Origin of the sequence: Bacillus sp. MM2020_4 (genome assembly GCF_011250555.1) — a bacterium.
GTDB lineage: Bacteria > Bacillota > Bacilli > Bacillales > Cytobacillaceae > Neobacillus.
Genome location: NZ_JAANMZ010000002.1, coordinates 230,687 through 344,018, shown reverse-complemented (window position 1 = coordinate 344,018; position 113,332 = coordinate 230,687). Strand labels below are relative to the sequence as shown.

Genomic DNA, 113,332 nt, shown 5'->3' with positions numbered 1-113,332 from the left:
TACATTTCTATAATCATGATAGATATCAAAAACGACTAAACGGCCTCAGCCCTATGGAATATAGAGCTAAAGCCGTTTAAGCACCTTTTTATTATTTCCACTGTCTACTTGACAGGGGGCACTTCAATTTTAGTGGGTGTTTTTTGTTTGGTTAGAAGCCCCCAAAACAATTCTTTTCTCCCCAACCTTTTTGTTTTTTATCATAAATAAAAAACTTACTTCATAGAGTGTAAGTGACATAGTGATTTTGCGTAAAGGATACGAAAGGAGGAGTCGCTTTGTCCCAGGAGAATCAATCGTGCCTGCGATTTTCCTTGGAGGAGTCGCTGTGGTTTAGAAAAGGACAGGAAGTCGAAGAGCTTATTTCGATTTCCCTAGACCCCGACATCACCATCCAGGAAAACGATCAGTACGTAACCATACGAGGTTCGCTGGAACTCACCGGCGAATATAAAAGTTACGAAGCTAGCGATGTAAGCGAAGATGAAGGATTTACCTCACAGAAATTTGTCGAGAGGGTAGCAGAACGCGAAGAAGAGGGAAGCTGTGAATTTTCCCATCGATTCCCTGTCGATATCACGATTCCGAATAATCGGATTCAAAGCATTTATGATATCGACGTCCTTGTAGAATCATTTGATTATTCCTTACCTGAACGAAGTTGCTTGAAGTTGTCAGCTGAACTGACCATCAGTGGTCTGTACGGACAAGAACAACAACAGCAACAGGAAGAAGAACCGGAATATGAAGTGCTTCACCGCTCCAATACTGAACACGAAGAGGAAGTAGAAGTGGAACAGCCAGTTGTTCAAAGCACTTTCCAAGAAAACTTTTTATTTGAAGCGGAAGCAAGAAAACAGCAGGAAGAAGAAGAACCTGTTGAAGTGTTGCCGAAATTCCCGACTTTCAACTACCAGCCCCAGGTAGAATTTGATGAAGAAGAGGAAGAAGAAGTTTATGAGCCTGTCTGGAACCTCCAAGAAGCGAGGAGTGAGGGCAGGAAAGAACCTGAACTGGAAATAGTTGAGGAAGAAGTTGTGGTGGAAGTTGAGCCGGAGGAACATCATCATTATGGAAAAAAACATAAGGTTGAAGAAGAAAGTTCTTCCTCGTCCTCTTCGGAAGATATGATCAAAAAGGTAAAGAAAAAGCTTTCCGGTAAAAAGAAGAAGATGACACTAACAGAGTTTTTTGCAAGGAAGGACGAAAATACAGGCCAAACAAAATTAAAGGTATGTATCGTGCAAAAGGGGGACACGGTCGATACTCTGGCCGACCGCTATGATGTTACGGTTCAGAACCTCCTTCGCATCAACAATCTGGAACTGAATCAAGACGTCTACGAAGGTCAAGTATTATATATCCCCGGGGCCCTTGCGAAAAAGTAATCGAATGACGATAAGGTGAGCAGGTGATTTTGAACCTGCTCTTCTTTTAAAAGAATCCCTTTCTGCTAAGAAAAGAGTTGAAATCACATGAGTGACTCGAACCGGTTAGAATCTGTTTCACCCATATTAAAAAATTACCTTGTCGAGCCTTATTTTGTTGAGGATTACGGCATTGTCCAAAAGATTTACTCGAACAAAGGAACCTTTGCATTAAAAAAAATCTCCCCCAATACCGGGACGGATTTTATCCGTCATGTTCACCTTCTATACCAAAAGGGGTTTAACAGGATTGTCCCGATTTACCCGACGATGGATGGTAGGTATGCGGTTTTACATGAAAACAATCTTTATTATCTTATGCCGTGGATGCCGAACGATCAGAAGGAAGATCGAGAACACAAAAGCCAGCAGCTTTTTCGAGAATTAGCAAGGCTTCATACCTTGTCGGCTAAAGAAATCACGGTCGGCCAAGAAGAACGAACAGAGCATTATGAAAAAACGATTCAACAGCTAGAAAAACATCAAGAATTTCTTGACGGCTTCATGGATGAATGTGAGAAAAGAACATATATGTCACCGTTTGAATTGCTATACTGCTTATATTACAACGAAATAAGCCAGGCATTGCGTTTTTCAAAAACAAAATTTGAAGAATGGTATGAGACCACAAAAGAAAATGACAAGGCTCGGATGGTGATTACGCACGGAAAATTGTCATCGGAGCATTTTCTCTATGATGATCGGGGGTATGGCTTTTTCATTAATTTTGAAAATGCCCGGTACGGCTCACCGATTCATGATCTCCTTCCCTTTTTATCACGGGCCCTAAATACCAGTCCAAAACGGAATGATACCGCCCTTGATTGGGTATACCATTATTTTAAATACTTTCCTTATAAAGAGGATGAGAAATTATTATTTAACAGCTATTTAGCACTGCCTATTCCCATCATGCAAGTGGCTGAAAGCTATTATCGCAAACCGCGACCAAAGAATGAAATGAAATTTGTACGCCAGCTGCAGCACCGTTATTGGCATTTGAAAAATTCTGAGTATATCGTGATGAGGATGACGGAAATCGAAAACCAGCAGAAGCAGGCAAAAGAAGGAGCCCAGCCGCAGTAGTCACCTGCTTTAAGGGCTCCTTACATAATATCAAAATAGATTGAAATCGCAATAACAATAAAAAACGATAACAATAATACATCAAAGACGGTCGGTAGAAAAATCGTTCGAATGAATTGAAAAATCACAAACGGTACTATTAATTGTCCGCAGAACCTCCGAAAGGTTCTGAACCAGGGACGGTGTTTGTAGTTGTTAAAATTTCTCTTCACTGTGACCTCCCCTAAAAATATGACATTACTTAAGTATATTCAAATCACCCAGTTTGTTCCCTGTAAATATGCATATAGTATAAATTATAAAAAATTTGGCGATCATGATTGACGTGAATCCCCTTTTTTGGGTAGTATAACAATATAATTTAAAAACAAAAGCAAAGACAGGGAAGAGTACGATACCATCCTGCTTCAAGAGAGGGAAATCAGTTGCTGAGAGATTTCTTAAGAGGAAAGTCGGAATGTCGCCCATGAGCTTCTTCTGCGAACAGGCCAAAATTTGCCCCAGTAGTTGAGGACGGATGAAATCCGTTATCTGATTTAAGAGCCAATCATGTTTTTTGATTGGAAAAAAGGTGGTACCGCGAAGCAAACTCCATTCGTCCTTTTATGACGAATGGGGTTTTTATGTTTGAAGGAGGAATTTTAAATGGAAACAAAAGAATTAACCATGCCGACCAAATACGATCCGCAATCGATTGAAAAGGGTCGTTATGACTGGTGGTTACAAGGTAAGTTTTTCGAAGCAAAAGATGATGAAGGCAAAGAGCCATATACAATTGTAATCCCACCGCCAAATGTTACCGGTAAACTGCATCTTGGCCATGCATGGGATACAACACTTCAAGATATCCTAACGCGCATGAAACGGATGCAAGGCTATGATGTACTATGGCTTCCAGGAATGGATCACGCCGGAATTGCTACACAAGCAAAGGTTGAAGAAAAGCTTCGCAGCGAAGGCAAAAGTCGTTACGATTTAGGTCGTGAAAAATTCGTTGAGGAAACATGGAAGTGGAAGGAAGAATATGCATCCCACATCCGTCAGCAATGGTCAAAGCTAGGTCTCGGTCTTGATTACAGCCGCGAGCGTTTTACCCTTGACGAAGGCTTATCAGACGCTGTTAAGGAAGTATTCGTCACCCTTTATAAAAAAGGCCTTATCTACCGCGGGGAGTATATTATTAACTGGGATCCGTCGACAAAAACAGCTATATCTGATATTGAAGTCATTTACAAGGATGTTCAAGGTGCCTTTTATCACCTAAGATACCCATTGGCAGATGGCACCGGCCACATTGAAATTGCAACCACTCGTCCGGAAACAATGCTTGGTGATACGGCTGTTGCGGTACATCCGGAAGATGACCGTTACAAGCACCTCATCGGAAAAACAGTCATTCTGCCAATCGTTGGCCGCGAAATCCCAATCGTGGGCGACGATTATGTGGATATGGATTTTGGCTCAGGTGCCGTAAAAATTACGCCTGCACACGACCCGAATGACTTTGAAGTCGGTAACCGCCATAATCTTGAGCGTGTACTTGTCATGAACGAGGACGGCTCGATGAATGCTAAGGCAGGTAAATATCAAGGGCTAGACCGTTTTGCATGTCGTAAGCAAATCGTTAAAGACCTTCAAGAACTAGGTGTTCTTTTCAAAATAGAAGATCATTTGCATTCTGTTGGCCACTCTGAACGCAGTGGTGCGGTTGTTGAGCCATACCTTTCAACACAATGGTTTGTAAAAATGCAGCCACTTGCAGATGAAGCGATTGCCTTGCAAGACAAAGAAAATAAAGTAAACTTTGTTCCGGACCGTTTTGAAAAAACGTATTTACGGTGGATGGAAAATATCCGTGACTGGTGTATTTCTAGACAGCTTTGGTGGGGTCACCGGATTCCTGCTTGGTACCACAAGGAAACGGGAGAAGTTTATGTTGGCCTTGAAGCACCAGCCGATGAAGAAAATTGGAACCAGGACAATGATGTTTTAGATACATGGTTCAGCTCAGCGTTATGGCCTTTTTCAACAATGGGTTGGCCAAATCAAGAAGCGGCTGATTACAAACGTTATTTTCCTACAGACGCATTGGTAACAGGTTACGATATCATCTTTTTCTGGGTATCACGAATGATTTTCCAAAGTATTGAATTTACTGGCGACCGTCCATTCAAAGATGTTCTGATTCACGGTCTCGTTCGTGATGAACAAGGACGTAAGATGAGTAAATCACTTGGAAATGGTGTTGACCCAATGGATGTCATCGAAAAATATGGTGCCGATGCCCTAAGATACTTCCTATCAACCGGAAGCTCACCAGGCCAGGATTTACGCTTTAGTTTTGAAAAAGTAGAATCAACTTGGAACTTCGCTAATAAGATTTGGAATGCTTCCCGTTTCGCGTTAATGAATATGGATGGCATGACATATGATGAAATTGATTTTAGCGGTGAAAAGTCTGTTGCGGATAAGTGGATTTTAACTCGCTTAAACGAAACGATTGAGCACGTGACAAAACTTTCAGAGCGTTATGAATTTGGTGAAGTGGGTCGTGCCTTATATAACTTTATCTGGGATGACTTCTGTGATTGGTATATCGAAATGGCGAAGCTTCCGCTGTACGGTGAAGATGAAGCAGCGAAGAAAACAACCCGTTCTATTCTAGCCCATGTTTTAGATAACACCATGCGCTTGCTGCATCCGTTCATGCCATTCATTACCGAGGAAATTTGGCAGAATCTTCCTCACAAGGGTGAGTCGATTACAACTGCTGCATGGCCGGTAGTAAATCCAGAACTATCCAATGACCAGGCAGCCGGGGAAATGAAGCTTCTCATGGAAATGATTCGCGCTGTACGCAATATCCGTGCAGAGGTAAATACGCCAATGAGCAAGAAAATCAAAATGTTAGTTAAGGCGAAGGATGAAGCCGTTCTAAAAGCTATTGAAAACAATCGCAGCTATATTGAACGCTTCTGTAATCCGGAGGAATTGCAAATGGGTGTAGATATTGAGGCACCTGAAAAAGCAATGACCGCTGTAGTGACAGGCTTAGAAATCATCTTGCCGCTTGAAGGATTAATTAATATCGATGAAGAAATTGCCCGTCTTGAAAAAGAATATGATAAATTAAATAAAGAGGTAGACAGAGTTCAAAAGAAATTAAGCAATGAAGGCTTCATGAAAAAAGCACCTGACAGTGTGGTTGCCGAAGAACGTGCCAAAGAGCAGGATTATCTCGAAAAGAGAAGCATTGTCGAGGCTCGAATTAAAGAATTAAGAGGATAATAAGCAGTAAGAGGCGAATTCAGCAATGGATTCGTCTTACTTATATTAAAAAGGGGTGTTACAAAAATGTTTACTACATATCAAGAAGCCCTAGACTGGATCCATGCAAGGCTACGATTAGGCATTAAACCTGGTTTAAAACGAATGGAGCGGATGATGGAGCGGCTAGACAATCCTGAAAATAAAATCAAAGCGGTCCATATTGGCGGAACAAATGGCAAAGGCTCAACTGTCACCTTTTTACGGTCCATCCTCCAAGCAGGGGGATATACAGTCGGTACATTTACTTCACCATATATAGAACAGTTTAATGAGCGGATTAGTGTCAACGGGAATCCGATTAGTGATGAGGAATTATTGCAGCTAGCAAATGTCATTCGTCCGTTGGCGGATGAATTAGAGGAAACCGAATTGGGGGGCCCAACCGAGTTCGAAGTCATTACCGCCATGGCATTCTATTTTTTTGCGATGATAAAAAAGGTGGATATTGTCATTTTTGAAGTAGGTCTTGGCGGACGATTTGATTCGACAAATATTATTCAGCCACTCGTCTCTATCATTACAAATATTGGACTCGACCATACCAACATTCTAGGAAACACCTATGAGAAAATTGCCTTTGAAAAAGCTGGAATTATTAAAGAGAAAACCCCCATTTATACAGCGGTCAAACACTTGGAAGCTCTAAAGGTAATTGAGGAGCAAGCCGATAAAAAGTCAGCACCAATTACTAGATTAAATCATGAATTTACATTAAGTGGACATGAATCGCTTGCTAGAGGTGAGCAGTTCACCCTAGAAACACAGCCGCAACCCCTAAAACAACTTGAGATCAGTATGATTGGTCAGCATCAAACCGAAAATGCAGCTCTGGCCGTTTTATCTGCTCAGTATTTGAATGAGAAGGGCTATTTCGCGGTCACGGAGCAATCCATTCGAGCAGGATTAAAACAAGCCTATTGGCCTGGAAGATTTGAAGTTCTATCAGAAAATCCGCTCGTCATTATTGATGGTGCCCATAATGACGAAGGAATAACGGCATTAACCAAGGAACTATCATCACGCTACAGTGATCGGTTTATCAAAATTGTATTTGCTGCTCTAAAGGATAAAAAACTAGATGAAATGATTAGCAAGCTTGATCAAATTGCGAACCAGATTACTTTTGTCAGCTTTGAATTTTCGCGTGCGGCTAGTGCAGAGGAGTTGCTTAAGCTTAGCGGTTCCGAAAACAAACTAGCAGTGGATAACTGGCAATCCTTTCTTCTTGAAGAAATTCAGGATCTAGAAGCTTCCGATATCCTTGTCATCACAGGTTCTCTTTATTTTATTTCTGAAGCAAAACCATATTTAAGCAAATATTTGAAAAATAATGCAATTTCATTGTGACAAGCGTACTATTATTTGATAAACTTACTTTGAATTAAAAATAATGGGGAAGGAGGATTATGATGAAGGTAAACCCTACGGTGAAAAAAATTGCTTTTCTAATTTGGTTTTTAATGGTTCCAGCAGGATTGTGGTTTACCTATAAAACATACCCTCCTCATCTATCTGATAATTGGGTCGACTTGTTGGCATTTCTACTGCTCACAACTGTCGTCGCGGTTATGCCAATTGTTATCAATGATGTGTTTATATTTGTAATCCAATGGGTGGCCCTTGCAACATTTTTACGATTTGGGTTATTTGTTGAAATTCTTTATGCCCAGTTTGCAGTCATTGCCTTACTACTTAAGTTAAAGGTTCTTCAAAAAGGGCAGCTATTCCGTTTGCCGCTTAATCTGATTATGTTCTTTCTCGTTTCTTTTTTTAGCGGGTTAATCTATTATTTACTCGGCGGTCAGGTCCGCCCTAATCTATCTGGAGTTCCCCATTCACTTTGGCTTGCAGTCATATACATTGTATTATATTATTCCTTAAATCAAATCATCATATCCTTTAACCTTTATGTTATTTATAAGAGTAAAGAGCCGTATTTTGGGAAGGACTTTTTTGTCGAAACTATTACTACGTTAATTACTTTTCCAATTGGTTTTGTATTATATATTCTTTATAACCAAGTGGGATTATTGGCCATTATATTTGTCGGTGTTCCATTTGTAAGCCTGTCGATCATTTTTAACCTCTATTATTCGAGTGAAAAAATAAATGAATATTTACAAAAGGCAGCTGAAATTGGTCATCAGATGGCCGAACGTTTGCAGGTTGATGATGTCGTTAACCTCTTTATCCAAAAACTTTGTGAAATGCTCCCGGTTGATTATGCCTATATACTAGAAGTGAGTGATAATGAGCTGAAATTAATCCGTCATATAGAAGCCGGTGAGGTTAGCATAAATGAACTGCCAGCATTTAAAAAAGACGATGGCATAGTTGGTACAACCTGGTCTAAACAAAAAGCAGTATTTTATACTGCAAGAATGCAATGGCGTGGGATCCCGATGAATTACATCCCTGGCGACGTAGAAAGTATTTTATGTGTTCCAATCGTAAAAAGTAAGAACGTTATTGGGGTGCTGTTACTCGCTTCGAAACGAAAACGAGCATATGAGAAATATCAACTCATGATTGTTGATATTTTATGTTCATACTTTGCGGTGGCCATGGAAAATGCCAAGCATTATGAACGAACGAAAATGCAAAGTGAGCGCTGTGCTTTAACAAAACTTTATAACTATCGATATTTTGAAAAGGTGTTAAACGAGGAATTTGAAAGACTGACTACTTTCGAGCGGAACATGTTGTCCTTGATTATTCTTGATATTGATCACTTTAAACAAATTAATGATACGTATGGTCATCAAAGCGGAAATGAAATTCTTTGTGAACTTGCAAACAGGCTCGATAAGTTAATAGCCAATCGCGGCACAGTTGCCCGATATGGCGGTGAAGAATTCGTTGTTCTCCTGCCTGACGTAACAAAAGAGGATGCCCTCCAAATGGCTGAACTGATCAGACAGTCGATTGCCAACTGGCCATTCACCCTGCAACAATCCATGGATCAGAAACAGCAGCAGGTGAAGATAACCGTTTCTATTGGTGTTGCAACAGCACCAGAAAATGCCGAGGACGCCCTTGCCTTGATTCGACATGCCGACAGGGCCCTTTATGTCGGGGCAAAGCGAGCAGGAAGGAATCGGGTGGCGGAGTATTCATCTTGTTAACAGGGTGATGATGAAATGGATAAAGATTTTTACATTTAAATACCCTGAAATAGAAAAGAAGGCCGATTCTCACGAATTGGCCGTTTTTTTGTAATAGTAAGTTTATTTTTCGACGTATTAATAAAAATAAATCCAAATTGCTACAAAAAAAGTATTTTGTGCATTTAGGGGATTTGATATACTAATAGTAATATAATAGGCAAAAAGTATCAGTTTATATAAATATAGGAGAAAGAAAGGAGGCATCATTTACCATGAGGAAAATATCAGTAATGTTCGGTATTATTATATTTTTTATTTTATTAGGAATGGGAAATTCGGTCTCAGCTGATAGTGCACCAAAGGTCGACTTCAGTGTAAGTCCATCCCAAAGTGTGATTGTAAAGCCTCAAGGAGAGAACGCTCAAGGAAGTCTCAATGTACACTTGATGCCATCGGGAGTATCAACCAGTGCTAACCGTGATCCTATTGATGTTGTTTTTATCTTTGATAAATCAGGTTCTATGAATGAGTCGGGAAAGAATCCGAAGAAATTTCAAAGTGCAAAGGATGCGATGACTGAGGCTGTTAGTTTCTTTAAGAAAAATGCAGGACCACGTGATCGTTTTTCTTTTATTTCTTTTAGTTCTGATGTAGAACAAGTAGTTAATTTTTCCCCAACAACTGTAAATGCGGGTTTAGATTTAATCAATCAAACCGTGAAGGATCTTAAAGCAGAGGGTGGGACTAATTACACCCAATCTTTTGAGAAAGCTATTAATCTATTAGATGGGTCACAAAATAATAAATATATTATTTTCATGACCGACGGAGAGCCAACATTTTCTATTTATAATGAACCAATCACGTATACTAAAAAAGTGCAGACCGGGACTAAAGAATCGTGTTTTTGGTTTATTTGCAAGGATGAACCAGTCTATGAAACCAAGCAAGTGACGGAAAATATTCCTGTCCATTATGAAATGTATGGGACCGGGTCTAATATGAGTAATAAAGTCTATTATGAGATTAATGGTACAAAGACGAGTAAAAATATAAGCAATACCCAAGCTATAAACAGTATTAAAAATCATGGAATTTCAATGGCAAACAAGCTGGCTGAGAAGAATATTAAACTGTTTTCTATTGGATTTGGAAGTGATTCTGAGGTCGATATGTCTTATTTACGTGAGCTTTCATCCAAGACAGGTGTAACAGCCCGCCAAGCAAACCAAGACAATATATCAAGTATTTTTCAGGATATTTCAAAAGACATAGCTACACCTGCAATAGATGCAGAGGTGAAAATTGATCTTAGCAAGTTTAATGGGAAGGTAAATCTGTTAGAAGGATCTGATGCCAGGTTAGAGGGGAATGTGGTAATTTTAAAAGCTAATTTTAGCTTTCCGATTGGACAATCAGTTAATCAACCAATTGATGTAAGTTTACCTTTTAGCTTCACGGATATTACCACATACACATTTGATAATATAAAATTAACATATAAAAATTTAAATGGGCAAACGATTCCGTTATCACATGAACCAGTTTCAATTGATGTTAAAGCGGATGCACCGTCCAGTTTTAAAGGTGCCATGAACTTATCAGGGGTATCCAATACGGTAGATAATTTAATTAAAGTATCAAATGTAAGTCAGACAACAAATCAATTTACTGTTTCATATTCTTTGTCGCCTTACGGACTTGTAAATAATCAAGTATCTGGTTTGTTAAGTAATTTAAAATTGATACAGCCACTGCCTGATGGCGTATCAATCTATCCTACAGCAGGGGTCAATTCGATCACCTATAATGGGAAACCTGCAGCTCAAATTGACCTAGCCCAGACGGTTAATTATAAAAGTGGGATATTTACACCTAGTCAGGTCACAACTTCATTAAAATTACAAGCTGACTGGGCATTAAGTAATACCAAGATGCCTACAGCTATTTTACAGTACAAGGATAGTCGCTTTACACAGAGTCAGGAGACAACTATCCCGGCATCTAACCAGATTATAAATATGAAGGTTAGACTGAATGAATTTCCTAGTAATGTATATGATGGAGATGCATTAGGGATCATTACGAAAATGAATGATAATACGAAGAATATCATATCGCAAACGGAGTTCCCAAATGACTATAGCCTAAAGAATAAACCAATCAAAGATATGACTTTTGTAAATGGTTCATTAAATAAAACAATAGAGGTTACTTACTACGATGGTGAAAAAGTACTTGTCTACCTTGTTCCTGATTTTGAATTGATAGGTAAGGAATCCGGTAATTCTTATAGTAGTGGTGCCGTAACAAATGAGTTTGTAGATGTAAAATTATCGAAAACGGTAGCTGGGAAAGATGTGAAATATTATTATTTCAGTAATCCACAGAATCCAACTTGGACTGAATTTAATGCAAGTGATTCTATCCCGCTAAGAACTACTGGAATGAATACAGTAAAAATAAAAGCAGTAGGTGGATTTGCCTTAGATGATCTTATTGTTGAAAAAATCATCACGATACAAAGAAAGATAACTTCCATCAAGGTTGATCCCGCATCAATTGAAGTGGAAGTAGGTAGTTCGATTCCATTCACAGTCAACCTGCTACCCATTGATGCCACGAATAAAAACCTAGAAATAACGATCATTAAACCTGATATTGCTGTATTAACAGGTGAGAATAGAGTTTTAGGTGTATCTGAAGGTGATACTGACTTATTAATAAAAACTAAAGACGGATCGGATCTAAGTGTTCGGGTGCCGGTGTATGTAACAGATCCATATATTCCATTAAAAGAAGTAAAATTTAAAAAGGCAGTATTTAAAATTCAACCTGGTGAAAAGATTGCTATTGATAATCTGCTAATTTTTAATCCAACCAATGCTACTAAAAAAACTATTAGTTCTGTTACAACTTCATTTTTGGATAAAGTGGAAGTAAAGAATGAAAATGGAAAGTGGTATATTATTGGGAAAAATATTGGGTATTCGACTGTTAAAGCAACAGCAGAAGAACAGAAGGACGGAAGTAAACCAAAGGATTCAGCGCTATTTGAAGTAACCAATGAGGATAGTGCAAATACTGATAATGGGACTACCGGAGAAGGCCGCTGGTAAAGGAAAAAACTCGTTTCCAAACGGAAACGAGTTTTTTTATTCAATAATAAGCTCATCAGAATAGATTTGCAGGTGTTCAACAATTGGAAGGGCATCAATTTTTTGCAATAAAACTTCATCATTAAAATGAACAATGAATCGAGAAAGTTTATCCTCTTGGAATAATCTTGATGGAAGGTCATTGATATTTTTTACCTCACCCCGGATGGCATTAATCTCTAACCTTTTCTTTGCAAATAACCCGCCATCGATATAGAAAAGAGAGCCGACCCCATAGAGCTCTGCATTTGCTTCCGTATAGAAAAAGGCTTTTAATGGTTTAATGGTGTTGTCTAGTTCCGGTATATATTCTTTGTTATTTTCAGCTAAAGGATCAAAATTTTGAAATTCATTTATCCTTGTTATCATCAAATCTTTATTCCCTAAGAGAATTAACTCTCTGTTTTCGGCCCCCAGAATATTTACATTTGAAATGGAAGTTGTCCCCCCGACATACACAACAGAGGAAAAGATTACCTCATCATTTTCATTTGATGCTTTAGTTTCTTGAGCTAATTCATCATTTCCTAAAATGGTAAAGGCCCCGTTAACCACAATGTTTTTGTTAACCTTAATAGTGGTATCAATGGGATATAGTGATAAATTTCCCCCGGTAATAATATCGCCATTTAGCTCGATACCATTACTTGTTTGATTTGCAGCATTGGATTCCACAGCTAGAGTGCCGCCACAAATAATCGTATCGTTGACTAGTAATTTTCCGTCAAAATTTATTAGGTGAATATCACCAGTAACAAATATATTATTCAATGATATATTTTTATAACTAACAACGTAAAGATCACCGTCGACTACCAGGTCATCACCAAAATTAATTGAATTTCCGCTGCTCATAACGACCAAATCGCCATTAATTGTAACGGAATCAGGGTAGTTGATTGGGTCAGTCCCGCTCTCAATCATATAGCTGTCGATTAGGGTATTTTCCCCTTTTTCGACAATCGATAATGGTTTATTGATGACGTCCTCCTTGTTAATTTCAGTCATCCCAGGTGTATTGGAAAACTTTTGCGCTTTAATATTATTAATAAGTTCCTCTTTAAACGTACTTCCAATCGCGGAACTAGGAGGTAAAATTCCAGTCTTTGCGCTGATTTTATTGGTTTGCTCTTTAAACGATTCGGCAAAATTGATATCAACAAATTGGCTATCATGTTTAAGGGCGGGGACATCTTTTTTATAAAAGTTATTTTCATTCTTAATTACTGGCAGTAGATTTGCCGTACTACTATAGAGATCGCCAACGATTGATGGCATGGGTGTTTCTTTTGTTTTCCAACTAGTATCTCTAAGCTGGTATTTTGCATCTTCATTAATTGTTAATTTATTGCCATAAACATTTCCATTAAGGTTTGGAGAGCCGTTTAAAAATAGCCCAGAATCCTCATCTGTTGAAGTAGAACCCACTGCGTATTTCAAAAAGCTTGGAAGTGGTGAAAGAATGATTCGTTTTCGAATCGTTCTATTTATTTTCCCTTGCTGTTGATTGGGATTTTTGGTGATAAGGACAATTTCAAATACACGGGTAAAATCTTGATCCGTTTTAATATGATAGGGTTTAAACCCAGATAAATCGTTGATACAAATGTTTGATGAAGCAACCTCTTTGACAGTATCACCGCTCTCATCAACAATGCTCAGACATTCAATCTTTTCTCTATCGTTTTCAGAAATCGTATTTAAGGAATCATGCAGCATATTCTCAAGTGCCGGCCCGAAGGAAGAATAAATGGTCAGTTCTCCCGAAGATTTATCCATAAAGCTTTTTAGATTAATAGAATCTAATGATTTAGTGATATTTGTTGTGATTTCCTCGACGACCTTGACAGAATTGTAAGATAAGTTAATATCTGTTTTTCGATTTTCTAGGCGTTTTGTTCCGCTAATGGAAGAAGAAACAATCGCCAACCCGAGAGCGGTAAATACTAACGAAATAAGCATGACAGTAATTAGCGCATTTCCTTTTTGGTTATTAATCAACGAAAGTTCACTCCCTAAAACCCGAATTGGCTTTGAAGATGAAAGGGCTTCTCTAATCGATCATGATTGAGTTGTAAATCAATATGAATCATCCCGTCTTTTCCACCCTCGCAAGATACTTGGTTATTTTGACAAGTATAAGAAATAGTTGAATGATCAAAATTTGAGGTAACATCCAACTTTTTACCATCGATTTTAATTTCCCCGTTTTCATCATTATCAGGAAATTGAATTTTAATAGAGGTTTGTTCAGTAAGAACTTGATCCTTTTTTACGGTATAAAAGTTTTTTTCCTCCCTTTTAACCGTTGTTGCCTTATTGTTTATTAATGCAATGCAATTATCGCCACACCCCGTAACTTCATCGAAGGGGTAAGAGTAAAAGGTATTCATGACCATTGTTACAGCGTAATCCGCATCGTCTCGTAGCTGACCTTCAATTTGAATTTTATTATAGAGCTTCAATCCCGAGGAAAAAACACCATATATAACAGGTAATACAACCATTAGTACCGTAAGCGTTGCTAATAGTTCAATTAAAGTTACTCCTTTTTCATCGAATATCTTCACTTTTAATAACTCCCTCAAGTTCGGTAAAATCGCTTTTTTTACGTTTAGTCCATTCTACCCTGACTGTTATGGGAAGAATATATGATTTATCTTCCTCAGTATTATCGGCATGAATGGAGACAGAGTACTCGACCCCATTGACTAGGATGGGAGTGCAAATTGGGTCAACTGTATCACCCTCCCAGAACATTTTATATTGATCCTCGCAAATAAATAGGGAGATTTCTTTGGAAGAGTTACGATCAAATTCATCTTTTATCTCAATGAAACTTTGTTTTTCCATATACATCATGGCATTGCGCGCTACATTTATGGCGTTGGTTTTATTTTGATTGGAACTTGTAAAAGAGTAAGCTTGGGAGAAAAAGTTCATAATACCTATGGAGATGATTCCTAAAATGGTAAGTGAAACTAAGACTTCAATCAACGATAGGCCATTATTACTAGAAATAATTTTTTTTAGATTCATATTATCTCCCTCCTTTCAAAATACCCATTATTATTATACAATACTTTAGAGTGTATAAATGTCGTGCTTAGTCGAAAAAACACAAAAAATAATGGAAAAAATAAATTATTGTTGTTTTATGTAATTCTTTTATACTAGTTATTATGGGGTGAATGAATGAACTCAATTATTTTTGTATGTCTATCGGTAATCGTTGTAGCACCGATATTATACTTTTTACCATTAGGCTTCACAACGAAAGGGAAAATGTTCATCCTTGGAACATCATTTGTTCTTGCCTTATTAGGTATTCTAAGCGGATCAGTCTTTGCTGTATGGCAAACAGTCCTTATTTTATTTCTCCTCATAGTACTTACTACATTGTTGGGGTATAAAAGGGTGGGGGCTATGATTTTCATGAACAACGATGAAAATTCACCGATAGAAAGCGAATGGGAGAATAGAATAGAACCACAACAGGATCAATTATCTGAAGACATTCCGATTCAAATGGAACCTTTAGAAGTGAATGAGGAGGAATTATCTTTACTGCTATCGGAATCAATCAACGATTCCCATCACCTCAAAGATGATTTAACAGAAATGGAAGAAATGATCGTACCGGAAGATGATCTTGAAGATTCATTCATTGCTGAAATAAATCCCATTAGTATAGAGAAAAGTAATGATGATAATGATTTAATTGAGCCTAAAAACGACTTACAAATACAAGAGGGACATTATCTGGCTGAATTAGAGCAGCTAATTTTGGATGATAGCATTATACTCCAAGAGGATCATCTAGATTCAATTGAGAGCCATGATGTTGAAGAGCTTGATTTACCAGTCAACTCGAAACAATATGAAGCAGATAATTTAGAATTGGACGAGGATCAACTAATTGAAGACAAGATTGGATTCGAGGAGATGCTAGAAAGTGAAGTTGTTCTAGAATTGGAAGAAAAACAGAATATTTCTGTTGTGGACTATCCTTCATCTCCTGTATATGAGGAAGTGGCTGTCTCTAGTGAAATAGATAACAACAACCAATTGACAAACAATATTGAAAATGAAGCACTTCATAAACTTTTATTTAACACGATGGTAACTCAGATTCAAATAACAAGAAAACTGATTGACTCAAAGAAATATGAGCAAATGATTAGAGAATATTTACATCCAGAATTGCCAACGAATGAATATTATACATTTGCTATTCTTTTAATCCAACATTACATTTCGGAAAAACAATATGACAAATTACTTCCTTTTTTAAATGAAATAGAGGAAAAAGTTACAACTTACCCCATGTTGTTACAAGAAATACAATTTTTTAAATCGTTTTGTGTGAAAATATAGCGAAATTTGTTATAAATTAGTGTAACTTTAATCTATAATTAAAAAATGAAAATTAAACTACTAGGTGTGGGTGAAAAAAATGAAAAATAGTTCTCAAATAACAGGGTTACCAATTATTAGTATTTCAGATGGTATACAAGTCGGAAAGGTAAAATCACTAGTGATTAACCCTGACAAAGGTTCAATCGATTTTTTAACTATAGATAACGAAGATTGGCAGGTTAGCATCAAAGCGATTCCCTTTAAGAAGGTAATTGGAATTGGTGAATATGCAGTTACTGTTGATAGTGAAAATGCCATTATCGATTTGAATGAAATTCCTATCACAAACCAGCTAGTTAATAAAAAGATTAAAATTTCTAATACGAAGGTCATGACCAGAAAAGGGGAGCTTCTTGGGGAAGTAACCGAGTTTTTTGTAGATGAAAATACTGGACATATCCTTGGTATGGAACTAAAGATTGCCGGTAATAATGTGGCCCTTCTTTCCGAATTTGTCCTAACGTATGGAAAGGATATTATTATTGTGAAGGAAGATTCAGGTAATCATTTTCTTGAAACTGCTGATGAGTTAGATCCTGAATTTAGGAAACAAACTCCTGAAATTGAAGAAAAAGAGAACCATTTCGATAATGATTTAGTAAATGAATTATTAGGGGATACTAATTCTTCCATTGAGCTAGTAGATGATAGCATGGACATGGCTGCCCTTAAAGAGAAGCAAATAGAAATTTTAAAGGGTAAGAAGCTTCTTAAAGACATTCTAGATACAAAAGGAACTATTCTTTTTACAGAAGGTACTGAACTGACTACAGAAGATATTATTAAAGCACAAGAAGAAGGTCCAAGTGTTTTGGTTGAACTATCAATGAATGTCCAAGCTTGATTGAAGGAGGAAGCTCAGCATGAGAAATCCTCAAGGCATTAAACTTTTTATGGCTCTTATTGTATGTACCGGTTTTATTTTTAGTTTTTCTCATTTTGGGGCAAATGCTTTTGAACAGGTATATTCGAATAAAAAACAGGTTGAAGAAAATAAAAAAATTAGTCCTGTTGATCAATCAGGACTAAAGGAACAACAGGAAATGAACCAAACTATTGCTGTCATATCCGAGTCGAGTATTTCCATAAATGAAAATAACCCAGAATTAACCAATTGGGTAAAACAATTTCCTTCTTTAGAAATTGGACCGCAATCATCCTTTTCATTAGTGGGACTTTTAGATGACAATAGTTTACAATCCTATTCAAATAGAACGTTAAGCAAAATTGCAACAGCTATCTATAAATCTATTATTCCCACCAATTTTTATATAACTGAGCGGCACATAAGCAGAGAATTACCTGATTATGCTGAACTTGGATTTGAAGCAAACGTTAATTCAAACAATAATATGGATTTTGTTGTTACAAATCCAAACGACCACAAGTACACGATTAACTTTAAACTGATTGATCAGTTATTGTATGTATCGATAAATGGACCAAAACTCCAGTATTCCTACAAAATTATTCAAAATGATAAGGAATCGTTTCAGCCTAAAACTATTATTCATTACGATGCAAAACTTCCTTCTAACAGTGAAAAGGTGGAAACAAAAGGAAAAGAAGGCTCTGTTATTAAAGTTTATCGTGAAAAGATTGATAAGAATGGAGTTACTTTGAGTAAAGAACTCCTTTCGGAAGACTTTTATCCTCCTATCAATCAAGTCATTCTTCATAGTTTACTAAGTAGCGGAACATCCGGCACGAGTCAAAATGAAAATAACTCTTCAGATTCAACTGTAGATAAGTCTAATTCTGAGGGGACTGTAGATGGAACAAAACAATCAGAAAATCCAGATGATACCGGCGAGAATTCCTCAACCACAAGTGATCTTTGGGGAAAACCAAACGAAGTGCCTAAATAAGCAGAAAAAGCAGGGATTGTAATGAATCTAGCGAGGAAAAGACTTGGGGATCTGCTTGTCGAAGCAGGACTACTTTCTGAAGATCAACTTAAAACTGCGCTAAAAGATAAAAATCCTAATCAAAAATTAGGAGATGCACTCCTGCAAAGGGGTTTTATTACGGAACAGCAACTTATTGAAGTTTTGGAATTTCAATTAGGGATACCACATGTAAGTTTGTATCGATATCCTTTTGACACAACCTTATTTACCATTGTTCCAAAGGATATGGCTAAAAGGAATTTGATCATCCCGTTAAAAAAAGACGGGGAACGACTTCTTATTGCGATGGCAGATCCAATGGACTTCTATACAATCGATGATCTTAGGCTATCGACGGGTTTTCACATTGAGACTGCCATTGCTACAAAGGATGATATTCTTCGCGCTATCAATAAATATTATGATATGGATGAAGGATTTGAGGAACTTTTACTTGATAGAGGTACTTCGGTAGCGGGTGAAGAGGATAAAATCATCGATCAGGATTCCCCAATTGTAAAGCTAGTAAATCAAATTCTAACAAATGCCGCTACCATGAAGGCAAGTGATGTGCATATTGATCCGCAGGAAACAAAGGTTGTGATTCGGTATCGGATTGATGGGATACTTAGAACGGAACGAGCCCTTCCAAAGCATATGCAAAGTGTGCTGACCGCTAGAATAAAGATTATGGCTAATTTAGACATAACTGAGCATCGAATACCTCAAGATGGCCGGATCAAAATGAATCTTGACTTCCATCCCATTGATTTACGTGTATCGACATTGCCAACCGTTTTCGGAGAAAAGATTGTCCTTCGACTCCTAGATTTGGGAATGGCAATAAATGATATTCATAATCTCGGATTTAATAATGTTAATTTAACTAGATTTATAAAACTAATTGAAAAACCTACAGGAATTGTTCTCATTACAGGTCCAACTGGTTCTGGTAAGTCTTCTACCCTATATGCCGCATTAAATCGTTTAAACGGTGAAGATGTAAACATTATTACGGTTGAAGATCCAGTAGAATATCAGCTTGAGGGGATTAATCAGATTCAAGTCAATCCGAATGTAGGTATGACATTTGCAGCAGGATTAAGAGCCATCTTGCGTCAAGACCCTAATGTCATTATGGTGGGGGAAATCCGTGATAAGGAAACGGCTGAAGTGGCCATTCGAGCATCGCTAACTGGGCACCTTGTCTTAAGTACTTTGCATACAAATGATTCGTTAGGCTCCATTACTCGTTTGATCGATATGGGAGTGGAACCATTCCTTGTGGCTTCTTCGATAAGTGGTATTGTAGCTCAAAGACTCGTAAGACGCGTTTGCAGGGACTGTGCAGAGAGTCAACAGCCGACAAAAAGGGAACTTGAAATATTTGCAAGAAGAGGTTTGAAAATTGAAAATGTTACCCGGGGAAGAGGATGTTCCTCGTGCAATATGACAGGATATAAAGGTCGTATTGCTATTCACGAAGTCCTAGTCATGGATGATGTAATGAAACGTGTCATCATGAATGGGGAATCATTTTCAAAACTTCGAGAAATTGCATTGAAAAATAAAACAATCTTTCTAATTGATGATGGTCTTCTTAAAGTAAAACAGGGCATAACGACAACTGAGGAAGTATTAAGAGTTGCGATCCCTGACTAGGAGTATAATCAATGAAAAATAAAATTGACCTTCTACTTAGAACCGGATTTGAAGTAAAAGCTTCTGATATCCATTTAACAGTTGGTACCCCGCCGATCATGAGAATCAATGGAGAGTTAAGGAGATATGGGAAGGAACCATTAACCCCGTTAGATACGGAAGGAATGGCCAAGGCAATCATCCCTGAAAATATGTGGGATTTGTTTAAAGAAAAAGGAGAATTGGATTTTTCTTACGGATTGCAAGGAGTCTCAAGGTTTAGGATTAACGCTTATTTTCAACGATCATGTATTGCATTAGCAATAAGGGTTGTGCCTACGAGAATACCGACACTAGATGAACTGGGACTACCTGCCATCATTAAAAAAGTGGCCGATAAACCTCATGGGTTAGTCCTTGTTACCGGTCCTACCGGGAGCGGTAAATCTACAACACTTGCTTCCATTATTCAATATATGAATCAAACACAGCGAAAACATGTGATTACGCTGGAAGACCCAATTGAATACTTGCATAAGCATGGTGGTTGTATCATTGATCAGAGAGAAATAGGATTTGATACGAATGATTTTGCAAATGGATTAAGAGCAGCATTAAGACAGGATCCTGATGTCATTTTAGTGGGAGAGATGAGGGATTTGGAAACTATCCAGACCGCTATTACTGCTGCGGAAACCGGCCATTTGGTTCTAGGGACTTTGCATACCTCGAGTGCTTCTGCAACGATTAATAGAATAGTAGATGTGTTTCCGCCTACACAGCAGTCCCAAATTAGAATTCAGTTGGCGACTGTTTTAGTCTCAATCATTTCTCAACGGTTATTTCCAACCACTGATAAAAAGGGTAGGAAAGCAGCTACGGAAATCCTTCTAAATAACTCAGCCATTGCCAATCTAATCAGAAATGAAAAGATTCATCAAATCGTAAATGTGATGCAAACCTCCCGAGCTGAGGGGATGCATACACTTGAAACAAATATGAAAGAATTAGTGGAATCAGGTGCCATTGCAAAAGAATCCACTACACCATATATACAGGAAAAGGTGCAATAAAATGGCACGTTTTAAATACAGCGGGCGTGACAAAAAGGGGAAAAAGTCCGGGATTGTTAACGCCCCCTCCAGAAGAGACGCAATCCTACAGCTAAAAGATAGGGGAATCAAAGTCATAGAAATCAGTGAGGTTGCGGAAACACTTCTAACCAAAGAGATTTCTATCGGAAGCCCAGTCAAATTACAAGACTTTGTTATTTACTTAAGACAATTTGCCACATTGATTCGAGCAGGGGTTCCTATTGTAGAGGCAACCTCCATTTTGGCCGAGCAAACGGAGAGCAAATCGCTAAAAAAAGCCTTGTTGGTGGTTGAACAAGATCTACGGGAAGGACATCCCTTATCGGCAGCAGCTGCAAAGCATAAAAAGATCTTTTCAAGTATGTTCGTCAATATGATAAAGGCCGGAGAAGCCGGAGGGAATATGGACGATACACTAGAAAAGCTTGCCGTTCACTATGAAAAGCAGCATTTCACCAAACAAAAGATTGTCTCCGCGCTTGCCTACCCTGTAACGGTAGCCTTCGTCGCGATAGGGGTTGTCATTTTCCTATTAGTGAGTGTTGTTCCTACCTTTGTTGATATGTTTAAAGACTTTGGCGGGGAGTTGCCGGCAATCACAAAGTTTGTCCTGAATGCCAGTGGCTTTATGCAAAAATTTTGGTGGCTCGTTATTTTGTTCTTCATCGCTGTCTTTGTTTCTATTGTCATGATTCGAAATAATAAGGCATCAAAATATTATATAGATTACTTTTTATTAAGGATGCCGTTGTTTGGTAAGATGCTTCAAAAAGCGGCATTGGCGAGGATGACGAGAACCTTAAGTTCTCTATTTGCCAGTTCTGTTCCGATCTTACAAGCCTTATCGATTGTTGAAAACATTGTCGAAAACGAAGTCATTGCTCGCGTGATTAGTCAATCACGAAAATCATTAGAGCAAGGCCACTCTTTAACAGACCCAATGAAAAAACATTGGGCGTTCCCGCCACTTGTTACACAAATGATTTCGATTGGAGAGCAGTCCGGGACATTGGATTTGATGCTTTCAAAGGTAGCAGATTTTTATGAGCGTGAAGTAGAAAGTGCGACGGATCGACTTAAGTCCCTAATGGAGCCGCTCATGATTGTCTTACTTGCGGGGTTAGTCGGTACGATTGTTACTTCGATTATGATTCCAATGTTCGATATTTTCCAACATGTCGGATAGACAAAATATTCCTAAAAAATACAATTTCTATTATTATTTTTATCTAGTATAATATACTTACATGACGAATGTCATAGTACAAAAAGCATATAAAAGGAGAATGATTATGTTACAAAAATTAGGACAAAGATTAAAGAATCAAAAAGGATTAACCTTAATCGAACTATTAGCGGTTATCGTTATCTTAGGGATTATTGCTGCAATTGCGATTCCTAGTGTTGGCGGAATTATTCAGAAGTCAAAAGAGGATGCAGTAAGAGCAGATGCAATTCAAATATTGAATTCTGCAAAAACTTATGTTGCGGCTAATGGGTTACCAGCAGCAGATGAAACTCTTTCATCAACTAATCTTGGTTCATATGTAGATGATTCCAAGATATCGGGCTATACAGTTGCAGTAAGTGACGAAGATGGTAAAATTGTGTACCGTATTTCAGCTACGGATGTAGAGGCTGGAAAAAAGTATATGGAATTTGATAAGGCCTCAATATCTGATATAAATAATAAAAAGTCTACAAATGTGTCAGTATCAGCAACCAAAAAAACAACTACTCAAAATAACTGATAATGTTTTTTATATTAATATTTATTTATGGAATTACTTTTGGCTCTTTCTACAACGTAGTAGGCCTGCGAGTTCCATTAAATCAATCTATTGTAAAACCGCGTTCACATTGTCCGAATTGTAATCATACCTTAACAGCTATAGATTTAATACCGGTTTTATCGTACCTATTTTTAAGGGGGAAATGTCGGCGCTGCAAGGCGCCCATTTCGCCCTTCTATCCTATTATCGAACTAATTACAGGGATTCTGTTTATGATGGCGCCAATCCTTATGGGCTGGAGCTTTGAAATCATTATTGCTTGGACTCTAGTTTCGTTAATGGTTATCATTTTTGTATCCGATATTCATTACATGATTATTCCCGATAAAGTTCTGCTTGTCTTTTCGGTCATTTTTCTTATAGAAAGATGCTTTCTACCGCTTTCCCCATGGTGGGACTCAGCTCTAGGTGCAGTAGTTGGTTTTTCCCTGCTTCTCCTTATCGCTGTTGTAAGCAAGGGTGGTATGGGGGGCGGGGATATCAAGTTGTTTGCCGTCATTGGGTTTGCACTAGGAACTAAACTTGTACTAATTTCTTTCTTTTTAGCCACTTTTTTTGGAGCATTCTTTGGTGTAATTGGAATGATGACTGGAAAGGTGAAAAAGAGGAAGCCTATACCTTTTGGCCCCTTTATTGCAATCGGGACCATCGCTGCTTATTTTTTTGGTGAAAATATTATTCAATGGTATATCCATTTCATGTAAGGAGTCTTCAACATGGCGATCAATTTTAAGTTTGGTATAAACAAAACGATAAACATATCGATAAAGGATCATGCTTTACGTTTTGTCGAATTGAAGCAGACTCACCCCCTAGTGATTCAAAGAATGGGTGAGTACTATTTGCCATCTGGATTGATCAAAGAAGGGAAAATTCTGGACGTAGAAACCTTGTCAACCATCCTTGAACAATGTGTTTCCGAATGGAAAATATCAAAAAGAATGATACGTTTTTTAGTCCCTGATCCATTTGTAGTGATTCGTAAAGTATCGATTCCAAAAGAAATCAAAGAAGACGAAATAAATGGATATTTATATATGGAGATAGGAACCAGTATTCACCTTCCATTTGAAGATCCCGTATTTGATTTTTTCCTCCAAGAAAACAATGATAAAGAAACGAATGAAATCCTATTATTTGCTGCCCCTGAAGATGTTGTAAGAGAATATATGGATTTATTTGAGGGTGCTAAATTAAAACCAATTGCGGCAGATCTATCCTCGCTCGCATTAAATAGATATTACTATCAACTAGATCCGGCTAAATCTAATGACAATCATTTGTTGGTACAAATTGATTTGCAAACGGTTAATGTATGTATTTTTGAAAATCATTTACCAGTCTTTATGAGACAATTAAATATGGATAGTAAGAGGGAAAAATGGATCCATTCCACTGGCAAGGATTCGTTCTTATCCTTTCAATACAGTGGAGATCGTCAAGATATCCTTACTTCTCTTGAAAATATATACAATGAGATTGATAAAGTCATGAATTTTTATCGTTATTCCTTGAATCAAGGAAAAAAACAGGTGCAGACAATGATCCTTGATGGCGATCATCCTTGGTTAGATGAGATTTTTGAGCAAATGGGAAATAGGTTTGATGTCCCTATGATGAAACTAAACGACATGAATACTAGTGCGGGACCAATTCCTTCTCAGTTTCATTTAAATGTTGGTTTAGGTTTAAAAGAGGTGTAGAAATGCTGGTAGATATTAACCTCCTTCCGAAAAGGGATGAAAAAAATATTGCTGTTTACGTAATTGCTGGTGGCATGGTCATTTTACTCATCATCGTTGCAGTCGTTTTTTCCATTTATTTAAATGGTAAAAAACAAGACATTAAAATGGTGGAGCAGCAAATATCGATGAATCAAGAAATCTTAGCTGAGCAGCATAAAAAGCTAGCACAATATCAATCTTCTAAATCTGTTGTTGAACTGGAAAACGCCATTAATTGGGCGAAGAATCAGCCATATAATATGGTCTATGTAATCCAGGAACTCACAAAGTCGCTTCCGCAAAGTGGGTTTATGCTAGATTTTCAACTGGATGAGGAAAATGTAATTACGGAACGCGTACAGTTTGATACAAAGAGTGATGCGGCATACTACTTAAACGCTATAGCAGCATATCCTTGGGTGGACGAAGCGGTCATCAGCGAAGCAAAAACTTCAGATATTCTTAAAAATGACAATACTCTTCAATCAGAAGGGTTAGCCAATTCTAAATTAAAGGAAGAGGATATAGTTCCCCGTTATTTTGCTGAATACGAGGTAAGGCTAGATGTTCCACAAGTACAGAATGCAAGTAACACACAGAAAAAGGCTGCTGTAGGTGGGGAAGGGGGTAATACCCCATGAACCTAGAATTGTCAAAAAAACATTCCGTTATCATTATCCTTAGCGTTTTATTAGTAATCATAGTAACAGTAGGCGCTTATTTTCTTTATATTGTTCCAGCCAATAATAGTCTGGCTCAAAAAAAATCAGCGTTAAAAATGTCGAACCAAGAGCTTTCGATTATTCAAAGTAAACTGAAACAAACAAGTAGTCAGACCATTCAAAGTTCAATGGAATTGCAAAAACAGATTCCTGTGAAACGGCTGCTTGATCAGTTGCTGCTTAACATCGAAAAAGCTGAGATCATTTCCGATACCAATATTATTGAATTAAAACTAAATGGTACTGAAAGTGAAGAAGATGTAGATTTGTCTTCAACAATTCCGAAGATTAACACTCAGTCCAGTACCAAAACGAATGAAAATTCGACTAGCAACCAAGAGCAATCACCAGCGCAAAAGGATGTTACATTACCAAATGGTATAAAAAAGACATCGATTATTTTATCTGGTGAAGCGAAAACCTATTATGAACTAGAAAAATTTCTAACTGAATTACAATCATTACAGAGAATAATAAAAATTGACCAATTTAAATTTACAGGTCGAGATGAAATATATTCGGTTCTTCAATCGATGGACCCGTTAAAATTTGAAGCTACCATTTCAGCCTATTATTTTCCGACATTGGTAGACTTACAAAAGGAAATACCACCATTGGATACCCCGGCCGTATCTAACAAGAAAAATCCGATAAGTGAGTTCTCTGATACGGAAGAAAATGGCGACAATGATGAGAATAAAAACCCGTAAACATGTGGCATCCAAATTAAAAGGTAAAAATAACTTTTTGAATGAAGATGGTCTAACCCTACTAGAATTATTAGCTGTTATTGTGATTCTGGGCATTATTTCAACAATAGCTGTTATATCCATTTCCAGGGTGATCCAAGATTCAAAAGATCGTGCATTTGTGGGCAATGCATTCGCATTAAAAGAAGCGGCAAGTTTATTTTTACGAGAAGAACTGGTCAATGAAAAAGCGCCTAGAGAGATGATTACTTATCAAGAATTGGTTGAGGCGGATTATCTTGATGAATTTAAAGATCCGGATACAGGAGAGTATTTGCAAGCATCTTCTGATTCCTTTGTATTGGTAATTGGATCTTCTATTACTGCTGTATGCTTGAATGGCCAAACTCGTAACCTATGCTCTTATTCCGGAGATGATTCGGCTATCCCTATAAAGGATTTAACCGCAACGCGTATCAAACCGAACAATTAAAAAATTTGACGAAAGTCTACGATAACAAGACGACAAAAGTCTTGTTATTTTTTTTTTCCATTATGTTAGGATGAAACCATTACTCATAGGGTGAGAGAGGAGTACGGGTTAGTGGACAAGCCTAAAGGAGGCAATACAATAAAGATTAAATTAAATGGAGAAACTCAAGAATATCATGAAGAACCGAAGAAAAAGGAGACGAAAGCCACCCTCGAGCAAACAACGAGAGTGATTAAAATAGATTCGAATAAGTTAGATTCGAATAAATTAGATTCTGAGGCTTTTTCAGAGACAGCTGCTGCCAAGGAGCCTATCGATGAGAGCTTTGACTGGATCATTCCGGAATCCTCGGAAAATGATATAGAGGAATATAAAATAACAAGCAGCAAAACGCCTAAGAAAAGCAGCCTCCCCAAAATAGCATCCTTTTCATCCAAGTCTAACAAGAATAATAAGAAGATTGGCCGGCCAATTGGATCCATTGTTATTTCAGGAATTTTCGCCATCCTAATTGGTACCACGATCGGTGTTGTGATGCTGAAGCTTGTCATTTCAGGACCAACGGATAAAAAGGTGGTAACAGATACACCAGTTGTAGAAGAAAAAGGGGAAACGGAAAATAATGCTGACACCGGAAAAACAACTTCTTCCGCCATCAGTCCTTTAACTACTACTGTCATTCAAGGTGGGGTATATACGACTAAGGATGGGGCAAAGGATGCCTTGAGCGAATTAGCAAGTAAAGGAATTCCTGGACAAATCGTTGAAATGGATGGCAAACAATTTATTTTTCTAGGAGCAACGGATTCAATTGAAACAGCCAAATCGTTAAGTGCCCAATTTAAAGAACGTGGTGTCGAGGGTGCATTTGCCAAAGTACTGTCACTTGATGAAAAAAAAGTATCGGATATTACAAATGAGGAAAAGGACTTTCTAGACGAGGTTCCACCCATTTATCAAACACTTTCTGCAGCCACTTCAGGTGCTCTCTTAACGAAGAAAATTCCAGAAGATGTTGCCAAAGACTTAGCAGGTTTTGACGGAAAATTAAAAGTAACTGGAATTAAAAATGAAAAGGTAAAAGGTATTAAGGCTGAATTATCCAGTGCTGAAGAAAAGGTTAAAGCGTTCCAAAAATCTAAAAATACAAAAAGCCTTAGCGAAGCGCAGCAGCATCTATTAAACTTTTTGTCAGCCTATTATTCATTGTAAACGACAAACCTCGATATTTTCTGGGAAATATGGCCTGTCCCAAGCGGACAGGTTATTTTATTTGAGAGAAAAGAATGGCCTTTTGCATATTCTGACAAAAATCTTCAAAATTTAATGATATAAAAATTGTTTGCTTAAGGGATTTCTGATACCATTGACATGTATCTCCCTATTTAAATGCAAAAAGGTATGGTGATTGAATGCAGAACCTCATTTTAGCCTCTTCTTCTCCACGGCGAAAGGAACTTCTAGAAAATCTCCACTTAACATTCGCGATTATCAGTAGTGAAGTTGATGAAAGCTTTGATCCGGAACTATCCCCCGAGGATGTAGTGATGGAGTTAGCCGAGCGTAAAGCACAGGCAGTTTTTAATGAAAATCAGGATGCCTATGTGATTGGTTCGGACACGATTGTCGTACTGAATAATCGAATCTTAGGAAAACCAGCTGATGAAGCAGAAGCCGTTCAAATGTTAACAAGTTTGTCAGGTACTAAGCATGTTGTGTATACGGGTGTATCCATTGTGTCTCCAACAAGTAAAGCCCGTTTTTATGAAAAAACAGAAGTTTGGTTTTGGGAGTTAACGGACGAAGAAATTAAAGCCTATGTGCAAAGTGGTGAACCGCTTGATAAAGCAGGTGCATATGGTATTCAACAGCTAGGAAGTATGCTTGTCAAAAAAATAAATGGAGACTATTTTGCGGTTGTCGGCCTGCCGGTTGCTCGGACAATCAGAGAATTGAAAAAGGCAGGCTACCAGTTGCCGTATTAAACAATTACAGGTTCATTATCTCCCTCACCATTAGGGAGGAAGAAAAGTGTCAACAAATACATTAATGATCCGTGATTTTCCGCAAGACGAACGACCAAGGGAGCGTTTTATTCAACATGGACCGCAAAGCTTATCGAATCATGAGCTGATTGCGATCCTGCTCCGTACCGGAACAAAGGAAGAATCAGTATTACAACTATCGAATCGTTTGCTTACCCATTTTGAAGGATTAAGAATGTTAAAATCAGCCAGCTTAGAAGAAATTACCGAAATTAAAGGGATTGGCGCAGCCAAGGCGATTCAAATTCTTGCTGCTGTGGAAATCGGCAGAAGAATTGCTAACCTAAACAACAGTGACCGCTATGTGATTCGATCCCCGGAAGACGGCGCCAAATATGTCATGAACGATATGCGTTTCTTGACACAGGAGCATTTTGTGTGCCTTTATTTAAACACGAAAAACCAGGTCATCCATAAACAAACCGTGTTTATCGGCAGCTTAAATGCCTCGATAGTACACCCAAGGGAGGTTTTCCGCGAAGCATTAAAGCGGTCAGCGGCATCTGTTATTGCCTTGCATAATCATCCTTCAGGCGACCCATCGCCAAGCCGTGAAGACATTGAGGTGACTAAGCGGCTCGTCGAGTGTGGGAAAATAATTGGCATCGACCTTCTTGACCATTTAATCATCGGTGAAAACAAGTTTGTGAGTTTAAAGGAAAAAGGGTATGTATGATACTAGGATATTATTTGACGTTAGGCTATAATATTGAGTATGATTTTTTAGGACTGTTTTTAAATTAGCTATATAAATAGTACGAAAATAGACATGATAATTAAGGTGATTACCTGCCTATTAGAATAGTGCATTTCGTATCAGAAAGGGAGATACAACATTATGTTTGGAATTAGACCTAGAGATCTTGGGATTGACTTGGGAACAGCAAATACCCTCGTATATGTAAAAGGAAAAGGAATTGTGTTACGGGAGCCATCAGTCGTGGCAATGCAAACTGATACAAAAGGGATTGTCGCAGTAGGGAACGATGCGAAAAATATGATTGGACGAACACCGGGGAATGTCATCGCAATGCGTCCGATGAAGGATGGGGTCATTGCTGATTTTGAAATAACGGCAGCGATGATGAAGCACCATATACGAATGGCACAGAAAAGTAATAATCTTTTTTCTGGCAAGCCCTATGTCATGGTTTGTGTTCCCTCGGGCATCACCGCCGTTGAGGAGCGTGCCGTCATTGATGCGACTAGACAAGCTGGGGCAAAGGATGCCTATACGATTGAAGAACCATTTGCGGCAGCAATTGGCGCCAACCTCCCTGTTTGGGAACCAACTGGCAGTATGGTAGTGGATATTGGCGGTGGGACGACTGAAGTTGCCATCATTTCTTTAGGGGGTATCGTGACAAGCATATCCATTCGCGTTGCCGGGGATGAAATGGATGATTCAATTATTTCTTATATTCGTAAACATTATAATTTAATGATCGGCGAGCGTACGGCGGAAACCATTAAAATGGAAATCGGTTCTGCCGGCAATCCTGAAGGCATCGATAATATGGAAATTCGCGGCCGTGACTTATTAACAGGCTTGCCAAAAACGATTGAGATTACGGCAAAAGAAATTGCCACCGCCTTAAATGATACGGTATATGCGATTGTCGAAGCCGTGAAAAACACGTTAGAAAAAACTCCGCCGGAACTTGCTGCCGATATTATGGATCGCGGTATTGTATTAACAGGTGGAGGCGCGCTTCTTCGCAATTTGGACCGGGTTATTAGTGAAGAAACAAAAATGCCTGTCTTGATTGCTGAGAACCCGCTTGATTGTGTAGCCATCGGAACTGGAAAAGCGCTAGATCATATTCATTTATTTAAGAATAAAGCGAAAGATTCACGATAATAAATGTAAATGATAAAGATTTTAGAAAAATAGAGGTGTATAATCATGCCACAGTTCTTTTTGAATAAACGACTGATTATTTTGCTTGTCAGCATTATTGTTCTCGTGGCATTGATTGGGTTTTCTTTAAGGGAGAGAAGTAAACTATCTTGGCCGGAACAATTTATCAAAGATACCACCGGCTGGGTTCAATCCCTGGTTTCGAAGCCTACCAACTATGTTGCAGGCTTTTTTGAAAATCTCCAGGACTTAACCAATACATATGAAGAGAATAAGGAATTAAAACCGCGCATTGAAAATCTTGCCAGCCTTGAGGCCCAAGTTCAAGAGTTAAAAAAGGAAAATAAAGAATTGCGTGACGTTCTCGGTGAAAAAAAGACCCTGCGAGATTTTGAACCACTTCCAGCTACTGTTATTGGTAGAAACCCTGATCGTTGGCATGAAATGATTATAATCGACAAAGGTAAATTGCAAGGTGTTAAGAAAAATATGGCGGTTGTCACTGCACGTGGTTTAGTTGGAAAAGTAAAAAATGTGACCCAATTCAGCTCAACCGTGCAGCTGTTAAGCTCAATGGATCCGAAGAATCGGATTTCCGCTATCGTCCAGGGTGAAACCGATGTCCACGGACTTGTAGAGGGCTATGATCAAGAGAAAAAGTTATTGATGGTGAAGGCTATCCCTTCCGGCGCAAAAATTGAAAAGGGCCAAACCGTGATCACCTCTGGATTAGGCGGCTTTTTTCCAAAAGGATTACCGATTGGAAAAGTGGTCGAAGTAAAACAGGATCAATATGGGTTGAATCTAACTGCCCTCGTCAAACCTGGGCCAGATTTTTATGATATTACAAATGTAATTGTCACGAAGACAAACATGATACCGGTGAATACAGCCGAAACATCTGATGGGAAGGAGGAGGAATAGTGAAAAAGTTCCTTCTTCCTCTTTTGTTTTTATTCTTATTTATTTTTGAAAGTCTTTTTATTCAATTTGTTCCGGCAGACTTGTTTGGACAAAATCACATTATCGCCCCTCACTTTCTTTTTACCGGCCTGTTATTTCTAACGATTTATGTTGGGAAAAAACAGGGGTTGATTTATGGGGCTGTTTTTGGATTATTGTTTGATGTAGTCTATATCGAAATTATTGGGATCTACCTTTTTCTATATCCATTTATATGTTATCTTGTTTCCAAAATCATGCACATCATGCAAACCAACATTGTTGTTGCCTTCCTCGTTTCCCTTTTCGGCATCACCTTATTAGAAGTAGGGGTTTACGAAATGAATCATTTAATCGGTGTGACAGACCTCGATTTTATGACCTTTATTCATTTGCGTTTTTATCCGACCATGCTCCTAAATGCTATCATTATTGTCATTTTGGGATATCCCTTTAAAAGGCTTTTTGAAAAGCATGCCGAATCACTGAGAGCCGAATGACGTTTTGGCAATCTCTAGAATTCTTTTGAAAAAAAAGGAGAACGGACGCATCATGTCGAATTATAATAAAGATGTCTATAGGTATAATTCGGAACGAGTATAAGGGCATACAAAATTTTACTTTTCGAACGGGAAAATTTGTGTGTTTAGAGACTTCTTTTTTAATTATGAGGTGAATTTTCTCCATGAAAAAACGGCAAAATGTTACAATAAAAGGAACGAAGGAAGGTCTTGTCCTTCATCTTGATGATAAATGTTCCTACGAGGAACTAAAAAAGGAACTTGAACAAAAGCTTTCGATCAATTCAAGGACACAGGAAGAACGCAACTTAATCTCTGTCAAAGTGAATGTTGGTAATCGATATTTGTCCGAAGTGCAGCGGGAAGAGCTAAAGAGCTTGATCCGTCAAAAAAAGAATTTTGTTGTCGATGAAATTGAATCAGAGGTCATCACTAAGGAAGAGGCGAAAAGCCTAAAAGCTGAAAATGAGATTATGACTGTTTCTAGTATTGTTCGTTCGGGACAGGTTCTAAAAGCTCCTGGTGATTTACTATTGATCGGTGATGTCAATCCAGGTGGAATGGTAGTTGCCGGTGGAAATATATTTATCATGGGTTCCTTAAAAGGTGTGGCACATGCTGGCTGCTTTGGCAATCTGGCGGCAGTCATTGTGGCTTCCAGTATGAAGCCAACTCAGCTGAAGATAAGTGATTCTATCAATCGGGCCCCAGACACTATTCAAAACAATGAAAAGCGGGAAATGGAATGCGCGTACATAGATGAGGATCGGCAAATTCTTGTTGATAGATTACAAGTTTTAATTCATTTACGGCCTAATTTAAACAGATTCGAAGGGGGACATTAAGGTGGGAGAAGCAATAGTAATTACATCTGGTAAGGGCGGCGTTGGGAAAACGACAACTTCTGCTAATATTGGGACGTCTCTAGCCCTTCAAGGTAAAAAAGTATGCTTAGTGGATACTGACATCGGTCTTCGAAACTTGGATGTTGTAATGGGACTTGAAAACAGAATCATTTATGATCTGGTCGATGTAGTAGAAAAAAGATGCAAAATCCATCAAGCATTGGTTAAGGACAAACGTTTTGATGGGTTGTTATATTTGCTGCCCGCAGCCCAAACGGTTGATAAATCAGCGGTCAAGCCCGAGCAGATGCGGGAATTGATTACTGAATTAAAGCAAGATTATGATTATATCATTATTGATTGTCCCGCCGGTATTGAACAAGGTTTCCAAAATGCGTTGGCCGGAGCGGATAAGGCGATAATTGTTACAACGCCGGAGGTTTCCGCCGTTCGTGATGCGGACCGTATTATCGGTCTGATTGAAAAGCAAAAGAATATGGAAGCGCCTAAATTAGTCGTCAACCGGATTCGTAATCATATGATGAAGAGTGGCGATATGCTCGATATCGATGAAATTACCCAGCATTTATCGATTGAGCTTATTGGTATTGTTGCAGACGACGAAGAGGTCATCAAGGCTTCCAATCACGGCGAACCAATTGCACTAAATCCAAATAGCCGGGCATCGATTGCTTATCGTAATATTGCCAGAAGGATTCTCGGAGAATCGATTCCTTTGCAGCCTCTTGAGGAAGCAAATAAAGGTGTCTTTACAAAAATTAAAAAGTTTTTTGGTGTGCGCTAATCGATATGCCTGCCCGCTTTCATGCGGACAGGCTATTTTTTTATGTCATACTCTGCATTTTCTCTACATAGACTTGTACAAAAAAGTGGGAAAAGGGTTGATGGGGATGGCGCGGTCTACACCGGAGGAAATACGGCGACGAATCGCTAAAAGGAAAAAAGAACAGGTTCCAACGAACAAAACTGCTGACCGCCAAATGGTATGGCATGGTGATGATGAAACATACAGCTTTACTCCTTCTACTCCTTCTGGAAACGGCGGCGGAGAGGAAGGACATCCACTGTTTAAAAAGGAAGTTTTCTTTTTCAAAATATTAGCATCTGTCCTCCTGTTCTTGGTGGTAGCGATTTTGTTTCGGAATCAAACGGCAACCTTTGAGCCGGTAAAAGAGTTTGTTGTTAAGCAAATGGATCTGGACTTTAAATTTGCCACAGTTTCAAACTGGTATGAGGACAAATTTGGCAAGCCCCTCGCATTGCTTCCGTTTACAGAAGAAGATCAAGCAGGAAAAAAGACAATAGTCAAAGAGCAGAATTTTTCCGTTCCAGCGATGGGAAAGATCCTTGAAAACTTTGAAAAAAATGGTCAAGGGATTATGATCGAAACGGGGAAGGGTGCAGCTGTCCAGTCTATTGATGATGGGTTTGTAACCTTCGTGGGAATCAAGGATGGATTAGGGAAGACCGTTGTTATTCAGCATCCAGATGGTTCGCAAACATGGTATGGAAATTTAGAGGAAGTAAAAGTTAACAAATATGACCATATTGATAAAAGAACGGTAGTAGGCACGGTTTCTGCTTCAACGGGAGAGGATAAAACAAAAGGCAAATATTATTTTGCGATAAAAAAAGATGATAATTTCATCGATCCCATCCAGGTGATTCGCTTTGAATAGAGCTATTAGTTTACTTCGACTCACTTCTATCCATCCATTGTTATGGATGGTGATTGCCCTATCGATTGCGACTGGGTATTTCCTCGAAGTCTGCCTGCTGCTTGCGATTATTTTTATTCATGAATTGGGGCATGCTGTTGCGGCTTCTTTTTTTTCATGGAGAATCAAAAAGATCACCCTCCTGCCGTTTGGCGGGGTGGCGGAAATGGATGAACACGGCAATCGTCCACTAAAGGAAGAAACAATTGTTGTGATCGCTGGGCCGCTTCAGCATGTGTGGATGGTGGCGGCGTCATACGCATTATTTTCAACGGATGTGATTTCAGAGGACTTATTTAACCTGTTTCTTCACTACAACGTCATGATCCTGGTCTTTAACCTTTTTCCAGTTTGGCCGCTTGATGGCGGAAAGCTAGTATTTTTACTGCTATCATTAAAAAATTCCTTTCCAAGTGCCCACCGCCTGACACTTTTGATTTCCTTTTTCGGGTTGACCTTGTTTTCAATCCTGATTTTACTGGCTGCACCTTCTAATCTCAATGTATGGGTCGTGATTGCCTTCTTGTTTTTCTCGCTGTACCACGAGTGGAAGCAGCGCCGCTTTATCTTTATGAGATTCTTATTAGAGCGCTATTATGGAAAAAAATCCGAGTTACAGGCGTTGAAGCCTATCCAGGCTAATGAGCAGGATTTACTTATTCACGTATTGGAAAAATTCCAACGCGGCTGTAAGCATCCGATTATTGTTGAAGCGGAGGGGAAGGAAAAAGGCACTTTAGATGAAAACGAGCTCCTGCATGCCTACTTTACAGAAAAGCGCCTAACCGATAAAATCAGTGATCTTCTCTTTTCTTATTAAAAAAGTGTATAATTGAAAAAAAGCAAAAGCGCCCGGTTATCGAGCGCTTTTACTTCGCCTCGTTCTGTTTTTATAATCAATATTTTTTAAAAGTGAGGACACCAGTTTTGGAAACATTAATTATCAATTACACGGCGCGGGAGAAGCGCTTTGCCTATCTCCGTGACAACCGTGTCGAAAATATCGCTTTTGACCGACCGGAACAGCGCTCGCTGGTCGGTAATATTTATTTTGGGACAGTAACAAAGGTACTCCCGGGGATGAATGCAGTGTTTATCGATATTGCAGAAGAGAAAAATGCCTATTTGCACCGAGATAACCTCCCATCGTATATACTTGCTTCCGACAAGCAAAAGAGCGTAACATCCTTTGTTCACCAAGGTGAAAAAATGCTCGTTCAGGTCGACAAGGATGCAACCGGCACAAAAGGGCCAAAGGTAACGGGAATTATCGAAATCCAAGGAAACCACCTTATTTACATGCCCAAAGGGCGTTATATTGCCGTATCGAAAAAAATTGCCGATGAGTCTAAACAGGCCACCCTTCGCCGCCTTGGCAGCCGCCTTAAAACCGAAGAAGAAGGCATCATTTTCCGTACTTCCAGCATGACGAGTACTGAAGAAGAAATCCAAGAAGAACTGCAAACCTTAAGGCAAGAATACCAGAAACTTTTACAAAAGAACGCAAAGAAACCGGGATTGATTTTTCAAAAAGATACTTTCATTGAAATGATCTTAGCCCAAGCCACAAGCATGAAGTCTGGCGAAGTAATCGTTGATGACCTGGCTGTAAAAAAAATGCTTGAGCAGGCCAATAACCAAGTAAAGTACACCTACTATAACGGCAAAGAAAATATTTTCTCCGCAAATAATGTTGAGCATGAAATTGACAAAGCCTTAAAGCGGATCGTCTGGCTCGATCAGGGGGCCTATCTTATTTTTGACGAAACCGAGGCACTTACCATTATCGATGTGAATACAGGGAAGTTTTCTGGAAAGTTTGATTACCAAGATACGGTCCTTAAAACCAATCAGCTTGCCGCGAAAGAAATCATTAGGCAGCTCAAACTACGAGATATTGGTGGCATAGTCCTCATTGACTTTATTGATATGAAACGTGAGTTGGACAAGGACCGGATTCTCGGTACTATCGAAACGGAATTAACAAAAGATGAAAAAAGAACAAAGGTCATCGGTTTTACGCCACTTGGAATCCTACAAATAACAAGAAAAAGGACAAAGGTAGCACTGTCTGAAGCACTTCAAACGAAATGTCCTGTTTGTGAAGGGACGGGGCGGATCCTAAGCGTGGAAACTATTGCCTTTCGGCTTGAACGAGAGCTGCTAGAGCACCGTCACGCGGAATTTGAGGCAATCCTGATTGAGACTTCTAAAGAGGTAAAAGAGGCTCTATTAGGCGAAAATGATGCCCAAAAACAAGCGTTAGAAGAACTGCTGCAAATAAAGCTTTATTTTTCAATTAAGCCGGCAGCAAAACCATATTTTATCCTGAAACAATTTGGCAATGACCGGGATATCTCCCTAAAAGCTATTGACACTTATCTTTAAATTATGTTAGTATTCTAATGTTATGTTTGTAGCGCACCCGTGCTACAACCGCACAGAACAGGTAGTAAGTTTTCTGCGTGATACGTGGGGACGCCTGGGGATGGCGAGTCTTAGTTTATAAGGAGGTGCAGTTCATGTACGCAATTATCGAAACTGGCGGGAAACAAGTTAAAGTCGAAGAAGGCCAAGCAATCTACATTGAGAAATTAGATGTTGAAGCTGGTGAAACAGTTACTTTTGACAAGGTTCTTTTCGTTGGCGGTGAAACTGTAAAAGTTGGAAGCCCTGTTGTTGCAGGCGCTACCGTTACAGCTAAAGTTGAAAAACAAGGCCGTGCGAAGAAAATTATTGTTTTCAAGTACAAAGCGAAGAAAAACAACCGTAAGAAACAAGGTCATCGTCAACCTTACACAAAAGTAATCATCGAAAAAATCAACGCGTAAGGTGTTGGAGATTAGATGATTGGAATTACGATTACTCGTACTGAATCCGGCACGATTCAGTCTTTTGAAATGAGTGGCCATGCATTATTCGCTGATCGTGGGAAAGATATCGTTTGTGCAGGTGTATCTGCTGTCTCCGTTGGGGCCATTAATGCCGTACACGAGCTAACCGGTGTCACACCAGATCTTGAACATAGGGCAGATGGATTTCTCAGCTGTGTTGTCCCGAAAGAACTTCCTGAAGACACACATAAGAAGATTCAGTTGATCCTTGAAGCCATGGTTGTTTCATTACGAACGATTGAAGAAGAGTACGGAAAGCACATAAAGATTACCTTCAAAAAGCAGGAGGTGGAATAAATGTTATTAAAATTAGATCTTCAATTATTTGCATCTAAAAAAGGTGTAGGTTCTACAAAAAACGGACGTGACTCTATATCAAAGCGCCTTGGTGCTAAGCGTGCGGACGGTCAATTTGTTACTGGTGGTTCAATCCTTTACCGTCAACGCGGTACAAAGATTTACCCAGGTGAAAACGTAGGCCGCGGCGGAGACGACACTCTTTTTGCAAAAATCGACGGCGTTGTTAAATTCGAACGTTTAGGTCGTGACCGTAAACAAGTGAGCGTTTATCCAGTAGCTCAAGAAGCTTAAGGATGACATCAAAAGGAAACTCTAACCTGTTTGGTTAGAGTTTTCTTTTTGCTAACGAAAGTAAGCCTTCCCATATACCCTTCAGGAAATCTACTTCGTATAAGCTTCTTTTATGCCTCTACTAGATAAAATTGCTTACTCATGTTTATTTTTTTGATATACTAGCTTAAAACAGTGTCCAACACTTAATGTGGGAGTGTCCGTATGGGGAAAGAATGGGATATCGTTGAAGTGCTGCGGCACTCACGACATGATTGGTTAAATAAACTCCAGCTAATAAAGGGAAACTTGGATTTAAATCGAATTGACCGGGCAAAAGCAGTTATTGATGAAATTGTCATCGATGCGCAGCATGAGACAAAGCTTTCGAATATACACATGCCATTGTTTGCCGCACTACTATTAAAATCCAATTGGGAAAATCCCTCTTTTAAACTGGAATATGAAGTATTGCTTGATTCAGAAGCGATTAAAATTGATGACGCAGGCATGACAAATTGGACAAACTCCTTTTTTTTATGTTTAAATCAGTCAATAGAGCAATTTCAAGACAACCATTTATCGATTACAATTGAGCCGCAATCAGATGGTGTTCGTTTCTTTTTTGATTTTTGCGGGATAATAATAAAAAAAGAACTAATTGAAAAATTCCTTGCTGAGACAACAATTGATGTTGTGGTCAAGGATTTTACTGAAAAAGAACTGACTATAGAGGTTTTTGGAAAAAGTTCATTGACATAAATGAATGTGCAAGACTGGAGGAATTAGATGTTTGTCGATCAGGTCAAGATTTATGTAAAGGGTGGGGACGGCGGCAATGGGATGGTCGCGTTTCGCCGTGAAAAGTATGTACCAAATGGTGGCCCGGCCGGTGGTGACGGTGGTAAAGGTGCTAGTGTCGTATTTGAAGTAAATGAAGGTCTAAGAACATTGATGGATTTCCGCTATAAGCGCCATTTTAAGGCAGATCGCGGTGAACATGGTATGTCCAAGGGACAGCATGGCAGAGGCTCTAAGGATATGATTGTTAAGGTACCACCTGGAACGGTTGTAATGGATGCGGAAACGAAAGAGGTCATCGCTGACTTAGTGGAACATGGGCAGCAGGCAACAATAGCTAAAGGCGGCCGTGGTGGTCGTGGGAACACTCGATTCGCGACACCATCAAATCCGGCACCGGAAATTGCCGAAAATGGGGAGCCGGGACAAGAGCGTGATGTGGTTCTTGAATTAAAGCTTCTTGCTGACGTTGGTTTGGTTGGCTTCCCTAGTGTTGGGAAATCTACCTTATTATCTGTTGTTTCATCTGCAAAGCCAAAAATCGCTGAATATCATTTTACGACGATTGTTCCGAATCTGGGAATGGTGGAAACAGAAGACGGCAGAAGCTTTGTCATGGCCGACCTACCTGGGCTAATTGAGGGTGCTAGTGAAGGTGTTGGTCTTGGTCATCAATTTCTACGTCATATTGAACGGACAAGAGTGATTGTTCATGTGATTGATATGGCTGCGACAGAAGGAAGAGATCCCTATGAGGATTACCTGACTATTAATCGCGAATTAAAGGAGTATAATTTACGATTGACAGAGCGCCCGCAAATCATTGTGGCCAATAAAATGGATATGCCGGATGCCGAAGAAAACTTGCAAAAGTTTAAAGAGCAGCTTGAGGATGATTATCCAATTTTCCCTATTTCAGCTTTATCGCGTAAAGGGTTGCGCGATTTATTGTTTGCTGTGGCTGATAAAATAGAAGAAACACCGGAGTTTCCGCTTGATCATGAAGAAGAAGATACCGGAATTCATCGTGTTCTTTATAAACATGAGGCAGATCCTGAAAACTTTACGATTACAAGAGAATCTGATGGTTCGTATGTCCTTTCAGGTGAAAAACTGGAAAGATTGTTTAAAATGACAGACTTTTCTCGAGAAGAATCTGTCCGGCGGTTCTCCCGTCAGCTTCGTGGTCTTGGCGTTGATGATGCATTAAGACAACGCGGTGCTAAAGATGGGGACATCGTTAAGTTATTAGAGTTTGAATTTGAGTTTATTGAGTAGAGAGTTTTTCGTAAGAGATCGAGGTTGAGTGAAATGGATAATTTTGATAAAAAGTACTATTTGATCCGTGAAGATGTTTTACCGGAAGCGATGAAAAAAACGATTGATGCGAAGGAAATGCTAGAACGCGGCAAGGCAGAATCAATTGCGGAGGCCGTTCAAAAGGTTGATTTGAGCAGAAGTGCCTTCTATAAATACAGGGACACTGTTTTTCCTTTTTCAACAATTCAGAAGGAAAAAATCATTTCGCTCTTCTTTCATTTGGAGGATTATTCCGGAACACTGTCAAAATTGTTGAGTGTTGTAGCAGCGTCTGGTTGTAATGTCTTAACCATTCACCAAACGATTCCGCTGCAGGGCAGGGCCAATGTGACATTGTCATTAAACACATCGAATATCACAACAAATCTCGATGACTTACTTACGAACTTACGAAAACTTGAATTTGTTGAGAAGGTGGAAGTGCTGGGAACTGGTGCGTAGTGGACTTTTGTCTGCTGGGGCCCGCTCTCAGCTTTCTTTTTAGAAAAATAAGACGCAAAATTTTGAAAAAGGGCAAGTAAGCTGAACATGCGCTTGCTCATTTAAATGATTGAGGAGTGGAGAGACGATGAAAGTTGGTTTTTTAGGCCCAAAAGCTACATTTACTGAACTCGCTGTGAAAAATGTCTTTCAAGGATACGAACTTAAGCCTTTTCGAACGATTCCTGAAAGTATGGATGCCATTGTCGATAAAAAAGTCGATTTGGCTGTAGTTCCTGTGGAGAATGCCCTAGAAGGATCAGTGAATATTACCTTAGACTATTTAACGCATGTTGTTCAAATTCCGATTGTTGGAGAAATTACACTCCCGATTAAGCAACATTTGATGGTGCATCCTGCAAATATGGAAAGATGGGAAGAGGTGAGCGTAGTATACAGCCATTCACATGCCATTGCCCAATGTCATAAATTTCTACATACTCATTTTACGGGTGTGCCAATTGAGAGTGTCACATCCACAGCTGCAGCAGCAAAGATGGTAATGGAAAGTCCTGATATGAGGGCTGCGGCAATTGCCAATGAACTTGCAGCAAAGGAGTATGGGTTAGCAATCGTGGAAAAAAATATCCATGATTTTGATTATAATCATACAAGCTTTTTTGTTTTATCAGAACAGAATTTTGACTTTGAAGCAATTACCGGCTCCACGCATTACAAAACAACGCTGATGGTTACTTTGCCGTCAGACCAGGCCGGTGCCCTTCATCAGGTGCTATCTGCCTTTGCATGGAGGAAATTAAACCTCTCTAAAATTGAATCAAGGCCAATGAAAACAGGGATTGGTAATTACTTTTTTATTATTGATCTCGAAATGAAGATTGACGATGTATTAATTCCCGGAGCAATAGCTGAGCTTGAGGCATTAGGCTGCGGGGTGAAGGTTTTAGGAAGCTACCCATCGACAATTGTGGAGTTGGATTAAAAAAGGACCCAATCCGGGTCCTTTTAAGATTCTAACAAGATTCCTTCTGCTTTTAGTGCGGATTCTGCATTATTTAGTGCCTTTTCCGTCGAGGCTGAAAGGGTATGTAGATGATAGCCACCTGTAAGTTCAGATAGTAACGATGCTTTTGTTGTTTGCAGTCTCTTGAGAAATTGTTTTACTTCTTGACGGTTTGACACCATGATCGATGCCGTTAAATCGCCGTAAACAGCGTGTTCAATTTTGACATCCTTCACTAAAACGCCATGATCTACTAATAAATTCAATTCCTTTTCTGTGTCCATTGGTGTATGCCTGCAGGCAATTGTCCGTTCAAATAGAGGCATGCTGGTATTCTGTTTTAGATACATATACCCTTGGCTTGTGGCGATAATGGGTTCACTTTTTGCCTTAAGCAGCGTAATATCCCCAACAATTACTTGCCGGCTGACATTGGTTTGTTCGGCTAATTCGCCCCCTGTAATGGGAACAATGCTTTCTTTTAATAAATGTAAAATAAACTTTCTCCGATCTTCCCCAAGAATCTTTTTCTGTTCCATATATAAAAAACGCTCCTCATAATAAGCATAATAGCTAATTTTACCATAGGAGCAGTAAAAATAAAACTTTCTCCGAAGCTTACCGTAAATCGTTTTTCCGGCAGGATAAACATAATTTTTTAAAAGATAGCATAAGTTTTTCTGAAGAATGTTAGCACTTTGCCCATGTTCACATACACTATATGGACTTATGCCATAGGAGGGGAAATCAGAGTGAAGATCCATATCGTACAGAAAGGGGATACTCTTTGGAAAATCGCCAAGAAGTACGGCGTGAATTTTGAAGAGCTGAAAAAGATGAATGCGCAGCTCAGCAACCCTGATATGATTATGCCCGGTATGAAAATAAAAGTCCCAACAACAGGTGGAACAATAAAAAAAGAAGCACCGATGGGACCAACAAAATCGGGAACGACAATCAATATGGGAGCAAAGAAAGAAATGCCAATAGCTGAGCATCCGTTTGCCAAGGAGAAGCCTATTCCAGCACCGATTAAGGAAATGCCGAAAAAAGAGGTACCGATTATCAAAGAACAACCAATCATAAAAGAACAGCCGATTATCAAAGAAAAACCAATCATTAAAGAACAGCCAATTATTAAAGAACAGCCAATTATCAAAGAACAGCCAATAATAAAAGAAGCACCTAAAGTACCCTATACTCCGAAAATGCCTCTGCAAGTAGTCCCGGAAATAGATATTAACAATTATTATATGTCCAACATGACTAATATGACTGTTCAGCCCAATCTACCACCTAAACCAGCAAATATCCTTCCCGAGATTAAAGAAGTTCCGAAAAAGGAAATTCCAGTTCCACCACCGGTACAGGAAGCACCTGTTGAGATGCCGCAGCAATACTGTGTTCCAGTAACACCGGTGATGCCAGGGCCAGGTTTCTGTCCGCCGTTTGGTGGGGGAGGTTTCCCGATGCCACAAATGATGCCACAAATGATGCCGTATCCACAGGTCCAAGGAATGGCTATGGCACCACCACAAGGAATGATTCATGGTACTCCAGGCGTTGCTCCAACAGTAGCTGGCATGCCGAGCCAATTCTACCATGATGAATCGTCATCTTTTATGCCGCAAATGCCTATTATGAATCCTGCATATCCAGGAGGTGCAATGGGAGCCTCTCAAAATCCGGCATTCCAACAGCCGATGGATCCTGCTGCTTATGGACAAATGCCATCAGGGTTTGGGGGAATGCCAGCAGGCTACGGGCAAATGCCAACAGCTTACGGAGAAATGCCGCAAGGCTACGGCCAGATGCCAACGGGCTATGGAGAAATGCCACAAGGTTTCGGAGGTCAGATGCCAACAGGCTATGGAGAAATGCCACAAGGTTTCGGAGGTCAAATGCCGACAGGTTATGGAGAAATGCCACAAGGTTTCGGAGGTCAAATGCCGACAGGTTATGGAGAAATGCCACAAGGTTTCGGAGGCCAAATGCCGACAGGTTACGGAGAAATGCCAGGTGGTTACCCTGGGGCAGGACCAACGGGTTACCCAATGGCAGGGACTAATGTAGGTGGTTTCCCTAGTCAAAATCCGGCGGAATTTGCTCAAACAGCACCCGTAATGCCTGGCACAATGTACGGGAACCCTGAGATGGCAAGTCCCTACGGGATGGGACCCACCGCCGCCTCGCCATATGGTTATCCACAAATGGGCGGACCGGTAATGGGGCAACCCATGGGCTTTGAATCATCAGACCTAGTTTCACCTGCGGCCTACGGTCAAATGCCATACATGCAAAACATGCCAGCACAAGGGGGATTACCTGTAGGAACTGGTGCAATGGGTGATTGCGGCTGCGGCCCAGCACCTTCTATGGGTGTCATGCAACCGGCTGCGGCAGCACCAAATACTGCGCCGATGAATTTTGTCCCACCTACACCGCCAATATACAGCGCACCTTATTCGGGGCCTGTCAATGTTGCTCAGCCCCCATATATGAATCCATATGGAATGGGGCCTGGTGGAAATAATCCTTACGGTATGCCAGGGTACCGAGATGAAAGCAATTAATAGGTCAGTTAACCAAAAAGGAGACGATGATTATTTTGATCGTCTCTTCTCTTATTTTCAATCGCAGTTTTATGAAGAAATCATTGAGTTTTCTCTTTTAAGAAATTCTGTTTTTTTATTAATGACTGACAAACATACTTACATTCTCAAAGGGTATCATTCCAATAACAAACTAAAGATCCAGGAGGCATTTACCACAACCCTAAGGAAAGAAGGATTTTTACAAACGTATAGATTTTTAGCTCCTTCTGTAAAGGAACAGCTATTTTTTGAAGGAACCTACTTTGGTTGTATCGAATACATTTACCCTCATCGAACAGCTTTTACTTTTCAATCACAGAAAAACCGTCAAGAAGGGATTGACCTTTTAGAACAATTTCACCAAACTACGGCAACATTTGAATCCCGCTATCGCACATTGATCCCAAGAGGTCATCTAGTAGAAAAATGGACAGAGCGGCTCCATATTTTTTCCAATCATCTCCCCTTTCTAAAATATTTTATAAACGATCCATTTATCTCTGAAATGATATCATGGGGGGAATGGTCATTAGCGGGGATGGAAAAGCACCGCAGCTTTTTTAAACAAGAGCCTTTAGTGATCCTCCACGGAGATGTAGCCCACCATAATTTTTTATGTGATAAAAATGGAAAGTTACATTTAATTGATTTTGATTTAATTAGTGTCGGTCCCCCGTCATTTGATTATGTACAATATGCCAATAGAATTTTGCCATTTATTGACTGGTCATTTGGAAAACTTTCTGGGTTAAAGCAGATTCGCAACTATTTACAGGAGGAAGCATTTTTATATGCCTTAGCCTACCCCGCTGATGTTTTTCGTGAATGGAACCGATTGATTCGCGAAAAATTGTATACCGATCAGATAAAATTGAGGCAGGTAATGGATTTATCCCTCAGTCAGTTTTACTCCAGGAAACAGTTTATTGACCAGTTACAGGAAAAAGTGAAATGAATGAAATACCCTCGAAATTAACAAGCTATACATGAGCATGTTTTAAATGCTCAGATTGTTACGAGGGGGTTTTTCGCTTGAACAAAAAACAGTGGATGATTCCTCTGTCCGCATTCTTTCTGATAGGTGCGGCGGGATGTGCAAGTGATAATAATCGTGCAGGAGTGAATGAAAAAAACAACCTAGCACGGCCAATCGGATATTACTCCAATGAAAACCACCCTAATAATGGTAACGAGTTAATCAGGGATAATGATGGTGCAATCACGGAAATGATGGATCACACCCTTGGGGACGAGGATCAGGTCATTAACGAAGAAAATAGTCGGCAAATGCAAACTAGAGACGAAAACGGAAATCCTAAAAATCCCACGACCCCGTTAGCCAAGAAGGATCGCAACTTTTTCCAACGTGACAATCGGTTTAGCACGAGTGATATGAATTATCACGGTCATTTGAGTACGAATATGGGAAATACCGGAGTGGCGACGAATCCGAATTTCCAAGATGATTTTTCTAATAAAATTCGAAACAAAGTAGCGGCGATCGATAATGTTCAAGATGTACGATCTGTTGCTTACGGAAATACAGTCATTGTTTCGGTGAAATTACAAGATAACAGTAAAGCAGCTGATACAAAAAGAGCCATAAAGAATGCGGTGAAACCTTATGCAAAAGGAAGAGAAGTAACCGTCTTCACGGATGAAGGCGCCATTGGCCGTGACCGGAATTCTGAAAATGATATTCAGCGAAACAAAGGTGGAAAGTAATAAGAAAGGCGGAAGTGCCAAGGCGCTTTCGCTTTTCTTAAGAGATAAGAAAGTATAAATTTCGGCTTCGAGAATTGTCTAGCTTCAGCGCCCTAGCGGCTAGTGTCCTTCGCTCTCCGCCCTACGATAAGTCAACATCGAATCGCCTCCGGCTCTTCGTGTTTCCTTTATCTCAGTTGGAGCACTCCAGGTCATACGCCGCTGACCAGGGCGCTTTCGCTTTTCTTATTTCCTATCGGATAAAAAGGCAAAATAAGGCTAAACTAGGATTGTAAAGATTGTTCAATTTTTAACAATAAGAGGTGAGTAACATGAGGGCCAGCTGGATAGCGATGAACCGGTTTTTACTAGCCGTAACTGCTGTTATTCTCTTCATGTTTATCGGCAGTGCCCCCCGAATGTTGATGTACGGCGCTGCTGCACAACAGGATAATCATCGAGCACAGCCACTTACAATGACGGTCATTTTAGAAAGAGTCTATCTTGATGGTGAAATTAGTCAGGAAGTCATTCACGAGACAAGTTGGTCAATGGAGAATTTTTGGGCAAAATATGACCAGTGGCAGCTTACAGATATTGATGAATCGACCTTTGTTTTTCGACAACAAGTAGATGATATATCACCATTGCTGAAAGCAAATGGATTTTTTGGTGTGACGGAGGACGGGATACTGACCATTTTTAATGGAAGACCTGGTCAATCCCGAATCATTCAATCTTTTTTTCAAATAGATATTTTGAAGCTTGAAAGCAAAAAGCAGGAAGAACTGATTAAAGGTATCCCGATAAAGTCAAAGGACCAGTACGTTCAAGTTTTAGAAACATTTAAGCCCTATTCCGTAAAAAAAGAATAGAAGAATAACCTAAACGGACTGATTTCAATACATCAGCCTGTTTTTTTTGCTAAAATCAATAGGCGAATTCTTCAACTCCCTTAAATTTGTATGGTAGAATGGAATTTAGTGAAACTTTGGGGAGAGAAATAGATTGTATGAATTTATAAAAGGAACTGTAGAGTTTGTAGGTCCGGAGTATATTGTTATTGAAAATAACGGGATTGGCTATCAAATTGCCACGCCGAATCCGTTTATTTATACCGGTAAAATGGAAACACTGGTAACGGTGTTTACCTATCACTACGTTCGCGAAGACATTTTGGCTCTTTACGGCTTTGAAACAAGAGAAGAGAAGAGGCTGTTTACAAAACTATTAAATGTTTCTGGGATTGGGCCAAAAGGAGCACTCGCTATCCTAGCTTCCGGAGAGGTTCAGCAAGTGGTCGCAGCGATTGAGAATGAAGATGAAAGCTTCTTGGTGAAATTCCCTGGAGTGGGTAAAAAGACGGCCCGGCAAATGATTCTTGACTTAAAAGGAAAATTGCAGGATATTGTGCCGGATTACTTCCCGAACCTATTTAATGCCGATACATTTCAGCAATCAACGGCAGCAAGTCATGTAGCCTTTGATGAAGCAATGCTTGCATTAAAGGCACTAGGCTATTCGGAAAAGGAAATTAAAAAGATTTCACCTGAACTAAGAAAAGAACAGCTTTCGACCGATCAATACATTAAAAAAGCCCTCCAGCGGCTTTTAAAATAGGTGATAATTCATGGATGAGCGGATTATTTCTAGTGAAGTGAACGAAAGTGAGATTAGTATTGAACAAAGTCTCAGACCTCAAACCTTAAAGCAATATATTGGCCAAAATCAGGTCAAGGAAAACCTTGAAATTTTTATACAGGCAGCAAGGCTTCGCAAGGAAACGTTAGACCACGTACTCCTTTATGGACCACCTGGACTAGGGAAGACCACATTAGCCGTTATTATTGCCAATGAAATGGGTGTGAATATTCGAACCACCTCTGGTCCAGCCATTGAAAGGCCCGGTGATTTAGCAGCGATTCTAACGGCCTTAGAGCCTGGAGATGTGTTGTTTATCGATGAAATTCACCGGCTGCAAAGGACAATTGAAGAGGTACTTTATCCGGCGATGGAGGACTTTTGCCTTGATATTGTGATTGGCAAGGGACCAAGTGCCAGGTCCGTTCGCCTCGACCTCCCGCCGTTTACACTTGTCGGCGCAACAACGAGGGCAGGCTCCTTATCAGCCCCGTTACGGGACAGATTTGGAGTTTTAAGCCGGCTCGAGTATTATAAAGAAGATCAGTTAAAAAATATTGTCATCAGAACAGCCGAGTTGTTCGGAACGGAAATTGATATACCGTCTGCCGCCGAAATTGCCAGGAGAGCAAGGGGAACTCCAAGGATTGCCAATCGTCTCCTTCGCAGAGTGAGAGATTTTGCCCAAGTTAGGGGAAATGGTACAATTGACCTTGCCCTTGCAAGAGAGGCACTTGAACTGCTCCAGGTCGACCGACTTGGACTTGATCATATTGACCATAAACTTTTAAAGGGAATTATCGAAAAATTCCGTGGCGGACCTGTTGGCCTAGATACCATTGCCGCTTCCATTGGCGAAGAATCTGAAACCATTGAAGATGTGTATGAACCGTATTTATTGCAAATAGGCTTCCTGCAAAGAACACCGCGCGGCAGGATAGTTACAGCGGCTGTGTACCAGCACTTTGGCATGGAGATCCCTGCCCCGTAAACATTTTATAACAGATTAGGATGTCATAATATGAAAGTAGATTTATTTGATTTTCACTTACCTGAAGAATTAATTGCACAAGTTCCACTTAAAAATCGGACAGACAGTCGATTAATGGTGTTGAATAAACAAACAGGCGAGATCAAGCATGAAGTATTTAAAGATATTACCAAGTATTTGCGTGAAGGGGATTGCCTTGTCTTAAATGATACCAAGGTATTACCCGCACGCCTTTTTGGTGTGAAAGAGGATACCGGTGCTAAAATTGAAGTCCTTTTATTGAAACAACTTGAAGGCGATCAGTGGGAAACACTTATCAAACCGGCTAAGCGAGTGAAGGAAGGAACCAAGCTTGTTTTTGGTGATGGCCTTTTGACAGCGGTTTGCACCGCGACAGAGGACCATGGTGGTAGAATATTGGATTTCAATTACGAAGGCATCTTTTACGAAGTACTTGACCAATTGGGGGAAATGCCGCTGCCGCCGTACATAAAAGAGCAATTAGATGATCGTGATCGGTATCAGACAGTCTACGCCCGCGAACCAGGTTCAGCGGCAGCCCCAACAGCAGGACTCCATTTTACTGAGGGGTTGCTTCAGGAATTAAAAGAACTGGGTGTTCATATCGCCTTTATTACACTCCATGTGGGGCTTGGTACTTTCCGTCCTGTAAGTGTCGATGATGTCCTTGAGCATGATATGCATTCCGAATTTTATACGGTAACAGATGGAACAGCCCGCTTACTTAATGAGGTAAGAAGTACTGGTGGGAGAATTATTACTGTCGGGACCACTTCGACGAGAACCTTGGAGACCATTGCCTCCCAAAATGATGGGCAATTCACTGAAGGAAGCGGCTGGACAAGTATTTTTATTTATCCGGGGTATGAATTTAAGGCAATTGATGGCATGATTACCAATTTTCATTTGCCTAAATCAACCTTAATCATGCTTGTTAGTGCTTTAGCGGGTAGAGAAAATATTTTGCATGCCTATAATACGGCTGTGGAGGAGCGCTATCGATTTTTCAGCTTTGGCGATGCGATGTTCATCATCTAAAGGAGCGTCGCAACATTAGGAAGGAGACAACAATTTGACAGCAATTCGCTATGAATTAATAAAAACATGTAAACAAACGGGGGCTAGGCTTGGCCGTGTTCACACGCCGCATGGTTCCTTTGATACTCCGGCGTTTATGCCAGTCGGAACCTTGGCGACCGTGAAAACGATGTCGCCCGAAGATTTAAAAGAAATGGGTGCCGGGATTATATTAAGCAATACCTATCATTTGTGGCTTCGCCCGGGACATGAGATTATCAGGGAAGCAGGCGGCCTGCATAAATTCATGAATTGGGATCGTGCGATCTTAACCGATTCTGGCGGATTCCAAGTGTTCAGTTTAAGTGAATTCCGTAAAATTGAAGAAGAGGGCGTTCATTTCCGCAACCATATGAGTGGTGAGAAATTATTTTTATCACCTGAAAAAGCGATGGAAATTCAAAATGCTCTGGGCTCTGATATCATGATGGCCTTTGATGAGTGCCCGCCATTTCCGGCAACATTTGAATATATGAAGAAGTCGGTCGAACGGACATCGAGATGGGCTGAACGTTGCTTAAAGGCGCATGAGCGTACGAACGATCAGGGGTTATTTGGAATTGTCCAAGGTGGAGAATATGAAGAGCTTCGTAAACAAAGTGCGCGTGACCTTACTTCCCTTGATTTCCCGGGGTATGCTATTGGTGGTTTATCCGTTGGAGAGCCAAAGGATATCATGAACCGGATGCTAGAATTTACGACACCGCTCTTACCATCTAATAAGCCTCGCTACCTTATGGGTGTGGGGTCGCCTGACTCGTTAATTGATGGCTCGATTCGCGGAATAGATATGTTTGACTGTGTTCTGCCAACGCGAATTGCCCGCAATGGGACATTAATGACAAGTGAAGGGCGACTTGTGGTAAAAAATGCAAAATTTGCGAAAGATTTTGGTCCGCTTGATCCTGAATGCGATTGCTATACATGCCGAAATTATAGCAGAGCCTATATCCGGCATTTGATAAAATGTGATGAAACATTTGGAATAAGATTAACGTCTTACCATAATCTCTATTTTCTGTTAAGATTAATGGAGAAAGTCAGACAAGCTATTATGGAAGACCGGCTTGGTGATTTCCGTGAAGAGTTTTTTGAACGTTATGGTTTTAACAAACCGAACGCGAAAAATTTCTAATAGATACTTTTTGAAAGGAGGGAAACAAGATGCAAGGTTTGGGTACAATCGTTCCATTAATATTAATGTTTGTGTTATTTTATTTCCTATTGATTCGTCCGCAGCAAAAGCGCCAAAAAAAGGTTCAAAGTATGCAGAACGAATTGAAAAAGGGTGATAAAATCGTCACGATTGGTGGTTTACATGGTTTTATCGACTCGATTGATGATAATAAAGTCGTGATTAAATGTGGAGACGGCAGTCGTCTTACATATGACCGCAATGCTATTCGTGAAGTCACAGAAGCTGGCGCCGGTGAAGGGGTTAGTCTATCAAAGTAATAAATTAAGGAAGCCATTTTGCATGGCTTCCTTTTTCTATGCTGATCGTCGGGAATTATTTGTGGCAATATTCACTCCTAAAATGCCACCCATCATCGCGATTAAGGTATAGCAGGTATGATAAATGACTTGTTCCGCGTCAAATAAGCGGTCAAACCCAAGATATTGAAATAAAAATACCACGAATGAGTAAATGAGCCCTGTTATTCCACCAATAAGCCAGCCTTTTTCTTTTCGCTTTCCTCCTGAAAGAAAGCCGCCTCCAAATAGTCCAATGAATGATAAAGCCGTAATGACATACTGAACCGAGCCTTCCCGAGCTGACGTAAATCTGAGAATAAAAGCAAAAATAAGGCTGCAAATTACAGCAAAAGCAAAAATAAAAATTAATCCGTACAAAATGGATGTACCAAAGCTTTTCGATTCGATTTTAACTCTCCCCCTTCAAAGCTTTAGGCCTGTGTGATAGGTAGTTGATTGACTGTTGGCCGGGCCTAACATGCAAGTTTCTTTCCTAGTACAAGCGTATTCAAGGCGGACAAAAAGTAGAATAAAAATTTCTCTATTTTACTGGCTTCTAAAGGTTATGGAATTTAATTCCTCTCATTTTTCATTCAGCAATACAAACAATAAATTTGAATGTTAAAAAAGGGGCGACAGCTGTGTCAGATTATTTCACGATTGTGTTTCGAACTTTGTTTTTCTATTTACTAATCCTTGTTATTTTTCGGTTAATGGGGAAAAGGGAAATTGGTGAATTAAGCATCCTAGATCTTGTCGTTTTCATCATGATTGGTGAAATGGCGGTTGTGTCGATTGAAAAAGTTCATTCCCCGTTGTTTCATACCATTCTGCCCATGGTGCTCTTAATGCTTGTTCAGGTCTCACTCGCACTCCTTTCACTAAAAAGTAAAAAATTTCGTGACATGGTTGATGGCCGACCGAGTATTATTATTAATCGCGGAAAGATTGATGAACATGCAATGCGGAAGCAGCGGTACAATTTTGATGATTTAATGACACAGCTTCGCGAGAAGGATATTCGCAGTATTGCAGATGTGGAGTTTGCCATCTTAGAATCATCTGGAAGTCTATCTGTCATTGAAAAGTTGAAAAGCAGTAAAGAAGATGGGAAACAGGGGGATATTACTATTCCATTAATATTAGATGGTAATATTGAAGAGGAAAATTTGAAAAGGATAAATAAAACAAATCTTTGGCTTCGCCAAGAATTGAAAAAAAAGGGCTATCGAGATGTAAAGAAAATTTCCTTTTGCAGTTACGAAAATGGGAAGTTCTTCATTGATTTACAGGATGAATACTAAGAAGACACGCTTAAAAATCAGCCTGTCTTCTTTTTTACTTTAAAATAGATGGCCAATCCATGGAATCCGGCTTAGCTCATCCTTTTTAATTAGGCGGAATACAACTAACATGATGAAATATGTTATGGCCATTGCGGTTGCTGCTGTTAATACTCTTAGTACTAGGTGGCCATTTACCAAGACATTCTCGAAGATCCAATACCCTAACCAACCTGATCCCCCCATCACTAGAAATCCTTTCAGATAGTCGCGGACATAAATTGAAAAGGCGACTTTTTTCAATACGGTAGCAAAGTGAAGAATCGTGACCAATACAAAGCCGACAAGAATGCCAAGCGCTACCCCTGTAATTCCGAAGCCGGGCTGGGAAGCAAGTAAAAAAATAACAGCCGTTTTGACCACGGCGCCAATGAGGCTATTGATCATCGCCGCTCTAGCAAGGTTTAATGCTTGTAAAACAGCTTGCAGTGGACCTTGATAATAATAAAACAAAAAGAATGGGGCCATGATACGGATAAAATAGGCGCCTTTAGTAGAGCCATACATAAGCTGCATGAGCGGGTCCGCCAATACATAGAGAACGATAACAGCTAGTCCGCCAGTTAAAAAAACAAAACGTAATGCCTGCTGCAGGCGGTATTCAATTAATTTTTGATTATTTTTGGAATTAGCTTCGCTGATGGCTGGGACAAGTGATGTCGATAATGAAAAGGTAATAAATGATGGCAGCATTAACAGCGGCATGGCATAGCCGGTTAGTGACCCATACTGTTTTGTTGCATTGACAGCAATGACGCCGGCAATTGCCAGACTGTGGGCAACGACAATAGGCTCAAAAAACCAAGCAATCGAACCAATCATCCTGCTCCCCATTGTGGGCAGGGCTATCTCCATTAATTCTTTGAATGTTCGCTTGCCTTTATGAACATATTGAAAGAAATTCTTTCTGACCCTAAATCGCTTCTTTAATTTAAATGTGGTTACTAAATAAATGAGTGAAAGTAATTCACCTAAGACTGAGGCCCCCATTGCTGCTGCAGCTGCATATTCTACTCCATATGGCAGAAAGGTTTTTGTTGCAGTAGCAATTAAGGTTATTCTGACAACCTGCTCTAAAATCTGCGAAATGGCCGATGGGCGCATATTTTGTTTTCCTTGGAAGTAACCCCTAATGACTGAGGAAACAGCGATAATCGGCAATGCTGGTGCAATGGCAATCAATGGCCAATACGTCCTTTGGTCCGTAAACAATGTTGTCGATAAAATGGGTGCAAGTAAGAATAAGGCAGGCGTAATAATGGCCGATAATCCCACAGTGATTGCGAGGGAAACAACTAGGATTTTTTTGATTTCAGCATAATCCCTTCTGGCTTCCGCCTCGGCAATATTTTTCGAAATGGCTACCGGAAGTCCTAATTGCGTGATGGTTACCATTAGAATAAATGTTGGATATGCCATCATATATAAGCCGACGCCTTCTTCACCAATACTGCGTGCAAGGACAATGCGATAAATAAAGCCAAGCACTCTTGTGACGAAACCGGCAACTAATAGGATAAAAGTCCCCTTTAAAAACTTTGACATGCAGTTTCCCACCTTCTCAAAAAAGAAGAACTCATTTACAATTAACTATATGCCTAATAGTGGACAAAGCATGACAAGTAGGTAAAGCTTTTTGCAATAGGTCCATTCATTAGGAATAGCAGATGGACCCCAAGGAGGAAGATAGGATGGGTAATAGCAACAAATACGAACATTTTCGCACCCAAGTACAACCGGCATGTGCAAGTAAACTTGCGGAATTTCGATTGCTAGGGATTGATTCTGTAACTGAAGAGGAGTTTTGGGAGTACTTGGTGAAGAAAAAGTGGAAAAAGGAAAATGAAGAAAAGCTGCTTTACCAATTGATTCAAGAAATTCTTTCTGTAAAGGCAAGTGATTACATCAGCTTTGCAACGATTGAGGCATATAAAACTGCGGAGTTCTCGATGGAGGATGAAGCGGAATTAAAAGAGTTATTGAAATAATACCATCATTTTTCAAATTGACAGCTATTCCTACTTATTCCATAATGGAAGCAGTGACTTTTCGTTATTTTTACACTATGGCTAAGGATGTAACAGTGCAATTGCACAGGCACTAAGGAGGAACAATACATAATGGTAAAGCGCAGTCGAATTATTGCTTTCTTACTTGTGATCCTAATTGTCGGGAGCACAATGGGAGCAACAGCTAAGAACATTTTAAACAATATTAAGCTTGGTCTAGACCTTCAAGGCGGATTTGAGGTATTGTACGAGGTTAAGCCAGCGAAAAAGGGTCAAAAGATTGACAAAGATGTTTTGGCAAGTACAGCCGAAGCTCTTGATAAGCGGATTAACGTCCTCGGCGTAAGTGAACCGAACATCCAAATCGAGGGGAATAACAGGATTCGTGTACAGCTTGCAGGGGTTAAAGATCAGAATAAGGCCCGCGAAATCTTATCCACTCAGGCTAACTTAACGTTCCGTGACGCCAATGACAAGCTCAAAATGGATGGATCGGACTTAAAGCAAGGTGGAGCGAAGCAAACCTTTGATGAAAATGGAGCACCAAGTGTTTCCTTAACATTAAAGAGTGCTGATAAGTTCCGTAAAGTTTCAGAAGAAATTATGAATATGAGACCAAACAATTTACTTGTTATTTGGCTTGATTTTGAAGAAGGAAAAGACTCCTTTAAAAGTGAAATAAGTAAACCGGAACCAAAATATTTATCGGCTCCAACCGTAAATCAAATTTTTAATCAGAATACTGTTTCCATTGTCGGAAGTTTTACAGCGCAAGAAGCTCAAACCTTGGCTTCCCTTTTAAATGCCGGTTCATTACCGGTAAAGCTTAAGGAAGTATACTCTACATCTGTGGGAGCTAAATTCGGGGCACAGGCATTAAATGAAACAATCTTGGCCGGTATTATCGGTGTTGCCGTCATTTATTTATTTATGCTTTTCTATTATCGTTTTCCTGGATTTATTGCTACTGTTACGCTATCTATCTATATTTATTTAGTGTTATTAATTTTCGATTGGATGAATGGGGTCCTGACGCTGCCGGGAATCGCCGCGATTATTCTCGGGGTCGGTATGGCTGTCGATGCCAACATCATTACCTATGAACGGATTCGAGAGGAACTAAAGGTCGGTAAATCGATAAAATCAGCCTTCCAGGCCGGTGAGAAGAATGCCTTTACATCGATTCTTGACTCTAACTTAACAACCATCCTTACTGCGGGTGTGCTTTTCTTCTACGGGACAAGCTCTGTAAAAGGGTTTGCGACGATGTTAATTATTAGTATCTTAATGAGCTTTTTAACTGCTGTTTACGGGTCACGGCTATTATTGGGACTATGGGTTCATAGTGGATTTCTAAATAAAAAGCCAGGCTGGTTCGGTGTGAAGCAGTCGAAGATTCACAACATTGCTGAGAATTTTGATACATTAGACCTTCCAACTCGTTTTGATAAGCTTGATTTTGTTAAGCATAAAAAGGTATTCTTTGGGATATCAGGTGTTCTCCTTGTAGCAGGGTTAATTGTGTTAATCGTATTCCGTTTGAATCTGGCAATTGATTTCACTAAGGGAACACGTGTCGAAGTATTATCAAATACACCATTGACAACTGAACAAGTAAAAGCTGCTTTTACTGAACATCATTTGGATACAGACGACATTGTCTTATCTGGTGATAAAAAGAACCGAGCGTCCGCACGCTTCGTTGATGTCCTTTCGAAAAAGGAAATTGCTAAATTAAAGGCAGATTTTAAAAAGGAATTTGGTTCAGAGCCAAATGTTAGTACCGTTTCCCCGACAGTGGGGAAGGAATTAGCAAAAAATGCATTTAAGGCACTATTAATTGCTTCAATTGGGATTATTATTTATGTCAGTTTCCGTTTTGAATTATCAATGGCGATTGCTGCTATTATATCCTTGCTGCACGATGCCTTCTTCATGGTAGCCTTTTTCAGTATCACGAGACTTGAAGTGGATCTTACGTTTATTGCAGCAGTCTTAACGATTGTCGGTTATTCCATTAATGACACCATCGTTACATTTGACCGAATGCGCGAGAACATGCATAAGAAGAAGCGTCTTAAAACAAAAGAAGATATTGCGGATGTATTAAATACAAGTATCCGCCAAACATTAACCCGTTCTTTAAATACAGTGTTAACCGTTTTAATAACAGTCGTTGCCCTAATTATCTTTGGCAGCGAATCGATTCGTAATTTCTCCATTGCCTTGTTTGTCGGCTTGATGGTAGGTGTTTATTCCTCCATCTGTATTGCCGGCCCGCTATGGTATGTGATGAAAACACGCGAGCTTAAAAAGAAAGGCGTCATTAAAACGGTCAAAGAGAAAAGAAAATACTCAGATCAGCCACAAGTGTAACGAAATGCGGAAGCGCCTTGCTCAGGGGCGACAGGCATAAGACGAGCAGGCGAGAAGGTTGCACTTTAACCTTCTTGACTGATTGGCTTATGACCCCGAGCCCCTAGGCGCTGTAGCTGAACACTAATTTTTTAACCGCAGATCCTCTGCGGTTTTTCTTTTTATTGAAAGACGTTTATTGCTCCTGTATAATAAATAAGTCTGAGGGGTGTACAAACAAATGTTACAGTCGAAAACAAGATGGATTGTTCGCAGTACTGATGACAATCTAGTCAATATGCTGGCAAATGAATTGAAAATAACACCTTTAGTTGCGTCATTGCTTGTCAATCGCGGCTTGGATACCGTAGAATCTGCACGGTATTTTTTATTTGGAAAAGATGGATTCCATGACCCTTACCTACTAAAAGGGATGGATCTTGCCGTTAATAGAATACGTGAAGCGATTGAAGCACATGAACCGATTCTTATTTATGGTGATTATGATGCTGACGGTGTAAGCAGTACATCGGTATTGATGATCACACTTCGTGATCTGGGTGCCAATGTCGATTTTTACATCCCGAATCGCTTTACAGAAGGATATGGCCCCAATGAAGCAGCATTCAGGCAAGCAGCGGAAAATGGAATAAAGTTGATTATTACCGTGGATACTGGAATATCAGCCGTTCATGAAGCCGCCATTGCGAAAGAACTGGGAATTGATCTCATCATTACCGACCATCATGAACCTGGGCCGGTTTTGCCTGTTGCGCTTGCCATTATTCACCCAAAACATCCTGAAAGTATCTATCCATTTCGGGAGCTTGCAGGTGTAGGGGTTGCCTTTAAATTAGCTCAAGCCCTTTACGGAAAGGTTCCTGAGCATTTGTTTGAAATTGCCGTTATTGGGACGATAGCGGATTTAGTATCATTAAAAGATGAAAACCGCCTAATAGCCAAAAAAGGTCTTGAAAATCTGAAGGCTTCACAAAATATTGGACTTAAAGCGATTCTTAAATTGGCAGGGGTCGATCCGATGGGAATCAATGAAGAAACCATTGGCTTTACGCTTGCACCAAGGATTAATGCAGTCGGTAGATTAGAAGATGCCGATTTAGCCGTTCAACTGATTTTGACTGAAGACCCAGAAGAGGCACAACAACTTGCGGAAGAAATGGACGCTTTAAATAAAACGAGGCAAGCCATTGTTAATACCATTACCGAAGAAGCCATCGAGGAGGTGGAAAAGAACTTTCCAACAACCTCCAATAAGGTTCTCGTTATCGGTAAGGAAGGCTGGAATGCCGGTGTTATTGGGATCGTTGCCTCCAGGCTTGTGGAAAAATACTATCGGCCGACGATTGTATTGAATTTCGATCCGGAAAAAGGGGTAGCAAAGGGCTCGGCACGGAGTATTGCCGGCTTTGATTTATTTAAAAATCTATCCACTTGCCGGGAATTACTCCCCCACTTTGGCGGGCACCCAATGGCTGCAGGAATGACATTAAAGCTAGAAGATGTTGCCGAGCTGCGTACTAGATTAAATCTGCTCGCGGAAGAGCAGTTAACAGCGGAGGATTTTATTCCCGTTACCTATCTTGATGAAGAAGTTCAGCTTGAAAATATTCATTTATCTGCACTTGAAGAATTAAATTTGCTTTCTCCTTTTGGTATGGACAACCCTAAACCAAAAGTTTTAATAAAAAATGTCGATCTTGCCAATATGAGAAAGATTGGCAATGAGCAAAAGCACTTAAAGGTAATTGTAAATGATGGTAGTGCAAACCTTGATGGGGTAGGGTTTGGTTTGGGTGCATTGGCTGACCAAATTTCACCTGTATCACAAATTTCATTAATCGGAGAATTATCGATTAATGAATGGAACAATATACGTAAACCGCAAATTTTTATCCATGATCTGATGGTTGAATCATGGCAGTTATTTGATTATAGAGGCCAGAAGCGAATCAATAGCATGGTACACACTGTTCCCGTTGAAAACAGGAAATTCATCCTTTTCAATAAAGACCATTTTGATAACATAAATGCCGATTTGAAAGCAGAGTCAATTCTCATTCAAAATCTTGACGATGCAAAGGCATTTGATGGGTATAGGGCGAATATCGCATTAGTCGATTTTCCACCATCAAAGGAGATCTTAAAAGTTTTATTTGAGGGAAGACAGCCATCAAGGATTTATGCTTATTTTTACAAAGAATCCAGTGATTTTTTCAGCACGGTACCAACTCGTGATCATTTTAAATGGTACTATGGGTATCTAATGAAAAATGGCCCCATTGATTTAAAACGACATGGAGATGTCATTGCCAAGCACCGCGGCTGGTCACAAGAAACCCTTTATTTTATGTCAAAGGTGTTTTCTGAATTGGATTTTGTTACAATAAATAATGGATTTATAACATTGAAAACAGGAGCGCAGAAGCGTGATTTAGCTGATTCGATTACCTATCAAACCAAAAAGAGTCAATATGCACTTGAAAGGGATTTATTGTTCTCTTCCTTTCAAGAATTAAAAGGCTGGTTCGATCAAGTTATTCAGGAGTCAGTTGAGACTGAGGAGGCAATTACAGAATGGATTTAAAGCAATTTATTACAATCGTACCCGATTGGCCGAAGCCAGGAATTAAATTTAAGGATATCACCCCGCTAATGAATAATGGTGAAGCCTATAAATATGCAACAGACAAAATAGTTTCGTATGCAAAAGAGAGAGAAATTGATATTATCGTTGGTCCGGAAGCACGTGGATTTATTATCGGTTGTCCTGTTGCCTATTCACTTGGGGTAGGTTTTGCTCCTGTTCGTAAAGAGGGGAAACTTCCAAGGGAAACCATCAAGGTAGGCTATGGTCTCGAATATGGAAAAGATATTCTAACTATTCATAAAGATGCGATTCAACCCGGTCAGCGTGTGTTAATTACCGATGACTTGTTAGCAACTGGCGGGACGATTGAAGCAACCATTCAATTAGTGGAGCAACTTGGCGGTGTTGTCGCTGGGATCGCTTTCTTAGTTGAGTTAAGTTATTTAGATGGTCGTAAAAAACTAGACGGCTATGATGTTTTAACATTGATGCACTATTAAAAGTTACCGAGGGCACTCAAAGCGAGTGCTCTCTTTATATAATTTGAGATGCTGGGTAAGGTTTTTCGACTCTTTTTTTCATAATTTGCAGAAAAAGCTACCCAATCTCTTTACATCTGGGCTTTTTTTTTCGATAATAGATACAATCATTCTAAATTAGGAACGATTTGTTTACTGATAACATTTATATAAATAAAATTAAGATGAAAATAAAGGTGATTTCATGGCGAATGATCTAGTGTTAACAGCCGACCAAGTCATCGACAAGACGAGAAAATACCTGAACGAAGAGCATGTTGAATTAGTCAAAAAGGCGTATGAATACGCGAAAGATGCTCATCGTGAACAATATCGAAAATCGGGAGAGCCGTATATTATTCATCCCATCCAGGTTGCAGGAATCTTGGCAGACCTGGAGATGGATCCGGCTACGGTTGCTGCTGGTTTTCTCCACGACGTTGTGGAAGATACGAATATATCCTTAAAGGATATTGAGGAAGCTTTTAATGACGAAGTGGCCATGCTTGTCGATGGGGTTACAAAGTTAGGGAAATTTAAATATAAATCTCACGAAGAGCAGCAGGCGGAAAACCATCGGAAAATGTTTGTGGCAATGGCACAGGATATCCGGGTAATCCTTATTAAGCTTGCTGACCGTTTGCATAATATGCGAACATTGAAACATCTTCCCGTAGAAAAGCAGCGTCGGATTTCAAATGAGACAATTGAAATTTTTGCACCTTTAGCACATCGTCTTGGAATTTCTAAGATTAAATGGGAGTTGGAAGATACTGCGTTAAGGTATTTAAATCCGCAGCAATATTACCGGATTGTAAACTTAATGAAGAAGAAACGGGCAGAGCGGGAGCAATATTTAGAGGATGTTATCGTAGAGGTTAAAGCACGGATGGGTGAGGTATCGATCAAAGCTGAACTCTCTGGCCGGCCAAAACATATTTATAGCATTTATCGAAAAATGGTGCTGCAAAATAAGCAATTCAGTGAAATTTATGATTTGCTTGCTGTTCGAATCGTGGTTAACAGTATTAAAGATTGTTATGCTGTCCTTGGCATCATCCATACTTGCTGGAAGCCAATGCCGGGACGGTTTAAGGATTATATCGCCATGCCGAAGCCGAATATGTATCAATCCCTGCATACCACTGTGATTGGACCAAAGGGTGATCCTTTGGAAGTGCAGATTCGGACGTATGAAATGCACCGGATTGCTGAATTCGGGGTTGCGGCCCACTGGGCATACAAAGAAGGAAAGACAATCAGTGACAGCTCGACCTTCGAGCAAAAACTCACTTGGTTCCGGGAAATTCTCGAGTTCCAAAATGATACCGCCAATGCCGAAGAGTTTATGGAATCATTGAAGATTGATCTGTTTTCCGATATGGTGTTTGTCTTTACACCGAAAGGCGATGTAATTGAATTGCCTTCCGGGTCTGTACCGATCGATTTTGCCTATCGGATTCACTCTGAAATCGGGAATAAAACTATTGGCGCGAAAGTGAATGGAAAAATGGTGACGCTGGACTACCAACTTAAAACTGGCGACATTATTGAAATACTGACATCCAAACATTCTTATGGCCCTAGTCAGGATTGGCTGAAGCTCGCGCAAACGTCGCAGGCGAAAAATAAGATTCGAGCCTTTTTTAAGAAGCAGCGCCGTGATGAGAATGTGATTAAAGGGAAAGAGCTTGTTGAAAAAGAAATCCGTAATATGGAATTTGATCTTAAAGAAATTTTAACTGCGGATAATTTGAAAAAAGTGGCGGATAAATTTAATTTTTCAAGTGAAGAAGATATGTATGCCGCAGTTGGTTATAACGGAGTAACCGCATTGCAGGTTGCCAACCGATTGACCGAGAAATGGCGTAAAAAGCGCGATCAAGAACAGTCCGCGAGCATCACAAATGTAATTTCAGATTTAAAATCATTCCCTTCTAATAAGAAACGGGAATCTGGCGTCCGCGTGCAAGGGATTGATAACCTGTTAATTCGCTTGTCAAGATGTTGTAATCCGGTTCCAGGGGACGAGATTGTTGGTTTTATCACAAAAGGACGCGGTGTTTCTGTTCATCGCTCCGATTGTACGAACATTGATTCCAATGATGCCCAATCAAGGTTGATCCCTGTTGAGTGGGAATCTTCCTTAAATGATCGAAAAGAGTATAACGTTGATATTGAAATCAGCGGCTATGATCGCAGAGGGCTCCTGAATGAAGTCCTTCAAGCAGTAAATGAAACGAAAACAAATATTTCTGCCGTGACTGGTAAATCTGATCGGAATAAAATGGCAACAATCATTATGTCGATCGCAATTCACAATGTTAGTCACTTGCGTAAAGTGGTTGATCGAATTAAACAAATTCCAGATATTTATTCGGTTCGCCGGTTGATGAATTAAGAAAGGTGTATCAACTATGAAGGTAGTAGTTCAACGTAGCAAAGCAGCCAAAGTAACCGTTGACGGTGAAGTAACCGGGCAGATTTCTATGGGGTTTGTTCTGCTCGTCGGTGTGACACATGAAGATCAAGAAACGGATGCGGCCTATTTAGCTGATAAAATTGCTCATCTAAGGGTTTTTGAAGATGCAGATGGAAAAATGAATTTGTCTTTATTGGATGTTGGTGGGGAAATTCTTTCTGTTTCCCAGTTTACCCTTTACGGGGATTGCCGCAAAGGACGAAGACCAAGTTTTATTGAGGCGGCCAGACCGGAACAGGCAATAAAGATATATGAGGCGTTTAATGGAATGCTCCGTGAAAAAGGAATTCGCGTTGAAACAGGAGTTTTCGGCGCGATGATGGATGTCCAATTAATCAATGACGGTCCTGTTACGTTAATTCTTGAAAGTAAAGCATAAAAGAGCTTGGCCCTTTTGTTAAGGTGCCAAGCTCTTTTTATTTATCAAAATTTGTATCATTCGACTTTGAGAAATGTCCAGCTCCATCGCCCTAGCGGCTAGTGTCCTTCGCTCTCCGCCCTACGATAAGTCAACATCGAATCGCTGACGCTCTTCGTGTTTCCTTTATCTCAGTTGGAGTGCTCCAGGCCATACGCCGCTGGTCAGGGCGATTGCGCTTTTCTAATTCTTAAAAAACCTCGCAAGTCCGTTATATAAACCGGATGCCGCATTTTCTTGAAATCCGCTGGAGTTTAGTGTCATCTCTTCCTCTGGGTTACTTAGATAGCCTAGCTCCATAAGAACGGCCTTTTGGCTGTTTTCCCGAATGACATGGAAATCACCAATACGTACGCCGCGGTCTTTTAAATTGGTTTGTCCGACTGTTGATGTAAATACTGTTTCGGCAAGCGCCTTTTGATAACCGTGATAATAATAGCCAGTCATACCACGTGCACTCCGTTCTTCATTGCTGTCGTAATGAAGGCTGATGAAGGCATCGGCACTGTAAGTTTGTGCGGCATTTACACGTGATGGCAAAGGTATAAAAGAATCATTACTTCTTGTCAGGTAGACTGTTGCACCGGCGGCTCTTAATTTATCAGACAAGAGCCGGGCTGTTCGAAGGGTCAGCTCTTTTTCTAAAGTACCGTTTGCACCGGTAGTACCATTGTCCCCGCCGCCATGGCCTGGATCCAATACAATGGTTTTATTTTTAAGATATCCTTCAGCTCCTGATTTCTGAATTTGCGGGTTCATGCCATTGATCGATACAATCCAACCAGCAACATACCCCGTATGTCCATTTTTCAGTTTTATCTCATACCAGTCATTGACAACTCTTTTTACAGAAAAGGTATCTCCTTCATTTGCCAGTTCTGCCACATCTGATTGGACATTTGCTTCTTTTCGGATATTTGTTCCATTATGTAAGATGGTAATTGTACTTTCCTTCTGAGCTTGTCCAGATTGAGATGTTCCAGACGGGGATGCCCCCGTAGTCATATCAAGGTACCAGCCGGCTACCCATCCAAATCTACCAGACTTAAACTCTATCTTTACCCAATTGTTATTTTCCTCTAAAATAGCAAAGCTTTGCCCTTTGGTTACAGTGCCAATAATGCTGAAATCCAATGAGGATCCGGAGCGGACACTTAGACTTCCGGCTGTTACTTTTCCATTGATCCCACTTAATTCTTTCTTAGGGGAATCCTTGGAGACTTCCGTTTTTGTGTTAATAAACTCAGAATTTACCCAGCCCTTAATAGATGCAAATCCTACCTCCAACCAATTGTTCTGTTTTGAATAAATGGATACACTCGTTCCCTTGGTGAGTTTCCCAATAATCGGACTTGTGGTGGATGGTTCTTTTCGCACATTTAAGGTATCGCCATTCACCACGCCAGTGCTCGTACTAGTAGAGGCTGTCGGATTTTGCTTGTTGTCTTGTTTAACGGTAGATTTAATCACTAAAAAATCTCTCACAACCCAGCCCTCGCCGAATGATGAGGTGATTTTGTACCAGTTTTCATTCTGGTCAAGGATTGTGGCTTCTTGTCCTTTATTTAAGAACCCGACAATCCGAAAGCTTGTCCCTGGGCCGGAGCGAATTCTTAACTGATCTGTATTCGCTTTGGCAATGGAACTTGTAGCAACTGCCGATGTGGCGGCTTTAGCCGTTTTTTCCTCATTTTCTTTGGTGACAAGCCAGTTGACAACCCAGCCTGTTTTACCAAAAGGTAACTGAATTTCAATCCAGTCGTTTTTTTCTTTCACAACCGAATACTTTTCACCCCTCTTGGCAATTTTTACGAGGGGATAACTTAGTCCCGGGCCGCCACGAACATTGACGGCATCAGTGGAAATCGTAAGTGAACCACTTGCGGCACTGCTTTTTCCTTGCGGCAGGAAAGCCCCGAAAATTAGAGTGATTGTTAGTAATAATAGAAAAATCTTTTTTCTCATCGGTACCCTCCTTTGTTTTTTATTTTACCGTAAAACCGTGAGGAATTCATTCCTTAATTGTAAAAATAGTCCATCCCTTTTCACGAAAATGACAATCACATGCAAGTTTTTCAGCTTTCATGGAAATAATAGAAAAAAAGATAGAGGTGAATGATGGATGAGGTCGAGTGATAAAGGAATGAATGTACAATCGATGGATGGCCGCCTTTTCGGAGTGGATTTTCATGATTTTATTCAAAAGGAGCAGCATGCATCCTCCATTGAGCTTGCATCCGAATTTGGGATCACAATGGGTGATGTCAGAAAGTTAAAAAAACATTTAGGAAGGTCGTAAATCTTTCTTGACATTACTATCATTGCTCCGTATTATTATATAAATAAGAAAAGCGCAAGTTCCCTGTTCAGCGGCGTATGGCCTGGAGCTGGACAATTTAAAATGAAATATTCGTATATAACCAATGATGGAGCATAGTAATTAAGCGAACTCATGAAAAGAGAGGAAATGCCTTAGGCTGAAAGCATTTCTGCATGCGCCTTAATGAATGAACACTCCGTAGGCTTCTCTCTGAAAAAGCCCATGCTTTAGTAGGAGAAGAACGTGAGCAGGCGTTAACTGTTTAAGAGGAAAGGCATTCACTTACATGCTTTTCAACTAGGGTGGCACCGCGGGATCAAAACTCTCGTCCCTTGTATTTAATACAAGGGACGAGAGTTTTTTTATTTTTATTTAAAACATTTTTACATAAAAATTTTTAAAAGAAGAGGGGGGTTTCCACTATGTCTATAAGTATACCAAGAGGTACGCAGGATATTCTGCCCGGAGAGGTAGAGAAGTGGCAGCTGATAGAAGCAAAAGCGCGCGAGCTTTGTGAAAAATATCAATATCAGGAGATTCGTACTCCTATATTTGAACATACTGATCTTTTTTCAAGAGGTGTTGGTGATTCAACCGATATTGTTCAAAAAGAAATGTACACATTTGAAGACCGAGGGAAACGCAGTATCACGCTTAGACCGGAGGGCACGGCAGCGGTTGTTCGCTCGTTTGTCGAGAAGAAAATGTTTGGTCTTGCCAATCAGCCCGTCAAGCTTTATTACATGGGGCCGATGTTCCGCTATGAACGTCCGCAGGCAGGGCGCTTCCGCCAGTTTGTCCAATTTGGCGTTGAGGCCTTAGGAAGCAATGATCCTGCGATTGATGCAGAAGTGATTTCCCTTGCGATGAATTTGTACAAGGAAATGGGCTTGACACAGCTAAAGCTGATGATCAACAGTCTTGGCGATAAAGAGAGCCGTACCGCACACCGCGAGGCATTAGTGAATCACTTTCAACCGCGAATCGGCGAGTTTTGCCACGATTGTCAAAACCGTTTGGAAAAAAATCCTTTGCGCATCCTGGATTGTAAGCAGGACCGTGAACATGAATTAATGAAATCAGCACCATCAATCCTGGAATTTTTAAATGATTTTTCAAAAGCCTATTTTGAAAAATTACAACACTATTTAACGCAGCTTGATATACCGTTTGAGGTCGATGCCAACTTGGTGAGGGGCTTGGATTATTATAATCACACGGCCTTTGAGATTATGAGTAATGCCGAAGGATTTGGCGCCATTACAACTCTTTGCGGCGGCGGCCGGTATAACGGCTTAGCTGAAGAAATTGGCGGCCCGGAAACACCGGGGATTGGCTTTGCCTTAAGTATTGAGCGCTTTATCGCTGCTCTTGAGGCTGAAGGAATCGAGCTTGAGCTGAATCAAGGAATTGACTGCTACCTTGCTGCACTTGGGGAGGAAGCAAAGGATTACACTGTCGGGTTATTGCAGCAGCTGCGTTTGGCAGGCTTTTCAGCAGAACGGGATTATTTAGACCGAAAGATTAAAGCGCAATTTAAAGCGGCAGACCGCTTAAAAGCCAAATACGTAGCCATTCTTGGCGACGACGAACTTAAAAACAACAAAATTACTATAAAGAATATGGCAACAGGTGAACAAGTGGAAGTAGACTTACATTCTTTCATTCAACAATTTAAGGAATTGCAATCTTAAAGGGGGAAAAACAATGTTTGGCAGATCGTTTTTTTGTGGGGAAGTTCCAGAGTCATCAGTAGGGGAAAAGGTAACATTAAAAGGTTGGGTGCAAAAACGCCGAGACCTTGGCGGTTTAATCTTTATCGATCTGCGCGACCGTTCAGGTATTGTTCAAGTCGTTTTTAATCCTGACTTGTCAAAGGAAGCCCTAGAAACGGCCGAAAAGATCCGAAATGAATATGTGCTTGATGTGGTAGGAACCGTTGTTGCTCGCGAGGCTGGCACCATTAATGACAACCTTAAAACTGGAAGAATTGAAGTGCAGGCGGAAAAAGTAACGATTATTAACGAGGCAAAAACTCCTCCGTTCATGATTTCTGATAAGACAGATGCTTCAGAGGATGTTCGCTTAAAATATCGTTATTTAGACTTCCGTCGCCCGGTTATTTTTGAAACGTTAAAAATGCGTCATCAGGTAACAAAACATGTCAGGGATTTTCTTGATGGCGAAGGCTTTTTAGATATTGAAACACCGATTTTGACCAAAAGTACGCCAGAAGGTGCACGTGACTATTTAGTTCCAAGCCGGGTGCATCCTGGTGAATTTTATGCACTGCCGCAATCCCCACAATTGTTTAAACAATTGCTAATGGTGGGTGGCGTTGAACGGTATTACCAAATTGCCCGCTGCTTCCGTGACGAGGATTTGCGTGCTGACCGTCAGCCTGAATTTACCCAAATCGATATAGAAACAAGTTTCATGAGCCAAGAAGATATCATGGGTATGATGGAAAACATGATGTCACAGCTGATGAAGGAAGTTAAGAGTGTGGAAGTTCCGCAGGTTTTCCCACGCATGACATACGACGAAGCGATGAGTCGATTTGGTTCCGACAAGCCTGATACCCGTTTTGGTTTAGAGCTCGTTAACCTATCTGAAATCGTTAAGGATTCCGGCTTTAAAGTATTCGTTTCTGCAATTGCCGGCGGCGGCCAAGTTAAAGCAATAAATGTAAAAGGTGCTGCGGACAAGTATTCTCGAAAAGATATCGATGCCTTAGCAGAGTTTGCCGCTGTTTATGGGGCGAAAGGTCTTGCATGGCTGAAAGTGGATGCTGAAGGACTGAAGGGCCCGATTGCGAAATTCTTCGCTGGAGACGACGCGCAGGCTTTGATTGCCACTCTTGAGGCAGTGGCTGGTGATTTGCTTCTGTTTGTTGCTGATAAGAAGAATGTTGTAGCAGATGCGCTCGGTGCTTTAAGACAAAAGCTTGGTAAAGAATTAGGTTTAATCGATCCAAGTCTATTTCATTTCTTATGGGTTACCGACTGGCCGCTTCTAGAGTACGATGAAGAAGAAGGCCGATATTACGCAGCGCATCATCCATTTACAATGCCGTTTAGAGAAGACCTTGAATACCTAGATTCAGATCCTTCAAAAGTACGCGCCCAAGCATATGACCTGGTCTTGAACGGATATGAACTTGGCGGCGGATCCCTTCGGATTTTTGAACGGCCAATTCAAGAAAAGATGTTTAGTGTTCTTGGCTTTTCTCCGGAGGAAGCGAAGGAACAATTTGGCTTCCTGATGAATGCTTTTGAATATGGAACACCGCCGCATGGAGGAATCGCCCTAGGTCTAGACCGATTGGTGATGCTGCTTGCAGGCAGCACGAACCTTCGTGATACCATTGCATTTCCGAAAACAGCGAGCGCAAGCTGCTTGTTAACGAATGCACCTGGTGAAGTATCCGAGGCACAATTAAAGGAATTGAACTTGTCACTAAATGTTAATAAATAACAAGAATCCGCTTTCATGAAACCTTGAAGGCCGGGTTAAAATATGCTATTATAAAAGCAATTAAAGAAGAGTCCTGAAATGTACGTTGTGTTACCTGAAGTTTTGACCGAACATTATTTATTCGGGAGTCCAGAGTTTTTTGATTGCGTAAATGCCTCACCCTTATACGGGTAAGGGGACTTACAATACCGAGAACAGGACACCCCCCTGCTCAAGTAGCGGGATCAAAACTAAGGATCAAGAAGCAACGGCACCATTGGGACTCTTTCTTTTTGTTAAAAATTACCTCTTGGCGACCGTCGGGAGGTTTTATTTTTGCTCTAATTGTGATAATTCCCATGAAAATACTTGTTTTTATAGGTGGGTATGATATATTTTTATGGTGAAAAAATAACTAATAAGTGAATTTGAATTTGGATATGGAGTGAACATATATGCTGCATCAATTTTCCCGAAATGAGCTTGCCGTTGGTAAAGAAGGCTTAGAAATAATGAAAAATAGCACAGTCGCTGTTTTAGGTGTGGGCGGTGTCGGTTCATTTGCCGCTGAAGCGCTCGCCCGCTCCGGTGTCGGTCGTTTAATTTTAATTGATAAAGATGATGTAGATATTACAAATATTAATCGTCAGTTAATTGCGCTGCTTTCAACGATTGGCAGACCGAAAGTAGAAATTATGGAGGAGCGGATAAAAGATATTAATCCAGACTGTGAAGTAATTTCGCTAAAGATGTTTTACACAGAGGAAACCTATGAGGAAATTTTTGACTACAATATTGACTTTTTTGTGGATGCCTCTGATACAATTGTGTATAAAATCCATTTGATGAAAGAGTGTTTAAATCGTGGCATCCCGATTATTTCCAGTATGGGTGCCGCCAATAAAATGGATCCAACTCGTTTTAAAATTGCAGATATATCCAAAACCCATACGGATCCAATTGCCAAGGTAATTCGCACGAAGCTGCGTAAAGAACGAATCCACAAGGGAATACCAGTTGTTTTCTCTGATGAGAGCCCAATTGTTATTCGTGAAGATATTAAGAAAGAGGTAGGCAATGAGAATTCACCAATCCGTAAAGGACAAATGCCACCTGCTTCGAATGCATTCGTTCCATCTGCAGCCGGGTTGATCATGGCAAGCTATGTGACGATGGAATTACTGAAGGATATTAAGATTTATCGTGTTTCGGATGAGAAGTAACTTTTTAGGAAGCCCAGGACCTTTATTGGTTTTGGGTTTTCTTTTTACATTGACTGAATTGATAAAAATAGAGGAAAACGATAAATGAAAAGGAGACATAGCACACTTCCCTTCTTAATTTAGTGCCACTTCCATTTTATAAAAAAATAAAAGCTGAATGTATGAATCTTTTGTTAGCATGACGTTGCTCTCGGACTTCAGACCTAGTCACGATTCCATCCCTAGCCGTTTTATGAAAATTTATTAACTAGGATATAATTAACTAGGAAAATAAGGTAAACTTAGTTTCGTACATAGTGAGGAGTGAGAATTTGGAAACAATCGTAGAACTGAAAGATGTAACCAAGGTGATAAAGGGAAGAACGATTATAGACAATATCAGTTTCCAGGTGAATAAAGGCGAGGTCTTCGGCTTTTTAGGGCCAAATGGAGCAGGGAAAACGACGACCATCCGAATGATTGTCGGCTTAATGGCCATTACATCAGGGGATATCACGATTGGCGGCTCTAGTATTAAAACCGAATTTGAGAATGCGGTAGGCCATGTGGGTGCCATTGTTGAGAATCCGGAAATGTATAAATTTTTAAGCGGCTACCAAAACCTGGTCCATTATGCAAGAATGACAAAAGGGATTACCAAGGAAAAGATTACGGAAACGGTTAAGCTCGTTGGCTTAACAGAACGGATCAATGACAAGGTCAAAACATACTCACTTGGGATGAGACAACGGTTAGGCTTAGCACAATGTCTATTACACGATCCAGACGTTCTGATCCTTGATGAGCCAACAAATGGCCTCGACCCGGCGGGAATTCGAGAAATCCGCGATTATGTTCGCCAGTTAGCCCGTGAAAAAAACATGGCTGTGATTGTCTCGAGTCATTTGTTATCGGAAATGGAAATGATGTGTGACCGAATCGGGATCATTCAAAATGGCCGGTTGATTGATGTCCAGCTTGTTCAGGAATTTGTCCAAGGTGCCGAGGCAACCTACGAATTGGAGGTTATTCCAAGTGACAAGGCATTGGCAATTATCGAGGCTAACTATCCTGAAGTGAGAACCAACCATTCACGAAACGGTCTATCTGTAGTACTGCCTAAAGAAGAAATACCTAATCTAGTAAAAAAATTGGTCAGTGAAGATATTCAAGTTTTTGGAATCAGAGAAACAGCGAAAACGTTAGAAGATCGCTTCCTTGAAGTGACATCGGAAAAGGAGGCTGTTATTCGTGGTTAATTTAATCAAAAATGAATGGATGAAAGTTTTTAAACGACCTGGCACTTTTGTGATGATTGGGATACTTATCGTTGTTATTGCCTTAATGGGGATTGTCATAAAAACGCAACAAAATGATACGAATTTCGCTCAGGATAAAAATTGGGAGCAAGTGTTACAGGAGGAAAACAATGCGCTAAAACAGCAGATGGCGCAAAGCCGAACCAAGATTGAAAAGCAATTTTTCAAAAAGGAAATTGCCATCAATGATTACCGAATTAAGCATCATATTCCAACAAAAGAAAAATATTCGGTTTGGTCATTCGTAAAGGATAGCTCACAGCTAATCATGCTGGCAGGATTATTTATCATTGTTGTTTCGGCCGGAATTGTCGCTAGCGAGTTTAATTGGGGAACGGTCAAGCTGTTATTGATTCGTCCCATCAATCGAACGAAAATTCTGCTTTCTAAATATTTGACAGTACTAGTGTATGCCTTGTTCATGCTGGCCATTTTGTTTGTTTTCTCAACTGCGCTTGGTGCCATTCTGTTTGGGATGCCTGACAAAGCTATCCCGTATTTAAATTATTACAATGGTCAGGTCACCGAACAAAATATGGTTGTCCATTTGTTAATCTATTACGGCTTAAGTTCAATTGATACGATTATGCTTGTGACAATGGCCTTCATGATTTCTTCTGTATTCCGGAATAGCTCGCTCGCAATTGGCTTATCCCTATTCCTATTATTTACTGGAGGTCAATTTACTGCGTTACTATCGATGAAATTTGATTGGGCAAAATACATTTTGTTCGCCAACACGGATTTAATGCAGTACTTCGAGGGCACACCAATGGTGGAAGGAATGACCTTAACCTTCTCAGTCATCATGCTTCTACTTTACTTTGCCTTGTTCCAATTCCTAGCCTTCTTCGTCTTCAAAAAACGCGACGTTGCCGCATAAACAATATGAGTATACAGAAAAGGGTGTCAGGCACCATTTGGTGCCTGACACCCTTTTCTACTATTTCGATCTTGTTATTTTTTCGTATACGGTGGCTAGGGCTTGTTCAAATTTTCCGGTTTTTTTGGGCTGGTAGTATTTTTTATTTTTAATTCTGTCCGGTAAGTATTGTTGCGGCACCCAGCCATTTTCATAATCGTGAGGATATTTATAGTCGATTCCTCTGCCAAGTTCTTTTGCCCCTTTGTAATGGGCATCTTTCAGATGATCGGGGACTTCTCCAACGATTCCTTTTTGGATATCTTCAAGGGCTGCTTGAATCGCTAAGACTGCAGAATCAGACTTAGGCGATAAACATAATTCAATTACGGCATTGGCCAATGGGATCCGTGCTTCGGGAAAGCCAATTCTTTCTGCCGTTTCTATCGCAGCTAAGGTACGTGCTCCTACTTGAGGATTGGCAAGGCCGATATCTTCATAGGCAATCACAATTAATCGGCGACTTATACTTGGAAGGTCGCCTGCTTCAATTAATCTGCCAAGATAATGGAGGGCAGCATCGACGTCACTTCCGCGAATAGATTTCTGGAAGGCTGAAAGGACATCATAGTGCCCATCCCCGTCCTTATCGGCGACCAAACTTTTCTTTTGCAAACATTCTTCGGCGGTCGCTACATCAATATGGATAATGCCATCTTTATCTTGATCGGTTGATAACACCGCTAATTCAAGTGCATTCAATGAGCTTCTTACATCCCCATTTGATCCCTGGGCAAAATGATGTAAAGCTTCTTCAGATATCTCAATTTTCAATCCGCCAAAGCCGCGCTCCACATCGGCAATAGAGCGTAGCAGTGCTTGCTTCACTTCATTAGAAGATAACGGCTTTAATTCGAAAATTTGGCAGCGACTGCGAATCGCCGGGTTTATTGCATGATAGGGGTTACTGGTTGTGGCCCCGATTAATACAATCATTCCATTTTCCAAATATGGGAGTAAAAAATCCTGTTTTGCTTTATCTAGACGATGCACTTCATCTAGCAGTAAAATCACTTTCCCGGACATTTTTGCCTCAGCAGCTACGATCTCCATGTCTTTTTTATTATTAGTGACCGCATTCAATGTGCGAAAGGCATATTTCGTACTGCCGGCAATGGCGCTGGCAATTGAGGTTTTCCCAATGCCTGGCGGTCCATATAAAATCATCGATGTCAGCTGTTTGGCCTTTACCATTCTGGCAATTATTTTTCCCTCACCAACAAGATGGTGCTGACCTGCAACTTCTTCTAACGTTCGAGGACGCATTCGAAATGCTAATGGTTTTTGCTGCATATTCATCTCTCCAAAACAAACTTTTTTCGCTCCTTTTACCATACCATTTTCTCCTGATTAATACTAAAGGATAAATTTCGTCTTTAAGAATTGTCCAGCCCTGTAAGCCTTTCGTTTTTCCCTTGCAAAAGCATATTAAAGAAGAATATGATATAATTTCTAATGCCTATCAATTTACTGAGAATATTTTATAGAATAGATTACGAAATAGAGGTGCCATATATGAAAATTTCGACAAAAGGCCGGTACGGTCTTACCATCATGATTGAACTTGCCAAAAAGCATGGCGAGGGTCCTACTTCTTTAAAATCCATTGCCCAGGCAAATGATCTATCCGAACACTATTTAGAACAATTGATTGCTCCACTTCGGAATGCGGGGTTAGTAAAAAGCATCAGGGGAGCATACGGTGGGTATATTCTATCAGATGAGCCTTCTAAAATTACGGCAGGTGATGTGATTCGTGTGCTCGAAGGTCCGATTACCCCTGTCGAAGGAATTGAAGATGAAGAGCCAGCTAAGCGTGAACTGTGGATTCGTATTCGCGATGCAATTAAAGACGTGTTGGATAATACGACATTAGAGGATTTAGCTAGTCATAGTGAGGATCAGGAGCCGGACGGTTATATGTTTTATATTTAAAGTCAAAAGTAATAGAAGAGAATTATGTTGATTGAAGGTGTAATAATGGAACGAATTTATCTCGACCATGCCGCAACCACACCGATGCACCCGAAGGTAATTGAAAAAATGCTAGAAGTCATGAATGTGACATTTGGGAATCCTTCCAGCATCCATTCATATGGCAGAGAAGCACGCCATTATCTAGATTTAGCACGTGCGGCGTTGGCCCGGAGTATCGGGGCAAAGGAAAATGAAATTATTTTTACAGGCGGTGGAACCGAAGCAGATAATATGGCGCTATTTGGCGTGGCCGAAAGCTGTCAGAATAAAGGCAAGCATATCATTACCACACAAGTGGAACACCATGCTGTCCTTCATGCTTGCAAGAAACTGGAAAAGATGGGCTTTGAGGTAACCTATTTGCCTGTTGATCGAACGGGGAAAATCTCTGTCGCAGATCTTAACGCTGCCCTGAGGGAGGATACCATCCTTGTTTCTATTATGTACGGTAACAACGAGGTGGGAACATTACAGCCCATATTAGAGATTGGCGAATTGTTGAAAAATCATCAAGCCATTTTCCATACTGACGCGGTTCAGGCCTATGGAGTCGAAGATATTAATGTAAATGAGTGTCTGATTGATTTACTTTCGGTGTCTGCTCATAAAATTAATGGCCCCAAAGGGACGGGTTTTCTTTTTGCAAAATCTGCAGTAAAAATTTCTCCACGGCTATATGGCGGTGATCAAGAAAGAAAACGGCGTGCGGGAACGGAAAATGTTGCTTCTATTGCCGGATTCCATGAAGCTGTCCTGATTGCAAGTGAAGAACGGTCAGCAAAAAGAGAACGGTTCAGGGACTTTAAAGAGATCTTGCTGAAAAAGCTTCGTGAACTAGATGTAGAATTTGACATAAACGGTTCGCTTGAATATTCGCTGCCACATGTATTAAACTTAAGCTTTCCGGGGACAAGTGTGGAAGCTATGTTAGTTAATCTAGATCTTGCCGGGATTGCTGTTTCCAGTGGTTCCGCGTGCACGGCTGGTTCTATTGAACCTTCCCATGTCCTTGTTGCCATGTTTGGTAAGCAATCACAACGCTTAGTCAATTCAATTCGCTTCAGCTTTGGCTTTAATACGACAGAGGAAGAAGTTATTAAGGCTGCTGAAGAAATTGCCAAGGTTGTTTCGCGTTTGAAAAAATAAAATTTACAATCGTCATTGCAGTAAAGAGAGAGGTGAAAATATGGAGAGAAAAGATCCAAAAAATACTCGTGTAGTTGTGGGAATGTCAGGCGGTGTTGATTCCTCTGTCGCAGCACTTTTATTAAAGCAGCAAGGGTACGACGTCATCGGTATTTTTATGAAAAACTGGGATGATACGGATGAATTTGGTGTCTGTACGGCTACGGAAGATTATGAGGATGTCATCCGCGTTTGCAATCAAATTGGCATTCCCTACTATGCGGTTAATTTTGAAAAGCAATATTGGGACAAGGTCTTTACCTATTTCCTTGATGAATATAAAGCGGGCAGAACGCCAAATCCTGACGTGATGTGCAATAAGGAAATCAAATTTAAGGCATTCCTCGAGCATGCGATGAATTTGGGCGCTGACTATCTTGCCACTGGTCACTACGCCCGTGTCGAGTACCGCGACGGAGAATATAAAATGCTCCGCGGCATTGATGAAAATAAAGATCAAACGTATTTCTTAAATCAATTGTCACAAGAGCAAATCAGCAAAGTAATGTTCCCAATTGGTAATCTTGAAAAATCAAAAGTACGGGAACTTGCGAAGGAAGCGAACCTTGCTACTGCCACGAAAAAAGACAGTACCGGTATCTGCTTTATTGGAGAGCGGAATTTTAAAGAATTCCTGGGTCAATACTTACCAGCGCAACCGGGAAATATGGAAACCTTTGATGGCGAAATGAAAGGCAAGCATGAAGGTCTGATGTATCATACAATCGGCCAACGCCATGGTTTGGGAATTGGCGGTTCGGGCGAGCCATGGTTTGCCATCGGAAAGGATTTAAAACGAAATATCCTTTATGTTGGACAAGGCTTTCATCATGAAAAACTATATTCTGATGCAATAACTGCGGTTAATGTTAGCTGGGTTTCAAATCAAGACAAGCCTGTCGAGTTTGAATGTACGGCTAAATTCCGTTATCGTCAGGAAGATCATAAAGTGACTGTTCGTCTCTTAGAAGGCGATAAGGTACAAGTTCTATTCCATGAACCGATACGGGCTATCACCCCAGGACAAGCAGCTGTATTTTACAATGGCGACGAGTGCCTTGGCGGTGGAACGATTGACGAAGTGTACAAAAATGGTGAACGGTTGACATATGTTGGCTAAAATTTGACCCTGATTCCTACTTAGGAGTCGGGGTTTTTTTGGTAAATATGATATACTTTCTCTTAGGATCGGAGTTGATTTTTTTGGATAAAAACCAATTAGGTGTAGCATATATGCAGGAAGGCAACTGGGAAGAGGCGGCAAAGGCCTTTAATAAGGCGATTGAGGAAAATCCGAACGACCCTGTTGCCTATATTAACTTTGGTAATCTTCTTTCTGCCCTCGGTGATGATGAAAAGGCGTTAAATTTTTATCAAAAGGCGCTTAACCTAGATGAAAATGCTGCGGCGGCTTACTATAGCATTGGAAATATATTATTCACTCAGGACCTCTTCAACGAGGCGAAAAATATGTTTGAAACAGCAATGAAAAAGGGTCTTGAATCAAGCGACAATTACTTTATGTTAGGATTGACGCTCGTTCAACTGGATCAAGGCCGATTCGCCCTCCCTTATTTGCAAAGAAGTGTTGAACTAAATGAACAGGATGCGGAAGCACGCTTTCAATATGGATTATGTTTGGCGCAGCTTGAATTCATTGACGAAGCGATTGTCCAACTCGAAAAATGTATTGAGCTAGATCCTGACCATTCAGATGCTTATTATAATTTAGGTGTTTCTTATGCCTTTAAAGAAGACGGCGAACGAGCCTTACACATGTTCAATCAAGCACTCGACATTCAGCCAGATCATCTGTTAGCAGGTCATGCAAAAAAGCTGATTGAAAATAATCAATAATTTTTAACCTTCAACTGAAAGGAGGGAGCCAAATGGAAAAGCAAGATGCGCTCGATTTATTTGCGGAGCAAGGAAAGTTTGTTAAAGGACGGCCAATCGTAACGATTTTTCATAATGAACAAAATCTTTATACCGTTTTAAGAATCCGTGTTGATGAAACAAATCATCCGTATGAGGACAAGGAAGCCGTAGTTACCGGTTATTTCCCAAAAATTCATGAACAAGAATCCTATATCTTTTTCGGAGATTTTAAGGAACATCCTAAGTTTGGCGTGCAATTTCACACCAATCATTTCCGTAAAGATATGCCCCAAACAAAACAAGGGGTTGTAGCCTATTTATCCGGTGAAATGTTTAAGGGAATTGGGAAAAAGACGGCCGAGAACATTGTTGAAACCTTGGGAGAAGATGCGATTTCGAAAATCCTCAATCAGCCGTCGTTACTTGATTCTATTCCAAAGCTTCCTCCTGAAAAGGCGAAAATGCTTTATGATACGTTGATGGAGCATCAAGGACTTGAGCAGGTTATGGTCGCCCTGAATCAATATGGCTTTGGCCCGCAGATTTCAATGCGGATTTATCAAGCGTATAAAGAAGAAACACTTAATACGATTCAAAAAAATCCTTATCAGCTTGTCGAAGATATTGAAGGTATCGGTTTTGGCCGTGCGGATGAGCTTGGCCATCAGCTAGGGATTACAGGAAGCCATCCAGACCGAATAAAAGCAGCTTGCCTTTACACACTAGAAAACGAAAGTATGCAAACGGGACATGTTTACATGCATGCTCAAGATTTGTTAGAACAAGTAAGGGTACTGCTCGAAGACAATAAACGTGATCAAATTGAATACATAGACATTTCAAATGAGGTTATTAAGCTTGAAGAAGAGGGAAAAATAAAAGTTGAGGAAAAGCGTGTATACCTGCCATCTTTATTTTTCGCTGAAAAGGGTCTTGTTACAAGTATTCAGCGGATATTACAGCAAACAGAATACAAGGAACAATTCCCTGAATCGGAGTTTCTACTGGCTTTAGGTGGATTAGAGGAACGTCTCCAAGTCCAATATGCCCCGTCCCAAAGGGAAGCGATTCAAACGGCGTTAATGTCGCCAATGCTGATTTTAACAGGCGGACCTGGTACGGGTAAGACGACTGTAATCAAGGGAATAGTAGAACTATATGCAGAACTGCACGGCTGTTCCTTAGAAATAAAGGATTACCACAAAAAGGACGAGCCGTTTCCCTTTTTACTCGCTGCCCCGACCGGACGTGCTGCCAAACGAATGACAGAGTCGACGGGACTGCCTGCCGTAACGATTCACCGATTACTTGGCTTTAATGGATCAGAAGGATTTGATCGTGATGATGCAAGCCCGCTCGAAGGGAAAATATTAATTGTTGACGAAACCTCGATGCTCGATATTTGGCTTGCCAATCAATTGTTCAAAGCATTACCAGAGAATATTCAAGTTATCATGGTCGGTGACGAGGATCAACTGCCTTCTGTCGGGCCAGGACAGGTTTTAAAAGACTTGCTGCAGTCTGAACGGATACCGACTGTTCGCCTTACCGATATTTACCGGCAGGCAGAAGGATCATCGATCATCGAACTGGCACATGAAATTAAAAAAGGATATTTGCCTGCAAATATAACTGCAAAACAGGCTGATCGCTCGTTTATTAAATGTTCAACGACGCAGGTGGCACAAGTGGTGGAAAAAGTAGCCTTAAATGCCAAAAACAAAGGGTATTCAGCAAAAGATATACAGGTGTTGGCACCAATGTACAGAGGACCAGCAGGAATTGATCGCTTAAATGTGCTGCTGCAGGAAATTTTCAACCCGAATCCAGATGGAAAACGGAAGGAAATCGCCTTTGGCGAGGTAAAATACCGTATCGGTGATAAGGTACTCCAGCTTGTGAACCAGCCGGAAAGTAATGTGTTTAACGGGGATATCGGTGAAATTATTTCAATCATTTATGCGAAAGAAAACATGGAGAAACAGGATATGATTTATATTTCCTTTGAAGGGAATGAGGTCGAATATACAAAGCAGGACCTGAATCAAATCACCCATGCCTATTGCTGCTCGGTCCATAAATCACAGGGCAGTGAATTTCCGATTGTTATTTTACCTATTACTAGAAGTTATTATCGGATGCTGCGAAGGAATTTAATTTATACGGCGATTACCAGAAGTAAACAATCATTGATTCTATGTGGTGAAGAGGATGCCCTTCGAATGGGGGTTGAACGAGCAGATGAGCTATTGAGGCAAACGACTCTTTGTCAAAAGCTGCAAGAAACCATCACTGTGAATGCTCTTGAGACATCTGCCAAAATGACGGATCAAGCCGTATCCAATGAATTATCCTATGAGGAAGAATTAATGCAAGTGAATCCAATGGTAGGTATGGAAAACCTTACACCTTATGATTTTCTAACAAATGGCTAAAACTATAAATGTTCGAGAGGAGGTGGGACACTCTTTGCGGACATTTTCTTTATTGAAAGGTCAGCCTGTATTTGAAACGAGAAGTGGCACGAAAATTGGTGAGATAAGTGACCTATGTATTTCAAGCACTGGAAAAGTCAATGGCCTGCTTGTAAAAAAAGGCGTTTTCTTCAAACAATCCTTTTTTCTGGACATTCAAAAGGTGACCTTCTTTGGCTGGGATGGGGTTATGGTTGAGGACGCGGAACAATTGGAAAAGCTAAAGGAGAACCCTCTGCATACGTTAACACATCAACGTCCATTGGATGGAATGATGATGCTTTCGAAAAGCGGGGAGTCGCTCGGATTGTTGAAAGATGTATATTTTCAAGAAGAAGTGGGCACAATCGTAGGGTACGAAATTACGGATGGCTTCTTTTCGGATATCACGGAAGGCAAACAAGTCATTCAATCCGAGAAGCCCTTAGCGATCGGAAAGGATGCCATTATCGTAGACGTTAATGATACGTGAGGTGTCTTTTCATGTTTAAGTGTCCAAATTGTCAAAGTAAAGATATTGGCAAAATTGGTATCAACCAATATTATTGCTGGAACTGTTTTATTGAACTTTCTGTTTCCTCAGGGATCATTAATACCCACCAAGTCGAAGAGGATGGGTCACTCAGTTCCTTAGATGATTTGTTTGAAGAAGAGGAGCGTCGCTACACCCTTTAAATATAAAGAAGAGGTGAGACGTATGAATAAAATGATGACAACAGTGGTTGCTTTTGGTGCAGGCATGGCAGCATATAATATGGCTCAAAGAAACAATATGATGTCTGCCCGCAATATGAAAAGAATGCAAAAGAAAGTGAAACGTGCGATATTCTAACATGTGTTTAAATCCCCCTTATAAAATTGAGGGGGATTTTTGTATATTTACATTAATTGTCTCCAAAACTAACAAAAAGGAGGCTTGGAAGTGGATATTCGTATGAAATGGTATTATCGAATTGGCTTTTTGCTCCTTTTATTAATTGTCATTTTTGTTTTTCTGAAAATAAGTTTCCTATGGATGCCGATTGTCCGAATGGCAGCCATCATCCTTCTTCCCTTTGTGATTGGTGGGTTTATCACCTATTTACTACACCCGATTGTTGAAAAATCACACGAAAAAGGACTCCACCGCGGGCTTGCCATTTTCTTAATTTATTTTCTTTTTTTTGGCGGAATTGGTTTTGGACTTTATAAAGGAATACCTGCCATTATTGACCAATTAAAGGACCTGTCTGAAAGTGCTCCTGCTTTTGCCGAACAATACCGTGGCTGGATTAATGACTTGCAGTCGCACACAAGGGCGTGGCCAGATGGACTTCAGGCACGGATGAATGAGGGCATTGATACCTTCGAAAAAAAGATGGATTCATTACTAACCATCATCGTTAACATCCTTATGGGTTTCCTAAATTCGGCGTTACTTATGTTACTTATTCCTTTTATCGCCTTTTATATGTTAAAGGACTTTCCCTTAATTAAACGGGCTGTGTGGTATATTACCCCTAAAAAATGGCGGAAGAAGGGCACGCTTTTTCTCAAGGATGTCGATGAATCTCTTGGTAGCTATATCAGAGGACAACTGTTGGTTTGTATCATTATTGGTAGTCTTTCTGCTCTGTTATTTTGGATTTTTGATTTGAACTATCCTTTATTATTAGGGATGATTGTTGGAGCGACAAATGTCATCCCTTATTTTGGTCCGATTATCGGGGCGGTACCAGCAGTGATCATCGCTGCGACAACATCAATTAAATTAGTGATCATTACCTTAGTGATTGTTTTTGGTCTCCAATTCCTTGAAGGAAATATTTTATCACCGTATATTGTTGGCAAAAGCCTGCATATGCACCCGTTAGTCATTATGGTGGCGTTAACTGCCGGCGGGGAAATTGGCGGAATACTTGGATTGATTTTAGCAGTCCCGGTGCTTGCGGTGCTCAAAGTAGGGATAATTCATGCAAAAAGTCATTTCAGTCATGAATCAAATTGACAAACGTTTTTTTCGTGGCTATAATTCGTCATATAGTAGTAAAATGTTGAAGGACATGAGTATGTTGTAGACCATCTGTAACGCATTGAACGCGCAGAAGAGAGGAGCTTCCATGGCTGAAAGAAGCTCTAGATGAAGGATGACAGAAAGCTAATCCGGAGTGCAGCTAATCCCTGCCGTTTCGCCGCGTTAAGGCAATTTTGAGAGATGAATACAGCCTTTTTGTATTCATAATCAGGGTGGTACCGCGAGATAAGCTCTCGTCCCTGTTTTGGGGATGAGGGCTTTTTTGTATGCTTTTTTACATAAAAAGGAGGTCAATCTAAATGAAAAACTTAACAGGATCACAAATTCGCTCGATGTTTTTACAATTTTTTAACGAAGAAAAAGGACACACGATTGAACCGAGTGCCTCACTTGTTCCACATGATGATCCATCATTATTGTGGATTAATAGTGGTGTTGCAACTTTAAAGAAATATTTTGACGGTCGTGTTGTACCTGAAAATCCTCGGATCACAAATGCACAAAAATCAATCAGAACCAATGACATTGAAAACGTTGGGAAAACAGCGCGCCATCATACATTCTTTGAGATGCTCGGTAATTTTTCTATTGGTGAATATTTCAAACAAGAAGCAATTGAATGGGCATGGGAGTTTTTAACTGATACTAAATGGATTGGCTGGGACCCGGAACTTCTGTCTGTTACTGTTCATCCTGAAGATCATGAAGCATTTGACATTTGGCATAAGACAATTGGTTTGCCTGAGGAACGAATTATTCGCCTGGAGGGAAACTTCTGGGATATTGGTGAAGGTCCAAGCGGCCCGAATACGGAAATTTTCTATGATCGCGGCCCGGAATATGGTAATGACCCAAGCGATCCTGAGTTATATCCAGGCGGTGAAAACGACCGATACCTTGAGGTTTGGAACCTTGTCTTTTCACAATTTAATCATAACCCTGATGGTACGTATACACCGCTGCCAAAGAAAAATATTGATACCGGTATGGGACTAGAGCGGATGGCATCTGTCGTTCAAAACGTTCCGACTAATTTTGATACTGATTTATTTATCCCCATCATTCGGGCTACGGAAGAAATCTCGGGTGAAAAATATGGTGTCGATAAAGAACGCGACGTAGCTTTTAAAGTAATTGCTGACCATATCCGAACCGTAGCTTTTGCTGTCGGAGACGGGGCATTGCCATCAAATGAAGGTCGCGGCTATGTATTGCGCCGCTTGCTGCGCCGTGCTGTCCGCTATGCGAAACAAATTAATATTAACCGTCCATTTATGTTTGAACTCGTTCCTATCGTTGGAGAAATCATGCATGACTTCTATCCGGAAGTAAAGGACAAGACCGAATTCATTCAAAAGGTGATCAAAAACGAGGAAGAGCGTTTCCACGAAACCCTTCATGAAGGCTTGACGATTTTAGCAAGCGTTATTAAAAAGGAAAAAGAAAAGGGCAGCGATACCATTACAGGTACCGATATTTTCCGACTCTACGACACCTATGGTTTCCCGGTTGAATTGACAGAAGAATATGCTGAAGAAGAAGGCATGAAGGTTGACCATCAAGGCTTTGAAGTGGAGATGGAGCAGCAGCGTGAACGTGCACGTGCGGCTCGTCAGGACGTCGATTCGATGCAGGTTCAAAAGGGCGTGCTTCGTGATGTTACAGTTGAAAGTAAATTTGTTGGCTACGATACTCTAGAGACAAGCTCGACAGTTGTAGCCATCTTAAAAAATGGTGAACTGGTTGAGGAAGCATCCAGTGGTGAAGAAATACAACTTATCCTAGATATGACACCGTTTTATGCAGAGAGCGGCGGGCAAATCGCTGACCTTGGTTTGATAGAAGGAGAAGGTGTAGCAGTTGCTGTTAAGGATGTACAAAAGGCACCGAATGGTCAAAACCTCCATCAAGTAGTCGTGAAGAGTGGTACGCTAAAAACGAATCAACTGGTAACGGCGAAAGTAGATGCTGAAAATCGTGTGAAGATTATTAAAAATCATACGGCAACCCACTTGCTGCATCAGGCATTAAAAGATATTCTTGGTGAGCATGTAAATCAAGCCGGTTCCCTTGTAGAGCCTGACCGTCTTCGTTTTGATTTTTCGCATTTTGGTCAAATTACGCCGGATGAACTAGAACAAGTCGAAAGAATTGTGAACGAAAAAATCTGGAGAAACATCGAAGTGGATATTAGCCTTAAACCAATTGCTGAAGCAAAAGCACTGGGAGCTATGGCGCTGTTTGGAGAAAAATATGGTGATATTGTTCGTGTTGTAAGGGTTGGGGATTACAGTCTTGAGCTGTGTGGTGGCTGCCATGTTCCCAATACATCTGTTATTGGACTATTTAAAATTGTTTCCGAAGGTGGAATTGGTGCCGGAACCAGAAGAATTGAGGCCGTAACGGCTGAATCAGCATACAAATCACTAAGTGAACAAGTTGGTTTGTTAAAGGATGCTGCTGAAAAATTAAAAACAAATCCGAAAGAGATTGTGCACCGGATTGATGGCCTGATGGTTGAAATCAAACAACTGCAGCGGGAAAATGAATCCCTTGCCGCAAAACTTGGAAACATTGAAGCAGGCAGCCTTGTTTCGAAGGCGAAAGAAATTGACGGTGTAACAGTTTTAGCCGCTCAAGTTCAGGCAGCAGATATGAATAACTTGAGAAATATGGCCGACGACTTGAAGCAAAAGCTTGGTTCGGTTGTCATCGTTCTTGGCAGTGCCCATGAAGGTAAAGTGAATTTGATCGCCGCTGTAACAAAGGATTTAATCGAAAAAGGCTATCATGCCGGGAAACTAATTAAAGAAGTAGCTTCTCGCTGCGGCGGTGGCGGTGGCGGCCGTCCGGATATGGCACAAGCCGGCGGAAAGGATCCGGAAAAACTGGAACCTGCACTGCAATTCGTTGAGGAATGGGTAAAATCCATTTGATAATAGGACAAAGTAGTGTAAAATGTAGGTAAGAGTGCAAAAAAGCGGAAGCGCCTTAACCAGGTGCTTCCGCTAGACATTACAATTCTCTCCTCTGTTAGAAAGGCGGGGTGCATGAAATGAGTTCATTTGACAAAACAATGCGATTTAATTTTCCTGAAGAGCCGTTTGAACATGATGTGAAGGATGTCCTTCTTCAAGTTTATGAGGCTCTGCAGGAAAAAGGTTATAATCCTATTAATCAAATTGTCGGCTACCTGTTATCCGGTGACCCTGCTTATATTCCACGGCATCGCGATGCCCGTAACATCATTCGTAAGCTGGAACGGGACGAAATCATTGAGGAATTGGTCAAATCCTACTTAAAACAACAACGAGAGGTTTAATTAATGCGTGCAATGGGTTTAGATGTAGGCTCAAAAACTGTCGGTGTAGCCATTAGTGATGAGCTAGGATGGACAGCACAGGGTCTCAAAACTCTCAAAATCAATGAAGAAAAACAACAGTTTGGTTTTGAGGAAATTGGTCAATTAATTAGTGAGTATCAAGTTGATACGGTCGTCATCGGTTTTCCTAAAAATATGAATGGTACAGTTGGCCCACGGGCTGAAGCTAGTAAGCACTTTGCTGCTGAAATTGAAACTAAATTTGCTGTGCCGACTGTTTTATGGGACGAGCGTCTGACTACAATGGCAGCTGAACGGGTATTACTGGAAGCTGATGTCAGTCGAAAAAAGCGAAAAAAGGTTATTGATAAAATGGCAGCAGTGATGATTTTGCAAGGCTATCTTGATAGTAAAAATTAATGAGGTGAAGAAAATGACACACGAACACGAACATAATGAAGAAGATCGCTATATCACATTGATTGATGAAAATGGCGATGAACAACTATTTGAAATACTTTTCACATTTGATTCTGATGAATTTGAAAAATCCTATATTTTCTTTTATCCAGTAGGTGCAAATGAAGAAGAGGAAGAAGAAATTGACATCCTCACATATGCTTACATCCCAACGGAAGATGGCGGTCTTGGCGAGTTAATGGAAATTGAAACGGATGAAGAATGGGATATGGTGGAAGAAGTATTTAATACTTTTAATGAAGATCAAGAGGTAGAATAAGAATTAGGGAATCGGCTGCATAGCGGCCGATTCTTTCTTTTTCGACAAAAGAAAGTGGAGATTTTGACTTTGAGAATTGTCCAGCCTCCGGTACCTTCCGTTTTTCTTCATAAATTGACATTTTTCTCACAATATGCTGAAATAATTAAGATATCCTTTTTTATTTTTAATAAATTTGGCTTTTTTTATTCAATGGTCATGGGAAGGGGGAAAACGATGACATCTGACGAAAAGGGAACAAAAAAAGAGATTATTCGGCAAAAAATGCTTGAACAGCACCATGAAGCAAGGGTTGTTCGTAAGATAGTTTCAATCATTTCGATCTTAATCCTATTATTGATCGTCGTTATCGGTGGTGGGGGATACCTTTACATACAATCAGCACTGAAACCAGTTGATTCTAAAAGTAAGAAACAAAAAACAGTTGAAATTCCGTTAGGTTCATCCGTCACAGGAATTGGTGAGAAATTAGAGACAAATGGAATTATTAAAAATGCAAAAGTATTTAAGTATTATGTAAAGCTAAAAAATGAAGGTGGATTTATGGCTGGTAATTATCAGCTAAGCCCTTCAATGGATGTGGCAGAAATTGTCAGCCGTCTGAAAACGGGTAAGGTACTCGCAAAAGCGAGTTTTAAGATTGCGATTCCAGAAGGGAAGCAGCTTACAGAAATTGCCGCTATTATGGCAAAAGCGACAAACCAAAAGGAAGAAGACGTATTTGCTAAATTAAATGACAAAGAATTTATTAAAACGTTAATGGCCAAATATCCGGATATTTTAACAGATGAAGTGTTACACTCTACGGTCAAATATCCGCTCGAAGGATATCTATTCCCGGCTACCTATCCGTTTTATAAACCAAATCCAACAATTGATGAAATAGTCACAGCCATGCTGGATAAAACACGAAATGTACTATCTGATTATGCGGAAGCAAGTAAAGAGAAAAAGCTATCCGTTCATCAATTATTAACGATGGCCTCGTTAGTGGAGGAGGAAGCTACGGAAAAAGCCGACCGTAAAACGATCGCCAGTGTTTTCTATAATCGAATAAAAAAAGGGATGCCGCTCCAAACTGACCCAACGGTTTTATATGCGCAAGGGAGACATAAAGATAAGGTTTTATATGAGGATTTGGAAGTGAATTCACCCTATAATACGTATAAAAATACCGGACTTCCACCAGGGCCGATAGCAAGTGCCGGAAAAGATTCGATTGAAGCGGCATTGGATCCGGAAGAAACGGATTATTATTACTTCCTGGCAACCCCAGAAGGCGAAGTTATTTTTACAAAGACATTGGTTGAACATAATCAAGAAAAGACAAAACATATTACCAATAAAAAATAATAAATCTTAGGGGGAAAGATTAGCATTCCCCCTCTTTTTATGATAAAATAATTCAGGTGTTTTAATATGTATTCTATAGCGTAACTCACAGTATGGTTTTGTGGTGTATCTGACCAAAAACGCACAGAGTTGATCTCATCAGCTCGTTATTTCCTGTGAACGCTATTTTTTCATGTCTAAAGAGCATTATGTAAAGGTAACAATGCTTCTATAGGAATTGAGGTGACGGCAGCTTGTTAAATGAGAAGCTGCATTTTTATATTGATAATCTAATTTCAGAACGAAATCCATTGTTTACGGAAATGGAAAGCTATGCGAAAGAACATAATGTCCCGATTATGGAACTTGCAGGGATTGAAATGATGCTGCAAGTTCTGCGGATTCATCGCTCGCACAAAATTCTAGAGGTCGGAACTGCGATTGGGTATTCAGGATTACGAATGGCTGAAGCGATGCCGAATGCTGAAATCATAACGATTGAGCGTGATGTTGAGCGAATTCAAGTGGCAAAAGAATTTATTGGGCGTTCTTTGTACGGGGAGCAAATCACCCTAATTGAAGGTGATGCGCTCGAAGTGGAAGATCAGGTTCGTGTACATGCTCCGTATGATGCCATCTTTATTGATGCGGCAAAAGGCCAATATCAAAAGTTCTTTACGATGTATGAAAAATATCTGAGTCCGGACGGAATGATTATCACCGATAATGTATTGTTTAAAGGTCTTGTCGCAGAAGAAGAAATTGAATCGAAGAGAACCCGAAACCTTGTTAAGAAAATTGATGATTTTAACCATTGGTTAATGGATCATGCGGATTATGACTCCGTGATTCTCCCTGTAGGAGACGGGGTTGCCATTAGTAAAAGGAGAGGTGAGAGGAAATGAAAAAAACAGAATTGCTTGTCACTCCATTGTCCGTGGATGAGATTTTACCCTTAGCGGAAGCCGGTGCAGATGCATTTGTGGTGGGTGAGCAGCGATATGGTTTACGACTAGCAGGAGAATTCAATCGTGAAGATGTTAAAAAGGCGATTACTCTAGCCCATAGCAAGGGAAAAAAAGTGTATGTGGCGATGAATGCGATATTTCACAATGAAAAAATTGCCGAACTTGCTGACTATATTCAATTTGCTCAAGAAGCAATGGCGGATGCAATTATTTTCGGCGACCCGGCTGTATTAATGACGGCAAAAGAAGTGGCACCGGAAATGAAACTCCATTGGAATACCGAGACAACGGGAACAAACTGGTACACATGTAACTATTGGGGTCGAAAAGGTGCAAAACGGGCAGTCCTAGCACGTGAAATCAACATGGATGCCATTATTGAAATGAAGCAACATGCTGAAGTGGAAATTGAAGTCCAGGTACACGGAATGAGTTGTATGTTTCAATCTAAACGCTCATTACTAGGTAACTATTATGAGTATCAAGGAAAAGTCTTGGAAGTTGAAAATCGTAAGATGGAAAAAAATATGTTTTTGCATGATAAAGAGCGTGAAAATAAATATCCGATTTTCGAAGATGAGAACGGTACGCATATTATGAGCCCAAATGATATTTGTATGATTGATGAACTGCAAGAAATGCTCGAAGCCGGTGTTGATACGTTTAAAATCGATGGAATCTTAAAAAGTCCTGAATATATTTTAGCTGTAACAAAGGCTTATCGTGCAGCAATTGACTTATTTATGGAAGATCCGGATGCATATGACGATAAAAAGGATGAGCTGTTGGCTGCAATTGAGGAAATTCAACCGGCCAATCGTTCAATAGATACAGGATTCTTTTTCAAAGAAACGGTTTACTAATTAGAAAAGCGGAAGCGCCTTGCACAGGGGCTTATGACCCCTTGGCGCTGAAGCTAGACAAAACTTAGGAGGGGTGCAAACATGAATAGCGTTAAAGATACTATTTCTGAAATCATCGATGGAAAACGTGTCATAGTGAAAAAGCCAGAACTCCTTGCGCCAGCGGGTAATCTTGAAAAATTAAAAATTGCGGTTCATTATGGGGCAGATGCTGTGTTTATTGGCGGTCAGGAATATGGACTTCGTTCAAACGCTGATAACTTTACATTTGAGGAAATGAAAGAAGGCGTCGAATTTGCCAAAAAATATGGCGCGAAAATTTATGTGACAACGAACATTTTTGCCCATAATGAAAATATTGACGGTTTAGAGGAATATATTCTTGGCTTGAAGGAAACAGGAATTGCCGGGATTATTGTTGCGGACCCACTCATTATTGAAACCTGCCAGCGGCTTGCCCCGGAGATCGAGATCCATATCAGCACACAGCAGTCACTTTCTAACTGGAAGGCTGCACAGTTTTGGAAAGAATCAGGTGCAGAACGTGTCGTATTAGCAAGAGAGGTCAGTGCGGATGAAATCAGAGAAATGAAGGAAAAGGTCGATGTTGAGATTGAAACCTTTATTCATGGAGCCATGTGCATCGCCTATTCTGGACGTTGTACATTGAGTAATCATATGACAGCACGGGATTCCAACCGCGGCGGATGCTGCCAGTCTTGCCGCTGGGATTATGATCTCTACACACTAGAAGGCAGTAATCAAGAAGTTGCCCTGTTTGAAGAAGGCAATGACCCGTTTGCGATGAGCCCGAAGGATCTTAATTTAATTCAGGCGATTCCACAGATGATTGAACTAGGGATTGACAGTTTGAAAATTGAAGGCAGAATGAAATCAATTCATTACATTGCCACAGTTGTGAGTGTTTATCGGAAAGTGATTGATGCCTATTGCGCTGACCCTGAGAATTTCGTCATCAAGCGTGAATGGTTAGAAGAACTCGATAAATGTGCAAACCGTGAAACAGCGCCTGCTTTTTTTGAAGGGGTTCCAGGGTATAAAGAGCAAATGTTTGGTAATCATAGCAAGAAGACAAAGTTTGAGTTTGTTGGTCTTGTGCTGGATTATAACGAGGAAACACAGATAGTGACATTACAGCAAAGAAACCATTTTAAGCCGGGGCAAGAAGTAGAATTTTTCGGACCGGAAATTCAAAACTTTACGCATGTGATTGATAAAGTTTGGGATGAAAAAGGGAATGAATTGGATGCAGCTAGACATCCGCTTCAGATTGTACAATTTAAATTGGACAAACCGGTGTACCCTAACAACATGATGCGAAAGGAGAACGCATGATGCAGAAACCGGTTGTTATTGGTGTAACCGGCGGCTCAGGCTCCGGAAAAACCAGTGTAACAAAAGCTATTTACGAAAGCTTGAAGGAACATTCCATTTTGGTGCTGGAACAAGATTATTACTACAAGGATCAACATGATGTGCCTTTTGAGGAACGATTGAAGACAAATTATGATCACCCGCTTGCTTTTGATAATGATTTGCTAATCGAGCATATTGAGAAACTTTTACGCTATGAAGCAATAGAAAAACCTGTTTATGATTATTCCATCCACACTCGTTCAGATAAGGTTATACCCGTGGAGCCGCAGGATGTAATCATTTTGGAGGGGATTTTAGTACTCGAGGATGAGCGGCTTCGCAATTTAATGGACATCAAATTGTACGTAGATACGGATGCCGATTTGCGAATCATCCGCCGGCTGACTCGTGATATTCGCGAAAGGGGACGGACTTTCGATTCTGTTATCGATCAATATCTGAATGTAGTCCGGCCAATGCATAACCAATTTATTGAACCAACGAAGCGTTATGCCGATGTCATTATCCCTGAGGGCGGCCAAAATCATGTTGCCGTCGATTTAATGGTCACAAAAATTCAAACAATTCTTGAACAAAAGTCATTTTTATGACACAATAGCTATTATTAGACTTAAAATAAATAATTTTAGCGCGTCCCCTTTTAAAAGGACGCGCTACTATGTATTTGCCATATGGCAAACAATCTACATACCATACATACACAATTCTAATGGGGGATTGTGAGACTTGAAGGAGTGAGGGTTTTGGCTGCAGAAAAAGTATTTCCTATGACACAAGCAGGAAAAGACAAACTTGTACAAGAACTTGAATACTTAAAATCAGTAAAGCGTAAAGAAGTGGTGGAAAGAATTAAAATTGCTAGAAGTTTTGGTGATTTATCTGAAAACTCTGAGTATGATTCCGCAAAAGAAGAGCAGGCATTTGTTGAGGGCCGTATTACGACCTTAGAAAATATGATTCGTAATGCTAAGATAATTGCTGAAAGCGAGATCGCCGGCGATTCAGTCGCACTTGGCAGATCCGTTACATTTATTGAACTTCCGGATGGGGAAGAAGAAACTTACTCTATTGTTGGAAGTGCTGAGGCAGATCCATTTGAAGGGAAAATTTCGAATGACTCGCCGATTGCGAAAAGTCTTTTAGGTAAAAAAGTAGGCGATCAAGTCTCTGTTCAAACACCAGGCGGTGAAATGAGCGTCCGTATTACAAAGATTAACTAAATGATATGAGTACAATTCATCTGAATATTGTTTGAAATGCTTGAACCTCGTCAAAACTTTTGACGAGGTGTTTTTTATGTGGAAAAGACGAGCACTTGGCTGGCTTTTTATTTGTATAACCGGTTTGCTGCTCCTGTTGGTGCGCTTAATGCAAATCCAATTAGTGGAGACAAAGACCTTTTCGAAACATCATGTAAATTTACTTGAGGAAAGTGTCAAACAACGAACACAGGAGCTTGTGATTGATAATGGCAGAGGCAATTTCCTTGACCGAAATGGGGTTATGTTGACGCACAATAAAGTTTCTGTCCTCGTTCTATTTCCTTTTTTAAAAAGGATGGATTGGGAGATTGAGAAGGTGTCTTCCATTTCAGGAATTCCGGAAAATACGCTTAAACTAGCTGTAGAAAAGGCAAAAAAGCCGTTTGCCTTTGGTGACCCACAGCCATTTGAATTGACCAAATCGCAGATGAAAAGGATTAACGCCTTAAAAATCCCTGGGGTTTTTGCGATTGAAAAGAAATTTGAGCGTTCGGAAATACCGGCAGAACAGTTGATTGGTCTAACTAGAGAAAACCCAAAGGAATTAAGTAAGCGTTATCCAAACAAAGAACTATCAGAGAAGACATTGCTTGGTGTATCTGGGCTTGAGGAAAGCTTTGATGAATTCCTTCTCCCAGAAGGGAAATCAAAGCTCGTTTACCACGTGGATGGCACTGGTGGTCCTCTATTCGGTATTAATGTTAAATATGTTGATCCGGCAAATCCGTTTTATCCTGTAAACGTCAAAACCACCCTTGATAAGGATCTACAGCAAAAAGCGGAGAATCTTATTGATCGGTACCAAATCAAAAAAGGCGGCCTTATTCTCCTCAATATGGAGGATAATAGTGTGCTTGCCATGGTTTCCCGACCGGCGATAAATAAAAAGGATCCATACAGTGGCGGGGGAATTACCAATATGATGTTGAAGCAACAAATCGTTGGTTCTGTTTTTAAAACGGTTGTTGCCGCTGCGGCAATCGACCAAAATCTTGATGACCCCACTCGTCTATTTGATTGCAGTAAAAAGATTAATGGAAAACCGGAATTAAAATATAATTATGGAATGCTGGATTTTGCGACCAGTTTTTCCCGAAGCTGTAATCGGACCTTTGGTGAGCTGGCGAAGGAATTGCAAAAGGCAAATCCTCATCTTTTAGAAGAATATGCGACCAAATTATCGCTAATCGGCCCCGTTGGCTGGCAGGGGGATGTCTATCATACAAGCGATTTCAATCAATTTGCAAATGAGGATCATGGCAGGGTCTTCTTGAATGATGAGGCTAGAAAAGATGCCAATTTTGCCGCGATGTCCGGAATCGGTCAACACGAGGTTCGCGTCACTCCATTAGCTGTCGCCAATATGATGGCCACGATAGCAAGAGGGGGGAAAAAAGAAATGGTTCGTGCTGTTTCTAAAATCGAGTATAAAAACGGCACGACGATGGTCGATTTCCCTGAAACCAGCTTAAAAGGGGATATCATATCCCCATATGCGGCAATGAAACTGCAAAAATTACTGCGTGAAGTTGTGGTGAACCCAAATGGAACGGGTAGATGGTTTAAGGACTTGCCCTATGAAGTAGCAGGTAAATCAGGCACTGCCGAAACAGGAAAATTTGAAAATGGCATGCAGCTGCATAATAAGTGGTTTGCCGGCTATTTCCCTTATCAAAATCCCAAATATGTTCTCGTGACTGTGAATTTGGATGTGGTCGATTCCGAGGGTGGGATTAATTTGTTATTTGCTGATATGGTTAAGATGCTTTTTGAAAAAGACCATGGTAACGGAGAGTGAAAAATGGTTTTTCCTTCATGTTCTCATTGAATCATGTTAGAATATTGAGAGCCTTATTTTTACGGAGGGATAACATTGAGTAATGATTTCAATTCTAAATCGCGTTCCGGTTACCGTGCGAAAAGAAAAAAAACCAATCTCGTTTTAAATAGTTTAATCATCATTGTGTTGCTGCTCATTATTTTTGTCGCTTATACTATTTTTCTATCAGGCGGTGATGAAAAAGCGGCTCCTAAGCAGCAGGATCCTAAAATGGAACAAAAAGATACAACCCATAAAGCGGACACGGAAAAGAAAAAAGATGAAGTTGTTCAAAAGGATGACAGTTCCTCTAAAAATGATTCCGAAGAGGAGCAAGAAAGTGAAGAAGCCTCTGTGCCTGAATCGACAGATGATTCCCAAGCAGTAGTTTCCGAAGACGGCACCACCATCGAAAACCCTGCGTGGAAACCTGTTGGCACAACCCAGACAGGGGATCATACTCCGGTATATAGTGGTGTTGATTGGGATGAAATGCTGAGTGCCATCTCATATGCCACTGGGGTTGATACAAGCAATATGACCGTTATATGGCTTGGCAAGGATCCTGCTAAAGCGAATGCTTCGGTAGGAACCATTTCTGCAAAAGATACAAAGGAAAAGTTTAAAGTATTCATCGAGTGGGTTGATGGTCAAGGATGGAAACCGACGAAGGTTATTAATGTAACCGGAGAGTAACAAACAAGGATGGGCCTGAAAAAAGGCACCATCCTATTTCTTTTTAAAATGAACAACCGCTGTGAAGTATGTTTGTCCATTTTCATTCACATGCATCTGGTGGGATACGGAATGGACTCCCAGCATAATTGCTCTATTTTCATCAATTTGTGATTCAATCTTTTTTTGTAATGTTTTTAGAGTAGTAGCCTCGAAAAATTCCACTTTATCCTCTATTAAGTCAAACTGAAAATTCACCATAAATCATCCTTTCTGTACATTATTTTAGTAATTTTTTATGATACTGACAATGTATTTGAATAAAGGGTTGAGGTATGATAACATGATTTTGGTTAAATTCATAGTATATTAATGGGGATTAAACACCCTATTACCTATTTGTAGAACATTATGAAAGAGGTTTAAGGAATGAAAATAGCTATCATCGGAGCAATGGAAGAAGAAGTTACCTTATTACGAAATAATATCGAGGGGCAAACACAGGAAACGGTCGCAGGTTGTGAATTTACATTTGGAAAGATGCACGGTGCAGATGTCATCCTTCTCCGTTCCGGGATTGGCAAGGTAAACGCAGCGATGTCAACGACCATCCTGCTTGAAAAATATCAGCCTGATTGCGTTATTAATACGGGGTCAGCAGGGGGCTTTAATCCTGCACTTAATGTCGGAGATGCCGTTATTTCAACGGAAGTCCGCCATCATGATGTTGATGTTACCGCATTTGGCTATGAATATGGTCAGGTGCCACAGCTTCCGGCAGCATTTGCAGCTGATGAAAAATTAATTTCTGTTGCTGAATCTGCTGCAAATGAACTTGAAAACTTCCAAATTGTAAAAGGATTGATTGTGACGGGTGATTCCTTTATGGAAGACCCAGTCCGTGTTGATTTTGTTCGTTCTAAATTCGAGGATTTACAAGCGGTTGAAATGGAGGCTGCAGCAATCGCCCAAGTGGCGCACCGTTTCGGTGTTCCATTTGTCATTATTCGTTCTCTTTCCGACATTGCCGGAAAGGAATCCGAAATTTCGTTTGATCAATTTATTGATAAGGCAGCGACTAATTCTGCTACGTTAGTGATGAAAATGGTAGCAGCACTCAAATAGCTTTTTAGGGGTGGAGAAATGCAAGTCTACAAAAATGTACATGAATTAATTGGGCACACACCAATTGTCGAAATTACACAGTTTTCTTTGCCTGAAGGTGTTCGCATTTTTGCGAAACTGGAGTTCATGAACCCTGGGGGAAGTGTCAAAGACCGGCTTGGAGTCGAGCTTTTACATGAGGCGTTTTCTAGTGGAAAACTCCGGGCAGGTGGGACTGTCATAGAGCCGACAGCCGGAAATACTGGGATTGGGTTAGCGCTTGCTGCCATCAATAAAGGCGTTCAAGTTATATTTTGCGTCCCTGAAAAGTTCAGTATGGAAAAGCAGGAAATCATGAAAGCGCTTGGGGCAAGAATCGTTCAAACACCAACGGAGAAAGGTATTAAGGGGGCGATTGCCAAAGCAGAGGAGCTCCTTCGAGAAATTCCAGGCTCCTATTGTCCGCAGCAATTTGCGAACCCCGCCAATCCTGCTACCTATTACAAAACATTAGGACCGGAACTCTGGGATCAACTCGATGGTGACATTGATATCTTTGTTGCCGGAGCTGGTTCAGGCGGTACGTTTACGGGAACTGCCCGTTATTTGAAAGAACAAAAAAAGCAGATCAAAACAGTCATTGTCGAGCCGCAGGGGTCCATTTTAAATGGTGGCGAATCTGGCCCACATAAAACCGAGGGGATTGGCATGGAATTCTTGCCTCCGTTTATGGAACCTGACTATTTTGACGCTATTCATACCATTGCTGATGATGATGCCTTTCATTACGTGAAAGAGCTGGCAGCTAAAGTGGGGCTGCTTGTGGGCAGTTCTTCTGGAGCCGCTTTTTATGCTGCCATGAAAGAGGCGGAAACAGCAAAAGCAGGGACAAACATCGTGGTTATTTTTCCAGATGGAAGTGAACGATATTTAAGCAAGAAAATCTTTGAAGGGGGTATTTAGAATGAGAAGAAAGACGAAATTGATCCATGGAGGCATTAGTGAAGATCCAGCAACAGGTGCTGTTTCTTTCCCAATTTATCAAGTGAGTACGTATAAACAGGAAGGTGTCGGCGGCCATAAGGGCTTCGAATATTCCCGTACTGGAAATCCGACCAGACATGCGCTTGAAGAGCTGATTAAGGAAATCGAAGGCGGTAAGGCGGGATTTGCTTTTGGTTCTGGTATGGCGGCGATTACAGCTGTGATTATGCTGTTTAACAGCGGTGATCACGTTATCTTAACGGATGATGTGTACGGCGGCACATTCCGTGTCATGACCAAGGTGTTGAATCGGTTCGGAATCGATGCAACCTTTGTTGATACAAGTAACTTAGATAATATTAAAAGTGAAATTAAACCAAATACACGGGCCGTTTATTTAGAAACACCGACAAACCCGCTTTTGAAAATAACGGATATTAAAGCGGCAGCGGAGATTGCAAAAGAACATGGTCTTTTAACGATTGTTGATAATACGTTCTCGACTCCATTTTGGCAAAATCCGATTGAGCTTGGTGCTGATATTGTTCTTCATAGTGCGACGAAATATATTGGCGGTCATAGTGATGTTGTGGCGGGACTAGTGGTAGTAAACAGTGATAAGCTTGCCGAAGACCTTCATTTTGTCCAAAACTCAACAGGGGGTGTTCTAGGGCCTCAGGATTCATGGCTGTTAATCAGGGGAATCAAAACATTAGGGATTCGCATGGAAGAAACGGAAACGAATACAAAGGCGATTGTTAGCTTCTTACAAGACCATAGTAAGGTGAAGAAGGTATTTTATCCTGGACTTGAAACACATCCGAATCATGAGATTGCCATGAAGCAGGCAAGAGGGTTTGGAGGCATGGTTTCGTTCGATGTTGGCAGTGCAGAGAATGCGGACCAGTTGTTAAGCAAAGTGAAATATTTTACCTTAGCTGAAAGCCTTGGTGCGGTTGAAAGCTTAATTTCAGTTCCTGCAAGAATGACCCATGCCTCAATTCCGGTAGAAAGACGTGCAGAACTAGGCATCACAGAAGGCCTAGTCCGTATCTCCGTCGGACTTGAAGATATTGAAGACCTAATCGAAGATCTTACACAAGCATTAGAGTAGTTATAATAAAAATAGTGTAAAAAGTGTAAAGGGTGTCAGGCACCATGTGAAAATTTTTTCACATGGTGCCTGTTTTACGTGGGTCGAGCCTTTTTTTAATAAATTTATTCAAAAAGGTTTACAAAGTAATGGTACGTGGATATAATTACCGTAGTAAGTAAAAAATTCCAAAGGAGGTCGAAGAAAATGATGTTACTTGCAATCAACAATGGCGGTGCCGCTGTAATGAAAACTGTATATTTGAATATTTCGCATTCGACCAGACTGGAATGGATTGCTTAACACTTTGTTACAATACATATCCATGCCGCAGGGAGAATGACGCCCTGTGGCATTTTTGTGTCTAAAAAAGGCCGGCCGCAGGGGAGTGACTTCCTGCGGCCTTTTTATGCCCTTTTTTCTCGCAAAATGGATATGTCTGGAATATGGTGAAGATGTTGCTGGATTAAAAAGAAGAGATCAGTTAAAGGAGGTGGTAGACATGACCCTAAATATCTTATTTTTCTCAATCACCATAAAAAAACGAAAGATGAGTCTGGAAGAAGCGGTTCAACAGGAAATGGTTGAAAAACTATATGACGAAGCGAAAGAACGCCAAATTTCGATGCATCATTTCATGTAATAATCCTTTAAAAAAGGAAGTGAATCAAATTGACACTTAATATATTCTTTTTAACGATAACCATTCGTAAACGAAAAATGAGTCCTGAAGAGGCCACCCATCAAGAAATGGTTGAAAAGATTTATGAACAGAACAAAGAACGCCAAGCATCGATGTTCCGGATTATGTAGGCAGTAAAAAATAATACAATTTGAAAGGTGGTTTTAATTATGTTGTTTTTTCTAATGCAAGGACGAGGGGCTAGTTTGTGGTATATGAAGGATACCACCTAGCCGAACGAAAAATAGGAGGTAACAAAAATGCCGCTTCATATTTTATTATTGTCACTCATTTTTAAACCAAAGAAAAAAGAATCGAAATGACCCCATTGTTTTAATGTGCTTTGTTAACAAATTGTTCACTTTTCCCTCAGATAGTTACGGTGAAAACATGATAAATTGAAGATATAGAAATGCATGATTTATCTAAGGGGTGGAGAATTATGTTCATGATGGTGATAGCTTTAATTATTACTGGGGCAATCGGCTGTGTAATTTCAGCAGAGGTAAGTGTAGAATAGAAATAAAGCATCGGCTAAGTTTTTATCGCCGATGCTTTTCTTTCGTTCCTTTTATTGCTTCTCAGTTAGCTCCAAGAACTCGTCAATATCATCAAGACAGATGTGTACGGCCTTCTCCCAGAAGTCCTTCTGAGTAAGATCAACCTGCAAATGTTTCTGCGCAAGTTCCTCGACTGTCATTGAAGCCGTGTCACGCAATAAAGCAATATACTTTTCTTCATATCCTTTTCCTTCTTCCAGTGCCTCAGCATAAATACCGAGCGAGAACAGGTAGCCAAAGGTATAAGGGAAGTTATAAAACGGAACACCGGTAATGAAGAAATGTAGCTTAGAAGCCCAGAATAATGGGTGATATTCTGCTAAGGCATCACAGTATGCTTCTTTTTGCGCCTCAAGCATCAACTCATTTAATTTTTCTACCGAAACGGTTCCTAGTTTTCTTTCCTCATAAAGATGAGTTTCAAACAAGTAACGGGCATGAATATTCATTAAAAGGGCAACCGTTCTTTGGATTTTGTCATCTAAAAGAACGAGCTTTTCTTCTTCATTTTTTGCGTTTTTTACAGCTGCATCGGCGACAATCATTTCCGCAAAGGTGGAGGCGGTTTCTGCCACGTTCATTGCATAATTACAGTTAAGGAATGGAACATCTCTCATTGTAAAAGAATGAAAGGCATGCCCAAGCTCATGTGCCAGTGTCGAAACATTTGAAGGTGTCCCGGAATACGTCATGAAAATTCGCGATTGTTTACTTTCAGGGAAATCGGTACAAAAACCTCCGGGTGCTTTGGCGGGGCGATCCTCAGCCTCAACCCACTGCTCCTCGAACGCATTCTTCGTAAAAGCAGCTAATTTATCGCCAAAAAGAGCAAAATTCTCTTCAATAAATTTGGCTCCTTCTTGATAAGAAACCTTTGATTCTGTTTTCCCGTATGGTGCTTCTAAATCAAACCAGCTCAATTTATTCAAGCCTAGAAGCTTTGCTTTACGATCCAAATAGTGTACAAGCTTCTGTTTATTTTCCGAAATAACTGCCCACATCGTTTCCAGTGTTTCTTTTTTCATCCGATTAATGCTGAGCGGTTCCTTTAAGACATCTTCCCAGCCTCGTTTTTTATAGACATTCAAACGAAACCCGGAAAGATGGTTTAATGTTTTGGCTAGGAAATCTGCTTGCTCTCCCCAAGACTTTTCCCAATTTTTAAAAACTGCTGAACGGACGTCGCGGTCGGAGCTGGAGAATTTATTGAAGGCTTGACCAACAGAAAGCAGTTTCTCCACTCCTTTTTCCATATAGGAGACTTTGATCTTGCTAACGATTAAATCATACAGTTGACCCCAGCTGTGATAACCATCCACTTCAAGGGCGCTGATTAAGGCTTCCTCTTCTTTAGACAACTTCTCCTGCGCTTTTTCACGACTTTCCGTTAACACAAAAGCGAGCTCCGTTAACGATGGGGCGCTTACAATTTGCTTCCATGCCTCATCATCAATCGTTGTCAGTAAATTGTCTAATGACCCCAGTGCTGTCTGGAACGTTGCGTTTAAGTGTGTTATTTTTGCGTCAAGTGAATAGGCTTTTTTATCTTCGGTATTTTGTGCAAGTAAACAGCCAACAAAGGCACCTGCCTGAATTAACTTTTTTGCGGAGCTTTCTAAATCCGCAAGTAATTCCTGCAAATACTTGGCGTCCTCAAGTGAACTAACCGGTGTCCAGTTATTCACCTTTGATTCGAATTGGTTGATCAGTTCCTCTGTTTGAAGAAGATGATCCTGTAACTCCGGGGAATCGCTTCCGCCCTTGAAAAAAATATCTAGATTCCAGACTTCAGAATATGTAGTTGCAGTCATTATCAGTACCCCCTTTAAATATGTACCTATTTATTATATGTCTACCTTTTTAAAAATTCTATATTTTGTGCATTTCAAAAGAAAAATGGCTCATGCTTAAGCGCATAAGCCGGATATTGCCCCTAATAATAACAGGAATACCACCACCAGGCGCCAAAGATAAATAATAGAATAAACAGAACAATGATGACTGCAAACCATATCCCGCCGCGTACATATGGACTAGGATAAGCAGGATAGGGTGCTGGGTATCCGAAGGCAGATGGATATCCGTATGGCATCAAGATTCCCCCTTTCCCCTTTTATAGTAGCGTATGAGCCCTTATTACTTACTGTGTAGGCAAAAGTGTATGTCCACTAGACACCAATAAAGATTTTTTGATAAAGGCATTAGGAAATGGTAAAGGGCAATTAGTTGACAAGCTTGTTGTGTCTAGGGTATATGTGAATGGGTATCTCATAGATTTTGATGAAGTTTTTCGGGAGGATAAAAATGAAGGGTAAAATAAAAATGATTACGGTCATCCTTTTGGGAGTACTATTAATCGTGGCCGGCTGCTCGAAAAAGAGTGAGGAGCCAAAACAGACAAAGAATGAAAACAAGACTGTCACCAAAACAAAATTTGACATTATCGAGGCGAAATCATTTAAGTTAAAAAATATCCGCGGGATTGGCTATCCAGGAAATGACAATGCCTTATATGTCGCAGCGAATGATGGGTTAAAAATGTACAAGGATGATTTGTGGTATGAAACATCAGCCAATCACCATGACTATATCGGATTTCAAGCAGTGGAAGCAGGTTTTATTGCCAGTGGGCATCCCCAAAAAGGGACGAATATAAAGGATCCCCTTGGATTAGTAAAAAGTACGGATAAAGGGGAGACGCTAGAAAAATTAGCCTTCTATGGGAATGCTAACTTTCATTTTACCGCGGCAAGCTTTTCTGGGAATGGCATGTATGTAATTAGTGAGGAGCCGAATGATAAGTTAAGTCTAGGCGTGAACTATTCTACTGATAATGGTAACTCGTGGAAAAAGAGCGGCCTTAAGGAGTTTAACGCCGATTCATATGGGATGATGGCGGTTCATCCGGAAAACGGTAATACATTCACGATGGCAACTAGGTCCGGTATCTATTATTCAATTGATAACGGAAATACAATGAAACAAATTACAGACCCTATTATGGTAACCGCATTAACATTTAGTGGGGATTCCATTTTATTTTCAAGTGTTGAAAACGATAAAATCTTATTAAAGACGATTAATCCTTCGTCGGGAGAACAACAAAACTTGACCTTTCCGTTTCTAGATTATGATAATCCCATTACCTATTTGGCGGTAAATCCAAAAGACAAAAACCAAATCGCCTTTACAACCTATAAAAATGATTTATATGAATCCAATGATGGTGGTCAAAATTGGAAAAGGCTTTTGGAGAATGGAAAGTAAAAACTCGCCCAGTAGGCGAGTTTTTACTTTCCTATCATTACCCCTTTTTCTTTCGTTCCTTTTCAGCTCGGTAAAATTCATGAAACATTTTCATCAGTGCCCGTTTTTCAATTCTTGAGACATAGCTTCTAGAGATCCCCAGTTCTTTCGCGATCTCACGCTGTGTTTTTTCTTTTTGCAAATCAAGACCAAACCGACCAATAATGACTTCCTTTTCGCGATTATCCAGCACTTCGATATATTTTTTGATCTTTTCAAGCTCCATGTTCAGTTGAATCGTATCAATGACGTCCTCTGATTCAGATTTTAGGACATCAATTAATGAAATTTCATTTCCTTCTTTATCCTGGCCAATCGGGTCGTGCAGTGAAACATCCTTTTTTGTCTTCTTAAGCGCCCGTAAATGCATCAGAATTTCATTTTCAATACATCGTGCGGCATAAGTCGCAAGCTTTGTGCCTTTCCCCTCTGAGTAGCTCTCTATGGCTTTAATTAAACCAATCGTTCCAATTGAGATTAAATCTTCGGAATCCTCCCCGGTATTTTCGAACTTTTTTACGATATGTGCAACCAATCTTAGATTGTGTTCGATTAACATATTTCTTGCATGCGGATCCCCTTCTGCCATTAACCGTAGATACTTTCGTTCATCAGCAGCAGATAGGGGCTGCGGGAAGGCATTATTTTTTACATATGAAACAAGAAATAAAAATTCCTTCATTAAATAACCGAGAGCTGTTAAGATTCCAGACATCCACATCCACCCCCGTGCTTTATTTGGACTAAAACCCATTAATAATTCCTATGAGGAAAACAGAAAATTGTGTCTGTCCCGAAATTTTTTTTTGATGAAAAATAAAAATAACCTTAGCGAGCTAAGGTTAAATTTGCATTTCTTTATACTTTTTTAAGTTTAAACGAACTAACCATCAGGAAGGATAGAATGATCATTATAAATAAGAACGTTTGTGATGGTAAATAGGGAATAGCTAAAAAGCTTAAGGTTGCCAAGCAGCCCGCGGCTGTAATCGGTAACCCGGTAAAATACCCATTGCTTTCTGTAATATTGAAACGTGCTAATCGAAATGCGCCACAACCGATGTAGAATACAGTAAAAAAAGAACCCGGACCACCAAATTCATATAAAATTCCTTGATATAGTAATAGTGCAGGTGCTACACCAAATGATATAATATCACTCATGGAATCTAATTGTTTGCCAAGTTCTGATTCAATATTAAATTTTCTGGCAATCATACCGTCAAAGCGATCTGCTAAAGCAGCAATAAAAATGAGGAGCAGGCTTAGACGTAAATTTCCGTGCATCCCGAAGACAATCGCAAATCCGCCAAGTGATAAATTTGTTAAGGTGATGACATTAGCTGTTTGGGATTTCAGCTTTTTTATTGTTTGATCCAATACGTCCAATAAAAACATTCTCCACACCACTCCTTTCTTTACGAGAGGGGAATCATTTGTTTTGTTTACTCTATAATATTTAATTCTAAGCGTTTTATGTCTTTTCGTAAAGAGTATTTTTACACTATTTGGGGGTATTCCAATGATACAGGGGTTTTATCGTCTTTTGATTGAGTTAACGAATGGTAGGTGGACATCGGGTGTCTTAAAGAAGTTTGCCCGTTCTCGTGTCAGCCGTTTTGTCGTGCCGTCCTTCGCTAAGGTCTATCATTTGAATCAAGAAGAAATGGAGAAAGGCTTGTCAGAATATCCTACCCTTCATGATTTATTTGTGAGGACATTGAAGAAAAATGCCAGGGAAATTGATAAAGGCCATGATACTGTTGTCAGCCCTGTCGATGCTGTCATGGAAGACGTTGGTTCGATTAAGGAGACTAGTGAAATTGTCGTTAAAGGGAAGACTTATTCAATTGAAGAGATGCTGAGTAATCGAGAGCTTTTAGCAAAATACCAAAATGGTACATACATGGTTCTGTATTTAAGTCCCAGTCATTATCACCGCATTCACAGCCCAGTGAACGGAAACGTTACCAAACAATGGTCACTTGGAAAAAAATCATACCCAGTGAATAAACTAGGGTTAAAATATGGGCGCCGAACTCTAGCTAAGAACTACCGGATGATAACAGAAGTTAAAACAGAATTTGGGCATGTGGCCGTAGTCAAGGTTGGCGCCATGTTTGTTAATTCGATTGAAACTACACATAAGGGATCCGAATTAGTAAAGGGCGAGGAGATGGCATACTTTAGCTTTGGGTCTACCGTTGTACTGCTTTTCGAAAGGAAAACATTTAAGCTTGATTCCACAATAAAGATCCCAAAGGAATTGAAGGTAGGGGAGAAAATTGGAACTTTGAGCAAATCGGCCATACGCCGCTGACCAGGGCGCTTCCGCTTTTCGGATAAAAAGAAAAGCCCATAAAGGGCTGAATTAATAGGTTAGGATGTTCGTTTAATTTTAATGTATAAAGAACGTCGGTGAATTTCGGACTCAATGAGACCAATAAATTCAGGGCTTAGATTTAATTCTCTTGCTTTGTAATAAGATTCGATTAATAATTCATCTGACAGTTTCCGCATGTCAGAATCCACCTCCGGTAAAAAATAATTGTTCTATTTCATCATTTGGATTCATAAAATGGTATGTTCAATTGGTGTACCCTAAATCTACCAAATTTATTCCTATTGGACAATCACCAGGATTTTCCACAGGTTCTAGTGGATAACTTGTGATTAATCTGTTTATAAAGTAAAGAAATGTAAATGATTCAATGGGTATAATGTTAATAAGGTTATCCACAGACCGCGAAAAAGTAGATATTTGTCGAAAAATATTTTTTTATTTTATTAAACCGTCATATTTTTGAAATAAATGTATTTTTTATTTAATGGTTTTGTGATTGACTATCATGTATTGTCAAGAATTGAAGAACAATAAGATATCGAGTTTTCCTTTGAATCAAAGGGTGAAATTGGGTATGATGGTACAAGAATAGATGAATGCCACCGTTCTTGAATGTGTAAAAGCAATTTTATTTAGAATTATAATGAGGTGTCAGCTTAGTGTTAAAACAATTTTTACCGAATGAACATGTGAAAAGCATATTGGATATTTCTCCTGCGGAGTTAAAGTCTCGTGGGATTAAAGGGATTATTACGGATCTGGATAATACGTTAGTGGAATGGGATCGTCCGACAGCTACTCCAAGTTTGATTAAATGGTTTGATGAAATAAAACAACAAAATATCCTTGTGACGATTGTGTCTAATAATAATGAAGAAAGAGTGAAAGCTTTTTCTGATCCCCTGCAAATCCCGTTTATTTTTCGGGCAAGAAAGCCGATGATGCCTGCGTTTCAAAGGGCTATCTCGCAAATGGGTATTAAAAAAGAAGAAGCCGTTGTCATTGGGGATCAATTATTAACGGATGTACTCGGCGGTAACCGCAGTGGTTTTCATACCATTCTCGTTGTCCCCGTTGCGCAAACGGACGGGTTTTGGACAAAATTTAATCGCTTTGCAGAACGGAGAATATTAAATTGGTTCCGCAAAAAAGGCATGCTTCAATGGGAGGACTAAACTGTGAGTGAACAACAATATGTATGCATGGGCTGCGGCATCAAAGTTCAAACTGAAAACCCAGAGGACCTGGGATATGCGCCAGCCTCGGCATTAGAAAAAGAAACGATTATTTGTCAAAGATGTTTTCGGCTAAAGCACTATAATGAAGTGCAGGATGTCAATTTAACGGATGATGACTTTTTAAAAATATTAAATGAGATGGGCAGAACAGATGCCCTAATTGTCATGATTGTTGATATTTTTGATTTTAACGGTAGCTGGCTTCCTGGTTTACATCGGTTTGTTGGACATAACAAGGTTTTACTTGTTGGAAACAAAGTTGATTTACTGCCAAAATCCGTGAAGCATAACAAATTAATTCATTGGATGAAACACGAAGCTAAGGAATTGGGGCTAAGGCCCGAAGAGGTGTTCCTTGTCAGTGCGGCTAAAGGGGTCAATGTGAAAGAAACAGCAGCAGCCATAGACGAATTGAGGAATGGGAAAGATGTATATGTCGTCGGCTGTACGAATGTAGGAAAGTCTACGTTTATTAATAGAATTATTAAGGAAGTAACTGGGGAAGCGGATGTTATTACCACCTCTCATTTTCCGGGGACAACCCTTGATATAATAAAAATCCCACTTGATGATGAGAAATCATTAATTGATTCACCAGGAATTATCAACCATCATCAAATGGCTCATTTTGTTGATAAAAAGGATTTAAAAATAATCACGCCGAAAAAGGAAATCAAACCAATGGTGTTTCAGCTAAATGAGGGACAAACCTTGTTCTTCGGTGGTTTAGCCCGGTTTGATTATATTAGCGGCGGCAGAAGATCTTTTGTTTGTTATGTTTCCAATGAATTAAATATCCACCGGACGAAAACAGAGAATGCAGACGAGCTTTATGTGAAACATGTCGGGGAAATGCTGACACCACCGGGGCCGGAACAAGTAGAGTTATTTCCGGAGCTTGTGAAACAGGAATTCTTCATAAAAGAAGCGAAAACGGATATTGTCTTTTCGGGACTTGGCTGGATCACAGTAAACGAGCCAGGGGCAAAAGTGGCAGCCTATGTTCCAAAAGGTGTACAAACGTTAATCCGAAAATCTTTAATATAAGATAGAGATTGTAAATTGGGTGGGGAGAGGCAAATGAGAAAATTGTATGCTGTATTGGGGGATCCGATTGGACATTCCATGTCACCGGTTATGCTAAATGATTTATTTTCCTTTTATCAAGTGGATGCCCATTATCTTCCTTTTCAAGTAAAGGCAGAGGATTTGGGAGAGGCTGTTAAGGGCTTAAAAGCCCTTGGTGTCGGCGGGTTTAATGTAACCATTCCACATAAAAGTGCGATTATTCCCTATCTTGATGTTGTTGATGAATTAGCATTAAGCATTGGTGCCGTCAATACTGTGGTCAATGAGGGCGGAAAGCTCATAGGCTATAATACAGATGGTCCCGGATTTTTAAGAAGTTTGAACCCTTTCGTCCCCAGCGTATCGGATCAAAGAATTTTGTTGATCGGTGCTGGGGGAGCTGCTCGAGGGATTTATTTTGCCTTGGCCAAGGAGAAACCGCTTGTGATAGACATTGCAAACCGGACTCTTGAAAGGGCCATGCATCTCATTGCGGAGTGTCCTTATGATAGTCCCTCAAAGGCGTTATCCTTACAGGAAGCAAGCAAAAATATAGGGGAATATGATTTAATTGTCCAAACGACGATGATCGGTATGTCCCCGAAAATAGCGGAGCAGCCACTTAGTTTGGACAATTTAGCTAAACAGTCAGTCGTTTGTGATATAATATATAATCCGTTAGAAACGCAGCTTTTACGAGATGCTGCTTCAAAAGGGGCAAGAACCCAAACCGGTGTCGATATGTTTGTCTATCAGGGCGCCCTTGCTTTTGAAAAATGGACTGGAATATTTCCTAATGTCGGAAGAATGAGAAACAATGTGTTAAAACAACTAGGAGGAAACCAATGTTAACTGGTAAACAAAAAGGATTTTTACGTTCAAAGGCCCACCACTTAGATCCGATTTTTCAGGTTGGGAAAGGCGGCGTAAATGAAAATATGATTAAACAAATCGCAGATGCACTGGAAGCAAGAGAACTATTTAAAATTAGTGTTTTGCAAAACTGCGAGGTAGATAAAACAGAAGTTGCCGAGCAATTGGCAAAAGGAGCCGGTGCAGAAATCGTGCAGATTATCGGAAACACGATTGTCCTTTATAAAGAGTCTGTGGAAAAGAAAACAATCAAACTTCCATAATAGAGCAAAGGGTGGCTGTCGCATGAAGAAGGTTGGAATATTGGGCGGAACTTTTAACCCGCCGCATAACGGACATCTTTTGATTGCTAATGAAGTTCTTTCCGAATTACAGCTCGATGAAATTTGGTTTATGCCAAATCACGAGCCGCCGCATAAAAAAAGGCCCGAATCTGTCAGGGACGAGGAGCGCCTAAAAATGCTTAAGCTTGCGATAGAAGGGAATTCCGCTTTTTCTATTCAGGCGATCGAGCTTGAACGTGAGGGTCCTTCGTATACGGTTGATACTATAAAAATGATTAATACCGAACATAAGGACCATCAATTTTATTTCATTATCGGAGCAGATATGATTGAATATTTACCGAAATGGCACAAAATTGATGAACTTGTAAATATAGTTCAATTCGTTGGGGTTCAAAGACCGTCCTATAGTCATCATACAGATTACCCTGTTCTATATGTTGATGTTCCGGCATTCGATGTGTCATCAAGTATGATTAGGGATCGTATGAAGTGCGGACAAACGGTTCGTTATTTATTACCCGATCCAGTGATTGAATATATTGAGGAGAAACATTTATATGGAACGTGAAAAGGCTTTAGAACTGGTTAAGAAACAATTAACAGCACATCGGTACCAACATACTCTAGGGGTCATGGAAACGGCAATCACCTTGGCCATTCAATATGGAGCAGATGAAAAAAAAGCAGAAGTTGCCGCCATTTTTCATGATTATGCGAAATTTCGCCCGAAGGATGAAATGCGGGAAATTATTGTTGCTCAGGGTTTCCCTGAGGATTTACTGGTGTTTAATTCGGAATTATGGCATGCCCCTGTCGGCGCTTATCTGGTGGAAAAGGAAGCAGGCATTACAGACCAAGAAGTCTTGGATGCTATTCGCTACCATACTGCCGGGAGGCCCTGCATGACTATACTTGAAAAGGTTATCTATTTAGCTGATTATATCGAACCGGGAAGACATTTTCCTGGTGTCGATGAAGTGAGAGAGATGGCGAAGGAGAGTTTAGATAAAGCGTTAATTAAGGCTGTTCAAAATACCATCCTATTTTTAATGAAAAAAAACCAATCGGTATACCCGGAGACATTTTATACGTATAATGACCTTGTCACTAAACTGGAGGCTTGATGAATGGAGAACCAAGAACTTTTAAAAATTGCTGTAAAAGCGGCGGACGATAAACGAGCTGAAGATATTCTGGCTCTTAATATGAATGGGATTTCCTCAATTGCGGATTACTTTATTATCTGTCATGGTAATTCGGATAAACAGGTACAGGCAATTGCTAAAGAAATGAAGGAAAAGGCACAGGAATTCGGTTATGATGTGAAGAGGATTGAGGGTTTTGATGAAGCAAGATGGGTATTAATTGATTTAGGTGATGTTGTAGCCCATGTCTTCCATCGTGAGGAAAGAAGCTATTACAATTTAGAACGCTTATGGGGCGATGCACCGCTTGTAGACCTTCGTAGTGAGCTGAATACATGAGTTATGAACAGTTTGCCTATTTGTATGATGAACTAATGTTGGATGCCCCGTATAATGGATGGGTACAGTTTGTCAAGGACATACTCGCGAAGTATAACCATAGGGGGACCCCGCGATTGCTGGATTTAGCCTGTGGTACAGGTGAGCTCTCTGTTCGTTTTGCTAAAGAAGGCTATTTAGTAACCGGGGTTGATTTGTCAGAGGATATGCTTGCTGTAGCACAAGCAAAGGCTGAAGATAAAGGAGTAAGGATTCCTTTTTTTCAGCAAAATATGGCTGATTTGGATGGTCAGGGACGGTTTGATGTGATCGGCATTTTTTGCGATTCATTAAATTACCTTTTAACCGAAGAAGAGGTAACCTCTACATTTGCAACTGTTTTGGACCATTTGGACGAAGATGGAATCTTCATTTTTGATGTTCATTCAATCTTTAAAATGACCCAAGGCTTCATTAACCAAACTTTTGCATTAAATGAGGAAGAAGTATCTTATATTTGGAACAGTTTCCCCGGTGATCATCCGAATAGTGTTGAACACGAGTTAAGCTTTTTCGTTTTGGATGAACAGACAAAGAAATATGACCGCTTTGATGAAGTTCATTTTCAACGAACATATCCTATAGAGCAATATTCAAATTGGTTGGAATCTGCCGGCTTTAAAGTACTGGAGGTCGCTGCTGACTTCGAACATAGTTCGCCGCTTGCACATTCTGAGCGAATCTTTTTTGTTGCTAAGAAAAAGTAGAAAAAGCCATCTTTTTTTTAAAAAAGATGGCTTTTTTAGAAGGATTTTGTCAAATTAAAGCGAATTAAGATTAGAGAATTGAATCTCCACTTTATCCAAATCTTCTTTGAACTTTGCATGTGTTGCTTGAAAAAGGTGTTCAAACGTATCCCCTAGCTCGTTATCAAGGACTTTTATTCCCTCACCCGTTATACCGCCCTTCACACAAACTTTTTCCTGTAATGATGGTAAAGTATAGTGGCCCTGTTTTAATAGTTCACCAAGGCCGACAATCATTTCACTAGCAAATATGGTGGCAGTCTCCTTATCAATTTCCGTCTCTTTTACAGCTGCTTGAATGAAACGCTGAAGCAGATAGCTGAAAAATGCAGGTCCACAGCTTACGATATCAGAGGCAACCCTGGTTATGTTTTCATCGATACAAACTGGCACAGATAGCTTCGAAATTAATTTCTCTACTTTTTTCCTCCAATGATCACTACAGTTATCTCCATATGTTAGTAATGACACCCCAGATAATGCACGGTTGGTGATACTTGGGATCACCCGGACCGTTGAACAAGATACCTTTTTTTCAATCTGGCTTGTACTGACGGGACTCGTTATTGAAATAATGCATTTTTCAGGGCTTAAATATGGATTGATCCTGTCCAGCATAGTAAATATGTCAAGTGGTTTCACACAAATAAATAACAAATCAGATTGAGACGCTACCTCTTCTGCATTCGCCCCAACCCTAATTTCCTTATATTTATCTTTAAGCAGCAAGGCTTTTGATTTTGTTCTGTTTGTAATGATCATTGAAGAAGGGGAAATGGCTCTTCCGTCAATCAAAGCCTCTACCATAATGGTCCCCATATTTCCGGTTCCGACGACACCTATATTCATGTTCCGACCCTCCTTCGCATGCAATATTCTTTTATAACCATATGAAAAATGGAAGTAAAATATACCTTTGAAAGGATGGATTCTCTTGAAAGACTGGCTGATTGAACATAAACTAGCCGTGATTGCCGTTATTTTTATTGTTGGTGGAAGTCTTTATTATTTTTATGCTCTGGATAATGTGGAGCCCGTTCCGATGAATTCTATTGTTGAAGAAAATAATCTCCAAACAGAGGGAAAGGAACCCGTCGATCGTACAAAAACAAATGAAGCTGCTAAACTGCCAGAAAAAATCATGGTCGATGTAAAGGGGCAGGTAAAACTACCTGGAGTATACCAGTCAAATATTGGAGAGAGGGTAATCGATGTGATTGGCAGGGCGGGGGGGTTAACAGAACAGGCTGATCAAGCTCAGGTGAATTTTGCCGAACATGTGCAGGATGAAATGGTGATTTACATTCCAGCTATGGGGGAGGATGGAGAAGCCGCAACAACAGGCTCATCCGGGGAAGATAGACTAGCATCAAGCGCTGCTAGTCAAGGCAAAGGGAAAATTAATATTAATAAAGCGGATGAGCAGGAGTTACAAAACCTTCCCGGTATTGGACCGGCAAAGGCTACCGCGATTATTGAATATCGGAATACCAGCGGTTCCTTTAAAGAAGTCGAGGATTTAAAAAATATAAGCGGTATCGGGGATAAGACGTTTGAAAAGTTAAAAGATCTAATAGTGGTTCATTGATCCTTTCATTTGACCGAAAAGGACAAAGACCAGTAAACTTACTATATAGAAATTTTTTGGGAGGGAAACTGAGTGTCTCGTAAAGATTGGGATGAATATTTTATTGGAATTGCAGAAGCTGTTGCGACTCGTTCGACCTGCCCCAGGTTACATGTAGGATGTGTGTTAGTCAAGGATAACCATATTATTTCAACTGGTTATAATGGATCTATCCATAGACATGACCATTGTGAAGATGTTGGATGTTTACTTACACCGGATGGTAGATGTATTCGCACTGTGCACGCTGAGGAAAATTCAGTTTTACACTCTGACCGTGATCTAATAAAGGGGGCAACTGCTTACGTAACGCATGAACCATGTGAAAAATGTTCTAAGACTTTAGCACAAGCGGGCATTAGTAAGATTGTATTTAAAAATGCCTATCCTAATAAATGGAATGAGTATTTTTTAAAGGATATTGAAGTCGTTCATTATATTAAATGAGTTTTTGTTGGTAAACGAACGTATACAGATTGCTCTTGAAAAATTGGGTACCTTTATAAAAACACATAATGGAGAAAAAACAATGAATGGAAAATATCTTTATTTTGCCCTTTCAGCTTTATTAGGCGTTCTAACCGCTCTTGTTATGTTTCTTCCTTTTCTCCTATTAACAATTATTTATCTTTATTTATTAACAAAATATAAACGATTCCGCGGTGGTCAACTTTTAACTGTTATCCTCCTTTTTACTGCTCTTTTCCTGGCGGGGGAATGGACTGAAATCAATCATAAATCGATCATCACGGAATCGGATACCAAGCTCATTATTGAATACACCCAAGATCCAAAAATTGATGGTGATCTCCTACAAGTGCAGGCAGTAGAAAAACAATTCCAGGAAAAACTTCTCATCCGTTACCAAATGAAATCTGAAAAGGAAAAAGAGTTTTTGAAGAATAAAAGTTTTTTTCGTTGCGTTTGCAGGGTGTCAGGCACCATGGAAAAACCAGCCATAGCCAAAAATCCAAATGGATTTAATTACCGTTCCTATCTGTCTTCAAAAGAAATTTATTGGATTTTAGAGATGAATGAAAATCCGCTTCAATCGTGTTCCCCATTGAAATCATCCCCAATCATGTTAATTAAACAACTTCGTTTTTCCGGGGTCCGTTTCCTTGAAGAGCATTTTCCACCGGAAATAGCCTCATTATCTGCAGCATTAATTTTTGGCGACAGGAATATGCTTGATCCTGAATTACTGGGGGATTACCAAAAAACAGGGATTGTTCATTTATTAGCTATTTCTGGCCTGCATGTTTCCCTGCTTATCGGAATGGTTTTTTATATGGGGATTCGTTGTGGGCTTACCAGACAATTCATGACCAATTTTCTTTTAGTTTTGCTGCCCGTTTATGTCATCCTAACTGGGGGCTCATCATCCGTTATCAGGGCTGCACTAATGATTTTCCTAGTCTTGATTACGATTAAATGGAAACGCCGTCTAAAGCTTTTACCACTTGATGCAATTAGTTTGGCATTAATCGTCTGTTTATTTATTACTCCATTGGTGATATTTGATGTTGGTTTTCAGCTTTCCTTTTCCGTTAGCTATGCAATAATTCTTTCAGCCCCGCATATCCTAACTGGTTACCAGGGAAACGGGGTACGAATGCTGATTACATCGGTAACAGCACAACTTGCTGCATTGCCATTATTGCTCTACCATTACTTCGAAATATCAATGATTGGTATTTTAGCAAATCTGCTGTATATCCCGCTTTTTTCTTTTGTCTATCTACCGGGACTATATGTACTGTTTTTCTTTCAACTTCTGTTCAGACATACGCCGCAAATTCTTATTGGCCTTTTTTTAAAAATCATTCACCTATTCAATTATTTGATTGGGACTCTAGCAGATTTCCCCCTCGCCCATTTCATACCTGGAAAACCTCACCTAATTATTCTCATCATTTACCTTTTCCTTATATTTGCTGTTTTTTACAATTGGGAAGCAGGTGTATATTCGAAAAAGCTA

The 113,332-nt window shown here is 40.1% G+C and carries 114 protein-coding genes, 1 other RNA gene and 4 other annotated features (1 of these 119 only partly in view); of the genes, 99 read left to right on the top strand and 16 right to left on the bottom strand.

Going from position 1 to position 113,332, the window contains the following annotated elements; genetic code table 11:
• The 3 genes from G6554_RS26300 to ysxE form a co-directional block, all read left to right on the top strand.
• Nucleotides 1-80, top strand: an 80-nt coding sequence (locus G6554_RS26300) for an IS3 family transposase (RefSeq protein ID WP_166238905.1), incomplete at its 5' end; no start/stop codon positions are given.
• Nucleotides 81-278: 198 nt separating this feature from the next.
• A complete protein-coding gene (gene spoVID / locus G6554_RS03650) occupies nt 279-1,388 on the top strand; it encodes a stage VI sporulation protein D (RefSeq protein WP_166238846.1) in 1,110 nt (369 codons plus the stop codon).
• 87 nt (nt 1,389-1,475) lie between these two features.
• Nucleotides 1,476-2,513 (top strand): spore coat protein YsxE, encoded by a 1,038-nt coding sequence (gene ysxE, locus G6554_RS03645; protein WP_166238844.1) that lies wholly within the window; start codon nt 1,476-1,478, stop codon nt 2,511-2,513.
• Between the two features lie 20 nt (nt 2,514-2,533).
• Here the strand turns inward: ysxE and G6554_RS03640 are convergent, their stop codons facing one another.
• Nucleotides 2,534-2,725, bottom strand: a complete 192-nt coding sequence (locus G6554_RS03640) for a hypothetical protein (protein WP_166238842.1) — start codon at nt 2,723-2,725, stop codon at nt 2,534-2,536.
• Nucleotides 2,726-2,880: 155 nt separating this feature from the next.
• Nucleotides 2,881-3,119, top strand: a binding site (T-box leader).
• 39 nt (nt 3,120-3,158) lie between these two features.
• On the opposite strand from G6554_RS03640, the gene G6554_RS03635 reads away from it, so the two are divergent.
• The 4 genes from G6554_RS03635 (at nt 3,159) to G6554_RS03620 (ending at nt 12,069) form a co-directional block, all read left to right on the top strand.
• The gene (locus G6554_RS03635; protein WP_166238840.1) at nt 3,159-5,801 is read left to right on the top strand and encodes a valine--tRNA ligase; all 2,643 of its coding nucleotides are present in this window, start codon (nt 3,159-3,161) and stop codon (nt 5,799-5,801) included.
• Nucleotides 5,802-5,867: 66 nt separating this feature from the next.
• A complete protein-coding gene (locus tag G6554_RS03630) occupies nt 5,868-7,190 on the top strand; it encodes a bifunctional folylpolyglutamate synthase/dihydrofolate synthase (protein ID WP_166238838.1) in 1,323 nt (440 codons plus the stop codon).
• A 62-nt stretch (nt 7,191-7,252) separates the two neighbouring features.
• Complete coding sequence (locus G6554_RS03625; RefSeq protein WP_166238903.1) at nt 7,253-8,968, top strand: sensor domain-containing diguanylate cyclase; 1,716 nt, start codon at nt 7,253-7,255, stop codon at nt 8,966-8,968.
• Between the two features lie 254 nt (nt 8,969-9,222).
• Nucleotides 9,223-12,069, top strand: a complete 2,847-nt coding sequence (locus tag G6554_RS03620) for a VWA domain-containing protein (protein WP_166238836.1) — start codon at nt 9,223-9,225, stop codon at nt 12,067-12,069.
• Nucleotides 12,070-12,105: 36 nt separating this feature from the next.
• Here G6554_RS03620 and G6554_RS03615 read toward each other — a convergent pair whose 3' ends face one another.
• From G6554_RS03615 to G6554_RS03605, 3 genes are read right to left on the bottom strand one after another with little or no spacing between them, the layout of a single operon-like run.
• The gene (locus tag G6554_RS03615; RefSeq protein ID WP_166238834.1) at nt 12,106-14,109 is read right to left on the bottom strand and encodes a hypothetical protein; all 2,004 of its coding nucleotides are present in this window, start codon (nt 14,107-14,109) and stop codon (nt 12,106-12,108) included.
• 14 nt (nt 14,110-14,123) lie between these two features.
• Nucleotides 14,124-14,678: a prepilin-type N-terminal cleavage/methylation domain-containing protein gene (locus tag G6554_RS03610; RefSeq protein ID WP_166238832.1), complete on the bottom strand. Its 555-nt coding sequence runs from the start codon at nt 14,676-14,678 to the stop codon at nt 14,124-14,126.
• Nucleotides 14,662-15,147, bottom strand: a complete 486-nt coding sequence (locus tag G6554_RS03605; protein WP_166238830.1) for a type IV pilus modification PilV family protein — start codon at nt 15,145-15,147, stop codon at nt 14,662-14,664. Before G6554_RS03605 ends, G6554_RS03610 begins: the two co-directional genes overlap by 17 nt.
• 156 nt (nt 15,148-15,303) lie before the next feature.
• Here G6554_RS03605 and G6554_RS03600 point away from each other — a divergent pair, with 156 nt between their 5' ends.
• From G6554_RS03600 to pheA, 30 genes are all read left to right on the top strand, one after another.
• Nucleotides 15,304-16,485: a hypothetical protein gene (locus G6554_RS03600; RefSeq protein WP_166238828.1), complete on the top strand. Its 1,182-nt coding sequence runs from the start codon at nt 15,304-15,306 to the stop codon at nt 16,483-16,485.
• Between the two features lie 79 nt (nt 16,486-16,564).
• Nucleotides 16,565-17,371: a PRC-barrel domain-containing protein gene (locus G6554_RS03595; RefSeq protein ID WP_166238901.1), complete on the top strand. Its 807-nt coding sequence runs from the start codon at nt 16,565-16,567 to the stop codon at nt 17,369-17,371.
• Between the two features lie 19 nt (nt 17,372-17,390).
• Complete coding sequence (locus tag G6554_RS03590; RefSeq protein WP_166238826.1) at nt 17,391-18,395, top strand: G5 domain-containing protein; 1,005 nt, start codon at nt 17,391-17,393, stop codon at nt 18,393-18,395.
• A gap of 21 nt (nt 18,396-18,416) precedes the next feature.
• Nucleotides 18,417-20,078, top strand: a complete 1,662-nt coding sequence (locus G6554_RS03585; RefSeq protein ID WP_166238824.1) for a GspE/PulE family protein — start codon at nt 18,417-18,419, stop codon at nt 20,076-20,078.
• 11 nt (nt 20,079-20,089) lie between these two features.
• Nucleotides 20,090-21,130 carry a type IV pilus twitching motility protein PilT gene (locus tag G6554_RS03580; protein WP_166238822.1) on the top strand — a complete coding sequence of 347 codons (1,041 nt, stop codon included), beginning with the start codon at nt 20,090-20,092 and terminating at the stop codon, nt 21,128-21,130.
• 1 nt (nt 21,131) lies between these two features.
• Complete coding sequence (locus tag G6554_RS03575) at nt 21,132-22,337, top strand: type II secretion system F family protein (protein ID WP_166238820.1); 1,206 nt, start codon at nt 21,132-21,134, stop codon at nt 22,335-22,337.
• A gap of 106 nt (nt 22,338-22,443) precedes the next feature.
• Entirely contained in the window at nt 22,444-22,902 is a 459-nt protein-coding gene (locus tag G6554_RS03570) for a type II secretion system protein (RefSeq protein ID WP_166238818.1), read from the top strand.
• A 2-nt stretch (nt 22,903-22,904) separates the two neighbouring features.
• Nucleotides 22,905-23,648, top strand: a complete 744-nt coding sequence (locus G6554_RS03565; protein WP_166238816.1) for a prepilin peptidase — start codon at nt 22,905-22,907, stop codon at nt 23,646-23,648.
• Nucleotides 23,649-23,660: 12 nt separating this feature from the next.
• Nucleotides 23,661-24,647, top strand: a complete 987-nt coding sequence (pilM, locus tag G6554_RS03560) for a type IV pilus biogenesis protein PilM (protein ID WP_166238814.1) — start codon at nt 23,661-23,663, stop codon at nt 24,645-24,647.
• A 2-nt stretch (nt 24,648-24,649) separates the two neighbouring features.
• Nucleotides 24,650-25,309 carry a fimbrial assembly protein gene (locus G6554_RS03555; RefSeq protein WP_166238812.1) on the top strand — a complete coding sequence of 220 codons (660 nt, stop codon included), beginning with the start codon at nt 24,650-24,652 and terminating at the stop codon, nt 25,307-25,309.
• On the top strand, nt 25,306-26,100 hold the full coding sequence (locus G6554_RS03550; protein WP_166238809.1) for a pilus assembly protein PilO: 795 nt from the start codon (nt 25,306-25,308) through the stop codon (nt 26,098-26,100). The genes G6554_RS03555 and G6554_RS03550 overlap by 4 nt, the downstream gene beginning before the upstream one ends.
• A complete protein-coding gene (locus tag G6554_RS03545; RefSeq protein WP_242637819.1) occupies nt 26,078-26,572 on the top strand; it encodes a type II secretion system protein in 495 nt (164 codons plus the stop codon). Before G6554_RS03550 ends, G6554_RS03545 begins: the two co-directional genes overlap by 23 nt.
• Nucleotides 26,573-26,683: 111 nt before the next feature.
• The gene (locus G6554_RS03540) at nt 26,684-27,784 is read left to right on the top strand and encodes a hypothetical protein (RefSeq protein ID WP_166238807.1); all 1,101 of its coding nucleotides are present in this window, start codon (nt 26,684-26,686) and stop codon (nt 27,782-27,784) included.
• A gap of 200 nt (nt 27,785-27,984) precedes the next feature.
• Nucleotides 27,985-28,557 carry a Maf family protein gene (locus G6554_RS03535; RefSeq protein WP_166238805.1) on the top strand — a complete coding sequence of 191 codons (573 nt, stop codon included), beginning with the start codon at nt 27,985-27,987 and terminating at the stop codon, nt 28,555-28,557.
• Nucleotides 28,558-28,603: 46 nt separating this feature from the next.
• Nucleotides 28,604-29,293, top strand: coding sequence for a RadC family protein (gene radC / locus G6554_RS03530; protein ID WP_166238803.1), 690 nt, complete (start codon nt 28,604-28,606; stop codon nt 29,291-29,293).
• 162 nt (nt 29,294-29,455) lie between these two features.
• Entirely contained in the window at nt 29,456-30,478 is a 1,023-nt protein-coding gene (locus tag G6554_RS03525) for a rod shape-determining protein (RefSeq protein ID WP_166238801.1), read from the top strand.
• 45 nt (nt 30,479-30,523) lie between these two features.
• Nucleotides 30,524-31,402 (top strand): rod shape-determining protein MreC, encoded by an 879-nt coding sequence (gene mreC, locus G6554_RS03520; protein ID WP_166238799.1) that lies wholly within the window; start codon nt 30,524-30,526, stop codon nt 31,400-31,402.
• The gene (gene mreD / locus G6554_RS03515) at nt 31,402-31,920 is read left to right on the top strand and encodes a rod shape-determining protein MreD (protein ID WP_166238797.1); all 519 of its coding nucleotides are present in this window, start codon (nt 31,402-31,404) and stop codon (nt 31,918-31,920) included. The genes mreC and mreD overlap by 1 nt, the downstream gene beginning before the upstream one ends.
• 185 nt (nt 31,921-32,105) lie before the next feature.
• Complete coding sequence (gene minC / locus G6554_RS03510) at nt 32,106-32,786, top strand: septum site-determining protein MinC (RefSeq protein ID WP_166238795.1); 681 nt, start codon at nt 32,106-32,108, stop codon at nt 32,784-32,786.
• Nucleotide 32,787: 1 nt separating this feature from the next.
• Nucleotides 32,788-33,591 carry a septum site-determining protein MinD gene (gene minD, locus G6554_RS03505; protein ID WP_166238793.1) on the top strand — a complete coding sequence of 268 codons (804 nt, stop codon included), beginning with the start codon at nt 32,788-32,790 and terminating at the stop codon, nt 33,589-33,591.
• A gap of 106 nt (nt 33,592-33,697) precedes the next feature.
• Nucleotides 33,698-34,486, top strand: a complete 789-nt coding sequence (locus G6554_RS03500; RefSeq protein WP_207343019.1) for a M23 family metallopeptidase — start codon at nt 33,698-33,700, stop codon at nt 34,484-34,486.
• Nucleotides 34,479-35,345 carry a M50 family metallopeptidase gene (locus G6554_RS03495; protein ID WP_166238791.1) on the top strand — a complete coding sequence of 289 codons (867 nt, stop codon included), beginning with the start codon at nt 34,479-34,481 and terminating at the stop codon, nt 35,343-35,345. Before G6554_RS03500 ends, G6554_RS03495 begins: the two co-directional genes overlap by 8 nt.
• Nucleotides 35,346-35,452: 107 nt before the next feature.
• Nucleotides 35,453-36,913 (top strand): Rne/Rng family ribonuclease, encoded by a 1,461-nt coding sequence (locus G6554_RS03490; RefSeq protein ID WP_166238789.1) that lies wholly within the window; start codon nt 35,453-35,455, stop codon nt 36,911-36,913.
• Nucleotides 36,914-36,949: 36 nt separating this feature from the next.
• Nucleotides 36,950-37,034, top strand: a sequence feature (ribosomal protein L21 leader region).
• Between the two features lie 13 nt (nt 37,035-37,047).
• Nucleotides 37,048-37,356 carry a 50S ribosomal protein L21 gene (gene rplU, locus G6554_RS03485; protein WP_166238787.1) on the top strand — a complete coding sequence of 103 codons (309 nt, stop codon included), beginning with the start codon at nt 37,048-37,050 and terminating at the stop codon, nt 37,354-37,356.
• A gap of 15 nt (nt 37,357-37,371) precedes the next feature.
• On the top strand, nt 37,372-37,716 hold the full coding sequence (locus G6554_RS03480; RefSeq protein WP_166238785.1) for a ribosomal-processing cysteine protease Prp: 345 nt from the start codon (nt 37,372-37,374) through the stop codon (nt 37,714-37,716).
• The gene (gene rpmA / locus G6554_RS03475) at nt 37,717-38,010 is read left to right on the top strand and encodes a 50S ribosomal protein L27 (protein WP_024027459.1); all 294 of its coding nucleotides are present in this window, start codon (nt 37,717-37,719) and stop codon (nt 38,008-38,010) included.
• A gap of 204 nt (nt 38,011-38,214) precedes the next feature.
• Nucleotides 38,215-38,751: a sporulation initiation phosphotransferase B gene (locus G6554_RS03470; RefSeq protein WP_166238782.1), complete on the top strand. Its 537-nt coding sequence runs from the start codon at nt 38,215-38,217 to the stop codon at nt 38,749-38,751.
• Between the two features lie 27 nt (nt 38,752-38,778).
• Complete coding sequence (gene obgE / locus G6554_RS03465) at nt 38,779-40,068, top strand: GTPase ObgE (RefSeq protein ID WP_166238780.1); 1,290 nt, start codon at nt 38,779-38,781, stop codon at nt 40,066-40,068.
• Between the two features lie 33 nt (nt 40,069-40,101).
• Complete coding sequence (locus G6554_RS03460; RefSeq protein ID WP_166238778.1) at nt 40,102-40,551, top strand: ACT domain-containing protein; 450 nt, start codon at nt 40,102-40,104, stop codon at nt 40,549-40,551.
• A gap of 127 nt (nt 40,552-40,678) precedes the next feature.
• Entirely contained in the window at nt 40,679-41,533 is an 855-nt protein-coding gene (gene pheA, locus G6554_RS03455) for a prephenate dehydratase (RefSeq protein ID WP_166238776.1), read from the top strand.
• A 23-nt stretch (nt 41,534-41,556) separates the two neighbouring features.
• Here the strand turns inward: pheA and G6554_RS03450 are convergent, their stop codons facing one another.
• Nucleotides 41,557-42,093, bottom strand: a complete 537-nt coding sequence (locus tag G6554_RS03450; RefSeq protein WP_166238774.1) for a transcription repressor NadR — start codon at nt 42,091-42,093, stop codon at nt 41,557-41,559.
• 213 nt (nt 42,094-42,306) lie between these two features.
• Between G6554_RS03450 and safA the strand changes: the two genes are divergently transcribed.
• The 9 genes from safA (at nt 42,307) to yajC (ending at nt 51,037) form a co-directional block, all read left to right on the top strand.
• Nucleotides 42,307-44,127 (top strand): SafA/ExsA family spore coat assembly protein, encoded by a 1,821-nt coding sequence (gene safA, locus G6554_RS03445; protein ID WP_166238772.1) that lies wholly within the window; start codon nt 42,307-42,309, stop codon nt 44,125-44,127.
• A complete protein-coding gene (locus G6554_RS03440; protein WP_166238769.1) occupies nt 44,114-45,103 on the top strand; it encodes an aminoglycoside phosphotransferase family protein in 990 nt (329 codons plus the stop codon). The genes safA and G6554_RS03440 overlap by 14 nt, the downstream gene beginning before the upstream one ends.
• Before the next feature lie 77 nt (nt 45,104-45,180).
• Nucleotides 45,181-45,873, top strand: coding sequence for a YhcN/YlaJ family sporulation lipoprotein (locus G6554_RS03435; RefSeq protein WP_166238767.1), 693 nt, complete (start codon nt 45,181-45,183; stop codon nt 45,871-45,873).
• A 311-nt stretch (nt 45,874-46,184) separates the two neighbouring features.
• Nucleotides 46,185-46,727 carry an intercompartmental signaling factor BofC gene (locus G6554_RS03430; RefSeq protein ID WP_166238765.1) on the top strand — a complete coding sequence of 181 codons (543 nt, stop codon included), beginning with the start codon at nt 46,185-46,187 and terminating at the stop codon, nt 46,725-46,727.
• Nucleotides 46,728-46,860: 133 nt separating this feature from the next.
• Entirely contained in the window at nt 46,861-47,472 is a 612-nt protein-coding gene (ruvA, locus tag G6554_RS03425) for a Holliday junction branch migration protein RuvA (RefSeq protein WP_166238763.1), read from the top strand.
• 10 nt (nt 47,473-47,482) lie between these two features.
• Nucleotides 47,483-48,484 (top strand): Holliday junction branch migration DNA helicase RuvB, encoded by a 1,002-nt coding sequence (ruvB, locus tag G6554_RS03420; protein WP_166238761.1) that lies wholly within the window; start codon nt 47,483-47,485, stop codon nt 48,482-48,484.
• 30 nt (nt 48,485-48,514) lie between these two features.
• Nucleotides 48,515-49,543 (top strand): tRNA preQ1(34) S-adenosylmethionine ribosyltransferase-isomerase QueA, encoded by a 1,029-nt coding sequence (queA, locus tag G6554_RS03415; RefSeq protein WP_166238759.1) that lies wholly within the window; start codon nt 48,515-48,517, stop codon nt 49,541-49,543.
• Between the two features lie 34 nt (nt 49,544-49,577).
• Nucleotides 49,578-50,717 (top strand): tRNA guanosine(34) transglycosylase Tgt, encoded by a 1,140-nt coding sequence (tgt, locus tag G6554_RS03410; protein ID WP_166238757.1) that lies wholly within the window; start codon nt 49,578-49,580, stop codon nt 50,715-50,717.
• A 29-nt stretch (nt 50,718-50,746) separates the two neighbouring features.
• Nucleotides 50,747-51,037, top strand: coding sequence for a preprotein translocase subunit YajC (yajC, locus tag G6554_RS03405; RefSeq protein ID WP_166238755.1), 291 nt, complete (start codon nt 50,747-50,749; stop codon nt 51,035-51,037).
• A 36-nt stretch (nt 51,038-51,073) separates the two neighbouring features.
• On the opposite strand, the gene G6554_RS03400 is transcribed toward yajC, so the two are convergent.
• A complete protein-coding gene (locus G6554_RS03400; RefSeq protein ID WP_166238753.1) occupies nt 51,074-51,436 on the bottom strand; it encodes a TIGR04086 family membrane protein in 363 nt (120 codons plus the stop codon).
• Nucleotides 51,437-51,699: 263 nt separating this feature from the next.
• On the opposite strand from G6554_RS03400, the gene G6554_RS03395 reads away from it, so the two are divergent.
• Complete coding sequence (locus tag G6554_RS03395; protein WP_166238751.1) at nt 51,700-52,362, top strand: YetF domain-containing protein; 663 nt, start codon at nt 51,700-51,702, stop codon at nt 52,360-52,362.
• Nucleotides 52,363-52,401: 39 nt separating this feature from the next.
• Here the strand turns inward: G6554_RS03395 and spoVB are convergent, their stop codons facing one another.
• Nucleotides 52,402-53,946, bottom strand: coding sequence for a stage V sporulation protein B (spoVB, locus tag G6554_RS03390; RefSeq protein ID WP_166238749.1), 1,545 nt, complete (start codon nt 53,944-53,946; stop codon nt 52,402-52,404).
• Between the two features lie 146 nt (nt 53,947-54,092).
• Here spoVB and G6554_RS03385 point away from each other — a divergent pair, with 146 nt between their 5' ends.
• The 6 genes from G6554_RS03385 (at nt 54,093) to dtd (ending at nt 62,752) form a co-directional block, all read left to right on the top strand.
• Nucleotides 54,093-54,389 carry a post-transcriptional regulator gene (locus G6554_RS03385; RefSeq protein ID WP_166238747.1) on the top strand — a complete coding sequence of 99 codons (297 nt, stop codon included), beginning with the start codon at nt 54,093-54,095 and terminating at the stop codon, nt 54,387-54,389.
• Between the two features lie 132 nt (nt 54,390-54,521).
• A complete protein-coding gene (gene secDF / locus G6554_RS03380; protein WP_166238745.1) occupies nt 54,522-56,786 on the top strand; it encodes a protein translocase subunit SecDF in 2,265 nt (754 codons plus the stop codon).
• 220 nt (nt 56,787-57,006) lie between these two features.
• On the top strand, nt 57,007-59,370 hold the full coding sequence (gene recJ / locus G6554_RS03375; protein WP_166238743.1) for a single-stranded-DNA-specific exonuclease RecJ: 2,364 nt from the start codon (nt 57,007-57,009) through the stop codon (nt 59,368-59,370).
• Nucleotides 59,361-59,873, top strand: coding sequence for an adenine phosphoribosyltransferase (locus G6554_RS03370; RefSeq protein WP_166238741.1), 513 nt, complete (start codon nt 59,361-59,363; stop codon nt 59,871-59,873). Before recJ ends, G6554_RS03370 begins: the two co-directional genes overlap by 10 nt.
• 223 nt (nt 59,874-60,096) lie before the next feature.
• Entirely contained in the window at nt 60,097-62,292 is a 2,196-nt protein-coding gene (locus G6554_RS03365; protein WP_166238739.1) for a RelA/SpoT family protein, read from the top strand.
• A gap of 16 nt (nt 62,293-62,308) precedes the next feature.
• Nucleotides 62,309-62,752 (top strand): D-aminoacyl-tRNA deacylase, encoded by a 444-nt coding sequence (dtd, locus tag G6554_RS03360; protein WP_166238737.1) that lies wholly within the window; start codon nt 62,309-62,311, stop codon nt 62,750-62,752.
• 222 nt (nt 62,753-62,974) lie between these two features.
• Here dtd and G6554_RS03355 read toward each other — a convergent pair whose 3' ends face one another.
• Entirely contained in the window at nt 62,975-64,756 is a 1,782-nt protein-coding gene (locus G6554_RS03355; RefSeq protein WP_166238735.1) for an N-acetylmuramoyl-L-alanine amidase family protein, read from the bottom strand.
• A gap of 157 nt (nt 64,757-64,913) precedes the next feature.
• Between G6554_RS03355 and G6554_RS03350 the strand changes: the two genes are divergently transcribed.
• The 7 genes from G6554_RS03350 (at nt 64,914) to G6554_RS03320 (ending at nt 71,971) form a co-directional block, all read left to right on the top strand.
• Nucleotides 64,914-65,090, top strand: coding sequence for a hypothetical protein (locus G6554_RS03350; protein ID WP_166238733.1), 177 nt, complete (start codon nt 64,914-64,916; stop codon nt 65,088-65,090).
• A gap of 115 nt (nt 65,091-65,205) precedes the next feature.
• Nucleotides 65,206-65,447: a binding site (T-box leader), on the top strand.
• 86 nt (nt 65,448-65,533) lie between these two features.
• Nucleotides 65,534-66,805: a histidine--tRNA ligase gene (gene hisS / locus G6554_RS03345; protein ID WP_166238731.1), complete on the top strand. Its 1,272-nt coding sequence runs from the start codon at nt 65,534-65,536 to the stop codon at nt 66,803-66,805.
• A gap of 13 nt (nt 66,806-66,818) precedes the next feature.
• Nucleotides 66,819-68,588: an aspartate--tRNA ligase gene (gene aspS, locus G6554_RS03340; RefSeq protein WP_166238729.1), complete on the top strand. Its 1,770-nt coding sequence runs from the start codon at nt 66,819-66,821 to the stop codon at nt 68,586-68,588.
• Nucleotides 68,589-68,655: 67 nt separating this feature from the next.
• Nucleotides 68,656-68,855: non-coding RNA, 6S RNA (gene ssrS, locus G6554_RS03335), on the top strand.
• Nucleotides 68,856-69,022: 167 nt separating this feature from the next.
• A complete protein-coding gene (locus G6554_RS03330; RefSeq protein ID WP_166238727.1) occupies nt 69,023-69,790 on the top strand; it encodes a tRNA threonylcarbamoyladenosine dehydratase in 768 nt (255 codons plus the stop codon).
• A 311-nt stretch (nt 69,791-70,101) separates the two neighbouring features.
• Nucleotides 70,102-71,028: an ABC transporter ATP-binding protein gene (locus G6554_RS03325; RefSeq protein ID WP_166238725.1), complete on the top strand. Its 927-nt coding sequence runs from the start codon at nt 70,102-70,104 to the stop codon at nt 71,026-71,028.
• Entirely contained in the window at nt 71,021-71,971 is a 951-nt protein-coding gene (locus G6554_RS03320) for an ABC transporter permease subunit (protein ID WP_166238723.1), read from the top strand. Before G6554_RS03325 ends, G6554_RS03320 begins: the two co-directional genes overlap by 8 nt.
• A gap of 60 nt (nt 71,972-72,031) precedes the next feature.
• Here G6554_RS03320 and G6554_RS03315 read toward each other — a convergent pair whose 3' ends face one another.
• Nucleotides 72,032-73,303: a replication-associated recombination protein A gene (locus G6554_RS03315; RefSeq protein ID WP_166238895.1), complete on the bottom strand. Its 1,272-nt coding sequence runs from the start codon at nt 73,301-73,303 to the stop codon at nt 72,032-72,034.
• A gap of 222 nt (nt 73,304-73,525) precedes the next feature.
• On the opposite strand from G6554_RS03315, the gene cymR reads away from it, so the two are divergent.
• From cymR to G6554_RS03210, 21 genes are all read left to right on the top strand, one after another.
• Entirely contained in the window at nt 73,526-73,945 is a 420-nt protein-coding gene (gene cymR / locus G6554_RS03310; protein WP_166238721.1) for a cysteine metabolism transcriptional regulator CymR, read from the top strand.
• Between the two features lie 45 nt (nt 73,946-73,990).
• Nucleotides 73,991-75,133 (top strand): cysteine desulfurase family protein, encoded by a 1,143-nt coding sequence (locus G6554_RS03305; RefSeq protein ID WP_166238719.1) that lies wholly within the window; start codon nt 73,991-73,993, stop codon nt 75,131-75,133.
• 40 nt (nt 75,134-75,173) lie between these two features.
• Complete coding sequence (gene mnmA / locus G6554_RS03300) at nt 75,174-76,292, top strand: tRNA 2-thiouridine(34) synthase MnmA (protein ID WP_166238717.1); 1,119 nt, start codon at nt 75,174-75,176, stop codon at nt 76,290-76,292.
• Nucleotides 76,293-76,375: 83 nt separating this feature from the next.
• Nucleotides 76,376-77,029, top strand: a complete 654-nt coding sequence (locus tag G6554_RS03295; RefSeq protein WP_166238715.1) for a tetratricopeptide repeat protein — start codon at nt 76,376-76,378, stop codon at nt 77,027-77,029.
• A gap of 32 nt (nt 77,030-77,061) precedes the next feature.
• A complete protein-coding gene (gene recD2 / locus G6554_RS03290; RefSeq protein WP_166238713.1) occupies nt 77,062-79,485 on the top strand; it encodes an SF1B family DNA helicase RecD2 in 2,424 nt (807 codons plus the stop codon).
• Nucleotides 79,486-79,519: 34 nt separating this feature from the next.
• The gene (locus G6554_RS03285) at nt 79,520-79,996 is read left to right on the top strand and encodes a PRC-barrel domain-containing protein (protein WP_166238711.1); all 477 of its coding nucleotides are present in this window, start codon (nt 79,520-79,522) and stop codon (nt 79,994-79,996) included.
• Nucleotides 79,997-80,007: 11 nt separating this feature from the next.
• Nucleotides 80,008-80,199 carry a hypothetical protein gene (locus tag G6554_RS03280; protein ID WP_149871089.1) on the top strand — a complete coding sequence of 64 codons (192 nt, stop codon included), beginning with the start codon at nt 80,008-80,010 and terminating at the stop codon, nt 80,197-80,199.
• Nucleotides 80,200-80,221: 22 nt separating this feature from the next.
• Nucleotides 80,222-80,356, top strand: coding sequence for a YrzQ family protein (locus tag G6554_RS03275; protein WP_166238709.1), 135 nt, complete (start codon nt 80,222-80,224; stop codon nt 80,354-80,356).
• Nucleotides 80,357-80,446: 90 nt separating this feature from the next.
• Nucleotides 80,447-81,511 (top strand): AI-2E family transporter, encoded by a 1,065-nt coding sequence (locus G6554_RS03270; protein ID WP_166238707.1) that lies wholly within the window; start codon nt 80,447-80,449, stop codon nt 81,509-81,511.
• A 37-nt stretch (nt 81,512-81,548) separates the two neighbouring features.
• Nucleotides 81,549-81,782: a binding site (T-box leader), on the top strand.
• A gap of 55 nt (nt 81,783-81,837) precedes the next feature.
• Nucleotides 81,838-84,474 carry an alanine--tRNA ligase gene (alaS, locus tag G6554_RS03265; RefSeq protein WP_166238705.1) on the top strand — a complete coding sequence of 879 codons (2,637 nt, stop codon included), beginning with the start codon at nt 81,838-81,840 and terminating at the stop codon, nt 84,472-84,474.
• Between the two features lie 119 nt (nt 84,475-84,593).
• A complete protein-coding gene (locus G6554_RS03260) occupies nt 84,594-84,860 on the top strand; it encodes an IreB family regulatory phosphoprotein (protein WP_007084549.1) in 267 nt (88 codons plus the stop codon).
• 3 nt (nt 84,861-84,863) lie between these two features.
• Nucleotides 84,864-85,280, top strand: a complete 417-nt coding sequence (ruvX, locus tag G6554_RS03255) for a Holliday junction resolvase RuvX (RefSeq protein WP_166238703.1) — start codon at nt 84,864-84,866, stop codon at nt 85,278-85,280.
• A gap of 13 nt (nt 85,281-85,293) precedes the next feature.
• Nucleotides 85,294-85,599 (top strand): DUF1292 domain-containing protein, encoded by a 306-nt coding sequence (locus tag G6554_RS03250; protein ID WP_166238701.1) that lies wholly within the window; start codon nt 85,294-85,296, stop codon nt 85,597-85,599.
• 216 nt (nt 85,600-85,815) lie between these two features.
• Nucleotides 85,816-86,952 (top strand): endolytic transglycosylase MltG, encoded by a 1,137-nt coding sequence (gene mltG, locus G6554_RS03245; protein WP_166238699.1) that lies wholly within the window; start codon nt 85,816-85,818, stop codon nt 86,950-86,952.
• Nucleotides 86,953-87,185: 233 nt separating this feature from the next.
• Nucleotides 87,186-87,836, top strand: a complete 651-nt coding sequence (locus G6554_RS03240; protein ID WP_166238697.1) for an O-methyltransferase — start codon at nt 87,186-87,188, stop codon at nt 87,834-87,836.
• Nucleotides 87,833-88,762 carry a peptidase U32 family protein gene (locus G6554_RS03235; protein ID WP_166238695.1) on the top strand — a complete coding sequence of 310 codons (930 nt, stop codon included), beginning with the start codon at nt 87,833-87,835 and terminating at the stop codon, nt 88,760-88,762. Before G6554_RS03240 ends, G6554_RS03235 begins: the two co-directional genes overlap by 4 nt.
• An 81-nt stretch (nt 88,763-88,843) precedes the next feature.
• On the top strand, nt 88,844-90,118 hold the full coding sequence (locus G6554_RS03230) for a peptidase U32 family protein (protein WP_166238692.1): 1,275 nt from the start codon (nt 88,844-88,846) through the stop codon (nt 90,116-90,118).
• Nucleotides 90,115-90,750 carry a uridine kinase gene (udk, locus tag G6554_RS03225; RefSeq protein ID WP_166238690.1) on the top strand — a complete coding sequence of 212 codons (636 nt, stop codon included), beginning with the start codon at nt 90,115-90,117 and terminating at the stop codon, nt 90,748-90,750. Before G6554_RS03230 ends, udk begins: the two co-directional genes overlap by 4 nt.
• A gap of 153 nt (nt 90,751-90,903) precedes the next feature.
• Complete coding sequence (greA, locus tag G6554_RS03220; RefSeq protein ID WP_166238688.1) at nt 90,904-91,380, top strand: transcription elongation factor GreA; 477 nt, start codon at nt 90,904-90,906, stop codon at nt 91,378-91,380.
• Nucleotides 91,381-91,456: 76 nt separating this feature from the next.
• A complete protein-coding gene (locus G6554_RS03215) occupies nt 91,457-93,220 on the top strand; it encodes a peptidoglycan D,D-transpeptidase FtsI family protein (RefSeq protein ID WP_166238686.1) in 1,764 nt (587 codons plus the stop codon).
• Between the two features lie 75 nt (nt 93,221-93,295).
• Nucleotides 93,296-93,937: a YrrS family protein gene (locus G6554_RS03210; protein WP_166238684.1), complete on the top strand. Its 642-nt coding sequence runs from the start codon at nt 93,296-93,298 to the stop codon at nt 93,935-93,937.
• 33 nt (nt 93,938-93,970) lie between these two features.
• On the opposite strand, the gene G6554_RS03205 is transcribed toward G6554_RS03210, so the two are convergent.
• Complete coding sequence (locus G6554_RS03205; RefSeq protein ID WP_207627496.1) at nt 93,971-94,177, bottom strand: DUF2536 family protein; 207 nt, start codon at nt 94,175-94,177, stop codon at nt 93,971-93,973.
• 168 nt (nt 94,178-94,345) lie between these two features.
• Here G6554_RS03205 and mtnN point away from each other — a divergent pair, with 168 nt between their 5' ends.
• The 5 genes from mtnN to G6554_RS03180 all read left to right on the top strand — a co-directional run bounded on the left by mtnN (nt 94,346) and on the right by G6554_RS03180 (nt 97,910).
• Complete coding sequence (gene mtnN, locus G6554_RS03200; RefSeq protein ID WP_166238682.1) at nt 94,346-95,041, top strand: 5'-methylthioadenosine/S-adenosylhomocysteine nucleosidase; 696 nt, start codon at nt 94,346-94,348, stop codon at nt 95,039-95,041.
• Nucleotides 95,042-95,059: 18 nt separating this feature from the next.
• Nucleotides 95,060-95,983, top strand: a complete 924-nt coding sequence (locus tag G6554_RS03195) for a PLP-dependent cysteine synthase family protein (RefSeq protein WP_166238680.1) — start codon at nt 95,060-95,062, stop codon at nt 95,981-95,983.
• 1 nt (nt 95,984) lies between these two features.
• On the top strand, nt 95,985-97,118 hold the full coding sequence (locus G6554_RS03190) for a bifunctional cystathionine gamma-lyase/homocysteine desulfhydrase (protein WP_166238678.1): 1,134 nt from the start codon (nt 95,985-95,987) through the stop codon (nt 97,116-97,118).
• Nucleotides 97,119-97,446: 328 nt separating this feature from the next.
• Complete coding sequence (locus tag G6554_RS25675) at nt 97,447-97,740, top strand: YrzI family small protein (RefSeq protein ID WP_347564274.1); 294 nt, start codon at nt 97,447-97,449, stop codon at nt 97,738-97,740.
• 29 nt (nt 97,741-97,769) lie between these two features.
• Nucleotides 97,770-97,910 (top strand): YrzI family small protein, encoded by a 141-nt coding sequence (locus G6554_RS03180; RefSeq protein ID WP_166238676.1) that lies wholly within the window; start codon nt 97,770-97,772, stop codon nt 97,908-97,910.
• 440 nt (nt 97,911-98,350) lie between these two features.
• Here G6554_RS03180 and G6554_RS03175 read toward each other — a convergent pair whose 3' ends face one another.
• Complete coding sequence (locus G6554_RS03175) at nt 98,351-100,150, bottom strand: M3 family oligoendopeptidase (RefSeq protein WP_166238674.1); 1,800 nt, start codon at nt 100,148-100,150, stop codon at nt 98,351-98,353.
• Nucleotides 100,151-100,272: 122 nt separating this feature from the next.
• Nucleotides 100,273-100,431 (bottom strand): hypothetical protein, encoded by a 159-nt coding sequence (locus tag G6554_RS03170; protein ID WP_166238672.1) that lies wholly within the window; start codon nt 100,429-100,431, stop codon nt 100,273-100,275.
• Nucleotides 100,432-100,643: 212 nt separating this feature from the next.
• Here G6554_RS03170 and G6554_RS03165 point away from each other — a divergent pair, with 212 nt between their 5' ends.
• Nucleotides 100,644-101,606 carry a F510_1955 family glycosylhydrolase gene (locus G6554_RS03165; RefSeq protein WP_166238670.1) on the top strand — a complete coding sequence of 321 codons (963 nt, stop codon included), beginning with the start codon at nt 100,644-100,646 and terminating at the stop codon, nt 101,604-101,606.
• Between the two features lie 37 nt (nt 101,607-101,643).
• Here G6554_RS03165 and sigK read toward each other — a convergent pair whose 3' ends face one another.
• Nucleotides 101,644-102,360 (bottom strand): RNA polymerase sporulation sigma factor SigK, encoded by a 717-nt coding sequence (sigK, locus tag G6554_RS03160; protein WP_166238668.1) that lies wholly within the window; start codon nt 102,358-102,360, stop codon nt 101,644-101,646.
• Nucleotides 102,361-102,503: 143 nt separating this feature from the next.
• Nucleotides 102,504-103,043 (bottom strand): CDP-diacylglycerol--serine O-phosphatidyltransferase, encoded by a 540-nt coding sequence (pssA, locus tag G6554_RS03155; RefSeq protein WP_166238666.1) that lies wholly within the window; start codon nt 103,041-103,043, stop codon nt 102,504-102,506.
• Nucleotides 103,044-103,167: 124 nt separating this feature from the next.
• Between pssA and G6554_RS03150 the strand changes: the two genes are divergently transcribed.
• Nucleotides 103,168-103,965, top strand: coding sequence for a phosphatidylserine decarboxylase (locus G6554_RS03150; protein WP_166238664.1), 798 nt, complete (start codon nt 103,168-103,170; stop codon nt 103,963-103,965).
• A gap of 59 nt (nt 103,966-104,024) precedes the next feature.
• Here G6554_RS03150 and G6554_RS03145 read toward each other — a convergent pair whose 3' ends face one another.
• The gene (locus G6554_RS03145; protein ID WP_166238662.1) at nt 104,025-104,165 is read right to left on the bottom strand and encodes a sporulation histidine kinase inhibitor Sda; all 141 of its coding nucleotides are present in this window, start codon (nt 104,163-104,165) and stop codon (nt 104,025-104,027) included.
• A 483-nt stretch (nt 104,166-104,648) separates the two neighbouring features.
• Here G6554_RS03145 and G6554_RS03140 point away from each other — a divergent pair, with 483 nt between their 5' ends.
• The 8 genes from G6554_RS03140 to G6554_RS03105 are packed head-to-tail and all read left to right on the top strand — an operon-like array spanning nt 104,649 to nt 109,685.
• On the top strand, nt 104,649-105,164 hold the full coding sequence (locus tag G6554_RS03140; RefSeq protein WP_166238660.1) for a YqeG family HAD IIIA-type phosphatase: 516 nt from the start codon (nt 104,649-104,651) through the stop codon (nt 105,162-105,164).
• Nucleotides 105,165-105,167: 3 nt separating this feature from the next.
• Entirely contained in the window at nt 105,168-106,274 is a 1,107-nt protein-coding gene (gene yqeH, locus G6554_RS03135) for a ribosome biogenesis GTPase YqeH (RefSeq protein ID WP_166238658.1), read from the top strand.
• Nucleotides 106,275-106,307: 33 nt separating this feature from the next.
• Nucleotides 106,308-107,147 (top strand): shikimate dehydrogenase, encoded by an 840-nt coding sequence (aroE, locus tag G6554_RS03130; protein ID WP_166238656.1) that lies wholly within the window; start codon nt 106,308-106,310, stop codon nt 107,145-107,147.
• Nucleotides 107,141-107,431 (top strand): ribosome assembly RNA-binding protein YhbY, encoded by a 291-nt coding sequence (gene yhbY / locus G6554_RS03125; RefSeq protein WP_166238654.1) that lies wholly within the window; start codon nt 107,141-107,143, stop codon nt 107,429-107,431. The genes aroE and yhbY overlap by 7 nt, the downstream gene beginning before the upstream one ends.
• Nucleotides 107,432-107,453: 22 nt before the next feature.
• Nucleotides 107,454-108,023, top strand: a complete 570-nt coding sequence (locus G6554_RS03120; protein WP_166238652.1) for a nicotinate-nucleotide adenylyltransferase — start codon at nt 107,454-107,456, stop codon at nt 108,021-108,023.
• Entirely contained in the window at nt 108,013-108,579 is a 567-nt protein-coding gene (gene yqeK / locus G6554_RS03115; RefSeq protein WP_166238650.1) for a bis(5'-nucleosyl)-tetraphosphatase (symmetrical) YqeK, read from the top strand. The genes G6554_RS03120 and yqeK overlap by 11 nt, the downstream gene beginning before the upstream one ends.
• A gap of 3 nt (nt 108,580-108,582) precedes the next feature.
• Complete coding sequence (gene rsfS, locus G6554_RS03110) at nt 108,583-108,939, top strand: ribosome silencing factor (RefSeq protein WP_166238648.1); 357 nt, start codon at nt 108,583-108,585, stop codon at nt 108,937-108,939.
• The gene (locus G6554_RS03105) at nt 108,936-109,685 is read left to right on the top strand and encodes a class I SAM-dependent DNA methyltransferase (protein ID WP_166238646.1); all 750 of its coding nucleotides are present in this window, start codon (nt 108,936-108,938) and stop codon (nt 109,683-109,685) included. Before rsfS ends, G6554_RS03105 begins: the two co-directional genes overlap by 4 nt.
• 54 nt (nt 109,686-109,739) lie before the next feature.
• Here the strand turns inward: G6554_RS03105 and comER are convergent, their stop codons facing one another.
• Nucleotides 109,740-110,573, bottom strand: a complete 834-nt coding sequence (comER, locus tag G6554_RS03100; RefSeq protein ID WP_166238644.1) for a late competence protein ComER — start codon at nt 110,571-110,573, stop codon at nt 109,740-109,742.
• Between the two features lie 85 nt (nt 110,574-110,658).
• On the opposite strand from comER, the gene G6554_RS03095 reads away from it, so the two are divergent.
• The 3 genes from G6554_RS03095 to G6554_RS03085 all read left to right on the top strand — a co-directional run.
• Complete coding sequence (locus G6554_RS03095; protein ID WP_242637747.1) at nt 110,659-111,312, top strand: helix-hairpin-helix domain-containing protein; 654 nt, start codon at nt 110,659-110,661, stop codon at nt 111,310-111,312.
• Between the two features lie 72 nt (nt 111,313-111,384).
• A complete protein-coding gene (locus tag G6554_RS03090; protein ID WP_166238642.1) occupies nt 111,385-111,798 on the top strand; it encodes a deoxycytidylate deaminase in 414 nt (137 codons plus the stop codon).
• A gap of 82 nt (nt 111,799-111,880) precedes the next feature.
• Nucleotides 111,881-113,332, top strand: partial view of a DNA internalization-related competence protein ComEC/Rec2 gene (locus tag G6554_RS03085; protein WP_166238640.1) — the 5' portion only. It continues 867 nt past the right edge of the window; only the first 1,452 of its 2,319 coding nucleotides appear in the window; the start codon lies at nt 111,881-111,883; its stop codon lies beyond the right edge, outside the window.

Coding starts and splice junctions, on each gene's coding strand:
- ysxE (WP_166238844.1), top strand. CDS start 1,476: ATGAGTGACTCGAACCGGTTAGAATCTGTTTCACCCATATTAAAAAAT.
- G6554_RS03635 (WP_166238840.1), top strand. CDS start 3,159: ATGGAAACAAAAGAATTAACCATGCCGACCAAATACGATCCGCAATCG.
- G6554_RS03630 (WP_166238838.1), top strand. CDS start 5,868: ATGTTTACTACATATCAAGAAGCCCTAGACTGGATCCATGCAAGGCTA.
- G6554_RS03625 (WP_166238903.1), top strand. CDS start 7,253: ATGAAGGTAAACCCTACGGTGAAAAAAATTGCTTTTCTAATTTGGTTT.
- G6554_RS03620 (WP_166238836.1), top strand. CDS start 9,223: ATGAGGAAAATATCAGTAATGTTCGGTATTATTATATTTTTTATTTTA.
- G6554_RS03605 (WP_166238830.1), bottom strand. CDS start 15,147: ATGAATCTAAAAAAAATTATTTCTAGTAATAATGGCCTATCGTTGATT.
- G6554_RS03600 (WP_166238828.1), top strand. CDS start 15,304: ATGAACTCAATTATTTTTGTATGTCTATCGGTAATCGTTGTAGCACCG.
- G6554_RS03595 (WP_166238901.1), top strand. CDS start 16,565: ATGAAAAATAGTTCTCAAATAACAGGGTTACCAATTATTAGTATTTCA.
- G6554_RS03590 (WP_166238826.1), top strand. CDS start 17,391: ATGAGAAATCCTCAAGGCATTAAACTTTTTATGGCTCTTATTGTATGT.
- G6554_RS03585 (WP_166238824.1), top strand. CDS start 18,417: ATGAATCTAGCGAGGAAAAGACTTGGGGATCTGCTTGTCGAAGCAGGA.
- G6554_RS03580 (WP_166238822.1), top strand. CDS start 20,090: ATGAAAAATAAAATTGACCTTCTACTTAGAACCGGATTTGAAGTAAAA.
- G6554_RS03575 (WP_166238820.1), top strand. CDS start 21,132: ATGGCACGTTTTAAATACAGCGGGCGTGACAAAAAGGGGAAAAAGTCC.
- G6554_RS03570 (WP_166238818.1), top strand. CDS start 22,444: ATGTTACAAAAATTAGGACAAAGATTAAAGAATCAAAAAGGATTAACC.
- G6554_RS03565 (WP_166238816.1), top strand. CDS start 22,905: ATGTTTTTTATATTAATATTTATTTATGGAATTACTTTTGGCTCTTTC.
- pilM (WP_166238814.1), top strand. CDS start 23,661: ATGGCGATCAATTTTAAGTTTGGTATAAACAAAACGATAAACATATCG.
- G6554_RS03555 (WP_166238812.1), top strand. CDS start 24,650: ATGCTGGTAGATATTAACCTCCTTCCGAAAAGGGATGAAAAAAATATT.
- G6554_RS03550 (WP_166238809.1), top strand. CDS start 25,306: ATGAACCTAGAATTGTCAAAAAAACATTCCGTTATCATTATCCTTAGC.
- G6554_RS03545 (WP_242637819.1), top strand. CDS start 26,078: ATGATGAGAATAAAAACCCGTAAACATGTGGCATCCAAATTAAAAGGT.
- G6554_RS03535 (WP_166238805.1), top strand. CDS start 27,985: ATGCAGAACCTCATTTTAGCCTCTTCTTCTCCACGGCGAAAGGAACTT.
- G6554_RS03525 (WP_166238801.1), top strand. CDS start 29,456: ATGTTTGGAATTAGACCTAGAGATCTTGGGATTGACTTGGGAACAGCA.
- mreC (WP_166238799.1), top strand. CDS start 30,524: ATGCCACAGTTCTTTTTGAATAAACGACTGATTATTTTGCTTGTCAGC.
- minC (WP_166238795.1), top strand. CDS start 32,106: ATGAAAAAACGGCAAAATGTTACAATAAAAGGAACGAAGGAAGGTCTT.
- G6554_RS03500 (WP_207343019.1), top strand. CDS start 33,698: ATGGCGCGGTCTACACCGGAGGAAATACGGCGACGAATCGCTAAAAGG.
- rplU (WP_166238787.1), top strand. CDS start 37,048: ATGTACGCAATTATCGAAACTGGCGGGAAACAAGTTAAAGTCGAAGAA.
- G6554_RS03480 (WP_166238785.1), top strand. CDS start 37,372: ATGATTGGAATTACGATTACTCGTACTGAATCCGGCACGATTCAGTCT.
- rpmA (WP_024027459.1), top strand. CDS start 37,717: ATGTTATTAAAATTAGATCTTCAATTATTTGCATCTAAAAAAGGTGTA.
- G6554_RS03470 (WP_166238782.1), top strand. CDS start 38,215: ATGGGGAAAGAATGGGATATCGTTGAAGTGCTGCGGCACTCACGACAT.
- obgE (WP_166238780.1), top strand. CDS start 38,779: ATGTTTGTCGATCAGGTCAAGATTTATGTAAAGGGTGGGGACGGCGGC.
- G6554_RS03460 (WP_166238778.1), top strand. CDS start 40,102: ATGGATAATTTTGATAAAAAGTACTATTTGATCCGTGAAGATGTTTTA.
- pheA (WP_166238776.1), top strand. CDS start 40,679: ATGAAAGTTGGTTTTTTAGGCCCAAAAGCTACATTTACTGAACTCGCT.
- G6554_RS03450 (WP_166238774.1), bottom strand. CDS start 42,093: ATGGAACAGAAAAAGATTCTTGGGGAAGATCGGAGAAAGTTTATTTTA.
- G6554_RS03440 (WP_166238769.1), top strand. CDS start 44,114: ATGAAAGCAATTAATAGGTCAGTTAACCAAAAAGGAGACGATGATTAT.
- G6554_RS03430 (WP_166238765.1), top strand. CDS start 46,185: ATGAGGGCCAGCTGGATAGCGATGAACCGGTTTTTACTAGCCGTAACT.
- ruvB (WP_166238761.1), top strand. CDS start 47,483: ATGGATGAGCGGATTATTTCTAGTGAAGTGAACGAAAGTGAGATTAGT.
- queA (WP_166238759.1), top strand. CDS start 48,515: ATGAAAGTAGATTTATTTGATTTTCACTTACCTGAAGAATTAATTGCA.
- yajC (WP_166238755.1), top strand. CDS start 50,747: ATGCAAGGTTTGGGTACAATCGTTCCATTAATATTAATGTTTGTGTTA.
- spoVB (WP_166238749.1), bottom strand. CDS start 53,946: ATGTCAAAGTTTTTAAAGGGGACTTTTATCCTATTAGTTGCCGGTTTC.
- G6554_RS03385 (WP_166238747.1), top strand. CDS start 54,093: ATGGGTAATAGCAACAAATACGAACATTTTCGCACCCAAGTACAACCG.
- secDF (WP_166238745.1), top strand. CDS start 54,522: ATGGTAAAGCGCAGTCGAATTATTGCTTTCTTACTTGTGATCCTAATT.
- recJ (WP_166238743.1), top strand. CDS start 57,007: ATGTTACAGTCGAAAACAAGATGGATTGTTCGCAGTACTGATGACAAT.
- G6554_RS03370 (WP_166238741.1), top strand. CDS start 59,361: ATGGATTTAAAGCAATTTATTACAATCGTACCCGATTGGCCGAAGCCA.
- G6554_RS03365 (WP_166238739.1), top strand. CDS start 60,097: ATGGCGAATGATCTAGTGTTAACAGCCGACCAAGTCATCGACAAGACG.
- dtd (WP_166238737.1), top strand. CDS start 62,309: ATGAAGGTAGTAGTTCAACGTAGCAAAGCAGCCAAAGTAACCGTTGAC.
- G6554_RS03355 (WP_166238735.1), bottom strand. CDS start 64,756: ATGAGAAAAAAGATTTTTCTATTATTACTAACAATCACTCTAATTTTC.
- G6554_RS03350 (WP_166238733.1), top strand. CDS start 64,914: ATGAGGTCGAGTGATAAAGGAATGAATGTACAATCGATGGATGGCCGC.
- hisS (WP_166238731.1), top strand. CDS start 65,534: ATGTCTATAAGTATACCAAGAGGTACGCAGGATATTCTGCCCGGAGAG.
- aspS (WP_166238729.1), top strand. CDS start 66,819: ATGTTTGGCAGATCGTTTTTTTGTGGGGAAGTTCCAGAGTCATCAGTA.
- G6554_RS03330 (WP_166238727.1), top strand. CDS start 69,023: ATGCTGCATCAATTTTCCCGAAATGAGCTTGCCGTTGGTAAAGAAGGC.
- G6554_RS03315 (WP_166238895.1), bottom strand. CDS start 73,303: ATGCAGCAAAAACCATTAGCATTTCGAATGCGTCCTCGAACGTTAGAA.
- cymR (WP_166238721.1), top strand. CDS start 73,526: ATGAAAATTTCGACAAAAGGCCGGTACGGTCTTACCATCATGATTGAA.
- G6554_RS03305 (WP_166238719.1), top strand. CDS start 73,991: ATGGAACGAATTTATCTCGACCATGCCGCAACCACACCGATGCACCCG.
- mnmA (WP_166238717.1), top strand. CDS start 75,174: ATGGAGAGAAAAGATCCAAAAAATACTCGTGTAGTTGTGGGAATGTCA.
- recD2 (WP_166238713.1), top strand. CDS start 77,062: ATGGAAAAGCAAGATGCGCTCGATTTATTTGCGGAGCAAGGAAAGTTT.
- G6554_RS03280 (WP_149871089.1), top strand. CDS start 80,008: ATGTTTAAGTGTCCAAATTGTCAAAGTAAAGATATTGGCAAAATTGGT.
- G6554_RS03275 (WP_166238709.1), top strand. CDS start 80,222: ATGAATAAAATGATGACAACAGTGGTTGCTTTTGGTGCAGGCATGGCA.
- alaS (WP_166238705.1), top strand. CDS start 81,838: ATGAAAAACTTAACAGGATCACAAATTCGCTCGATGTTTTTACAATTT.
- G6554_RS03260 (WP_007084549.1), top strand. CDS start 84,594: ATGAGTTCATTTGACAAAACAATGCGATTTAATTTTCCTGAAGAGCCG.
- ruvX (WP_166238703.1), top strand. CDS start 84,864: ATGCGTGCAATGGGTTTAGATGTAGGCTCAAAAACTGTCGGTGTAGCC.
- G6554_RS03250 (WP_166238701.1), top strand. CDS start 85,294: ATGACACACGAACACGAACATAATGAAGAAGATCGCTATATCACATTG.
- mltG (WP_166238699.1), top strand. CDS start 85,816: ATGACATCTGACGAAAAGGGAACAAAAAAAGAGATTATTCGGCAAAAA.
- G6554_RS03235 (WP_166238695.1), top strand. CDS start 87,833: ATGAAAAAAACAGAATTGCTTGTCACTCCATTGTCCGTGGATGAGATT.
- G6554_RS03230 (WP_166238692.1), top strand. CDS start 88,844: ATGAATAGCGTTAAAGATACTATTTCTGAAATCATCGATGGAAAACGT.
- udk (WP_166238690.1), top strand. CDS start 90,115: ATGATGCAGAAACCGGTTGTTATTGGTGTAACCGGCGGCTCAGGCTCC.
- G6554_RS03215 (WP_166238686.1), top strand. CDS start 91,457: ATGTGGAAAAGACGAGCACTTGGCTGGCTTTTTATTTGTATAACCGGT.
- G6554_RS03205 (WP_207627496.1), bottom strand. CDS start 94,177: ATGGTGAATTTTCAGTTTGACTTAATAGAGGATAAAGTGGAATTTTTC.
- mtnN (WP_166238682.1), top strand. CDS start 94,346: ATGAAAATAGCTATCATCGGAGCAATGGAAGAAGAAGTTACCTTATTA.
- G6554_RS03195 (WP_166238680.1), top strand. CDS start 95,060: ATGCAAGTCTACAAAAATGTACATGAATTAATTGGGCACACACCAATT.
- G6554_RS03190 (WP_166238678.1), top strand. CDS start 95,985: ATGAGAAGAAAGACGAAATTGATCCATGGAGGCATTAGTGAAGATCCA.
- G6554_RS03175 (WP_166238674.1), bottom strand. CDS start 100,150: ATGACTGCAACTACATATTCTGAAGTCTGGAATCTAGATATTTTTTTC.
- G6554_RS03170 (WP_166238672.1), bottom strand. CDS start 100,431: ATGCCATACGGATATCCATCTGCCTTCGGATACCCAGCACCCTATCCT.
- G6554_RS03165 (WP_166238670.1), top strand. CDS start 100,644: ATGAAGGGTAAAATAAAAATGATTACGGTCATCCTTTTGGGAGTACTA.
- sigK (WP_166238668.1), bottom strand. CDS start 102,360: ATGTCTGGAATCTTAACAGCTCTCGGTTATTTAATGAAGGAATTTTTA.
- pssA (WP_166238666.1), bottom strand. CDS start 103,043: ATGTTTTTATTGGACGTATTGGATCAAACAATAAAAAAGCTGAAATCC.
- G6554_RS03150 (WP_166238664.1), top strand. CDS start 103,168: ATGATACAGGGGTTTTATCGTCTTTTGATTGAGTTAACGAATGGTAGG.
- G6554_RS03145 (WP_166238662.1), bottom strand. CDS start 104,165: ATGCGGAAACTGTCAGATGAATTATTAATCGAATCTTATTACAAAGCA.
- aroE (WP_166238656.1), top strand. CDS start 106,308: ATGAGAAAATTGTATGCTGTATTGGGGGATCCGATTGGACATTCCATG.
- yhbY (WP_166238654.1), top strand. CDS start 107,141: ATGTTAACTGGTAAACAAAAAGGATTTTTACGTTCAAAGGCCCACCAC.
- G6554_RS03120 (WP_166238652.1), top strand. CDS start 107,454: ATGAAGAAGGTTGGAATATTGGGCGGAACTTTTAACCCGCCGCATAAC.
- yqeK (WP_166238650.1), top strand. CDS start 108,013: ATGGAACGTGAAAAGGCTTTAGAACTGGTTAAGAAACAATTAACAGCA.
- rsfS (WP_166238648.1), top strand. CDS start 108,583: ATGGAGAACCAAGAACTTTTAAAAATTGCTGTAAAAGCGGCGGACGAT.
- G6554_RS03105 (WP_166238646.1), top strand. CDS start 108,936: ATGAGTTATGAACAGTTTGCCTATTTGTATGATGAACTAATGTTGGAT.
- comER (WP_166238644.1), bottom strand. CDS start 110,573: ATGAATATAGGTGTCGTCGGAACCGGAAATATGGGGACCATTATGGTA.